We start from the raw sequence: 113,728 nt of genomic DNA on the forward strand, positions 1-113,728 counted from the left end.
TATTCGGCGAAGTATCGACCGGCGCGGCTGACGACCTTGCCAAGGTCACGGACGTCGCCCGCCAATGTGTCACGCGCTTTGGCATGGACCAGACAGTAGGCCAGGCGGTTCTCGAAGAGCAGCGGCTGCAGTGGCTGGGTGACGCGCCAGGCTCTCCGCACCAGAAGGATTACTCAGAGGCAACAGCACGGGAGGTGGATCTCGCCGTCAGGGGCATGATCGAAGCGGCCTACACCTCGGCAAAGGAAATGCTCAATGCAAGGACCGCCGATTTGCGCGCCGGTGCGAAACTGCTGCTCGAGAAAGAAACGCTGACGCCCGACGATTTCGCGCCGCTACGTCGCGCGGCGCAGCTCCTTCCCGCAGCCTGAGCGAAAAGTCGCCGAGACGACCTGTCTCGCGCCCCCACCGGCGACAGACATACTGTCACCCGAGCGCCCGCAGTGGAATCGATCGATTCAAATGCGGGCGCCATGCTTTGACGGGCGCATTCCCTTCAAATATGGCAAATTCGATATGGATCGCGCGCTCGGGATCTTCTGATCGCGTGAGGCACGAGTAAGTCCTCAGTTGGACAACAGCCGATTGATCACTCCGCGACCGATAAGCGAGCGCGTCACGCCGCCAAAAGCCCATTCCCGAAGGCGGCTGTGACCGTAGGCTCCTGCAACCAAGAGGTCGGCCCCAATCTCGCGCGCGATATCCTCTAAGGCCTGAGCAGCATTAGCATGGCCCAATTCCAGGACTTCGGCACGGGCCTTGACACCATGTTTCATCAAGAAACGGACGACGTCGGCAGCGCTTCCTTGGGCGGACTTCAGGTCATTTTCCGCAATGGTGGCTACTACGGCCTCGCGCGCATTCCTCAGGAACGGCATCGCGTCAGCTATGGCGCGGCGCGCCTCGCGCGCATCCTTCCAGGCGACGAGCACGCTCTTTGCATCGAGTGCTGCCAAACCGTCTGCCGCGAACAAGACAGGGCGCCCAGCAGACAGGATCAGCGTTCCAGCGTCGACAGTTCGATGATGATTGCCGGCGATGCCTGGGGCGGGAGAACCAGTGACGATTAGATCCGCAGCGCGCGCATGCATTGCGAGAAGCCGCGTCGGATTGCCGACGTCCCCCCGCCAAGACACTTTTTCGCTGTCGCCGGCGATGCCCAGGAATTCCTCCTTCAAAGCCTTGAGGCGGTCTTCGATTTCTGCGGCGCGCTGCCGCATCATCTCAGCCGCAACGACGCCGCCATCGTCGCTTGGAACGAAAACTTGTGGGTCGGCCGCGGCGAACGCGATCAAGTCCGCTTCGAACCGGCTGGCAAGATCCAGCGCGAACTTCAACCGTGGGGAAGCCGGGGAATCCACATCAAGCTGGACCATGATTGTGTTGAAGATCATCTTCTTCCGCCTCCGCGTTGAGGCGACATCAACATAACGAAGCGGCGCTCGCTTTGATGCGCATCAAAGGATTTGGCAAATCTGCCGATTTGTGTCGACAGCTTTGATTTCTGGGAGAGTGATCCAATCGCGGCGAACCCATTCAAGATTCGTGAGCGAAACCAGCAGAATTCTGCGAGAGTATTATTTTGGGCGAAAGATCGGCGATGTGTTTTTCCGCGACGGCAAGTTTCATCACCATGGGCCTGACCGGCGCCATGGGAATTGCGGCACTCCGACGAAGCAATACCTGGCAAGAGCTTCCCATTGCCTCGGCGCCGATCTTCTTTGCAATTCAGCAGGGACTGGAGGGGCTGCTGTGGCTCAATTTACCGGTAGATCCGCAAGGATCGATCTCGACCTGGTTGACATTTCTGTTCTTGATCGCTGCGGAGGCATTCTGGCCGATCTATGTGCCGGTCGCTACTCTCCTGATCGAGCCGAATGAAGGTCGCCGACGGCTCATCTTGGCCTGTCTTGCGGCCGGTATCGCGGTTGGCGCTTACCTCCTTTGGGACATAGTCAGATCGCCACACGGTGCTGTCATCCAAGCTGGCCATATCGTCTATGTGAACGTAACCAACCACGGTGTCGTGGTGGCACTTGCGTATCTTGCTGCGACTGCACTCCCTTTGATGCTTTCAACGCGGCCCATGGTGGCCGCCCTTGGAGTGATCGTTCTCGTGGGTTCGGCCATTGCTTTCGCATTCTATTGGGAGGCTTTTGTCTCTGTCTGGTGCTTCTTCGCGGCGGCCGCCAGCATCGTTCTTGTATTGTATTTCGAAACCTCGTACCGAAAGCGGATCCTGGTCACCAGCATTGGAAATTAAGCACGAACTGCCGGAAAATACGCGTTCGTTTTGCTCGATGTCGCGAGCGGTGAGCATGCCGCTGACGTACCGCTTCATCAACGAGAATCGTCACGAACACGCGGTCATTTCGATGTGCCGGGTGTTGCGTATCGCCCGGGCGGGTTTCTACAGATGACTGTACAGGCCTGTCAGCGATTATGCGAAGGAAGATGCCAGGCTGCTGGAACTCTTCCGCGATTCCTACAGGGCGAGCCATGGGGTGTACGGCGCACGCAGGGCCCGAGCGATTTCGACGGCGACGGGCACCCCGCCACGTGGAAGGGCATAGACCAACCACCGGCTTGTCCCCCATCGGAGACAGCCTGGCCGCGAGCTGCCGGCTGGCGTCCACGCGATCTGTAAATATGATGCCGGAGGTCTTCATGGCGCAAGCGATCCCAAGTCCATGGACACTTCTTGCACGTTCTCAGCCCGGCACGGCTATCAGGCGCCGCAATTGCTCGCGAAGCTTCAGCGCCGGCAGTTTGGTGAAGTCCTTTGCGACCTGCGCCCGCACGACCGAAGCGAGTCCGGTCGGCATGAGCTCGCGCAGGACCCCCAGCATGCGGGGCGGCGCGCAGATCACCAGTTGGTCGAAGTCTCCCGCGCCCCGGCGAGCCTCCAGGTTCGACAGGAGCGAGAGAGCGAACCTCCGAGTCTCATCGCGCACGGGATCGGCATGGTATTCCATCGCGGAGCGTCGTGCGCCGATCGACGCGAAGCTGCGCCCCGGGGCATCCGCCATGATGTCACGCAGTGGCCGATGTTCGGCGCTGACCTCGAAGATGGTCTCCACCGGCGCCTGCTCCATGTTGCCCGCGTGTTCGGGATGGCGGACCAAGCGGGCGTGCGCTGCGTCAGCCAGAAGCACCCAGATCTCTGTCTTGCGCATCAGCGACCCCCACATGCCGTAGCCAGAATTCGGGAAGTCCTCTGCCCCTGCATTGACCTCGATCAAGATTCGTCAGCCTGATCTGGCCGGGGCAGATGCTGGAACGCGTTTGCCGGCCGGGAAGCACCTTTTCGGCCGCGAGATCGGGCGCGGCGCGTCCGGGTTCCCGGTGTTGTCTGCCCGCGCCGCTGCGTGGTCATTCCTGGAAGACAAAGGTCCCGGGAGCGGTGCCGATCGGCGCGAGACCTTTGTCCGGGGCGCCAGTCGCTGGCGGCGCCGCCGGGCAGCTGCTCTTGCCGTCCAGCCAGGCTTTCCATTCCGGCCACCACGAGCCATTCCGGGACGTTGCGTTGGCCAGCCAGTCGTCCGGCCCGACATAGAACGCTCCCACTGGTCGGTGCGATTGGCGGTAGCGGCTGCGCGGATTGCCGGGCGGGTTGACGATGCCGCTGTTATGGCCGCCGCTGGTCAGCACGAAGGTCAGGTCGCAGTCGGTGAACAACTGCGTTTTGTAGACCGATTTCCACGGCGCGATGTGATCCGTCTCCGTGGCGACGACAAACATCGGAGCAGAGATGTCCTTGAGCGCGATCACGCGTCCCTCGACCGCGAATCGCCCTGCCGTCAGGCGGTTCTCCAGGAATAGGCTCCGCAGATACTGCGAATGCATCCGCGCGGGCATCCGCGTGGTGTCTGCAACCCACACGCCCATGTCGGTCGGCAGATCGTCCTTGCCCAGGAAGTAGCGCCGGACGGCCCGCGACCAGATCAGGTCCTCGGACCGGATGGTCGAGAAAGTCCGCGCCATCTGCGGGCGGTCGAGATAGCCCTGATCCCACATCAGGTCCTCGAGGAAGGCGACCTGGCTCTCGTCGACGAAGAGCAACAGCTCGCCCGCCTCGGCGAAATCGACCTGCGCGGCCATCAGCGTGATGCTGGCGAGGCGGTCGTCGCGCTCGCGTGCCATCGTTGCCGCCGCGATCGCCAGCATGGTGCCGCCGAGGCAGTAACCAACCGCATGGACCTTGCGTTCGGGCACGATGGCATTGACCGCATCGAGCGCCGTCAGGACACCTGTCCTGCGGTAGTCCTCAAGCGACAGATCCGCCTGCGCAGCGGTCGGGTTGCACCACGAGATCATGAACACCGTGAAGCCTTGGCCGACAAGATAGTTGACCATCGAGTTGTCCGGCGAGAGGTCGAGGATGTAGTACTTCATGATCCATGCCGGCACGATCAGGACCGGCTCTGCCTGGACCTGCGCGGTCCGCGGCGCATACTGGATGAGTTCGAACAGGTCGTTCCGAAAGACCACGGTGCCCGGCGTGCAGGCTAGGTCCTGGCCGACGCGAAATCCTTCGGGCGCCGGATCGCGGGTTTGGGTCAGGGTTTTCAGGAGGTCCTGGGCGAAATGGGTCGCGCCATCGGTCAGGTTCCGCCCCCCGGTGGCGACGGTTGCGGCGATGATCTCGGGGTTGAGCGCGGGGAAGTTCGACGGCGAGACCGTGTCGAGCGCCTGGCGCGCCATGAAGCGCACACGGTCCGCATCCTCCGGCCGCAGGCCGCGCAGGTGGTCGGTCGCGTGATCCCACCAATCCTGAACAGCCAGGAATCCCTGCTGCCACATCTGGAACGGCGGCTTCCGCCAGCTCGCATGGTCGAAGCGATGGTCATAGCGCTTCGGCGCAAAGGGAGGCGCGACGTCGGTGCCTAGACGGGCGAGATGGCCCGCAAGCTTCAAGGCGTTCTGTCCGGCGCGTTCGACAAGCTCGAGTTGGCGCCCAGGCGATTCGCACATGTGGAATACCCAATCCGTCCAAGCGTCGATGAAGGCATGGGTGGAGACGCCTGCGCTGAGTCGTGCGAGCGCCGCACGTACGCCGCGATCAAGGGTCAGGTGGGGGTGATCCGGAGGTTGGCTGACAGGAGGTGGCGTCCGTCGCCTTGTTTCGGCGCCCGACGTTGTCTCTGGAGCCGGCCGTTTTTCCGGCAAGGCGGTCACCGGCCCCGGATCGTAGGCAATCCGCTTTTGCTCGCGCCTCAAGATGACCTCCACGCACTAGAGGCCTGTTCATGCCATGACTTGAAGAGTTGCGACTTGATCGAAAACAATCCGGCGGCGACGTGAAAGCCGTCATTCCGATAAGGCTATTACGCGCTGACGCGGTTTTAGCGCGCTTTTGGCAGTTCGGGTGGGAAACCGGGCGAGCTGCAAATCATGGAGGAGGATCGCGCAAATCGATCCGTCACGTCCTGCGGCGACCACTGCAGCCGACGCGGAGGGCCGTCTTCGCGACCCCTCCGGCGCCGACCGAGCATCATGTCTGCTTCCGGTCGAATGTTGAGGGTGCCTCTATGGCTGATTTGCGGCGCTTAGCCGCCCGTCGGGATTGGGACCGGAAGCGGTCAGGCAGCTTTAAGGATCCGATATTCGGAAGTGGCCCTTCTGCCGGCGCCGTCAGTCATAAAGTGACCTTCGTTCTCCGGAGGGGCGGCAGCGTACGAGGTTGCCTAGCCTACGAAGGCGCCAAGACTAGAACGCTCCTCGGCTGATTGCCCTTTGTGCCGTATCCTGCCTTCCTGCTATACCGCAGCGTAGGCGCTAACTTGGCTCGAAAGAGAGACGCGTCCCGTGTTCGACACGATCGAGACCTGGCGAGAGCACCGCTATGCCCTCGGCCTGCGATATCGCACGCAGGCTGGCGGAGGAGCCGCGGCCGAGCATGATGAGGCGAGGTAGCCCGTCCGAACCTCCCGCGCTGAGCCGCACGGGGACGAACTCGGTACGGTCGGCTCGCTTCTCATGGGAGAAACCGGCGACGGCCTCCACCCACTTTGGGGCGGTCTCCACCATCCCGGCGAGCCTGCGCAGGGCCGGAAGCGCGATCACGCGGAACGTGACAAGCGTCGCGTTCGGATTGCCTGGAAGGCCGAGGAAGAGCGCCGCGCCAATCCTTCCCACCTTCACCGGCTTGCCGGGTCGCATGGCCACTTTCAGGACGTCCAGCGTCCCGCCGCCGGATCCGACGGCCCAGGAAACATGGTCCTCTTCTCCCGCCGAAACGCCACCGGTGGTGATGACGGCATCGCAGCGTGACGACGCCTCGGCCAATGCTGCAGAGATCGCCTGGCGGGTGTCGGGGACGATGCCGAAGTCGACCACCTCGGCCCAGCGGCAAGCGTCGAGGCTGGCGCGCAGCATGACGCGGTTCGAGTTGAATATCTGGCCCGCAAGCAGCGGCTGACCCGGCTCCTTCAGTTCGGACCCCGTCGAGATCAGGCCGATCCGGATCTTGCGGCGAACCTCGATGTCCGCCAGACCCTGCCCGGCAAGCAGCGCGAGCTGTTGCGCGGTCAGCACGGCGCCTGCTTCGAACAGCCGCTCGCCCTGGCGCAAATCTTCCCCGGCGGTGCGGATGTTGCGTCCGGCGCGCGGCCGTTCGTCGATGACGACGACATTGCCCTCAAGACGGCACTTCTCCTGCATGACGACGGCATCGAAACCTGGCGGAACCGAAGCCCCGGTCAGGATTCGCACTGCGCCGCCGAGGGTCTCTGCAGGCGTGTCACCGGCCGCGATCCGGCCGGTCACGGGGAGCCGCCAAGGCCCCGATCCGGCCAACTCATCGAGTCGCACCGCATAGCCGTCCATCGCAGAGCTGTTGAACGGTGGCAGGGCGAGCGCTGCAATCCCCCCCGTTGCCAGAACACGGCCGTTCGCAGCCAGGAGGTCGATCGTTTCCGTCCCGGCGACTGGCGTCGCCGCCGCAAGCGCCTTGGCGGCGGCGATGTCGACGGGGATGACGGTGCCAGTCGCGCCGGCTTCGCAATGGTCGAGGAAAACTCGCGCAGGCGCGGTCATGGGCTGCTCCGGAAGGGCCTCGTGACGGGAGGAGTTCGGGAGCGCCGCCGGGAGTTCCGGCCCGGCAGCGCGATGCGAGGCGGTCAGCCCGCGCTGTATTCCATCGACTTGAACGAAAGGTCCGCCGCCGAGGCGGGCGCATCCGAGATCTTCCGGATGTTGGCCCAGGTGTGCTTGTAGTTAGGCAGGATCAGCTCGTTCGTGCCGGCGTTGACGATGTTGCCCTGCGCGCCATTCGGCGCGCCGAACACCATGAAGGTCTCCTTTCGCCGCGCGGTAGGCGTCGGATAGACCAGCGCCTGCGTGGCGCCGACATCGTTGAAGACCTCGACGAGATCGCCGGCCTTGACCCCGAGTTCGGCCATGTCCTCCGGGTTGATCTCGATGAACGGGATCGGGAAGCGATCGGAGACGAAGTCGTTGGCCTTGTCGAGGAACCAGTTCTGCCAGATGATGTTGGCGCGGCCGTTGTTGATGAGGAAGGCGTAGTTGTCCCTCTGGTAGGCCTTGCCCGGCGCCTGCAGCCCGCGCCATTCGCCGCCGCAGAACAGCGCCTTGCCGTCCTCGCGGCCGTGCCGCGTGAACTTGCCGTCGGTGTAGAGGCGCTTGGTGCCGACCAGCTGGCCGTTCTCGAAGCCGGCGACCGGCTCCTGCACGCCGTTGTTGCCCATGGCGCGAAGCCGATCATAGGTGACTTCCGGATTGCCGGAGTTGTAGCCGTCCATGAAGGCATCCTCCTCGGTCTTCCAGTCGTAACCCTTGAACTGGTCGGCATAGGCGTCCCGTCCCTCTTCGCGCAGGATCCGTTCCAAATTCTGGGCGATCGCGGCGGCGATCAGGCAATCCGGCTTGGCATTGCCCGGACCGTCCATATACTTCTCGACCAAACGCAACCTGCGCTCGCCGTTCATGGAGGTCAGGTTCATCTCGCCGGACTCTACCGCCGGCAGGATGACGTGCGCGGCCTGGCCGATCTGGCTGTGGATGATGTCCACGTTGACCGAGAACAAGCCGCCCGCATTCATCGCGCCGACAATGGCCTCGACCAGCTCCTCGCGCGTCGACCCCGCATGGGCGTCCATGGCGTCCTTCACCATGTTCGTGCGGCGGTTGTACTCCCGCTTGAACTCGGTCGCGTTGAGTGTGGTCTTGTAGTGGTCGTTGGCCCAGATGTGGTGCACCTTGCCCCGGCCGCCGATGATGAGCTGGTCGATATAGGGAGCCGGACGACCGACATGTGCGTCGGATGGGCGGAAGTATCCCTCCTGATGACCGCCGAGACGGCACACGCCACCGCCTTCGCGGCCGATATTGCCGGTTGCGAGCCCGATGTTCACCAGAGCGCCGATGACGCGGTAGTTGTCGTTGCCCCAGATGATGCCCTTCTCATAACCTGTGGCGCATTTGCGGCGCGAGCCGTCGTCCTTCGGCTTGGCAATCCACTCCGCCGCCTTGACGATGTCGGCCTCGGACAAGCCGGTGATCGACGCGCCTTCGGCGAGCGACATCTTGCACTTCTCCCTTGCCATCTCGAACGAGCCGAGAGCCGCCGGGTGCGCCTCGTCCAGCGGCACCGCGACGTCGCCCTGGAGCGTCGATGCCGCGATGAAGTCCTTGTCCACCCAGCCCTGGTCGCAGATGTAGGTGAAGAGCGTATTGAACAGCGCCAGGTCGGTACCGGTCTTGATCGCCAGGTGCAGCACGTTCTCGGCGCCGGCCTCCACCTCGCAGGCATTGGCGGTGACCGTGCGGCGCGGATCGACGATGATCACTTTTGCGCCATTCCTCATGCCCGGAACCATGTGGTTCAGGAACAAATTGGTCTGGCATTCCAGCGGATTGGTGCCGACCAGCATGATCGTGTCGGTAAGCGTGTAGTCCTCATAGGCGTAGTTCAGTTCGTCAACGCCCATGTCACGCGTCGAGTGAACCTCGGAATTGTAGGCCGGGCGGTTGTGGATGCGGCAGTTCTTGACCTTCATAGAGCCGAAATAGAGCTTGCCGGTGCCCCAGGTGTTCTCGTAGCCGCCGGCCGAGCCGCCATGATCGAACATCGAGACGAACAAATCGTCCTCGTCGTCCTTGTCGATGACGCGGGCGGTGACGCGGGCGACGAGGTCGAGCGCGTCGGCCCAGCTCGTCGGCTGCCAGGTGCCGTAGCGCCAGACCATCGGCTCGGTCAGCCGCTGCTGCTGCGTGCCGGTCTTGTCGGAGCGGCGGTTCTCGGCCATGCGGGCGCCGCGCACGGAACCCAGGCCCGAATTCACCACGCAGCCGTGGTCCGGCTTGATCACGAGGTGGACGTCCTTCCCGTCCTGCTTTACGATGTTGTACATCGAAGGCGCATACCAGGCTTCTGTCTCGGCGGGCTGCTGTTCGGCGAGGTTCACGCCGAAGGCGTTGGCTGCGGCATCCGTGCCGCCCTGCTTGTTCACCGGCCATGTGTAAGCATGGTAGCCGCAGCCGACGATGCAATAGTGGCAGGTGACGTTGTGCTTCTTGGCGTCCGCCGGGATGATCGGCAGGCGGTCGATGTTTCGCTTGTAAGCCATGGTTCCCTCCCTCACAGTACGTTCGACAGGCGGCCGTAGAGTAGCTCGTCCACGCCTTCGGCGTAGATGTCGCCCTTCTCGTCCACCCTCAGCGCGTATTGCGGCAGGTTCTGCGTCGCCTGACCCCAGATCTGCTGTCCCCCGGCCTCGCAGTCGAAGCGGGAATAGTGGCCGGGGCAATTCAGCGTACGATCCGCGGCGACGTAGTTCAGCGCAAAGCCCTTGTGCGGGCAGATCGTCGAGAAGCCGACGATGTCGCCGTCCGGACCCGCGCCGCCTTCGACGCGTGTGCCGAGCTTGAGCAGCACGCCAGGGGCGTTCTCGTCCGGATAGGCAACGTCCAACGGTTCGTTCGGCTTGAGGTCGGCGACATTGCCGAGGCGGTTCGACGGATAGTCGACCCGTGCAAGCGCTGCGGCCTTGGCAGGCGCGGCGGGAAGCACGACGGCGGTGGCGGTAGCGGCGGCGGCAATTGCTCCTCCCCGCAGAAACTGACGGCGGCCGACATCGACCAGCTTATCGCAACGATCCATTGTTTTTCCTCCCTGGTTCGCGACTGGGTACGCAAAGAGTATTGCAAGGAGGATGCCAGAGGCCGCTCGCCGTCCCGGCGCCGCAGTTGCGGGGACTTTGAGATCGCCGTCGATCGCCATGTCCGGAATTCCGGACATGCTGCACCGCCGTTGGTCCGAGAACCCGGACATGCCGGGCGGCGGACGATTCCGGTCGATTTTCGGTGACCCCGGCGCTAGTCTTGCTACCAGGGAGGACAGCGAAGTTGTCTGCACGGTACCCAGCCGCGGGCAAAGTACTCACGCGCCGTTCGGCCATGGCGCTCTGCGCCGGGGCGGCAGCATCGGTCGCGTTTGCCCCGGGCCACCCCCACGCCGAGGGCAACGGCTTCAAGTTCGGCCTGACACCCGTCTTCCTGTCAAACGACCTTGAACTGCTCGCGGCCCTTCGCGCCTACCTGACCGAAGCGATCGGCGAGCCGGTCGAACTGGTCAGCCGGCGGACCTACCAGGAGATCACGGCGCTGCTGGTCTCGGGCCAGCTCCACGCCGCGTGGATCTGCGGCTACCCCTACGTCCAGTTCAAGGCCGACCTCGACCTCGTCGCAACACCGTCCTGGCACGGCCAGCCGCGCTACCAGTCCTACCTGATCGTCGCGGCAGACAGGCATGCGGATACATGGGAAGACCTCAAAGGCGACATGCATGCCTTCTCCGACCCCGACTCGAATTCAGGCTTCCTCGTCACCCGCGCCCTGCTCGCGGAGAACGGGCTTAGGCCCGAAGGCTTCTTCTCCCGTCATTTCTACACCTACGGCCACCGCAACGTGATCCGGGCGGTGGCATCGGGCCTCGCCCAATCCGGGAGCGTCGACGGCTATGTCTGGGATGTAATGAGCGAACTGGAGCCGGACCTCGTCGGCCAGACGCGCATCCTGCGACGCTCCGAATGGCTCGGCTTCCCTCCGGTGGCATCGCCGAAGGGACTGGCAAGCGATCCCCGCGTCGCACGGCTGAAGGAAGCGCTGACGACGATGGATCGTGACGCGAACGGACGAAAGGTTCTCGCCCTGCTGCGTCTCGACGGCTTCGTTGCCACGGAGCCCGAATTGTTCGACACGATCGCGGCCAAAGTCGATACGGTGAGGCGGTTTGGATGAGGCTCATCGGCCGCCTGCGCGCCATTCCCGTCTCCTACCGGGTGCCCGTCCTGGTGGCGCTCCTGATGGTGGCGATCAGCGCAGTCCTCTCGGAGCGCGTGCTCGACCGCCTGTCTCGGACGCAGGAATCCTTCCTCGACGGGCTTGCCGGCAGCTATCTCGACGGGCTGTCGGCCTCGGTGCTGCCGGCAGTGCTGCGCGGCGACGTGTGGGAAGTCTTCGACGCGCTCGACCGATCGCAGACCTCCTACGAGGCGCTTTCGCCGGTCGAGGCTGTCGTCACCGGCGCCGATCTCAGGGTTCTGGCGGCCACGGACCCGACCCGCATTCCCTCCTTCTCGGACCTCCCGGAAGCCTATGCCGCGCGCTACGGCGCGAGGACCGTCACACTCGATGCGAAGGCGGCCACCGGCTTCGCCCGCCGTGACCTGATGCACCAGGGACAGGTTGTCGGGGCGATCCATGCAACCTTCGACGTCTCGCACCTCTTTGCCGAGCGCCGCGAGATCCTCGTGACCCTGCTCGTTACCAACGCCATCCTCGCCGCCGTCTTCGCGCTCGGCGGCTTCCTGCTGGTGCGCCGGATGATCGAGCCGATGCGCGTGCTCGAGGACCACATGCGCGCCGCGGCAAACGGGGTGGCCGAGCCAATCCCGTCAGCGGACTTCCCGGCCCGCGGTGGCGAGGTGGCGAGCCTTTTCAGCGGCTACAACGCGCTCGTCCACGCCGAGCGCGAACGCTCGAACTTCGCCATGCAGCTTGCCGAGGAGGAAAAGCTGGCGAGCCTCGGACGCCTCGCCTCCGGCATGGCGCACGAGATCAACAATCCGCTGGGCGGCCTGTTCAACGCCATCGACACTCTGAAGACGCATGGCGCAACGCCCGGGGTCCGCGACACCTCGATCGACCTGATCGAGCGCGGGCTGCACGGCATCCGCGAGGTGGTCGAGGCAGCGCTTGCCACCTATCGCCCGGAGCGATCGGCGCGACCCTTGAGCGCCCAGGACCTCGAGGACGCCCGCGTCCTCATGAAGCCGGAACTGCGCAGGCGCAGGCAGCGGCTGGACTGGCAAGTCGACTGGCCCGCCGACACCGCGGCAACGATCCCCGGCGGGCCGGTACGGCAAGCCGTGCTCAACCTTCTGCTCAATGCCAGCGCGGCGACCCCCGAAGGCGGCGAGATCGGCCTCAAGGTCGAGCGGACAGCGGATCGGTTGAAGCTCACCGTCTCCGACCAGGGGCCGGGCATGCCCAACGATTCAATTTGCATGCTGACGGAGGCGGACCCTGGTCCCGCCGTGAGCGCCGGCAGGGGGCTCGGCCTGTGGATGGTGCGTCGCATGGTCGACGCATGTGGAGGCAAAACCACCGTCGATACCGACCGGGCGACGGGTTCGGTCGTCACCCTAATCCTGCCGATCCGGGAGGAGGCGCAACATGAACGCAGCCATGCCGCCTGATCGCGCGCGCGTCGGGCTGGTCGAGGACGATCCCGTCATGGGCGGCTCCATCGTCCAGCGGCTGGAACTCGAAGGCTGGGACGTTACCTGGTGGCAAACTGGCGGGGAAGCAGTCGCCGAGCTTGGCCGCGTCGCCTCGGAGTTCGACCTCGTCGTCTGCGACATCAGGCTTCCGGACATGTCCGGCGAGGCGGTGTTCGAGCAACTCGCACGGCAGCCGAACCGCCCGCCCGTCCTGTTTGTCACGGGGTTCGCCGAGATCGACCAGGCGATCCGCCTCATGCGCTCGGGCGCCGTCGACTTCATGACCAAGCCCTTCGCGATGGACGACTTCCTGAAGCGGATTGCCGCCGGCCGGCGCACGGCGCGCTCCGGCGTTCGGCTGAGAGATTATGTGCTTGGCCAGTCGCCGGCGATCCAGCATGCAGAGGACCTCGTCCACCGCTATGCCGCCCATGATTTGCCCGTTCTCATCACCGGCGAGACGGGATCTGGCAAGGAAGTCGCCGCCCGCCTGCTGCATCAGGTCTCGGCGCGGGCCGAACAGCCCTTCGTCGCCGTAAACTGCGCCGCGATCCCGGCCGAACTCCTCGAAAGCGAGATCTTCGGCCACGAGAAGGGCGCCTTTACGGGCGCCCACCAGCGCCATCTCGGCTATGCCGAGCGGGCAAAAGGCGGCACGCTGTTTCTCGACGAGATCGGCGACATGCCGGCGGCGCTGCAGGCCAAGCTGCTCCGTCTGATCGAGAACGAAGCCTTCACGCGGCTTGGTGGCGAGACACCCGTAGCCTTCCGCGCCCGCATCGTGGCGGCAACGCACCGTGACCTCGCGGCCGGGCAGGCCTTGGGCTTTCGCGAGGACCTCTATTTCCGGCTCGCCGTGCTGCCCGTCGAGATCCCGCCGCTGAGACAGCGGCCCGAGGACATCGTATGGCTGCTCGACCGCTTCCTCGAAAACGCCATCGCGCGCTCCGACGCCCGCATCCGCGGCTTCAGCGCGCTGACGGAGGAAGCGGCGCTCGCTCATCCGTGGCCCGGCAATGTGCGCGAACTGCGCAACCGCGTCGATCGCGCCGTGGCGCTCACGGCTTCGGAATGGATCATGCCGGGCGACCTCTTTCCCGACCGCCCGGGAACGCAGTCTCAGCCCGGCTTCCTGCCGCTGGCCGATGTGCGCGACGCGGCCGAACGCCGGCAAATCGAACGTGCGCTGGAACAGACCGGCGGTCAGGTCATCAAGGCGGCGGAACTGCTGGGCATCGGCCGCTCGACGCTCTGGGAAAAGATGACCAGGCTTGGAATTCGCGACTGACGTTCCGCGTAGACCTGCCTGACGCCTCGTGCTGCTTGCCGTAGCCTTAGATCAATGTAGTGCTTCCCTCCGTTGTCAGATATGCCTCGCTAGCGGCTGCTGGCGGCGACCCAGGCTTCGCGCTTCCCTCGCAACGATGTCCGCTCTCAGCGTAGGGAAATGCCGGGCGCGATGACCGAAATGAGGCGCGAAGCGGTTCGACAGCTTTGGGGCCGTCAACGGACGGTCCGCTTTTGGACTTGAAGGATGAAAAGCGGCCGTTAGCTATCGACCGCAATTGGCTCGTAGAGGCCAGCTCCAAATTCCTCTAACGGCCGGCGGCACTCGCGTCTGTCCATATCCTAGTGGACCAGATCACTCGAGAGGATGTGGCTGACTTGGTGCGGCTCTGCGGTCGCGATCAACGATGCAGCCCCCTAACGCGCGGCAAACTGGCAGCGATCTGCCTAAAAGTCGAAATTGCTAACTGGAGTGTATGAGGCGGCTGGAGCCGCCTCATACCGATCAGCTCTTGATCTCGATGCGCTTGACGTGTGACTGGGCCTTCGCCGTTTTAGGCAAAGTGACGGTCAGCACGCCGTTCTTGAAGGCGGCCGAAACCTTGTCCTCCTCGACATCGTAGCCGAGCGGAACGCGGCGCTCGAAGCGGCCGTAGAAGCGTTCAGAGAACTGGCGATTGTTGTCCTCCGTCTCGGAGCGCTTCTCGCCCTTGAGCGTCAGCACGCCGTCATCGAGTAGGACCTCGATGTCCTTCTCCTCCAGTCCAGGCACCTCTGCCGTGACGCGGATCTCCTTCTCTTCGTCGGAAATTTCCACGCTCGGCCAGTTCCCGCCGAAAGGGGAGAACCTGCCAAGCGACGGCAGTCGGCTGTCGAAGCCGCGAAAAACGTCGTCGAACAGCCGGTTCACCTCACGGTGCAGCGACAGGAATGGATCGCGATCGCCGTCGCGAAAAACGGTTGGAGTCCTGTTGCCTTCTTCTCGGCCCCAGGGGATCAAATCACGTACGCCCATCATCTTTCTCCTTCCGTGTCTTGGGCAAAGCTCCGCTGGCGAGCCGGGCTTGAAGCCCGGCCACCAGTCGAGTTGCTGTCATCGATTGATCAGGCAGCCTGCTTTTCGGCCTCTGCCTTGGTCTTCGTGCTCTCGATCTTCGGCGCGACCTTGCCACCGGCGATCTCGATCCGGCGCGGCTTCATCTCTTCAGGAATCTCGCGCTTGAGATCGATCGTCAGCAGGCCGTTCTTCAGCCCGGCGCCGGTGACCTTCACATGGTCGGCCAACTGGAAGCGGCGCTCGAAGGCGCGCCCGGCGATGCCGCGATGAAGATACTCGCCGGTCTCCTCGCCGGACTTCTGACCCGCCACCATGAGCATGTTCTGCTCCTGGGTCATCGACAGCTCGTTCTCCGCGAAGCCGGCCACCGCCATCGTGATGCGGTAGTCGTCGTCGCCGATCTTCGCGATGTCGTAGGGAGGCCAGTTGTCGACGGTCGTCACCCTGCTCGCATTCTCGAGCAGATCGAAGACGCGGTCGAAGCCAATGCTCGACCGATAGAGCGGTGAAAAGTCGAAAGCGGTTCTCATAGCCATATCCTCCTTGCGTTGAGCAACATGGGTACGAGGAGCGCCAAGAAGGCGGCGCTCCTTGACCATGCCGGCCCACTTTGGCAGCCGGCGCTATCGATCTGGGAATTTGCTCCCACGACGTCAAGAGTAGCAACAAACAAAGTGATAGAGCAGCTTGGAACACACCGTTCTGACCCAGCATTCTCCCGCTGATCGTTCTTCTAGGAAGGAAGCACACAGCTTGAGGTATCGAACCATCACTATGGCGCGAGAGCACGTGATATCGGTGCTCGGGCCGATCGACGAAACCTTGATCGCGGAGGGCTACCGGCGCGTCCCCGGAGGAACCACGCGAGGCGTGGGCGTGGCTCAATGGCGACGAGGCGTTGATCAACCAGGGGCGACCTCTGCCTGGCACGTGTGTGGCTACCTTGATCGATTTGCTGGAAGTTGACGAGGACGAGTGAGTTCCAACGCCTGGAAGATTGTACCAGCCGGAAATCTTGACGCGCGCCAGGCCGCCAACCATCTCGTAAGCGGGTGCCTGTAACCGCCCGATTGCTTGCTCTCAGACTACAATCAGAACAGAGGAGGAAGTGATGAACGATATTCGGTTTCCCGAGCCTGTTGTTCTCAAGTTCCAGGCAACGGGAAAGCGCAGCGTTGCGAGCATTTACGAAGCAATCGAATGCATGGGGCAGCAGTGGCCTCAATGGGCGCGCGGCCGAAGCTGGCGTGCAGCTATCGAATCTGTCGGGACGCCCTCGATGGCTGGCGCAGCGAACGCGAGGCGCGAAAATCCTTTCTGAAGGCCGCCCGCAAGGCCGGTTTGCTCTCGCGGGGATGGCAAGCTTGCTTGAAACCAGGCTTGGCAGGCAATGAGCGCGCAGCACCGCTTTTCCGCAGACCTATCAATGAAGCGCGATGATGCCGTCCACGGCATTCCATTCGGACGGCCTGATCAGCCGATGATGGGCAACGCGGACGGAGTGGAGCGCGCCTTCGAGCTCGCGCTCCCAATAGCCGAGAAAGCCTTGCAGCGAAGGAAAGTGGGGGGCGAGATCGTATTCCTGCCAGACGAAGAGCTCCAGGAGGCTCGGATGGTCAGGCAAGTGATAGTGAATCTCGGCGGTCGTCAGGCCGTAGCCTTCCATCTGCAGCCGGAACTCCCGGCTTACTCGGCTCGCCATGCAAGTCTCCTTTCGCTGAAGCTAGGCATCAAGTCGCTGAGAGTTCTCGTAGTTCCGCGCACCGCTGGCGGTTGTCGGATGCACGTTGTCGAGGCTCACGAGGGCGTCCATGATCTCGTCGAAGGAGATGGGGCTTTCCGCGCCGGGCGGCTGGCGCAACGCCGGCATGGATTCAACCGCGCAGGCGTCCGAGGCCCATGAAGAAAGGATGGCGCGCTTTTCCCGCACATCCAGCGTGCGGTCGGCCAGCACGTCGTCCGGACGCTTGAAGAAGCGCGCCGGCGTCAAAAGCCGGTCGAGGAAAGGGTCCGAGGTTTCGGGCGCAATTGAAGGGATGATCGGGGCTGGCTTCTTGTCCATCGATGGTCCTCCGCTCGCAGATAAACTCCTGTTTGTTGGCGCCGAAATCAGCGCTGTGACGACAGAATTTTGGTGAAATTTTCGCCGAGTTCAAGAGGGCGGATGCCTCGTGCGATCGAAAAAATGCGCTACGATTACAATGCGCTAGCACTCGCCACATGAGAGTGCTAAAATTTTAGCGTGAACCTCTTGAAATGCCAAATTCCGAAAACTAGCTCGAATTGCGCGCGATGCCTGACGAAGGGTCGCAGCGCCCCGCACCGGCCCGACATTGCCGGTCCGGTGTGGAGGAACTTCAAAAATCTGTTTGTCCTGAAGGAGAACGACATGGCGTTCCGTCCATTGCATGACCGCATCCTGGTCCGCCGCATCGAGGCCGATGAGAAAACGGCCGGCGGCATCATCATCCCCGACACCGCCAAGGAAAAACCGCAGCAAGGCGAAGTGATCGCCATCGGCCCCGGCGCGCGCGATGAAAGCGGCAAGCTGGTCGAGCTCGACGTGAAGGTCGGCGACCGCATCCTGTTCGGCAAGTGGTCCGGCACCGAGATCAAGCTCGACAGCGAAGACCTGCTCATCATGAAGGAAAGCGACGTGATGGGCGTCATCGAGGCGCAGGCTGCGCTGAAGAAGGCCGCCTGAGGCTTTGAAAGAAGAGATCAGTCAACGAAAGCTGCCTAAGAAGGAGTGATCCAATGGCTGCCAAGGAAGTCAAATTCCATTCCGACGCGCGCGAGAAGATGCTGCGGGGCGTCGACACACTCGCCAATGCCGTGAAGGTGACGCTGGGGCCCAAGGGCCGCAACGTCGTCATCGACAAGTCGTTCGGCGCGCCCCGCATCACCAAGGACGGCGTGACCGTGGCGAAGGAAATCGAGCTTGAGGACAAGTTCGAGAACATGGGCGCGCAGATGGTGCGTGAAGTCGCCTCCAAGACCAGCGACATTGCCGGCGATGGCACCACCACGGCCACCGTTCTCGCCCAGGCGATCGTCAAGGAAGGCGCCAAGGCCGTGGCGTCGGGCATGAATCCGATGGACCTGAAGCGCGGCATCGACAAAGCCGTGGACGCGGTCGTCGAGGAGCTGAAAAAGAACGCCCGCAAGGTCACAAAGAATGACGAAATCGCCCAGGTCGGCACCATCTCGGCCAATGGCGACGCGGAGATTGGCCGCTTCCTCGCCGAGGCGATGCAGAAGGTCGGCAATGAGGGCGTCATCACCGTCGAGGAGGCCAAGACAGCCAACACCGAGCTCGAGGTGGTCGAAGGCATGCAGTTCGATCGCGGCTATCTATCGCCCTACTTCATCACCAACCAGGACAAGATGCGCGTCGAGCTGGAAGAGCCGTATGTGCTGATCCACGAGAAGAAGCTCTCCAACCTGCAAGCGATGCTTCCGGTCCTCGAGGCCGTTGTGCAGTCGGGCAAGCCACTGCTCATAATCGCTGAGGACGTTGAGGGCGAGGCGCTTGCCACGCTGGTCGTCAACAAGCTGCGCGGCGGGCTCAAGGTCGCAGCCGTCAAGGCGCCGGGCTTCGGCGACCGCCGCAAGGCGATGCTCGAGGACATTGCGATCCTCACCGGCGGCACCGCGATCAGCGAGGATCTCGGCATCAAGCTGGAGAACGTGACGCTGCAGATGCTCGGCCGCGCCAAGAAGGTGGTGATCGAGAAGGAAGATACCACGATCGTCGACGGCGCTGGTCGCAAGGCCGAGATCCAGGGCCGTGTCGCCCAGATCAAGGCGCAGATCGAAGAGACCACGTCCGACTATGACCGTGAGAAGCTACAGGAGCGGCTGGCCAAACTGGCGGGCGGCGTCGCGGTGATCCGCGTTGGCGGCTCGACAGAGGTCGAGGTCAAGGAACGCAAGGACCGGGTCGACGACGCGCTGCATGCAACGCGCGCTGCCGTCGAGGAAGGTATCCTGCCGGGTGGTGGCGTGGCGCTGCTGAGGGCCGCAAAGGCACTGGATAACGTCCAGGTCGACAATGCCGACCAGCGGACGGGTGTCGAGATAGTGCGGCGAGCCATCGAGGCTCCGGCACGCCAGATCGCCGAGAACGCTGGCGCCGAAGGTTCGATCATCGTCGGCAAGCTGCGTGAAAAGTCAGAGTTCGCCCACGGCTGGAACGCCCAGACCAACGAATTCGGCGATCTCTACAAACAGGGCGTGATCGACCCGGCCAAGGTGGTGCGCACCGCCCTGCAGGACGCGGCGTCTGTTGCCGGCCTGCTGGTCACCACCGAGGCGATGGTTGCCGAGAAGCCGAAGAAGGAGGCAGCACCGTCGATGCCGGCAGGCGCGGGCATGGACTTTTAACAAGTTCAAGGCTGGCCCGCTCCGCTGAAGGAGCGGGCCGTCCCCGATCAAGTGAGAGAGCGATCCATGAATGTCGTCGCAAATGTCGGAACCGTTCCCCCGCCGAAGCACCAGGCGGGGGAATTCGTCGCCTATGAGGCCGAGTGCAAGGACGTGTTGAGGCCGGTGCTCGATCTCATGGTCGAGACCGCTGTGAAAGCTGGCTGGCGTCGCAGAACTGTTGCGTCCGCTCTGATGTTTCTTGCGGCCCAGCACGTATCTGCATCGCCAAGCTAACGCGCTTTGGAGATTTTTGCGCCCGCAACGCGGCAACGACCAACCGGCGCCGTTTTCGGCCCAAGAGCCAAGGAGGTATCTATGCTTGCACAGCCATTCGAAAAGCCAGTTCACTTATGGGTCGGACTTGGCTTTCCCCGACAACTCAACACCGTGTTCGACGCCTACCAGTTCGCATCGGAGTGGGGCGGCAACAGTCCTGAGCAACGGGCAGCGACCTGTGCATGCAAAGCCGCGCTTGCCGGTGAGGTAGATCCCGAAACCGCACGGGGTGTTTTCGTCGCGTTTGCGCGAAGTAAGGACATCTTGGTCGAAGATGCGACCATCCCCGTTTGGAGAAAAGAGCAGCCAAGCCACGTCTGAGTGTTCGTGAGCTGGGGCCTCGATGGGGCCTCATCTCAATATCCGGCGGCGACGACCCGATATCGCTCGCCGGAACAAAGGGAAACGAGGAGGATATTCGGGAGTTCGACGATGATCGTTTGCTTGCCAAGGCGGGTGAACCGATTTTTCGCCATTCTGGTTACCGCCATTGTTCTTTTGGTTCCCGGGTGCGGCGTCGCGCCCGTGACGGCACAGACCGCCACCGCGCAGATTGCCGACGCACGGCCTCTCGCCGATGTGCTCGAAGAGGTCACGCCAGCTGTCGTCAACATCGCGGTCACGTCGGGCGCGCCGGCTGAAAACAACCCGCTCTACAACGATCCCTATTTCCGCCGCTTCTTCGACCTGCCTGAGATGCCGCGCCAGTCACCTAGGATGAGCGCAGGCTCCGGTGTCATCGTCGACGCCGTCCAAGGATACGTCATCACCAATCATCACGTCGTCGAAGGCGCCAGCGAAATTGCGGTCACGCTCAAGGATCGCCGTCGTTTCACGGCTGAGCTCGTCGGCAGCGACAAGGCGACCGACATCGCCGTCCTGAAGATCGAAGCAAACAATCTGACCGCGTTGCCGCTCGGCGATCCCGATTCGTTGCGCGTAGGCGATAGCGTGGTCGCCATCGGCAATCCTTTCGGCCTCGGGCAGACGGTGACCTCTGGCATCGTGAGCGCGCTGGGGCGAAGCGGCATCAACATCGAAGGATATGAAGACTTCATCCAGACGGATGCATCGATCAATCCGGGCAATTCCGGTGGCGCGCTGGTAACGACCACCGGCAGTTTGGTCGGCATCAACACCGCGATCATCGCTCCTGCCGGCGGCAATGTCGGCATCGGCTTCGCTGTGCCGGTCGACATGGTCTCGGCGGTGATGAAGCAGATCATCGAGCATGGCGAGGTGCGTCGCGGGCGCATCGGCGTCTCGATTCAGGATTTGACACCTGATCTAGCCGAGGCGCTCGGAATTTCGCAAGCCTACGGCGCGGTGGTCGGAAGCGTGGAAGACAACTCGCCCGCCGCTGCCGCCGGCCTCCAGGCCGGCGACGTGATCGTCAGCGTCGACGGAAGCCAAATTTCAGGTTCGGCCGACTTGCGCAACCGCGTCGGCCTTGCGCCGCTCCGGTCCGAGATCGAAATCGGTTATCTGCGCGACGGCACGCGCCGCACAGTGAAGATGAGTGTTGAAGCCGAGCCCGGTACTTCTGCCGCGGCAATGCCGGACAGGCTTGCAGGCGCTACGTTCCAAGACGGTTCTGAAGGTGTCGTCGTGACGGAGGTTGAGCCGGACAGCCCAGCGGCGCAGGCGGGATTGCGCACGGGCGATGTCATCGCGGCCGTCAACCGCACTCCGGTCTCATCCGCATCCGAACTGGCGCAAGCGGTCCGCAACGCCAAAGGGACGCTCGCGCTCGCACTTTTCCGCGGCGGTGCGCGGTTCTTCCTGGTGATCCGATAGGGAGTGATCGGCACTGCGCGTCTATGCAACAGCAACCAAGACAAGGGAGATGAGAATGAAAAAATCCTTTTCAACGATAGTAGCTGCAGGCCTTGCCACCGTGCTTTTGACACCGCTGCCCGTGACAGCTCAACAGGCAGCCAGTCAGGCTGGGCAGGCTGGCCAACCTGCAGAGCTTTCGGGGTTCTGGCTGACCACGCCCTACCCGGAACTGGCGATCAAACCCGGCGAAACGGAATCGATCTCGCTTTCGCTGCGCAACGAAAAGCTGCCACCGCAACGCGCTGCGATAGAGATCTCTGGGGTGCCGCAGGACTGGGACTGGGCGCTCAAGGGGGGCGGCAAGGAAGTGTCGGCGGCAATCGTAGGACCTGATTCCACGGAACGCCTCACGCTCGAACTCACGCCGCCGGTCGAAGCCGCCGCAGACAAGTCCTATCCAATCGAGGTGCGGGCCCGCACGGGTGCGGAAACCGTGACGCTGCCCATGACAGTGCGGCTCTCGGAGGAAGAGACGACTAACGCCGCCTTGAAACTCGAGCCGGAGCTGCCCGCCCTGCGAGGCACAGCTCGCTCGACCTTCTCCTTCAAGGTGAACGTCACCAACGACAGCGGCGAAGATGGCCTTTTCAACCTGGCAGCCGACGTCCCGGCGGGCTTCCAGACCCGCTTCAAGAAGGGTTACGGGTCCGAAGAAATCACCGGTCTTCCGATCGCCGCCGACGCATCGGAGACCGTGACAATCGAGGTTGTGCCGTCCCGCGCAACGCCGGCCGGCCAATATCCGGTCAACTTCCAGGTTACCGGAGGCAACCAGAGCGCATCGACCGAGCTCAGTCTCGATGTCACCGGCGAGCCGCAGGTGGCGATCGTCGGGCCGCAAGAACGGCTGTCCGGCGAAGCCGAAGCCGGCAAGGAGACGAGTTTTACGTTCACTCTTGTCAACAACGGCAGCTCCCCGGCCACTGACCTGGAATTGTCCGCGACCCCACCGTCGGACTGGTCCGTCGAATTCGATCCCAAGGAGATGGCGACGCTTGCGCCCAACGCCGCCAGCGAGGTCGCCGTCAAGATCAAGCCGTCAGAGCGCGCAATAGCCGGCGATTACATGGTCGATGTGCGGGCCGCTGGCGGTTCGGTGTCGGAGGAGGTTCAGTTCCGGACCACGGTGAGAACCTCGACGACGTGGGGTATCGCCGGTCTCGGCGTCATTGCCGCCGCGGTCCTTGTTCTTGGTGGCGCTGTGATGAGGTATGGCCGGCGATGAGCACGACAGTCATAGAGGCAAAAGGCCTCGCGAAGCACTATGGGCCAACCGTTGCCGTCGCCGGTATCGACCTCGCGGTGCAAGCCGGAGAAGTGATTGGGCTGCTTGGTCCTAACGGCGCCGGTAAGACCACCACCATCCTTATGCTGCTCGGCTTGACTGAGCCCAGCGAGGGCAGCGTCCGCATCCTCGGCAAAGACCCGTTGCGCCAGCCACTCCAGGTGAAGCGTGAGGCTGGCTATCTGCCCGATGCGATCGGCTTTTACGACAGCATGACCGGGAGGGAGAATCTCGCCTACACGGCAAGGCTCGCGGGTCTGTCGCGCGAGCTTGCACGCGAGCGCATTGCCGCTGCGCTCGACAAGGTGCGTCTGGCGAACGTGGCCGATCGGCCCGCCGGCACATATTCGCGCGGCATGCGACAACGGCTCGGGATTGCCGAGCTCCTGATGCGCGACTGCCGGGTGGCGATCCTCGACGAGCCGACGTCAGGTCTGGATCCACAATCCACGCAGGAATTGCTCGACTTGATCCAGCAGTTGAGCAGCGACGGCATGACCATCCTGCTGTCATCGCACATGCTCGACGTTGTGCAGTCGATCTGCCACCGGGTCGCGCTGTTCAACAGGGGCCGCATCGGTTTCCTTGGCACGATCGAGGAACTGGCCGCCAGAATTGGAGGCGGCGCCTTCATCGTCGACGTCGAGGCGGAAGGGATCGACCTCGCCGGAATTGCTGCTGCCGCGGAAGGGGTGAAATCGGTCAGCGCGCCCACAAGGGGATTCTGGCAGATCGAGGCGACCCGCGACGTGCGCCCCGAGCTGGCGCGACTGGTTGTCGAAGCGGGAGGCTCGCTGAAAAATCTCAACCTGCGTCGGGCGCGGCTGGACGAAGCCTACAACAGATATTTCAGGGAGGTTGCCAATGCGGCGTGAGGGTTCCCCGCTCAAAGGCGTCGCCACAGTAGCGCTCAAGGAGGCCGCCGACCACATGACAAGTGCCCGCATGCATTTGATGATGTTGCTCGTTCTTCTGACGGCGATCGGCGCAGTTTACGGCGCCATTGGACGCATACAGGATACCACGGCGGAGGATGCCTACCTGTTCCTCAAGCTGTTTACGGTGGCGCGCGAGCCGTTGCCTTCTTTCGCGACCTTCGTGGGCTTTCTGCTGCCTTTGGTGGCGATCGCACTCGGCTTCGATGCCATCAACGGCGAATATTCGCGCCGCACCATGAGCCGGCTGCTCGCCCAGCCGATCTACCGGGATGCCGTTCTCTTCGGCAAGTTCCTGGGCGGACTGCTGGTCATCGCCATCGCGCTGCTGACGCTCTGGCTGTTGATGACCGGGCTCGGCATCCTTTTCCTCGGCCTTCCGCCCTCAGGTGCGGACATCGTGCGTGGTCTGGCCTATCTGGCCGCGACGCTCGCCTATGGCGGCGTGTGGCTCGCGCTGGCCATCGCCTTCTCGACCGTAATCCGTTCGCCGGCCACCTCGGCGCTTGCGGCCCTGTCGGCCTGGCTGGTGCTGACGGTCTTTTGGGGCATGATCGCACCGTTGATTGCCGGCGCCATCGTGCCGATCGATCCGCTCAACCCGATGACCGTGCTTACCCAGTTCGAATGGCAGCAGTCGATCGCCCGCATCTCCCCGCAGACGCTATACGGCGAGGTGACCGCCATGCTGCTCGATCCGGCGGCGCGATCCGTCGGCCCGCTGTTTTACGATCAACTCGAAGGCGCGGTCATAGGAGCTCCGCTGCCGACGGCGCAAAGCCTGCTTATTGTCTGGCCACAGATCTCCGGTCTGATCGCAGCGATGCTCATCTTGTTCACGGTCGCCTATGTCGTCTACCAGCGGCAGGAGGTGCGGGCATGATTGCCAGCCGGTTGCGCGAGTGTTTGAAGACGCTGAGATGGGATGCTTGGGATCTTGCGGAAGTTCTCTCCCGCGAAAGAAGAGAAGCAGAGGCATGGCTCGATGGGCGAGCGAGGGTTCCGCTCACGGTCGCTGCCTGGCTTGAGGCATTGGTGAGGGCGCATCAGACTTTGCCGCCCCCACCGCTCTCCAGCGAGGTCAAGACGCCGATTGAGGCCGCGGATGCAAGTCTTACCATTGAAAGCGGGGAGGCCTGTCGGCGTGTGCCTGCGGCACACGGATTCTGTCCACGCCGCACTCGCCGCGAACCAGTCAAGCGCCCGGCCGCCAGCGCGATGAAAAGAGCAGCAAGGATCACACCCGCTTTAGGAAACCGGTCGACATCCTTGTGGGATGCGGTTTTCCCAGAAGGTCGAATGCGCGATGGAGGCTTGCATCCTTCTTGAGGACTGGCCGGCGGCGATCGCAATAGAGCACATTCGGTCGCGCTCAACGCTGCAAAGCCGCGATCGCTGGCCTCATCGATTCGGAAACGGCGCGCGCGACTTTCATTGCCTTTGCAGAAAGGGGCGGAACCCTCATCTCAAGCCAGGTACCCACTGTGTCGCTGGAACGTCTTACGACTCATGTTGCCCTTTAAGTCTGGTCCCCGAGTTCTTTCAGTACGCCGAACCAAATGGCGCCACCGTTGTAACGCGATCGTCGGTCAGCTTTTGGAGACCGGGAAGGCTGTCTCAATGACCGATATGAGGCGCAAAGCCGACGTTGGTGTTACCCCGGTGTTACCCAGTCAATACAACCGACGCTCAACGCATGAGAATGTGTGGGTATCAACCCTGCGACTCCCGCCTTTCGCAGGCAGAGGTCAGGGTTTGTCTACAGGATTCCTCTGACTTTCAGCATCATCTCGCGCCCGATCCGCAAGGCTACGGCGTCATCCTCCCCGGCGTGGACGGCGGCCCGGATGAGTTCCTTCTGCCGATACGTCGGCAATTCGCCATAGCTCTTCAATGTGGTCAGCACGCCATCGTGACCCAGATTTTGTGACCACGCCTTCAAGTCCGCCGGCCCCAGTCGCAACTCATAGGCCAGTCGCACGAGCGTCTTACGAAACGAATGGGGATTGAACGATGGAAGCCCAGCCCGCGCGAACGACTCCTTGAACACGTCGCGGATCGGACCTGCACCAGTCCAGCACCTTTTCTCGAAACCTTCCCGAACGAAATTCCCGTCATCCGCGACTGTGATCTTCGCGGGCGGAAACAATGGGTGTTCCGGCCCGAACCCATGCTCGCACCGAAGCTCGGCGATCCAGTCGCGGACGATGGATTCTACGTCCTCCCCGACCGGGAAAAAGAACGTCGGGAAGGTCTTGGCAAATTTCGTGCCGATCTCCCGTCCGTCCTGGAAGAACTCGCGCTCATCGAGGTCGACATGCTTCAACTTGGCCGAGGCAATAGCGTTGTCGCGAGCGCCGGTGAGGATCGTGAAGGCGACCAGCGCCCGGTTGCGCCTGTCGACTGGCGTCTCATCCGGCATCGCCGCTAGTGCTGCGCGAATCTGTTCCAGGTTCGGCACGCGCCGCTCGCGCGTCGCCTTGGCGGCAGTCACGTCCTTTAGAGCCATCTTGAAGTAGTCGGCGGCATCATAGCGCAAGCGGCCCTTGAACCCCGGCTGTCCGGCGAGCCAGAAAAAGAAATCCTTGAGCGCCGTCAGCGTCGAATAGATCGTCGCCTTGCTCAGCCTCTCGCCCGTCCGCACGTTGTTCTGCTCGGCCAGATGCCGCTTGAACGCAATGGCCTGCTCTTCTCGATAATCCCGGAAGTCGCGACGCTTAGTATACGTCTCGAAGCGGTCCATCGCCTTGTCGATCGTGTCGATCGACTGCTCGTCGAGCTGCCGCGCTTCCTTGAGATAAATGCGATAGGTGCGCTTCACCCGCTCGTTTTTCGGATTGATCTTCATCGGTCCGTTCCGTCCTTGTCCAAGTCACAATTCACGCTGGGGACGATAGTCCCCCCTAGGCGTTCATGTGGCTTCGTCACGCTGCTGCCGACTTCGCCCGGAAATCTGCCAGCCGCGTCGCGCCGGCACGCTGATTGAGCAGCCGCCCGCAGTCGGGACAGATGGCCGTCACCTTCCAGACCTTGGTGTTGATCTTAAAGATGTCCACCATGTCGCCCGCCGGCCGTTGGGGCTTCCGGCACGATACACAGTAGAGTTCGCCCGGCCCGCACGGCCGCTTGCAGGCTGCCCGCCGAGAGGCGTGGAAAACATTCAGTACGCTTCCCAAGATCAGCGTAGGCCTGCCGTCGTCGATCGGCGTCAAGCCCTGCCTGAGCCAGTGCCGGACCGTATTGCGATGGCAGCCGTACAACCTCGCGACCTCGGCAACGTCGTAGGTCCGAAGCGACTTCGCCAGCCGAGGACTGGGTTGCCTCCCCCTCATCGCTACACCGCCACGGAAGTCGACCGGCGCGGAGCGCCGAGACGAGATTCAGCCCAGCGGTCGAGGTCGCCTTGGGTGTAGAGCGGGAAGCGGCCGGCCTTGCGATAGATTGGCCCACCGCCGATAACAGCGAGCTTGGCTAGCCACTTTGAAGAGCACGGCATGCCCCAATTCTCGCGGACATACTGCGCGGCGGCAGCGCGGCGGAAATAGCGTATATTGGGTGCGGTCAACTTGCATCTCCTGTCGGTTGGCCGGCGTTTCCGGCGGTTGACGGAGATGCTTTGTCAGTCGTGCCGCCCACGAAAAACCGGGCACGAAATTGCCCACGGTCGTTTATTTCGTGGCTTTGAGGCGGCGGTACTCGTTTCGAATGTTGTTTTCAAGAGTGCCGGTCTTGGGCGGCGCGTGCTTAGGATGCGCGCTTCGGAGCCAAGCGATCAGCACCTCCGCCTGCTCCCGTAGTGATGGGGACAACTCACCGGCGATTGCGAGACGTTTCAATTCGTCCTCGATCAGATGCCTCGAAAGCGCCGGCCGTCCCGGGAGTCCGGTCGCGGTCTCTGGCGTCATCGCGAATGGCCACAGTTTACCGACGTCGGCTTTCTCAACCGACAGACGCCGCCAACGGGTGCCGCTCCGATCGACAAGCGCGTCGTCAAAGCCTTTGCGCCAGTAATCTTCATTCACATACGGATAGCAGCGCAGCACAAGTTCGTCGGAGAGAATCATCTCAAGTGTAGGCTCCGCGTAAGGATAGTCGACCGATAGGCCGACGACGAGGTGAGTTGGAACTGGCTTGGTCTCGTGCCCTTCAACGCCAACAAGCTTGACTGCACCCGATGCAATGGCCGCGAGCAGGTTCGTGTATGCCGGCCGCCACACCTCGACTTCGGCCGGATCGATCTCGACCTTGCCGCCCTCGGTGGCGATCCATTGCGCGGCGCAAAACAGCGGCATGTAGCCGTACCCAATCGGCAGGATAGTAGGCGGCAGGACGTACTTCGGCCTTTCCTGTCGCCGCCAAAAACCGCGCAGCGGCTTGGATGGAATTAGCACTTCCCGGTACCCTTCACTCAGCAAGCCTCGACGAACTTCGTCCGTCTCGTCCGTGGCTTCCACGGGTACCAGTTCATGCCAATCCAACGCCGATATCTCGACACGCCGGCCGGTTTCTGTGTCGATGCCGGTCGCCGTGAAGAACCCTTCGCGCAGCGCCATCCACAAGGCTTCGCGAGCAGCCTTGACCGGCATGGCGAGTTTCTTGTCGTCGGTGACGTCATCATGAATTGAGCTGAGACTGAGCAGCGACAGTGTCGGCTTGTGGCGCTGTTCAAGGTGCCAACCTTCGTGAACCGGTCCGTCGAATCCCACGCGCCAGCGTTGCCAGCGCCAATCGAAACACTCGGATCGATATGGTAGCGACCATTCCCGCACCTCGTCGAGGTCAAGGTAGGCAATCCAAGCCACCGCCATCGGCAGCGTCCAATACGCGAGGAGTTCGGGGCGATGTCGGTCCGGTCCCGGCTTGTCTGACAGACTATCCAAGCCTAGCCGTATCGCATGGACGTCGGCTTCTTCGCCGGTGATCTCGCCATACTTGGCGCGGCGAAACAGCTCGTCCTTGAGTGCTTGGGCATCAGCCCCTGTTCTGGAACGGCCGTTGTTCTCGTCCACGGTTGCCCACATAAGGAACGGTATGTCAGCGTAAGCGGAAGAAATCGAATCACCGGTATTATGGGCAATGAAATGTGGTCGCGCGAATCGCAAGCTAGGGGTCGGTGGGCCTACAGTCGATTGGATCGGCAAGCAGGTCGTGGTGAACCGTCACCGCGATCGGTTCCTTAAGTGTTTCGAGCGGGCCGGTTTAGGTGAACCACCGTCCCCGATGTTTTGCCCGATAGAGCGGCGTGAACGGTCTTGGCAATCCCGTCGGCTGCCTGCCTGACCGGATCGTCGGCAAGGTGGGCATATCTGCTCGTCGTCTTCACGTCGGCATGGCCGAGGATGGCACCGATCACCGGCAGCGCGTCGCCGCGCGCCAGACCGACCGACGCAAAGCTGTGGCGTAGATCGTGAAGTCTAAGCTTGGGAAGACCGCCGTCAGCGCGCACCTTACGCCAGACCCGCTCGACGCCTTGGAACCTGCCCTCCCCACTTGACGCGGGGAACACGAACGGGCTGCTATCGATGAGGGTCACGCCGGAAAGAACTTCGACGGCAGGAGCGCCGATCGGAATGACCTTCGCCCCCGTTTTGGAATCTCCGAGCCTCAGATAGCCGCGCCCGAGGTCGACTTCCGACCAACGCAATCCTGCGATCTCGCTCTTGCGCGCGCCGGTGAATGCCAAAAGACGGATGATGGCAATCGCCGAAGGGTTTGCGCCGGGTGCGCCAACAAAACTTTGATTTTGTTAGAGAAATTTCATGAGTGTCGGTCGGACGGTTTGGAGCCGCCGCTCCGGCCGGCCGATCCCAAACCGGGAAGTACCTCAGGGTGCTCATCGCTGTAACGGCTCGTCTTCATCGGAGTCTCCTGTGACAAATTCCAGCCCAGCGAGGGCACTTCAGGCCAAGGCCAATCAACGTCTTCGGCGTCGAGTCCGAACGTTCACATGTATTTGCAACTCTTAACTCGCGCCGCGGCCGGCGGACACGAAAGATGCCCGCGTTCATGCCGACGCGAGCTCCCCATACCGTCAAAACGGGTTTGAGGGGCCGTCGAGCGGCAGTGACCCAGAGGAGCCCTAAATGAAGATCGACGTTCACGCCCACTTGTATCCCGTCGCCTACCTGGATTTGCTGGACGGCTTCGGCGGCACAGGCGTCGGCACCACAATCGCGCGCGGTCTCCACGCCGACCAGACGCCCGATGATCTCGACCGACGTTTGGCGATGATGAACAAGGCGGGCGTTGACGTTCAGGTCTTGTCCGTCTCGCCCCAGGATCCTTACTTTTCCAGCTTGGATAAAAGCGTGGAAGCGGCGCGCCTGGCCAACGGCATACTCGCAGGCTTGGTGACGCTAGGTCGAGGCCGCTTTGCCGCATTCGCATCCTTGCCGCTGCCGCATATCGACGCCGCAATCGCCGAGACGGAGCGCTGCCTCGACGAATTGGGGATGATCGGCGTTACGGTTTCAACGACCATCTTGGGCAAGCCATTGGCCGACTCCCAGTTCGATGGTTTGTTCTCTGAACTCGACCGCCGTGAGGCCGTCGTGTTCATCCACCCCTCTGGCGTGAGCCTTGCTTCCAGCATCGTCACAAACGCGCATCTCGACGGGCCGATCGGCTCCCCGTTCGAGGATACGGTCTGCGCCCTCCAGCTTATTCAGGCGCGAGTTCCCGAGCGTTTTCCCGGGATAAAGTTCATTTCGTCGCACCTGGGCGGATGCCTCCCATTCCTGATGAAGCGCATAGATGTGCAGGCCCGCGTTTTCATGCCTGGCCCGGCGCTGCCGAGCGCGGAAGCGAAGCGTTTCTGGTACGATACCGTAAACGCACATCCCGCGGCGCTTCGGTGCGCGTGCGAAACATTCGGGGCCGACCGCCTTCTGCTCGGGACCGATACGCCTTATTGGCAGGACAACCTCTACCAACTTGCCGTCGACTACATTCGCCAGTCGGGCCTCTCCGCGCAGGATGCGGAAAGAATCTATCACGAAAACGCCATGGCTCTGTTTGGCGCAAAGCTTTCACGCGCCCTCACATCATCGGCCGCCTAAACTACTGAGAGTGGTGACCCGAGCCCCTGGGCCCCCAGGACAAATGCATGCAATTCGACTTGATGCCGCCAGTTTCGCGGGAATCGATCCATCGATGGCGGCAGGATCAGCGGCGCAATCTGGCGTGACGCGAGCCGGCTACGATTTGGATCGAACAGGCCCCGTGAGGCCGCGAACGGGAAATCCAATCCGTTCACCAAGGAAGCAATCTCATGGACATTCTCTACTCGACCAAGGTCACCGCGGCCGGCGGCCGCCACGGTAGAATCCGCAGCGAGGATGGCATCCTCGATCTCGACTTCGCCGTACCGACCGAATTGGGTGGGCCAGGCGGCGCCACGAATTCAGTGCAGCTCCTGGCAGGCGGTTACGCCGCGTGCTTCGGCGATTCCCTGCTTCGCGTCGCCCTGCAATTGGGACACCGGTTCACCGCCGGCGACCTGACGGTGGTCGCCGAAATCGGACTGAGTTGCACCGAGCCGGAGGTCTTTGTGCTGCACGCCAGCCTCGCCGTCACCATCGCCGGCGTCGACCAGACGACGGCCGAGACGCTGGTCGCCAAGGCTGACGCAATCTGCCCCTACACATATGCCCTTCGGGGAAACATCGATATCGTCAAGACGGTGACTGCGCGGTAATCTAACCCCCCCCCCTCGACCCTGCTGATTCATCGTTCTCCCGGTCGCGACCAAAGGATACCGGACGTGAGGCTGGCCGATCACCGAATGCCAGGATGTCGAGCGAGTAGAAAGGATAACTCACCAAGGCACAGACGCTGCAATTCTTGAACGCCTAGGTGTTTAATGCCATCATTCCTCGCAAATCCGGGATGATGCAAGTCGAGGGCGTCTCAATGGGCGAAGTCCCCCTCACTGGAAGTCAAACCATCAGAAGGCGCGCCTACGGCTCGCAATTGGGCGAACCCTTCGGTTTGCTGAAGCCTCTCAGCCACGTCAACCGCACGTTGAATCGAGGCGCGCTCGCTGTCACGGAGTTGCAGGCCCAAGCGCTGCCGCAGGATCCAACACCGTCTTTCGGCTACGACGATGCCTATCTGGTGATTGTAAACCTCAGGCATATGGAGCTGGAGCTTTGGCTGAACGATAGTTTCCGCTCGACCGGCGCTTTGCTTGAGGGAAAGACCTACATTTCCGATCTGAGACCGGAACCGCGGGTACTCATACGGAATCCTTTCCACACCGTAAATTTCTACATGCCCATCCCGACCCTCAAGGCGTATGCCGAGCAGAACGACATGCCGGTCTTTACGGATTTTCCTCAACCTCCCAATGTTGGCCAGGACGATCCGGTGATGCGCAAACTTGCCGGGGCGGCCTTGGCCGCATTTGCCCATCGCCACCAAGCGAGCGAACTGTTGCTCGACACGATCCTCGATGCCGTCTGCATCAACGTGCTAGGGCGATATGCCGGCGGCAACCGCAATGCCCCCATCAGGTCCCGTGGTCTGACCCCGTGGCAGGAGCGTCGCGCCAAGGAACTCATCGACCAACGTCTGGACGTGTCGTTGTCGGAACTCGCCCACGAATGTGGCCTTTCCGTTGCCCATTTCGGTCGAGCTTTCAAGCGCTCCACCGGGCTTGCACCGCATCAGTGGCAACTTCGCCGTCGCACGAAGCAGGCACAGGCACTGCTGACGAGCACGACGCTCTCAATCGCTGAGGTTGCTCTTGCGTGCGGGTTTTCGAGCCAAAGCCATTTCGCCACCGCCTTCAAGGCGAATACCGGCGTAAGCCCTGGGCGCTGGCGTCGGTCGGGCCTCCGGGAAACGGGGCCGGAGTCTGATTGACGTCCAACGTGGAGCATGGCTCTCTGCGAAGACCCAGAACCGGGTGAAGTCATATTTTCGCAATCGGCGCAGGGTTTTCGGAAGACAGGTCTGTCGCTCCCTCCAACATGCCCGTCAGCGGGAAGCGATGACAGGTCAAGCGATGGCCCGGACGGACGAGGTTTTGTCTGCACCGCCGCACGCCGCCGCTGGTGCGCGTCCGGGGATGATATCGTTCGGAAGCTTTCGGCTGGATCACGCGAGCCGGCTGCTTTTGCGGGATGGCGAGCCGGTGCGAGTCGGTTCGCGCGCCTTGGATCTCCTGATCGCCCTTGTCGATCGTGCCGGGGACGTGGTCGGCAAGCACGAGTTGCTGGAAGTCGTCTGGCAGGGGGTGGTCGTCGACGAGGCTGCGGTGAGGGTTCACCTGGCATCCCTTCGCCGTGCTCTTGGAGACGGTCGGGACGGTGCTCGGTACATCGTCAATATCCCCGGCAGGGGCTACAGCTTCGTCGCTCCGATCGCACATGACGAACCGAAGGCACACCCGCCACAGGCCGGGCATCCGGTCACCCGATCCATTGGCCCGGTGCCGGTGCCGCCTCGCGCACCGATAGGCCGAGAGCATGTTATCGGCAGCCTGAGCGAAATCCTCCTGGCACGAAGGTTTGTCAGCGTCGTCGGGGCGGGAGGCATCGGCAAGACGACCGTGGCGGCAGCCATCGCGCAGAAGCTGCGGCCGGAGTTCGGCGACGACAACGTCGTCTTTGTGGATTTCGGCGCCGTTTCCGAGCCCGAGCTGGTTCTGGGCGCGATGACTTCCGCGGTCGGTTGCGCTATCGGAGGGGCAGATCCCGTTGCCGAGCTGCTTACCTTCCTCGCCGGAAAGCGCATGCTGATCGTCTTCGACAGTTGCGAGCATATCGTGGAACCGACCTCGCTGCTGGCTGGCGAACTGTTTCACCGCGCGCCGGGCGTTCATCTGCTGATCACTTCACGTGAATCCTTGCGTATCGAGGGCGAGACCGTACATCTTCTGAGCCCCCTGGCCTATCCGGCCAACGAAATGCCGACCGCCGCCGAGGCGCTGGCGACGCCGGCCGTGCAACTCTTCATGGACCGGGCAGCCTTCAGTGGACTTCATGGAGAATTGACTGACGGCGATGCGCCGGTCGTGGCCGAGATATGCCGCCGGACCGACGGTATCGCGCTCGCCATCGAGTTGGCTGCCAGCCGTGTCGGCGCATATGGCATTCACGGTGTCGCCAGTTTGCTCGCAAGCAACATGGAACTCAGCCTGACGGGCGGGCGCAACGTCGTCGCACGACATCGAACGCTGGAAGCGATGCTCGACTGGAGCTTCAATCTGCTCGCGGAAAACGAGCAGCGCGTTCTTTGCCGCCTGTCCGCATTTGTCGGCCTCTTCACCATGGAGGCTGCATGCTCTGTCGCGGGCGATGAAAACCTGGATGGCGCGGCCGTTGCGGCGACGATAGCAGGCTTGGTCGACAAGTCCCTTGTGTGGGTCCAGCCCGCCGGGGATTCCGTTTTTTATCGTCTGTCCGACATGACGCGCGCCTATGCGAGGGCCAAGCTGGACGATAGTGATGCCTTGGGATCGATCGCCGATCGTCACGCGCGCTATTTTGCGGCCATGTTCAAGGCAATTGCGCTGGAGCACGGCGCCTACACCGACATCGATCGGTATGTGCCGCATATAGGCAATGTTCGCAAAGCGTTGGAATGGAGTTTCTCCAGTGACGATCGGCACGCGGTCGGCGTTGAACTTGCAGCCGATTCGGCACCTCTCTTTCTCGGTCTCTGGCTGCTCGCGGAGTCCAGTCATTGGGCACGTCGGGCGTTGGGGGTGACCAAAGGCGTCAGCGATCTTCCACGACGGGAAGTGCGTCTGCTGGAGGCGTTGGCGGTCTCGACGATGCACACGATCGGCAACACGCAGGAGGTACGCAACGCCATAGAGCGGGGGTTGAATCTATCGGACACCGAGGGGGGCGGACTGACGCAACTCCGCCTTCTGGCCGGCCTCAACCTCTTTCTCACCAGGCTCGGCGATTTCGACGGTGCCCTGGCCGCCGCGAAAAGAAGCGGGGCTATTGCCGAGAAAAGCGGAACGCCTGGCGACCGGGTCATCGCCGAATGGATACTTGCCGCAGCCTATCACATGGCGGGCGATCAGGCGGCGGCACTCGACCATTGCGAGCGTGGCTTCACGCTGGAGGCAAATGTCGGCCACCTGGAAATAAATCTGTTTGGATACGATCATCACCTGCGCGCCGAACTTGCGCGGGCACGCGCGCTCAGCCTGAGGGGGTCCCCGGTTGCCGCCAGCCAACTGGTCCTCGAGGCAATGGACCGGGCCTCCCGGTCGTCTCTTCCGGGCGACTACAGCATGGCTGCCGCTCACGGCATTCCGGTTCTGCTCTGGAGCGGCAGCGTCGACCAGTCGGAAGAACATATTGAGCGTCTGCTCGCGCATGCCGAGCGGCACTCGCTCAAGAGTCACGCGGCCGCCGCCTTGGTGCTGAAAGGAGAATGGCTCCTACTTCTCGGAGAATCCCCGGCCGGTCTCAAGACGCTGCGGGAAGCGCTCAACATGCTTGTCCGCGAGCGCTTCCACATGATCATTCCGGCTGCGTCGAGGTCTCTTGCCGAGGCGCTGGCCCAATGCGGCAGCCATGGCGAGGCGGCTGCGACCGTTGACGCTGCCATTTCCTCCGCTACGAAGATGTCCCAAAGGTTCTACCTGCCAGATCTCCTTCGTACGCAGGGCGAGATCATCCTGCGCGGCCCCTCTCCCGATGTCGAAGCGGCAGAGGCGGCGTTCCGGAATTCCATCGAACTGGCAAGGGATCAGTCCGCGACGGCCTGGGAGCTGAAGGCCGCCGTTCCGCTGGCTCGCCTCCTGCTTCAACGGGGACGTGAAGCCGAAGCGCAGACACTCCTGGCGCCCATCTATGAAGCCCACTTGGAAAAGGACGGCACGAAGGATCTCGTCGAGGCCGCGAATATATTGAGGAGAGCGCCGCGCGAACCTGACTAATCTGACCCATTCCCAGTTTGCGTCTCTTTACGCCACTTTGCGCCTCTTAGCGCCTCAAGTTCCGTCGTTAGGCCCATAGTCGTGATGCTGCACAACCGTCCAGTGGCTCGACGATCCGATGATCGCGTCGCCGGGGACGGTCGAGTGACACCGCCACGAGACGGAGGCATGAGATGACAGCTATGGTCACGCTATCCCAAGCGCAATCCCAACGGGCCGTTGCCCGCCATGGCGTCACTCTGACGGTCAATGGCGCCGACCATGCTCTTTCCATCGACGCGCGCACGAGCTTGCTCGACGCCTTGCGCGAGCACATCGGCCTGACCGGCGCCAAGAAGGGGTGCGACCATGGCCAGTGCGGCGCCTGCACCGTGCATATCGACGGGCGCCGCGTCGTTTCCTGCCTTAAACTGGGTGTACAAGCTCAAGGCGGTGAAATCACCACCATCGAAGGCATTGGGGCCGCCGACGGAGCACTGCATCCCATGCAGCAGGCGTTCATCGATCACGACGCGCTCCAGTGCGGCTACTGCACGCCAGGGCAAATCATGTCTGCGATCGCCTGCGTGCGGGAGGGTCACGCCAGCTCGCTCGACGACATCCGCGAATACATGAGCGGCAACCTCTGCCGCTGCGGCGCGTATGTGGGAATCGTTGCGGCGATCGAGGACGCCGCCGCCAGGATGAAGGGGTGAGCCATGCGGCAGTTCGACTATGTCCGCGCCGCCGATCTCGGCGACGCCGTGCGGGCCCTCAGCGGCGGCGCGAAGCTGCTCGCGGGCGGAACGACGCTGTACGACCTCATGAAGCTCCGGATCGAACAACCCGAGCATATCGTCGACATCAATCACTTGAGCGAACTCAAGCGCTTTGACACCTCGGGCAGCAGCGAATTGGTGTTCGGGGCGCTCTCGCGCATGAGCGACGTGGCAGCCAATCCCCTCCTCATTCGGGATTATCCGGCGATCTCAGAATCGCTCTGGCGAGCCGCCTCGCAGCAGCTCCGCAACATGGCGAGTCTCGGCGGAAATCTGCTGCAACGGACGCGATGCCCGTATTTCCGCGGCGGCGAACCGTATGCCTGCAACAAGCGCGAGCCCGGCAGCGGTTGCGCGGCGATCGAAGGGCTCGATCGTGGCCAAGCCCTTCTCGGCATGAGCCACGCGTGCAGCGCGGTCTATCCCGGCGACTTCGCCATAGCCCTGATCGCCTTTGACGCCAGAGTCGACCTGATCGGTCCTCGCGGCGAAAGGACGATTTCGGTCGAGCAACTTCATCGAGAGCCTGGCGAAACGCCTCACATCGAGACGACGCTCGGTCCTGACGAGATCATCGTCCGCATTCGCGTCCCGGTCACGCAGCTCGGTCGGGCCTCCACCTACCTGAAAATTCGTGATCGCGAGTCCTACGCTTTCGCCCTGGCGTCGGCTGCTGTCGCGCTCGAAATGGATGGCGACATGGTGCGCGACGCCCGCGTCGCCCTTGGTGGCCTGGCGACGCGGCCCTGGCGCGCGCGCGGCACCGAGCGGAAGCTCATCGGCGGCCCGTTGAACGAGCAGACCGCGCGGGATGCCGGCGAAGCGGCGCTCGAAGGTGCGGCACCGGGCCACTCCAACGCCTTCCGGATCGAACTGGGCATCCGCACTGTCGCCGAGGCATTGATGACCGCTCGAAAAAGGGGCCTGACGTCATGACCAGCGTATCTTTCCCCGACACCGCACGCGTCGACGCCCTACAAAAGGTTCGCGGCGCTCCGATCTTCGCCTCGGACGACGCCCGTCCGGGCATGCTGCACGCCGCGCTTGCGGTTTCAACCATCCCACGTGGCCGTATCCTCGCCATCGACGCGCGGGAGGCTCGCGCTGCGCCGGGCGTCCGCCTGGTGTTGACCCATGAAGACCTGGCCGACCTGCAGCTTCCGGGCTTCCTTGTAGGAGGCTATGGCTTCCAGAATTTCCAGCCCTTGCGCACGCCCGACGTGGCTTACCGTGGTCAGCCCATCGCAATCGTGGTTGCCGACACATTCGAGGCGGCGACCGAGGCGGCGGCGCTCATCCATGCAAGCTACACGGAGGAGCACTTTGATCCCACGATCGACTCGCCCGGCGCGGAAAGCCTGGATCAGGCAGATACTCCGATCGGCAAGTTCCTCACGGAGCCCGTTGCCGGAGACGCCGACGAGGCTTTCGCCGCAGCGCCGGTCAAGATCGACATCGAACTCACATGCCCGACGCAGCACCAGAACCCGATCGAACTCGTCGCCACGGTAGCCGAGTGGGAGGGCGACAAGCTCATCGTTCACGAAGGTACACAGAACTCGGGAGCGCTTCGCCACGGCCTCGCACAGGTGCTCGGAATTCCGGCCGGCCAGGTGGAGGTGATCTCCCCGTTTGTTGGTGGCGGCTTCGGGCAGAAAAACTCGCTGCAGATGCAGACCGCACTCGCCGCGGTCGCGGCGCGCCGAGCCGGTGCCCCGGTGAAACTGGTCGTAACGAGGGCGCAGCTCTTTCATGGCTCGGGCTTCCGTCCCGCCAGCCGGCATCGCGTACGGCTCGGTGCCGATTCTGCCGGAATCCTGCTTGCGGCAATCCATGAAGTGGACTCCCAGACCTCGCGTCACGACTTCTTTCCCGGTGAGTATGCCGCGACCAGCTCCCGACTGTACGGATGGGGTGCATTTCGCGGTGTTCAGCGCCTCGTGCGCACGGACACGCAAACGCCGGGCTTTATGCGCGCCCCTTTCGAACATCCGGCCTGCTTCGCCATGGAAACGGCGATCGACGAACTCGCCTATGCGCTGGGAAAAGATCCCGTCGATCTGCGACTCGCCAATGACACGAGCATCGACCCTATCACCGGCCTGCCTTTCTCCTCGCGGCACGCCGCCACCTGCCTCAGGCGCGGCGCCGAACGTTTCGGCTGGAGCGCGCGAAGCCGGGCGCCGCAATCCATGCGTGGGGCCGACGGCTCGTATATAGGCTGGGGTATGGCGCTCGGAGCCTATCCCGGCATGATGATCGCGAGCATTGTGAAGCTCAGCGCCACCCATAACGGCGGCATCGAGATCGCGCTGGGCGCCCATGAGATGGGACAGGGTATCCGAACGGTGATCGCGGCCGTCACGGGCCGCAGGCTGGGGGTCCCGCCCGGCGAGGTGACAGTGGTCATCGGGGATACGCGTGCCGCGCCGCAGCAACCAACCGCAGGTTCTTGGGGCACTGCCTCCGCCACCCTGGCCGCCGAGACCGCCGCCGATGCCATGCTGGAGGCGCTGGCGAAGCTGACGCCGGGAAGCTCGATCGATGGCCGCTCTCCCTCTGAAATTCTCAGGGATGCCGGCCGGGCATCGCTTGAGGTGGAGGCGATGGTCAAGGCACCCGGCCAGTCGGAGGAGGTTTTCGACCTCATCCGCGCAGGCAAGTTGCTGCGAGCAGGACCGGTCTTCGACAACTGCGTCAGCTTCAGTTTCATCGCCCATTTCGTCGAGGTCCGCGTGGAGCCCCGGCTGCGGCGCATCCGGGTGCCCCGCGCGGTGAGCGTGGCGGACTGTGGCCGTGTGATCAGCCCGCGGACGGCAGCGAGCCAGGTTCGCGGCGGCGTGGTGTGGGGGATCGGCGCTGCCTTGCGAGAAGCAAGCGAGACCGATCCGCGCTACGGCGGCTTCTTGAACACCGACCTGGCCGAATACGTGATCCCGGTCAACGCCGACATTGGTTCGATCGACGTCGACTTCGTCGACGAACCTGACTCGCTCCTCGATTCCGGCATCAAGAGCCTGGGCGAGGTGTCGCTGTGCGGGGTGGCGCCGGCGATCGCCAACGCGATCTTTCACGCAACGGGCCGGCGACTGCGCGAATTGCCGATCCGCATCGAGCACATGATCTAAAACCCCCTGATGTGCCCCCGACTAATCGGTCAGTCTGAAGCTGGATTTTTCCATTTGTGATCCCCGGATCGCGAGAATAGGACCACTAGCCCGCTTGCGGAGCTGGTGTCTTCGCCTTGATCGCGGTCGCGAGCACCAGGCCGGCGATGATGAAGGCCGCGCCGATCAGATCGTAATCATGCAGACTTTCACCGAGGAAGACATAGGCAAGAATTGCCACGAAAAGCGTTTGCAAATAAAGCAGCATGCTGGCGCGGCCGGCGCCAAGCGTCTCGACGCTGCGATTGTAGAGGTAGTACATCAGCGCTCCGCCCGGGCCGGCGACATAGGCCAGCGCCAGTAGACCGTTGAGGTGGAGCGCCGAGCGTTCGCCCGAGATCAGCTCCCAGAGGTAAAAGGGTAAAGCGGCGAGCGCGCCTGCGCCGAGCAGAAGCACGACCATAGGCAGCAACTCGATGCCGAATTTCGAACGGCGCAGGAGCACGGTGTAAAGACCCCAGCAGAACGCGCTGCCGACGATCCACAACTCGCCGGGATTGAATTGCAACCGCATCAGCGCGGCAGGATCGCCGCGCGCGACGATCGCCACCATGCCAATCAGCGAAAGCAGCGCACCGAGCGCCTTCCAAACGCCAAGCGACTCGCCGAGCACGAAGCGGGCAAGCACCATCGTCATCACCGGCGACAGCGCCATGATGATGCCGGCGGTCGTCGCGTCGGTATAGTTGAGGCCGGTGTAGATCATGCCCTGGCAAAGCGTCAGTCCGATGGCCCCGACGATCAGGACTTCGACGGCCCGCGAACGCACGAGAGCAATCATCGCTCCATGGTGCCGGTGCACGATCGGCAGCAGGATCGCGCAGGCGAGCGCCAGGCGCCAGAAGCAGAGCGCCCAGGGCGGCATCTCCGGCGCCACCCACTTGGCGGCGATATAGACGCCGGCCGACAGCAGCCAGCAAAGAACCGCGGTGGCGTAGGCGAGCGGCATCCCCGCATCGGCGGTCGCGTTTGCCTCTCCCACGCGGGCCAGATGGCCAATCGGCAGCGTCTGCATGTCGGTCCCCTCCGACTGGGCTCCGGCCGACCTTAGCGCGATTGCAGCGTCTTGCCGAGCAGAACAAGCATGGGCTGGACTGGCTAGCATGATACCTGGCAGACCGGGAGCGGAGACCCTGCCCCTGAAATGTTCCGGCCTAGCTGCTGCTACCGGCGGGTTCGCAGGAACTTTTGTCCGCAGAACCAGTTTGGGTTGATACGGCCACCTCGTGAGCCGGCAATCAAGGGAGCGTCCAATGCACGGCATCATCTATCTCGTCGGTCTCGTCGTCGTCGTCCTCGCCGTTCTGTCGCTGTTCGGTCTGCGCTAGATCGCTATCCGGCCCAGCGATTGCCGGCTTTGCGCCGGCGCTTTCATTTCAGGGAGAATGGCAATGAGTGACGTCATCGTTTCGGCCCCAGCGGCCGTGAGCTCGGAAGAGCGTTCCTATATCGACTGGCCCGCGATCATCGCCGGCACCGTGGTCGCGTCGGCGATTTCGCTGGTCTTGCTGGCCTTCGGTTCGGCCATCGGCCTGTCGCTGACCTCGGCCTATGAGGGCAGCGGGATGTCAGCCGCCGGATTCGCCATCGCCGCCGCGCTCTGGCTGGTTTGGGTTCAGGTTTCGGGGTTCTTCGCCGGAGGCTATCTCACCGGCCGCATGCGCAGGCGCCATTACGACGCCACGGAGGAAGAGTCCGACATACGCGACGGCTCGCACGGACTTGCCATGTGGGGAGCGGGCGTCCTCATCGGCGCTCTGATCGCCTTCTCGGGGGTCACCGCAGCGGTTTCCACGGCGACGACGGCTGCGAGCAATGTTGCCGCGGGCGCGGCCGCGGCCGCGGTGGGTTCGGCCGACGAAATTGCCGACAGCGGCCAACTGATCGTCGATCGGCTGCTTCGCGGCGGCGCCGCCTCGGCGGAAGGCGCGAGCCCTTCCGATCAGCGCGCCGAGGTGAGCCGCATCCTGCTTTCCGCCGCCGCTGGCGGGACGCTCGATCCGGCCGACAGGCAGTATCTTGTCGACACGGTCGCCGCGCGCGCCGGCATTCCACCGGAAGAGGCACAGCAGCGTGTCGACGAGATCTATGCGCAGGCCCAGCAACTGGAGGCCGAGGCGCGAGCCGCCGCCGACCGGGCGCGCCGCATCGCCGTGGTCGCGGCCTTCATAACCGCTGCGTCCCTGCTGATCGGCGGCGTCGGCGCATATTTCGGGGCCGTGCTCGGCGGCAACCATCGCGACAAGCAGGTCTCCGCAGAAGGATGGGTTCGAGCCTGGCGATAACCGGGGGCCCCCGAACCGCCGCGCCGCGCGTCCTCGATGCGCGGCGCTCCGGCTTCGCATGATCCGCTTGAATGACCGACGTCATAGGCAAAAAGGCGCATCAGCGTGGCTGGCCTGGCGGGTCTTGCCTATGCGGGTAGCGCCTCTAGACGGAATTTGGTGGAGCCAATCGGAATCGAACCGACGACCTCTTGAATGCCATTCAAGCGCTCTCCCAACTGAGCTATGGCCCCACACCCGGCAAACAGCCGGCGCCGTTTCCGGCGAAGAGATCAGGAGGCGGCTTCTAGCGCCGCATCACCGCAAGATCAAGCCTTGCAGCGCGCTTATTTCGGCCCGCGCTCGTGAGGCCGTGCCGCCTGCCGGGCCGCGGCGCCCGGCGCGGCAAACATCAGACCTCGTCCTCGTCCTCGCCAACGCCGATGATATCGGCGACGTCGTCGTCTTCCTCTTCCTCTTCCTCGAGGAAAGTGTCGTCGTCATCGTCGCCGAGATCGACATCTTCCTCGTCGTCGATGTCCGGGACGTCGTCGCCCTTCGCGTCCTCATCCGCTTCCTCGAGCGAGATGACCTCGGGAGCTTCGTCCTCCGCGTCGACTTCCTTCTCCTCCACTTCGGCCTCTTCCTCGACGGCCTTTTCGCTGCCGGACTCGAAATGCGACCGCGGATAGCTCTTGCCCGTGTAGGGAGAAACGATCGGATCCTTGTTCAGATCGTAGAATTTGCGACCCGTCTCCGGGTCTATGCGTTTGGTGCCAAGTTCGGATTTCGCCACTGCCAATCCTCGTCCGTGATTTTGGGGTCCCCATAGCCACAGATCGCGCGCCCTGTCAAAGCCAAAAGGAGGCCTCGAAGGATGCCCCATCCAATCGGGCCGCAACGGCCCTCCGCAGCGGCTCGGTAGGATGCCAAAGGGGATGACCCTTGCCCGAAGCCATGATAGGAGACCGGCGAAAAATCAGCCTGCGGCGCCGCGGGCACGCCTGCCCGAGGAACCATCATGACGCACGACACAGAACCGCGCCCGGCAGTCGCCCGGCGCTCCCCGGCCTTGAAGGGCACGGCGCGCGTGCCCGGCGACAAGTCGATCTCGCACCGCTCCTTCATGTTCGGCGGCCTGGCCTCCGGCGAGACCCGCATCACCGGCCTGCTGGAGGGCGAGGACGTGATGCGCACCGGCGAGGCGATGAAGGCGATGGGCGCGGTCATCGAAAAGAAGGGTGGCGAATGGATCATCAACGGCGTCGGCAATGGCTGCCTGCTGGAGCCCGAGGCGCCGCTCGATTTCGGCAATGCCGGCACCGGTTCGCGCCTGACCATGGGGCTGGTCGGCACCTATGACATGGAAACGACCTTCGTCGGCGATGCATCCCTGTCGGGCCGGCCGATGGGCCGCGTGCTGGAACCGCTGCGCCAGATGGGCGTGCAGGTGCTGAAAGCGGCCCCCGGCGACCGCATGCCGATCACGCTGCGTGGCCCCAAGCACGCGGCGCCCATCAGCTACCGCGTGCCGATGGCCTCGGCGCAGGTGAAGTCCGCCGTACTTCTCGCAGGCTTGAACACGCCGGGCGTCACCACGGTCATCGAGCCGGTCATGACCCGCGATCACACCGAAAAGATGCTGCAGGGTTTTGGCGCCAAGCTGTCGGTCGAGACCGACGAGCAGGGCGTTCGCCACATCTTCATAGAAGGCCAGGGAAAGCTCACCGGCCAGACCATCGCGGTGCCCGGCGATCCTTCATCGGCCGGATTCCCGCTGGTCGCGGCGTTGATCGTGCCGGGCTCCGACATCGTCATCGAGAACGTGCTGATGAACCCGACCCGCACCGGCCTGTTGCTGACGCTGCAGGAGATGGGCGGCCGGATCGAAGTGATCGACCCGCGCAACGCCGGCGGCGAGGACGTCGCCGACCTGCGCGTGCGCTCCTCCGAGCTCAAGGGCGTGACGGTGCCCGCGGAGCGCGCGCCCTCGATGATCGACGAATATCCGGTGCTTGCCGTCGCGGCGGCCTTCGCGGAAGGTGAGACGCTGATGCAGGGGCTGGAGGAGCTGCGCGTCAAGGAGAGCGACCGCCTCGCGGCCGTCGCGCGAGGCCTCGAGGCCAACGGCGTCGAGTGCACCGAAGGCGAGGCGACGCTCGCCGTGCGTGGCCGTCCCGGCGGCAAGGGGCTTGGCGGCGGAACCGTCAAGACGCATCTCGACCACCGCATCGCCATGAGCTTCCTGGTGCTCGGCCTGGCGACCGACAAGCCGGTAACCATCGACGACGCCACCATGATCGCCACCAGCTTCCCCGAATTCATGGGGCTGATGACGGGACTGGGTGCGGATATCGAAACGCGATAGGCGAACTGGTCCAGGCTGGCGACGACAACGGCGAAGTCGCGCCTCGGACTCGCCAGTCCCGCGAGCCTGATGGTGGCCTGGGCGAGAGACCGCCCGGCTACTTCGCCAGCAGCGCGCGCGCCTCCTTCGGTCCGAGCGCGGCAGGCCGCTCGCAGGTCGTCTGCATGGCGACGAACTTGCCCGTTTCGCCGGATTTCAGGATCGACGTCATCACCTCGACCGCGTGCAGCGCAAGCTCCATCGAGCAGCGGTGCGGTCGGCCGGACTGGATTGCAAGCGCCATGTCGGAGAGACCCGCCGTGCGGTAGTTGGCCATCATGCCGACCGAGTGCTTCTGGTTGGGCACGCCGAACGGATGATTCCAGGCCGGCAGCTTCTTCACCGGCTTGGCGCCCTGCGTATAGCGCACGACGCCGCCGAAGAAATTGGGGTCTGGCACATAAACCGTGCCGCCCTCGCCGTAGAGCTCCATCGGCGCATGGCCGTGGCCCCAGACGTCCCAGCTCGTACCCATGGTGACGATCGCGCCGCTTGCGAACTCCAGCAGGGCGTGGATGGTCGTCGGCGTGTCGACCGGCACCTTCTCGCCGTTGCGCGGGCCGTTGGCGATGACGCGCTCCTTGCGCGGGATAGAGGTTAGCGCGGCCACCCCCTTCACCGGCCCGATCAGCTGGATGAGGTTGGTGATGTAGTACGGGCCGAGGTCGAGCACTGGCCCCGCGCCCGGCTGAAAGAAGAAGTCCGGGTTCGGGTGCCAGTGCTCCATGCCGCGGCTCATGACATGGCAGGTGCCGCCCGTGATCGTGCCGAGCTTGCCCTCATCGATCAGGTGGCGCACCAATTGATGCGCGCCGCCGAGGAAGGTGTCCGGCGCCGAGCCGATGCGAAGGTCCTTCTTCGCGGCGCGCTTCTTCAGGTCGAGCCCTTCCTTGACCGAAAGCACGAAGGGCTTTTCCGAATAGACGTGCTTGCCGGCGTCGAGCACCCGCCGCGATATCTCGTAGTGGACCGCCGGGATTGTCAGGTTGACGACGATATCGACGTCCTTCGCCTTCAGCAGGTCGTCGACGCTTTCCGCGCGGACGCCGTATTCCTTGGCCCTGGCCTTGGCCGCCGCGGGGTTGATGTCGGCGCATGTCCGGACCTCGATGCCCTTGAACAGCGGTGCGAATTTGAAATAGGTGGTTGAAATGTTGCCGCATCCGACGATGCCGACACCAAGCTTGCGTGCCATGTCGATCGCTCCTGAAAAAATGCCCGTCAGTATTTCTTGACCGATTCGATCGAGCGCCTCGCGAAGCGCTCGAAGTCGTTCGGATTGTCCTGCTCCATGACGAAGTACTTAGCCGACGTCTTGGCGCGCAATGCCTTCAGCAGGCTCGCCCAATCGATCGTTCCGTAGCCGACATCCGACCAGCCGTCCTCATCCTTGCCCTCGCCCGGCTTGGCGATGTCCTTGACGTGGACCGCGACGATCCGCTTGCCGTGCTTCTCGATCCAGGGCAGCGGGTCGGCGCCGCCACGCACGATCCAGGCGATGTCCGCCTCCCAGCCGATATCGGGCGCGGCGGACAATAGGTGCTCCTGCGGCACGGAGCCGTCGGAGAGCTTCTTGAACTCGAAATCGTGGTTGTGCCAGGCGAAGCCATAGCCTTCCTTTTTCGCGCGCGCGCCGATGGCGGCGAGCCGTTCGCCGAAGCCGCGCCAGCCGGCGGCCGTGCCTTCCGGCCGGGCATCGGGATTGAGATAGGGGCAGATCATCGTGGTGATACCGAGCGCGTCGGCGATCTTCCTCGCGCCGTCAAAATCGGTCTCCAGCATGTCGATCGAGAAGTGGCCGGTCGGCATCGTGAGCCCGTCCCTGTCGAGCTCCTTGCGCAGGCCCGCCGGATCGGCATAGACGCCGCCGAACCCTTCGACCTCCCTGTAGCCGGCCTGGCCGAGCAGCTTCAGCACCTTGTCCCAGGGCTGAAAGTTGCGGGCGCTGTAGAGCTGCATTGACCAGTTCATTCTATTCCCTTTCCGCGATATGGGGCGCTTGGGACACCCGATGATCTTGTTTGAGCATGGTCTTGAATGGGGCTCTAGAGCCGATCCCCCGATGCCGCGTCGAAAAGCGATGCGTTCATCGGATCGAATCCTACGACGACGCTGTCGCCGACATCAGGCATTCGCTCCGACGAGACGCGCATGGTGAGGATTTGGCTTCCGAGCTTCGTCCACACCAGCGTGTCCGAGCCCATCGGATCGACGATCTCGACCGGCACCTGCGCGGAGAACGGCCAGTCGTCGCCGGAATTGACCCCGACATGTTCGGGGCGGATGCCGAAAACGGCCGCCCCGCGATGGTCCTTTTCGAAGCCGTACCGGGCGAGCGGGATATCCAGGCCGTCCGCGATGAAGTGCGGTTCGCCGTCGCGGACCTCGATCGCGCCTTCCAGAAAATTCATGCCCGGCGAACCGATGAAGCCGGCAACGTAGAGGTTGACCGGCCGCTTGTAGATTTCCTGCGGACGGTCGAGCTGCTGGATCAGACCGCCGCGCATGACCGCGATGCGGTCGGCCAGCGTCATCGCCTCGATCTGGTCGTGCGTGACGTAGATCATGGTGTTGGAGAGTTTCTGGTGCAGGCGCTTGATTTCGACGCGCAGTTCCGAGCGCAGCTTGGCGTCGAGGTTGGACAGCGGCTCGTCGAACAGGAACACGTCGACGTCGCGCACCAGAGCGCGGCCGATGGCGACACGCTGGCGCTGGCCGCCCGAAAGCTGCGCGGGCCGTCGGTCGAGCAGCGGCTGTATCTGCAGGATCTCGGCGGTGCGAGCGATGCGTTTTTCGATCTCGTCCCTCGGCACGCCGGCGTTCTTCAGACCGAAGGAGAGGTTTCCCTTCACCGACATCTGTGGATAGAGCGCGTAGGACTGGAACACCATTCCGATGCCGCGGTCCTTGGGCTCTTCCCAGGTGACGTTCTTTCCCTTGATGAAGATCTGCCCCTCGGAAACGTCGAGCAGGCCGGCGATGCAGTTCAGCAGCGTGGACTTGCCGCAGCCGGACGGGCCGAGCAGCACGAGAAACTCGCCTTCCTCGATGTCGAGGTTGAGGTTCTTCAGCACCGGCACGGCGCCGAAGTTCAGCGACAGGTCTTTGATCGCGACGCTTGTCATCCGCCATTACCCCTTCACGGCGCCGGCTGCTATGCCGCGCACGAACAGTTTTCCGGAGATGAAATAGATGACGAGCGGCACCAGGCCGGTGATGAGGGTCGCAGCCATGTTGACGTTGTATTCCTTCACGCCCTGGACGGAATTGACGATGTTGTTGAGCTGCACGGTCATCGGATAGGTGTCGGGCTTGGTGTAGACCACGCCGAACAGGAAGTCGTTCCAGATGCCGGTGACCTGCAGGATGATGGCGACGACGAAGATCGGCAGCGCCATCGGCAGCATGATCCGGAAATAGATGCCCCAGAAGCCGGCGCCGTCGACGCGCGCCGCCTTGAACAGCTCCTCCGGCAGCGACGCGAAATAGTTGCGGAAGAGCAGCGTCAGGATCGGCATGCCGAAGATCGAATGCACGATGACGAGGCCCTTCAGCGTGCCATATATGCCCATCTCGCGCAGGATGATGACGATCGGATAGATCATCACCTGATAGGGGATAAAGGCGCCGACGATCAGGATGGTGAAGAAGATGTCGGCGCCCTTGAAGCGCCAGTTGGCGAGCGCGTAGCCGTTGACCGAGGCGATTGCGATGGAGACGATGACCGACGGCACGGTGATGCGCACGGAGTTCCAGAAGCCCCGGCTCAGGCCGTCGCAGTTCAGCCCGGTGCAGGCCGTCGCCCAGGCCTTCACCCAGGGCTCGAAGGTGATCTCCAGCGGCGGCGCGAAGATGTTGCCCATGCGGATCTCGGGCATGCCCTTCAAAGATGTAACGACCATCACGTAGAGCGGGATGAGGTAGTAGATCGCCGCGAAGATCAGCGTGCCGTAAATGAAGATGTTGCGGCGCGAAAAGGTGACGCGGGGCTTCGGCCCGCGCGGGCCGTCGTGGGCGGCGGGGAGCGCATCGGCGCCGGCGACCGTCACGGCGAGCGTTGCCGGGTTCGACATGCTAGCGCCTCCGCCCGAATTCGAGGTAGGCCCACGGCACGATGACGATCGCGACGGTAAGCAGCATCATGGTCGAGGCAGCGAAGCCCTGGCCGAGATTCTGCGCGGCGAACATATAGTCGTAGACGTATTTGGCCGGCACTTCCGATGCGAGCGCGGGACCGCCGCTGGTTTGCGCGACCACCAGATCGTAGACGCGCACAATGCCCGAGGCGATGATGACCAGCGTGGTCACGAAAACGGGCCGCATCATCGGGATGACGATGAAGATGTAGGTCTTCCACATCGGGATGCCGTCGACGCGCGCCGCCTTCCAGATATCCTCGTCGATGCCGCGCAGACCGGCGAGCATCAGGCACATGACGAGGCCCGTGCCCTGCCACAGCCCGGCGATCAGAATGCCGTAGATGACGGTCTCCTTGGTGTAAAGCGGGTTGAAGATGAAGGTCTCCCAGCCCAGGTCGCGGACCACCTGCTGCACGCCGAAGTCAGGATTGAGCAGCCACTGCCAAACGAGGCCCGTCACGATGAATGAGAGCGCGAAGGGGTAGAGGAAGATGGTGCGGAAGGTGTCCTCGAAGCGGATCTTCTGGTCGAGCAGCGCGGCGAGCAGAAAGCCGATGACCAGCGAGAAGACCAGCGACAGGCTGCCGTAGATCAAGAGGTTCTCGATCGAGATCAGCCAGCGCGGCGTCGTCCACAGGCGTTCATACTGTGCAAGGCCGATGAAGTTGAGCCGGGGCAGCAGCCGCGAATTGGTGAAGGAATGGACAACCGTCCAGCCCGTGCCGCCAACGAACACGACCAGCGCGGTCAGGATCATCGGGATCGACGCGACTTTCGCATTGAGATTGCGGAACAGTCGGTTGGGACGAGCCGTCGGGCCGTCGGTGATGCGCATCGTTCACCCTGACAATGTCGGCGAAGACATATGCCGGCCCCGCGGGGCGCGAGACCGGCCTTGAAAGCGCGGACTTATCAGTCGGCGGCCGCGATGATGTCGGCGAAGCGCTTCTGCGCATCCTCCGGCGTCAGCGACGGGGTCTTGAAGAACTCGACGAACAGGTCATTGAGCTGGTTGTTCGTGTCCTCGGTGTTAAGCTGGTTGGTATCGGGAATGATGTTGCCCGAAGCCAGGATTTCGAGACCCTTCTTCATGCAGTCGTTGGCGGCGGTCACATCGACGTCGCCGCGCACCGGCACCGAACCCTTCTTCAGGTTGAACGCGACCTGGGTCGTCGGATTCATCATGGTCGATGCGAGGACGAGCTGAGCCTTTGTCTTTTCCGGGTCGTCGAGCTTGGGGAAATAGAAGGCGTCGCCGCCCGTTGAGATGAGCGCGTTGACGCCGAGGCCGGGCAGGCAAGTATAGTCCTTTCCGGCGACCTGACCGGCGACCTGGAACTCGCCCTGCGCCCAGTCGCCCATGATCTGCCCGCCGGCCTGGCCGGTGATAACGAGGTTGGTCGCCTGGTTCCAGTCCTGCACGTTGGACTTGGCCGACATCTTGCGCGCGTCGTCGGCGGCCTTGAACACCTTGGCGATCTCGGGTCCGGCGGCGGCCTCCGCATCGTGGTCCTTGTAAACCTTCAGGAAGACGTCCTTGCCGGCGATCGCCGGGATTAGCACGTTGAAGGCGCCGGTCGTCTGCCAGGGCTGGCCGCCGATAGCGAGCGGGATCTTGCCGGCCTTTTCCAGCGCCGGCCCGGCGGCGACGAACTCGTCCCAATTCGTGGGCACCGGCACGCCTGCGTCCGCGAATGCCTTGTTGGAGAGCCACAGCCACTGCCATGAATGGATGTTGATCGGCGTGCAGTAGATCTTGCCGTCGAGGGTGCAGCTATCGAGCAGGCTCTTGGGACGGACGAGTTCGGCCCACTTTTCCTGCGTGGCGAGCTCGGTGAGGTCGAGCAGCAGGCCTTCGGCGACCAGTTCTTCCGCCTGGCGGCCATGGTTGAACTGGAAGGCGCCCATCGGATCGCCGCCGGTGATGCGGGCGACCATGATGGGACGCGCGGTGTTGCCGGCGCCGGCGATGGCCGCGTCGACCCATTTGTTGCCTGTGGCGTCGAACGCCTTGGCGAATTCAGCGACTGCCGCCGCCTCGCCGCCCGAGGTCCACCAATGGGCGACTTCGAGATCGGTGGCGCCGGCCGGAACTGCCAATGGAAGTGCTACCGATGCGGCAAAGGCAACGGTCAAGAGCTTATAACGCATGGGTTTCCTCCCGAAATCTGAAACGTTACAGATGATACGTTACGGGAGACGGATCGATCACGCAATGCCTCGAAAGGAGGATACGGTCGATTTTTTCGAGGATCGAATTTATTCGATCCACCGCGCCCGGGCGATCGACACCGAAAGTGCAGCGCAACAATTCGGGCGAATATAGTTCGCAACGGCCTGATTTTGCTAGTTTTGCATTGCGGAATCTTCTGCCTCGAGGGCTCTCCCGTGCCCAGCGTCCGATGGTCCGCCAACGCGGACGTTTACGCCATCATGCGGCAACATCTGTAACGTTACAGCTTGCGGCATTCGGGTTTCGGGTCCACATTGCTTCAGGGGGGTTGCCGTTGCGTCCGGCACGGGCAGCCTGTAGGGCCAGGATCATGGACAAGCCGCATATGTCAGGCACGGACACCACCGCCCAGGCGGCGGGGCGCCCGACCTTGAAGACCATCGCCTTCATGACCGGGCTGGGCGTCACCACGGTGTCCCGTGCGCTGAAGGACGCGCCAGAGATCGGCGAGGAGACGCGCCGCCGCGTCCAGCTCGTCGCACGCCAGGTCGGCTATAGGCCGAACCGAGCCGGCGTCAGGCTCAGGACTGGCAAGACCAATGTCATCAGCCTCGTCCTCAACACCGAGGAGCAGATCGGCGGCTTCGTGTCGGACATGATCTACGGCATTTCCGAGCATCTGGCACAGACGCCCTACCACCTGATCGTCACGCCCTATTCGCGCAATAACGATCCCCTAGAGCCGGTGCGCTATGTCGTGGAGACAGGATCCGCCGACGGCATCATCATCTCGCGCACCGAGCCCGACGACAAGCGCGTGCGTTACATGCTGGAGCGCGGTTTTCCCTTTGCCACGCATGGCCGCACGGAAATCGGCACCGAACATGCGTTCCACGATTTCGACAATTATGCCTTCGCCCGCGATGCGGTGAAGAAGCTTGCCGACCTCGGGCGCAAACGCCTGGCGCTGCTGGCACCGCCTTCGACGCTTTCCTACCACCACCACATGCGCAACGGTTTCGTCGATACGATGGCCGAGATCGGCTTTGCCGAAGTGCCTTTCAACGCGGTCACCGTCGACCATTCGATCGAGCAGATCCGCGCCCGCACGCTGCAGCTCATGCAGCGGCCGAACCGTCCGGACGGCATCGTCAGCGGCGCCGGCGGCGCGACCTTCGCGCTGGTGGCGGGCATCGAGGATGCAGGGCTGAAAGTCGGCAAGGACATCGACATCGTGTCCAAGCAGTCGGCCAAACTGCTGCATCTGTTCCGTCCGGAGCTTTTCGTCGTCAACGAGGATGTGAGGCTGGCCGGGCGCGAACTCGCCCGCTCGGTGATCGCATGCATCGACGGCGAACCGGCCGGGTCCCTCCAAAGCCTGAGCCAGCCAGGCCCGGTGCTCGCGAGAGGCGAATAGGGGCGGCAAAGAAAGGCCGGCGCGCCGGCCTTCCGTTCAGCGACGACGGAACGCTCAAGCCGGGCCGACAATGCCCCAGGTCACGCCGAAGGGATCCTTCACCTGGCCGTATTTGTCGCCCCAGAAGGCGACCTCCAGCGGCACTGCGATTTCCGCCCCGGCTTCGGTGGCGCGTTTCCACCGTTGGTCGGCGTCGTCGACGACGACATGCAACGTGACGTTCTTGGCCGGCGCGTCGGGAGCGCCGTGCTCCGGGAAAGGATCGTTGAAGAACATCGCCCCGCCGTTGATCTCGACATGGACATGCATGGAACGCCCGTCGGGCAGTTCGCGGCGATCCTTCAGCGTCGCGCCGAAGGCTTTTTCGTAGAAGGCGGTGGCGGCTTTCGTGTCGCTCACCGTGAAGTAGGCGATCACGCCTGGAATGCTGGGGTTCTTTTCTTCGACCATGTCTCAATCCTTACCGTCAGATCGTCTTCAGGAGTTGGGCGAGCTGGTCGGCGCACTGTCCCCAGCCCTCGTGGAAACCCATCTTCTCGTGCGCCTCACGGTCCTCCACGGTCCAATGCCGGGCACGCGCCCTATAGCGCGTCTTGCCATCTCCCAGATCCTCGAAGGTGACGATCGCCGTCATGAACGGCTTTTCCGACGGCTCCCAGGCCGAAGTGAAGGCATCGGTCATGACGAGCTTCTCGTTCTCGATCACCTCCAGGAAGACACCCGGGTTGGGGTAGTCCTTGCCATCCGGATCGCGCATCACCATGAGGCTGGAGCCACCCGGCCTGACATCCATCGCAACCCCCGAGATCGTCCAGGGCAGCGGCGCGAACCATTGCTTGAGGAGCTTCGGCTCGGTCCAGGCGCGGTACACTTTCTCACGCGGCGCGTCGAAGATGCGCTCCAGCACCAGCTCGCGCTCGAGCGGGAAGGCTGCCGCGGTGATGTTTGCTCGTACGTTCATCATTCCCTCCTGAAGACCGGTTCCATGCATCTATGACGAACAGCCCTCGCGGGTTTCGACATGGGAGCCGAAGTTTTTTTCAGGAGGTCTGTCAGGAGGCTGTTGTCGAGGCCCTGCCGGATGCACTGCCCTGGGCCGGCCTCTCAGCCGACAACCGGTCGAGATGCATGCGGATATGGGCGGCTTCCGCGGCAGTATTGGCAAGCGAGATGGCGTTGCAGAAGGCCTCGCGCGCCTCGGCGTCGCGGCCAAGCTGCATCAGCAGGCCGCCCTTGACCCCGAAGAAGTGGAAATAGCCCGAAAGCTTCGGCGCCAGCGGCTCGATCATGTCGAGCGCCGCCTGGGGGCCGCGCGACTTTGAGACCGCGACCGCATGGTTGAGCGTGACCACCGGCGACGGCTGGATGGCCTCCAGCGCACCGTAGAGCAGATCGATCTGCTGCCAGTCCGTGTCCTCCGGCTTCTTGGCGCGCGCATGCAGCGCTGCGATGGCCGCCTGGATCTGATAGGGGCCGGGGTTGCGGTGCCGCATCGCCTTGTCGATCAGCGCAAGACCCTCGGCGATCATCTCGACGTTCCACATGCCGCGGTCCTGGTCCTCGAGCAGCACGACCGCGCCGTCTTGGTCGAAGCGCGCCGCGGCCCGCGCATGCTGGAGCAACATGAGCGCGGTCAGCCCCATGATCTCGGGCTCGGCCTGGAACAGGCGCAACAGCAGCCGCGCCAGCCGGATCGCCTCGTCGCAAAGCGGCGCGCGCATGGACGCGTCGCCGCCGCTTGCCGAGTAGCCCTCGTTGAAGACGAGATAGATCATGGCGGCCACCGCGGCGAGGCGCTCGGAACGCTCGACCGGGCCGGGCGCTTCGAATGGAACCTCGGCCTGCGCGATCCTTGCCTTGGCACGGGTGATACGCTGCTCCATCGCGCTTTCGCCGACAACGAACGCACGCGCTATCTGCTTCACCGAGAGGCCCGACACGATGCGCAACGCCAGGGCGATCTGCTGCGTCGCGGGCAGCTCCGGATGGCAGCAGATGAACAGCAGCCGCAAGATGTCGTCACGGTAGTCGGCGCCATCCAACCTTTCGACGATAGTGGTCTCGGCGTCCTCGAGGTCGGAAAGTACACGCTCGTCCGGCAGCGGCTCGTTCTTGGAGCGGCGGCGCACGGCGTCGATCGCCGTGTTGCGGCCGACGAAGATTAGCCAGGCTGTCGGGTCGCGCGGCGGACCGTTCTGGGGCCAGGTCTTCAACGCCCTGAGGCAGGCTTCCTGGAACGCTTCCTCGGCAGTGTCCATGTCGCGGAAATAGCGCAGCAGCGCCGCCACCGCCTGCGGCCGTGCGGTGGTGAGCAGAGGGTGTATCCAGGCAATGTCGGTCATATGGTTGGGGCGACCGGATTGAGGACTCCGACCGGCCTTATCTCGTAGCAGCCGCCGCTCGGATTGGCGTCGGACAGCTCGCGCGCGAAGGCGACAGCCTGTTCGAGGTCGTCGCACTCGACCGTATAGAAGCCGAGCAGCTGCTCCTTGGTCTCGGCGAAAGGACCGTCGAGCACCAGCGTCTCGCCCTTCGCCTTGCGCAGCGTGGTGGCCGCCGTGGTCGGCAGCAGCCGGGCCACGGGGCCGAGCTTGCCGGCTTTGGCGTATTTCTGCTGGATGGCCAGCAGGTCCGTCATCACCCGATCGTCCTGTTCCCTTGTCCAGGACGAGATGGCGTCCTCGGAGGCATAGCAGAGCACGGCGTAAAGCATCCTGACATTCTCCCTTGTTCGAGGACGAAAGAGTAGGGCGAACGCCGACATCGCGTCGACAGTAAATGCACCTTGTCTTCGGTCCCGGCGGAGGGTAAAGGCGAGGGCAAACGAGCGTCGCGAGGACCGACCATACCTGAACCGCGACGTTGCGCGCATGGCGCTGCTGCTGGCGCTGGAGAGAGCGTGGGCAAAGGCTTGCGCCGGCCCATGCGCCCAACAGCCGGTTGGGGAGCTAGGGAAGTGGCTACTTCGACTTGCGCTTGCCGGGCGCCTTCGCGGCATCATTGAACAGGTCGCTGCCTGCGGGCGCCTCGTCCTTGGCCGCGGCAGGCTCACCGTCGCGTTTTTCAGCCGGAGCCTTCGTCGCGGCTGGCGCCGCCTTGGGCTGATCCTTGGCAGTGAACTTTATGGCCATCTTCAGTCCTCGTATGATCGCGGCGATCGCGGGCTCGGGTTGCGCAGCCGGCCGATCAGCGCTGAGACGGCGGTGACGTTCATCTCTTCGCGGGACCAGTTCTGCGTCTCCTCGATATGCCTGGGCGCTAGCTCGCGGTGCGTGCTGCCGCTATAGGCCGCGTCGGCGAAGACGGATTTCTCGTGCGATTTCTTGTCCTCGACGATGTATTCGATCAGATAATTGGGGCATTCAGCCCGGCTGCGCACGCCGATCCGCACCTGGGCGTCACCCTTGGCGCGCCGGCAGCGCTCAAGCTTCTCCAGAACGCGCCGCACATACTCGATCGGGTTGTCGAGCTGGACCACCACGTCGGCGATGATGGAATCGTCAGGGATCGTCGTTTTGACCGCGCGTTTGGCCATCAGCGTTTGGCTTTTCGCTTGGGTGCGGGGGCGTTCGCCGCAGCGAGAAGGTCGGCAGCCTGCTTTTCCAGGCGCAATTCCCGCAGGCGCGCAGTTTTCTCTTCGCGGGCCTGGCTGACAGCGTCCTGTTCCGACAGGATGCGGCCGAGCGACAGCGACTGGGTTTGCGTCTTGCTGAATGCGGATTCAGCCTGATCGCGGGATTTCCTGGAGTTCGCGCTCAAAGTTCTCACCCTTGCTGTTGTGCATGGCCTGAACGAAAAAGGCCAGGCATTCGCCTGACCTTTCGTGGCATTGGACTAGCTCGACGCCGCAACTGCGGTCACGACGAGCGAATGCCGGTCAGACCGCCTTCAGCTGATCGGCGGACATCTTGCCGGACTTGTTGTCGCGGACCATTTCGTAGCCGAGCTTCTGACCTTCGGCGAGATCACGCATTCCGGCGCGCTCGACGGCCGAGATGTGAACGAAAACGTCAGCGCCGCCGTCGTCGGACTGAATAAAACCAAAGCCTTTTGTGGCGTTGAACCATTTCACTGTGCCTGTGCTCATAACGAACCCTTTCTTGGCAATATTGATACGCCGGCTTGCGAGTGCAAAACTGACGGGTTTCTCGATTTTTGAAGGGGAAGTTCGTCAAAGGCACGCAGTTCGCGCGCAGAAACAAAAGTCGATCTAGCAAAACATCGATCAAATATCTTTAGGCTTATTCTTTCTGAAAGTCAAATCTTGGTTCCAATTTCCGGACCAATCCAATGAACCTTTTCCGCCCAGGCGCCGACTGAACGACCAGGCGCCGCAATGGTGCGGCCCCGAATGGAAAAGGAAAGGCCCATGACCAGACAAACAATGTCGGGGTCAGCGGGATCATCCGGCATCCGGCGCAAAGGCGAAGAGCCCGGCGCGGCGGGTGCTGTCCTGATTCGATTGACCCAAGGTAATGCCCGGCATATGCTCGCCCCGAGGGATTCCGAAAGGAACGCCAGGGGGGAGAGTGCCGGGTCACCGCGTTTCGCTCCTTGTCGCGCGTTGCTCCAGGCAGTTTCTCCCGCCCGTACCGGGAGGAGAAGCGTCATGCCACGCAGTCGCGGCGTTCTGCGTTTGCTTGCCTGCAACCTGACGACCGGCGGAGATCTGCGTGGCAGACTTGCCGCCGGCAGCGCGCTTCTCGCGCTGGCGCTCGGCGCAAGCATGTATTCCAGCGTGCCCGCGCGGGCACAGGAAGCCCAGATCATCAATCCCGGCGCGATGGCCGTCACCGGCTTCTCCGGCACGATCATCCCCGGCATCGAGGAAGGCTTGCCGCCAGGCGTCGATGCCATCGAGGAGACCTTTATCGATACGGAACGCGCGACCTTGCGCGTTTTCGACGTTTCGGCGCTCGGCGGTCCGCCGTCCGGCCAACTCGTCTACACGCCGCAGCCCTTCGAGGTTCTCGCCGGCCAGATCGGCCAGGTCTTCGCGCTCACCTATGACGACGGCGTGCGCGACGGCACGCCTTCCGGCGTCCCGAATCTCTATGCGGGGGCGACGTCCCTGCATGGCGTCCGCATCGTCACGCCGGATGCCGACGGCGACGGGCGGCCGGAGCGTGAGCGCCGCGGCAAGGCCGGCGCCACCTTCATGGAGGGGCAGTTCGGCGAGGAGAACGGCGGCGGTCCGGGTTCGATCTGGAAGATCGACGGCCTGACCGGCGCCGTGTCGCTGTTCACCACCATCGAGGGCAACAGCGGTCCCGGCATCGGCGATGTCAGCTTCGACAAGGCGCATCGCCAGTTCTTCGCCTCCGATCTCGACAGCGGCCTCATCCACCGCATCGCGGAAGACGGCGCCGTGATCGATACGTTCGACCATGGCGTCGCCGGGCGTCCGGCGCGGAGCCTGCCGCCGGTTGCCGACGACGGCGCGGTGATGGACATCCAGGGCGCCGTCTTCGACAGTGAGGACCCCGACACATGGGGCTTCACGCAGGACGAACGCCGCATCTGGGGCGTCGCCGTGCATGGCGGCCGCGTCTACTACGCGGTCAGGGAGGAGGCGGAGATCTGGTCCGTCGGCCTTACCCAGGACGGCGCCTTTGAGGGCGATCCGCGCTGGGAGCTGACGGTCGATGCCGAGGAAGACCTCGCCGTCACCGACATCGCCTTCGACAACAAGGGCTTCATGTATCTCGCCCAGCGCGGCGAAACGGAAAACCGCTTCGACTACTCGCAGTTCGCCGATTCGGGCGACGGCGAGGTACTGCGCTACTGGCGCGAGAGCCCGGACGATCCGGCGACGGAATCGATCTGGGTGCCGGCGCCGCAGGAATACGCCATCGGCTTCCCGGAAGGGCATCGCCAGTCGGCCGGCGGCATCGACCTGCAATACGGCTATGACAGCCAAGGCAACTTCAACCCCAACGCCTGCTCCGACACGCTGGTCGCCACCGGCGACAAGCTGCGCGACAATCCAGCGCTTGCCGAGCAGTTGGCCGCCGGAGGTCCGCTCGCGGTCCACGGCGTGCAGATCACCGCGACGGTGCTGGTCAGGCCCCAGAACGAGCCGCCCTTCGGCTCGTGGTTCGTCGACTTCGATGGCTTCTTCGAAGACCCCGAAGTCGAGGGCCATGTCGGCGACGTGGAAGTCTGGCGTCCTTGCGAGGGCCGCGCCGGCTACTACGAGCAGATACCCTATCCGGGCGGCTATCCGGATCCGTTCTGGCCGCCGGAATTCCCGCCTCCGGGCAACTATCCACCCTGCATCGACGTCGAGGCAGTCGAGTACTTCTGCACCCCGGCCGGGCTCGAGGCCGATATCTATGTCCGTGACGTTGCAGGCATCGGCGGCGATTCAGTCAAGGCCGATTCCAGGACGCCCGGCGTATTCGTCACCCCGCTTCAGCAGACCCAGCCTCCGGGCGCTCCTTTCACCATCGGAATGAGCGGTTTCTTCCCGGGCGACAGGGTTGATGTCGGGCTCTGCTTCTACAGGCAGTCCGACGCCGATGCGGGCGGCTACTATCCTTGCTGCAAGGTGGTGGTCCCGCTCGATACGCCCCCAGTCAGCTGCGAACCGTGAGGGAGGATGAGATGAACGCGCTTCACCATTCCCCGCTCGCGACGAGCAACCCAACAACCGTCATGGAGACGATCATGAAACCCCTGTCGTTCGCCAGGCGCGCCGCGCGCTGGCTGATGGCGGCCGGGCTCGCGCTCGCCGCCATGCAAACCGTGCCGGCTCTTTCGCAGCCGGCGGCTGAGTTGCCGGAAGGTCTCGACCTCGATCCCGGTCCAACCCATCCAGGCGAGGCTGAACCCTTCTTCGAGAAGGTCGGCCAACAGATCAACTGCGACTACGTCCGCTACCGGCTTCGCTTCGGCGCCCGGGGCGACCCGGCGAAGTTCCTCGACCCGGCCTTCATCGCCGAAATGCAGAATGTGCGGATGGATTTCCGCGACACGCTGCCAGCCGGCCTGGAGATAGTCGACGTCCAGGTCTCCGGCGACGGAACCGACGCTGGTGGCGGTCCGCTTCCCGCGCCCACCATCTCGACGACCACCAACCCCAACGACACGGTCAAGGTGGACGACTTCCGTCTGTCGACCAGCGACCTCGACGGTTCGGGTGAAATCGATCGCCGCTACGTCGACTTCCTGATCACCGCGAAGATCGATCATGCGGCATTTCCCGCGCCGACGCTTGTCGCCAACCAGGGCTTCGTCGGCATCATCCTGGTCGGCGGGCCTGCAATCATGGTGCCGTCGCACGATCCGGCGCTGCCGGACGACGGCGATTTCAAGACCGGTGAGCCGACCGAGATACTCATCGACGTCACCCGCTGCGAACCACCGCCTCCGCCGCCCCCTCCGGGGGAGGAGTGCTTCAAGGTCGAGCGCGGCGAGGTCGATTGCGTGCCCGGCGGCGGCGCCTTCATCTACCACATGCCCGTCGGGCCTGAGTTCGGCGGCAAGTGGGTGCAGTTGCGAACCACCGCGCCCGGCATCATCGTTGCGCCCCTGTCGCAGCTCGTTCCGATGGGCGGCGGCGTGCTCGACTGGACAATCACCGGTGCTCTGCCCGGTGACGTCGTGCACCTCATCGTCACCGGCATCGAGACATATGCCGGACCCGAGGAAGGCGTCGGCCTCTGCTGTTCGCAGGTGATCGACATCGTTATCCCGGAGGACATCGAATGTCCGCCCGACGAGGGCGAGCCCGATCTGAAGGTCGAAAAGCGAGCCGATGATTCAAGCTGCACGCCGGAAGGCCCTTGCGACTTCACCATCCGCGTCACCAATGTCGGCGACGCGCCTTACAACGGCCCGATCGTGCTCGAAGAAGTGACCGGCCCGGGCGCGGCGCCAGTGGTCTCGGGACCCAATGTTCCATGGCTCTGCCCGCCTATGGTCAGCCCCATGGTCTGCACACATCCTGGACCCACGCTCAATCCCGGCGAATGGGTCGAGCTGAAGCTCGGCTTTGCACCCGGACCCGGCTGGGACTGGGACGCGATCCGCAACTGCGCCGAGTACGACTACACGGCGAGCGGATGGGAGCACACGTTCGGCTCGACCGACGACGACCGGGCCTGCGCCTCGATCCCGATCTGCCGTCGCGGCGATCCGGAATGCGATCCGCCGGAGAAGAAGGCCGACCTGCGCATCATCAAGGATCCGCGTGGTTCGCCGATCTGTACCCTCGACGGCGTCTGCTGGTTCTCCATCCGGATATTCAACAACGGCACCGACAACTATGCCGGTCCGCTGACTGTCATCGACGAGTATCCGACGGGCGTACCTGCGTCCTCGACCTTCGTGCCTAGCCCGCCCTGGGCTTGCGGCCCGATCGGCGGTGGCCAGTTCCAGTGCGACCATCCCGGCGTCGTCCTGGTGCCCGGCGCGTCCATCGCGCTTGGCGTGCGTGCTGTCGTCGGCGACGACTATGGCGATCTCATCCGCAACTGCGCGGAAGTGAAGGCCATACCGGACGAGACCGACCTCACCAACAATCGGGATTGCGCCGAAATGCGCATTCCCGGCCGCGACCCCGGCAGGCCGGAGTTGCGTATCGAGAAGACCTGTGAACAAGGCACGGCTGCCGGTGCAGCGGTGTCCTGCCGCATCACCGTCACCAGTACCGGTTCCGCGGCGCCCATGGGACCGGTCCGCGTCCACGACGTGGCCACGGTCCTCGGCACCGACACGGCAATCCAGATACTCACCGTCTCACCGGACGGTGCGGAATGGGATTGCGGTCCGGTGCCGGCCGACTCGCTGTCGTGCCAGATCCCTGGCGCAGTCATGACGCCCGGAACCAGCCGCCATTTCGACGTGACGGTCCAGTCTCCGACGTTCGGCCGCTTCGAGAACTGCGCACGCGGCAACTGGGGTCCTGCCCCCGGCAACGACATCGTCTATCCGTTCGGCGAGGCATGCGCCCAAGGTGGTGCTCCGCCGATCGCGGTCGAGAAGACGGGCGACAAGGAGTGCCGCGTCGGCGCGCCTTGCACGTTCGAGATCACGATCACCAACCGCGGCACGACCGGCTTCAGCGGTCCGGTCCGCATCGGTGACGCGATCGGCGTGGAAGGCATCGGCCGCCTGGAAGGAGTAGCGATCAGTGAGATCGTTCCGCCTTTCGGCTGCTCGCCAGAGCCAACCACGCTGCCGATGTCGTGCGTCGCGACCCTGACGCTCGGCCCCGGCGAGTCCAGAGTCCATCAGGTGACCGTGGTCATCCCGGAGGGCGGACCGCTCGCCAACATCAGGGAGCCTCTCTCCGGGCGCAACTGCGTCGGCGTGGTGCCTCCGGATACGCCGGTGGCGGCGGCCGAACGGAATATGACCGTCGCGCCGGAGACCACAGGACGGCCCGGAACGCAGCCTTACGCGTGCCATCCCTTCACCATCGCCGATGAGGTTGAGGAGTGCTCGCAAGGTTTCGTCATGAACGACGCCGGCCGCTGCGTGTGCCCGCAAGGCACGACCTTCCGCAACGGGCAGTGTCGCACGGTGGGTGGCGAGCCGCCGCCGCCTCCGCCGGCGGAAGAGTGCAAGCTGCTGCCCGGACAGATCCGCACCTCGGACGGACGTTGCGTCTGCCCGCGTGGAACGGAGCTGGACAACGGCCGCTGCGTTCCCCACGAGGGCCCGGTCATGTGCAGGTTGCTGCCCGGCCAGATCCGGACTCAGGACGGTCGCTGCATCTGCCCGCGCGGGACGAGCCTCGTCAGGGGCGAGTGCCGCAAGGACCAGCCGCCGCAATGCAGGCTGCTGCCTGGCCAGATCCGGACCCAGGACGGTCGCTGCATCTGCCCGCGCGGGACGAGCCTCGTCAGGGGCGAGTGCCGCAAGGACCAGCCGCCGCAGTGCAGGCTGCTGCCCGGCCAGATCCGGACCAAGGACGGACGCTGCGTTTGCCCGCGTGGCACCAGCCTCGTCAGGGGCGAGTGCCGCAAGGACCAGCCGCCGCAGTGCAGGCTGCTGCCCGGCCAGATCCGGACCAAGGACGGACGCTGCGTCTGCCCGCGTGGCACCAGCCTCGTCAGGGGCGAGTGCCGCAAGGACCAGCCGCCGCAGTGCAGGCTGCTGCCCGGCCAGATCCGGACCAAGGACGGACGCTGCGTCTGCCCGCGTGGCACCAGCCTCATCAGGGGCGAGTGCCGCAAGACGCAGGCCGAGCCCGAGCGCTGCCCGCGCGGCACCATCGGCACGCCGCCGAACTGCCGCAGGCTGCAGATCAGCCCGGACCTTCAGCAACTGCTGATACCGCGTCAGCCGAGCAACAACAACATCCAGAAGCAATAGGCCTGTCTGGACAATGAGAAGACCCCGCCGGTCCGCCGGCGGGGTCTTTCATTTGGGTATCGTGGGGGTTGCCTGTCGCTGACGGGCCGGTTCTGTTCCGCAGCTTGTCAGGCGGCGAAGACCTGCTTGCCGTCGATCCAGGCGCCCCGCATGTCGAGCTTGTCCGACAGCGCCACGATGTTGGCGGCGTTCCCCTTGGCAAACCGGCCAAGCCGGTTTGCCTGCCCGATAGCTTCGGCCGGATAGAGCGATGCCATGCGCAGCGCTTCATCGAGATCGAGGCCGATCGTCCGGCGCATGAAGCGCACGGCGGAGATCATGTCGAGGTCGGCGCCGGCAAGGGTGCCGTCGGCAAGGGTCAGCTTTCCGTCTTTGCGATAGATCATGCGGCCGTTCAGCGTGAAGCTGGTCATCTCGGTGCCGATCGTCGCCATGGCGTCGGTGACGAGGCAGATGTTTGCCGGCGAGATTTTCGCGCGTACTGCAATTCCTATGGTGGCCGGGTCGACATGGATGCCGTCTGCGATCAGTCCCGCCGATATCCGGCCATCATCCAGCGCCGCACCAACGAGCCCCGGCTCGCGGTTCCCGATCTGGCTCATTGCGTTGAACAGATGCGTCACCATCGACGCTCCGGCATCGGCATAGATGCGCGCTGTGGCATAGCTGGCTTCAGTATGGCCGAGGCTGACGATGATGCCCGCTTGCGTCAGCGCGGCAACTTGCTCAAGTGTGACGGACTCCGGAGCAACCGTGGTCAGCAGCGTCGGCAGTTGCTTCTTCGCGGCAACGAGCGCAGCGAGGTCCGCAGCCGTCATCGGCCGGATCAGCTTCGGATCGTGCGCTCCCTTGCGCGCGATGGAAAGATGCGGGCCCTCGAGATGGAGGCCGGCAAAACCGGGCACCTTCCTGCGCGTGGCCTCGATGCCGGCGGCGATCGCCGCCGCGGTGACTTCGGGTGTATCGGTGATCAGCGTCGGCAGAAGCGCGGTGGTGCCTAACGGCGCATGCGCGCGGCAGATCGTCTCGATGCCCTCGACATCGGGATGATCGTTCAGCATCACCCCGCCGCCGCCATTAACCTGCAGGTCGACGAAGCCAGGCGCCAGCATCTCGCCGGCCTCGATGCCGTCCGCGCCAGCCGGAACCTTGCTGCGCGCGACGATCGTCTCGACGGCAGCGCCGCGAACGATCAGCGCGGCATTGTCATGCCAGGCGTCGCCGTCGAAGATGCGTCTGGCACAAAGGGCGACGTACTTGCTCATACCGTCTCCGTCACCTTGCGCAGGTTCGGCGGCTGGTCGGGGTTCAGCCCCCGATGGCGCGCGAAGGCCTCGACGAATGCGTAGAAGGAGACGATCAGCGTCAGCGGATCGGTGATCGGATGACCCGTCGCCGCATGGGGCAACAACTGGGCCCTCGAAGCCAGCGCCGAAGTCACGAAAACGGACGCGCCCTTGCCGGCAAGCAGGTCCGCCGCCGAGGCCATCGACTGTTCGGAGGCATCGCGCGCAGCGAGCGCCACCACCGGGAAGCCCGGCCCGACCAGCGCCAGCGGGCCGTGCATGACCTCCGCCGCGCTGTAGGCCTCGGCATGCATGGCGCAGGTCTCCTTGAATTTCAGCGCGGCCTCGTTGGCGATCGCCGCCGACGGCCCGCGCCCGAGGATGAAGAGCGAATTCTCGCCGGTCAGCGCTCCGGCGATACCCATCCAGTCGCACTCGATCGCCACGCGCAGATGCTTGGGCAGGCGGCGCAGCGCCGCCAGCAGCTCGCGGTCATCCGTCCAGTGGGCCAGGAGCAGCAACCCGGCGACGGCCGAGTTGACGAAGCTCTTGGTCGCCGCGACGCTCTTCTCCACGCCGGCCAGAATGTCGATTTCGTGATCGGACGCCTCGGCCAGCGGCGAGCCCGCCGTGTTGGTGATGGCGATGGTGAGCGCGCCGCCGGCCCGCGCCGTCCGCGCCATGGCGACGATGTCCGGGCTCTTGCCCGACTGCGAGACGGTCAGGCAGGCCGAGCCGTCGAGCTTGAGCCTTGCGCCATAGATCGAGGCGATCGACGGCCCGAGCGAGGCGACCGGCACGCCCGCCGTCAGTTCCACAGCATATTTGAGGAACGCCGCCGCATGGTCCGACGAGCCGCGCGCGATCGTCGTCAGATAGCGCGGCGAAAGCGCCCTGAGCTGCCGCCCGGCTGCCGTCAGCGCGCCGTCCGACGCGTCGAGCAGGCGTGCCGCGGCTTCCGGTATCTCCAGGATCTCTCGCCGCATAAACGTTTCGGTCACGTCCTGTCAGGCCCTTCTTCGGTCCTGTCGCCGAGCCTCAGCTCGACGACGAAATCATAGGCGTCGCCCCGGTAAACGGAGCGGGTGAATTCGATGACCTTGCCGCTGGCGAGGTAGGAGATGCGTTCGATGTTGAGGCTCGCCGAGCCCGGCGCAGCGCCCAGGAGTGCCGCTTCCGCCTCGTTGAGATTCTTCGCCGACAGTCGCTGAATGGCGCGCACCGGGCGATGGCCGGTTTTTTCGAGCGCGCTGTAGAGCGACTCGCCGACCGCGCCCGGGTCGGGCAGGATCGCCGCAGCAAGCGATGCGCGCTCGATGGCAAGCGGCGTGTCGTCGGCGATGCGCAGGCGCGCCACCCGCGCCACCTGCTCGCTGGGCGACAGGCCGAGCGTCATCATCTCCTCGGGCGAAGGAGGATAGAGGCCGCGGTCGAGCCATTGCGAGCGCACCTTCATGCCGCGCCGCGCCATGTCCTCCGTGAAGGAGGTCAGCCGGGACAGCGGCTGCTCGACCCTGGAGACGCGCGGCGCCACGAAGGTGCCTGAGCCATGCCGCTGCACCAGCATGCCGCCCCTCACCAGATCATGCACGGCCTTGCGCACGGTGACGCGCGACACGTCGGCCTTGATCGCGATATCCCGCTCCGAAGGCAGCGCGTCGCCGGGGCCGATGACGCCGGAATTGACCGCGTCCTCGATGCTTTTCCTGAGCTGCAAATAGAGCGGCGCCCCCTTCTGCGGCGCGTCGCGCACGGCCTGGAAAATCCGTTCGGCGGCGTCAGCCATCCACGGCCTCCGCTTTGCCGAACAGACGCGCCGCCATCGCCACCGCGCCACCCAGCGCATCGCGAAGCGGGTCTTTCAGAATCGTCCGGAAGCGCTTCGGAAGACGCGGCGCATAGAGCGGCGCCAGCCCGCCGAGCAGGCAGAGCGGCGATTTCCCGTCGAGGTCGAGCGCCGCGAGCGATGCCTCAATTGCCGCGACCGCGCGCGCAAGGATGGCTTTTGCGACTGGGTCGCCCTTCGCCTCGAAGTCGAACACTTTTGGCGCGAAGCCGCCGAAGTCACCGGGCTTGGCGTTTACGGTGAATTCGACAACGTCCTCAGGATTGTTGCGGAAGACGGCGAGGATTTCCCTGGTAAGCGGCGAGGCGGGCCTGATCCCGTCATGCGCGAGCAGCGCCTCCTCGAGCAGGTCGCGGCCGATGCGGCTGCCGCCGCCCTGGTCGCCGACCTGAAAACCCCAGCCCCCGATCGCCCGCGTCCGGCCGTTCTTGCGCACCATATAGGCCGTGCCCGTGCCGAGGATCGCGATCGCGCCGTCGCCCTCGCCGACCGCGCCTTCGAGCGCGATCAAAGCGTCGGTCTCGACCTTGCTTCCGGCGAAAGGCAGGATCGTTTCGAGTTGCCGGGCATAGGTGCCGACATTGCTCCCGGCAAGGCCGAGCACGGCGTGGATCCGAGGGATGAGGCCAGGATCCTGGCCTGCATCGAGGCAGGCCAGCCGCGCGGCAGCGACGATGTTCTCGCGCGCGCCTGTCAGATCCGTGCGGATGTTGGCCGGGCCGCTTTTGCCATGCCCAACCACCTTGCCCGAGACGGTCGCGAGGGCCGCCTTGCAACTCGTCCCGCCGCCATCGATGCCAAGCACGAAAACCAAGAGAATTCCTCCGGGAGTTGATAATACCAATAAAATACCAATAGCCAAGTCTTAATTTTCATTGCGAAAAGGTTAAGCTGTATCGTATTGAATTTACAGTGCTTTACGGTTCAGGTTGCGCACGAGTGCGGATCAATTCGTTAACGGCGCTGGACAAGTGGTATTTTGTTGGTATTGTCCGTTGTCAGGAGGTCGCCGGATGGCTGAAAAGCGTACGGAAGCGTTGCATGAGCATGCCGGAGGGCTCGATCAACAGCCGCCGGTGATCGTGCTCGGCTTCCTCGCCGACGCGCAGGTCGCGGCCGCAAAAACCGTTCGCGATTCCGTCGGCGCCATCGCGGACGCAGCGGCCATCATGGCCGAAACCCTCGCCTCGGGCGGTAGGCTCGCCTACGCGGCGGCCGGCAGTTCCGGCCTGATGGCGCTCGCCGACGCGCTCGAACTTCCCGGCACCTACGGCATCCCGCGCGACCGCATCGTCGTGCTTTTCGCCGGCGGCGCTGCCGCACTGCAGGACATGGCCGGCGCGCCCGAGGATGACGCCGCGCAGGCCGCGCGGGAAGTCACCGACGCCGGGCTCTGCAAAGGCGACTGCCTGATCTCGGTTTCCGCAAGCGGCTCGACGCCCTATGCCGTCGGCGCACTGGAAGAGGCCGCCCGCCTCGGCGCGAAAACCATCGCCATCGCCAACAATGCCGGCTCGCCGCTGCTGGAACTCGCCGACGTGCCGATCCTGCTCGCCACGCCGCCGGAGGTCATCGCCGGCTCGACCCGCATGGGCGCCGGCACCGCGCAGAAGATCGCGCTCAACATGCTCTCCACGCTGGCCGCTATCCATCTCGGCCACGTGCATGACGGCTACATGGTCAATCTCCACGCCGACAACGCCAAGCTGCGCGGGCGCGCCGCGCGCATCGTGTCGGCCATTTCGGGCTGCGACGAGAAGGCCGCGCTCGCCGCACTCGAAAAGACGGGCGGCTCGGTCAAGCCCGCCGTCCTGATCGCCGCCGGCGCCGACGATGCGAGGAGCGCGCAGGAATTGCTCGACGGGACCGGACGAAGGCTTCGCCCGGCCCTTTCGAGGCTCAAAACTCTAGAGGGGAGCAGGCGTCAGCCAGTTCCGTAAAAGAAACCTTAAACAGGTCAACAGGGAGACTATGAAATGACACGCACGACGCTTACCGCTCTGCTCCTCGGCACGAGCATTCTGGGCACGGCCAGCATGGCCTTCGCCCAGGACAAGACCATCACCATCGAGAGCTGGCGAAACGACGATCTGCCGATCTGGAACGAGAAGCTGATCCCGGCTTTCGAGAAGGCCCATCCCGGCATCAAGGTCGTGTTCGCCCCCTCGGCGCCGACCGAATATAACGCCGCGCTCAACGCCAAGCTCGACGCCGGCTCCGCGGGCGACCTCATCACTTGCCGTCCGTTCGACGCCTCGCTGGAACTCTTCAGCAAAGGCCATCTCGCATCGCTGAACGATCTGGCCGGCATGGAGAACTTCTCCGATGTCGCCAAGTCGGCATGGCAGACCGACGACGGCTCGACCACCTTCTGCGTGCCGATGGCCTCGGTCATCCACGGCTTCATCTACAACAAGGACGCCTTCGACCAGCTCGGCATCGCGGCGCCGGCGACGGAAGCCGAATTCTTCGCCGCCCTTGACAAGATCAAGGCCGACGGCACCTTCATCCCGATGGCGATGGGCACCAAGGATCTCTGGGAAGCCGCGACCATGGGCTACCAGAACATCGGCCCGAACTACTGGAAGGGCGAGGAAGGCCGTCTGGCCCTGATCAAGGGCGACCAGAAACTGACCGACCCGGCCTGGGTCGAACCCTATGCGACGCTTGCCAAGTGGAAGGACTATCTCGGCGACGGCTTCGAGGCGCAGTCCTATCCGGACAGCCAGAACCTCTTCACGCTCGGCCGCGCCGCCATCTATCCGGCCGGCTCGTGGGAGATCTCCGGCTTCAACACGCAGGCTCAGTTCAAGATGGGCGCCTTCCCGCCGCCGGTGAAGGCCGCCGGCGACACCTGCTACATCTCCGACCACACCGACATCGCGATCGGCCTCAACGCCAAGAGCCCGAATGCCGATGCGGCCAAGACCTTCCTCACCTGGGTCGCCTCGCCAGAATTCGCCACCATCTACGCCAATGCGCTGCCGGGCTTCTTCAGCCTGTCCTCGACGCCGGTCGCGATGGAGGACCCGCTGGCGCAGGAATTCGTCTCCTGGCGCGAGAAGTGCAAGCCGACCATCCGCTCGACCTACCAGATCCTGTCGCGCGGCACGCCGAATCTCGAAAACGAGACCTGGGTGGAATCCGCCAACGTGATCAACGGTACCGACACGCCTCAGGTCGCCGCCGAGAAGCTGCAGAAGGGTCTCGACAGCTGGTACAAGCCGGCTAAGTAATCAGGCAGCATCCGGGCCGCGCGGCGATGCGCGGCCCGGATTTCCTTCGTAACCGGACGGGACAGAATGGTCGGGCAGGCAGCGCAGCAAAAAAGACCGACCCGCTGGCACATACTCGTGTTCCTCGCGCCGGCGCTGCTCGTCTACACGGCGGTGATGATCATTCCGCTGTTCGGCACGCTGCAGCTCTCGCTGTTCAACGCCGCCGAGCGGGTGCGCTATTTCGCCGGGCTCGAGAATTTCAGGACGCTGTTCTTTGATCCGCGCTGGTCGGCCTCCTTCTGGAACGCGCTCTGGAACAACACCTGGTTCTTCATCATCCACATGGCTGTGCAGAACCCCATCGGTATCGGGCTCGCCGCACTTCTGTCGAGCCCCCGGCTGCGCTTCTCGGCCTTCTACCGCACGGCGATCTTCATCCCGACCATCCTTTCCTTCGTCATCGTCGGCTTCGCCTGGAAGCTCATCCTTTCGCCGCTCTGGGGCGTCGCCCCCAACCTTCTCGACTTGGTCGGTCTGAGGAGCCTGTTCACGCCCTGGCTCGGCAAGGAGGAATATGCGCTGACCACGCTCGGCCTGATCTCGGTGTGGCAGTTCGTCGGCATCCCGATGATGCTGATCTACGCCGCGCTGCTCTCCATCCCCGACGAGGTGATCGAGGCCGCCGAATGCGACGGCATCACCGGAATGGCGCAGTTCTGGAAGATCAAGCTGCCGCTGATCCTGCCCTCGATCGGCATCATCTCCGTGCTGACCTTCGTCGGCAACTTCAACGCCTTCGACCTGATCTATTCCGCGCAGGGGGCGCTCGCCGGGCCGAACTATTCGACCGACATTCTCGGCACCTTCCTCTACCGCACCTTCTTCGGCTTCCAGCTGCAGACCGGCGACCCCTATATGGGCTCTACCATTGCCTCGATGATGTTCCTGATCATCCTGACCGGTGTGTGCGTCTACCTCTTTGCCATCCAGACGCGCCTGCGTCGGTACCAGTTCTGAGGCCGGGATGAGCAAGGCGACGTCATCGCTGCCCCGCACGATCGGCGCGCATGCCGTGCTGCTTCTCTACACGGCGATCGCGCTTTTCCCGGTCGTCGTCATCGTCATCAACTCGTTCAAGTCGCGCAACGCGATCTTCCGTTCGCCGCTTTCGCCCCCGACGCCGGAGACATTCGACCTGATCGGCTACATGACCGTGCTCACCCAGGGCGATTTCCTGCTCTATTTCCAGAACAGCTTCGTCGTCACCGTGGCGTCGCTGTTCTTTGTACTGCTGTTCGGTGCCATGGCCGCATTTGCGCTGTCGGAATACCGCTTCCGCGGCAACACGCTGATGGGCCTCTATCTGGCGCTCGGCATCATGATCCCGATCCGGCTCGGCACGGTGGCGATCCTTCAGATGATGGTGGCCAGCGGGCTGGTCAACACGCTGACCGCGCTGATCCTCGTCTACACGGCGCAAGGCCTGCCGCTGGCGGTCTTCATCCTGGCCGAATTCATGAAACAGGTGTCCGACGATTTGAAGAATGCCGGCCGCATCGACGGTCTCTCGGAATACCGCATCTTCTTCCGCCTCGTGCTGCCGCTCGTCAGGCCGTCCATGGCGACCGTCGCCGTCTTTACCATGATCCCGATCTGGAACGACCTCTGGTTCCCGCTGATCCTCGCGCCCTCCGAGGCCACCAAGACCGTCACGCTCGGCGCGCAGCTCTTCATCGGCCAATACGTCACCAACTGGAACGCTGTGCTGGCGGCGCTGTCGCTGGCCATCCTGCCGGTGCTTATTCTCTATCTCATATTCTCGCGGCAGCTGATCCGCGGCATCACGTCGGGAGCCGTCAAGTGAATTCCGAAAGACCCCTTCGCGTCGTCGTCGCCGGTCTCGGCAATATGGGCCGCAGCCATGCGCTCGCCTATCACGAGAACCTCGGCTTCGAGATCGCGGCGCTGGTCAACCGTTCAGACGTGACGCTGCCCGCAGCGCTCACCGGCTACGGCATCCGCAAGGCTTCGTTCGAGGACGTCATCCGTGCCGAGAAACCCGACATCGCCTCCATCAACACCTATTCCGACAGCCATGCCGACTATGCCGTGATGGCGCTGGAAGCCGGCTGCCACGTCTTCATCGAGAAGCCGCTGGCGACCACCGTCGCCGACGCGGAGCGAGTGGTGGCGGCCGCAAGGGCCAATGGCAGGAAGCTCGTGGTCGGCTACATATTGCGCCACCATCCGTCGTGGATCCGGCTGATTTCGGAAGCGCGCGCGCTCGGCGGTCCCTACGTGTTCCGCATGAACCTCAACCAGCAGTCCTCGGGACAGACCTGGGAGACACACAAGCAACTGATGCGCACGACCTCGCCCATCGTCGACTGCGGCGTCCACTACATCGACGTGATGTGCCAGATCACCGACGCCAGGCCGGTCGAGGTGCGCGGCATGGGCTTGCGCCTGACCGGCGAGATCGACCCGGCCATGTACAATTATGGGCACCTGCAGGTGCTGTTCGACGACGGTTCGGTCGGCTGGTACGAAGCAGGCTGGGGACCGATGATCTCGGAGACCGCCTTCTTCGTGAAGGACGTGATTTCGCCCAACGGCAGCGTGTCGATCGCCATGAACGAGGCGGCGACCAGGTCGGACGATGTCGATGCCCACACCAGGACAAACATGATCCGCGTCCACAGCGCAGCAGTCGGCGAGGACGGCAGGTTCGCCGCGCCCGACCGGGAGATCTCGATGCAGGACGAGCCCGGCCATCAGGAACTGTGCGACCGTGAGCAGGCATTCCTGCTGAAGGCGATCCGCGAGGACATCGACCTTTCGCGCCACATGGACGACGCGGTGCGCTCGCTCGCCGTCTGCCTCGCCGCCGACGAGAGCGTGAGGACAGGCAGGACGGTGAAACTCTAGCAACGGGGATCTGGCCTTTGGGCTCTCTGACCATCGACAATGTGAGGAAAAGCTTCGGCAGGGTCGACGTGCTCAAGGGCATCGACCTCGGCGTCGAGGACGGCGAGTTCGTCGTTTTCGTCGGCCCGTCGGGCTGCGGCAAGTCCACGCTGCTGAGGATCGTCGCCGGACTCGAGGACGCGACCTCGGGCCGCGTGCTGATCGACGGTGCCGACGTCACGATGACGCCGCCGGCAAACCGCGGCATCGCCATGGTGTTCCAGACTTACGCGCTCTATCCCCACCTGACGGTGAAGAACAATATGAGTCTCGGCCTGAAGCAGGCAAATACGCCAGCCGCCGAGATAGAGCGGCGCGTGGCGACCGCTTCGGCAATGCTGTCGCTGGAACCCTATCTTGAGCGCCGTCCGGCCGAGCTGTCCGGCGGCCAGCGCCAGCGCGTCGCCATCGGCCGCGCCGTGGTGCGCGAGCCGAAGCTGTTCCTCTTCGACGAGCCGCTGTCGAACCTCGACGCCGCGCTTCGCGTCAACACGCGGTTGGAGATCGCCCAGCTTCACCGGCGGCTGAAGGCCACCATGATCTACGTCACCCACGACCAGGTCGAGGCGATGACGCTCGCCGACAAGATCGTCGTGCTCAATGCAGGCCGCATCGAGCAGGTCGGCGCGCCGATGGAGCTCTACAATTCGCCGGCGAACGAATTCGTCGCCGGCTTCATCGGTTCGCCGAAGATGAATTTCATCGATGCGGCTAAGCTCGGCGAAGGCCAGGCGAAGACAATCGGCGTGCGGCCCGAGCACCTGACTGTCGACACGAATTCCGGCTCATGGAAGGGCACGGTGGTGCATGCCGAACATCTCGGCGCCGACACCAATCTCTATGTCGACACCGAGCAGGCGGGGCTCGTCACCGTCAGGATATTCGGGGTGTACAATGCCGAGCCGGGCGCAACCCTCTACGTCACGCCCGACCCTGAGAAGACCTACCGTTTCGGAGCCGACGGCACGACGCTGGCTTGAAGCCTCCGTCCCCCGTCGCGGCCTGTACCCACAGGCTGCGAGGAGGGCGAGAAGCTGACCGCCTACTTGTCCTGCACAAATGTCTGCTTCTGCGTGCCGAGACCTTCGATGCCGAGTTCGACCACGTCGCCGTTCTTGAGGAATTTCGGCGGCTTCATGCCGAGCCCGACGCCGGGCGGCGTTCCGGTGGAGATGATGTCGCCGGGCAGCAGCGACATGAACTGGCTGAGATAGGAGACGAGGAAGGCCGCTCCATAGACCATGGTCCTGCTCGAGCCGTTCTGCATGGTCTTGCCGTTGACCGTCAGCCACATCTTCAGGTTCTGCGGGTCCGGCACCTCGTCCTTGGTCACCAGCCAAGGTCCGGTCGGGCCGAACGTGTCGCAGCTCTTGCCCTTGGTCCACTGGCCCTGGCGCTCGGTCTGGAAGGCGCGTTCGGAAACGTCATGCGCGACGCAATAGCCGGCGACGTAGTTCAGCGCATCGGCTTCCGACACGTATTTGGCCTTCTTGCCGATGACGACGCCGAGCTCGACTTCCCAGTCGGTCTTCTTGGAGCCGCGCGGGATCAGCACGTCGTCGTTCGGGCCGACGATCGCCGACGTCGCCTTCATGAAGATGATCGGCTCCGAAGGGACGGTGGCGCCGGTCTCGGCGGCGTGGTCGGAATAGTTGAGACCTATGCAGATGAATTTTCCGGTGCCGGCAACGCAGGGGCCGAGGCGCGGATTGCCCTTCACGAGGGGCAGCGTCTTCGGATCGATCTTGGCGAGCCTGCGCAACGCGGCCGGCGCGAGCACGTCGCCGGCGATGTCGCCGACATGTTCCGACAGGTCGCGGATTTTGCCGTCCGCATCGAGCACGCCCGGACGCTCGCGGCCCGGCCTTCCATAACGCAGCAGTTTCAAGAAAAATCCCTCCTGAGGCGCGCCACCGAAGCTTCGGGACGCATGAACACCATCCAGACGGAGGAGCTTGTCGGGAGCATCCGACGAGCTGTCACCGGCCGCCGCCGCCCTGCCGTACCGACGGGTACGGTCGGGCGCGCGCATCTTTTTGCAGGTGCAGGCGTCGCCGACAAGGGGAAATTGCCGACGGCCTTGCCGACGGCAGGAAAATCAGCCTACGAAAGCGCGTTCGACCACGAAATCGGCCGGATGGCTGAGCGAGCCTTCCCTGAAGCCGCGCGCTTCGACCAGGTCCTTGACGTCCTTGAGCATGTGGATCGAGCCGCAGATCATCACGCGGTCGGTCGTGGGCGACAACGGGGCGATGCCGAGATCTTCGTAGAGGCGGCCATTCTCGATTAGCCGCGTGATGCGGCCCATGCGTGGGGTGATCTCGCGGGTCGTCGTCGAATAGAGCGTGACGCGGCCTTCGGTCAATTCGCCGATCAGCGGGTCGGCGGCGAGATTGTCGATGAGCTCGACGCCGTAAGAAAGCTCGGCATGGTCGCGGCAGGTGTGGGTGAGGATGATCTCTTCGAATTTGTCGTAGGTGTCAGGGTCGCGGATCAGGCTAGCGAACGGCGCGATCCCCGTGCCAGTCGAGATCATGAACAGCCGCTTGGCCGGCGTCAGCGCATCGATCACCAGCGTACCGGTCGATTTCTGGCGCAGGAGAACGGTATCGCCGGGAACGATCTTCTGCAGCTCCGAGGTCAGCGGGCCGTCCGGCACCTTGATCGAGAAGAACTCGAGTTCCTCGTCCCATGCGGGGCTGGCGATCGAATAGGCGCGGAATACCGGCTTCTCGGCATTCGGCAGGCCGATCATCACGAACTCGCCCGACCGGAAGCGAAAGGACTGCGGCCGCGTGACGCGGAACGAGAACAGTCGATCGGTGTAGTGGCGAACCGAAACGACGGTCTCGGCATGGACATTCGCCGGAATGGGATAGACGACGCGTTCCGCGTCCTCCTTCCTGACGGCCGAGACATGCTGCATGCGCGCAAATCCTTCGACGGCGCTCGCCCTACCCGCGCTGGACGCCGGCATCCGGCGCGTCGGGCAAGCGGCTGACAATGGTGGTGCCTTGTTTGGGAAATTTATTAGTATACAAATGAATATCGGGTCAAGATAACGGCGCGGAACAGGCTTCCAACTTGCTGTCCATCCTTAAATCCGGCGTTTCGGATTTCGTGCATGGTTGAGAAAAATCAAGCAAATCGCTCCGAAACCGGGCGTGGCGACGTGGTCGCCGGCATCGACGTGGGCGGCACCTTCACCGACCTGATCCTGATCGACGAAGCGCGCGGCGTGCGCATCGCCAAGACCCCGACGACGCCCGACAACCAGGCCTTCGGCGTGGTCGCCGCCCTGGCGCAATCCGGCGTCGGCCCCGCCGGGATCGATCTCATCGTGCACGGCACCACGACCACCACCAACGCCGTCCTGGAGCGCCGGCTCGCTCGGACCGGCATGATCACCACGCGCGGCTTTCGCGACATCATAGAGCTCGGCCGGCGTACCCGGCCGCAAGCCTATGGAATGACGGGAACCTTCGTGCCGGTCATTCCGCGCAACCTCAGGCTGGAAGTCACGGAGCGCGTCGAGGCGTCGGGCGCGGTGCGCGACGCCCTCGACGAAGGTGAGGTGAGGGCGGCGGTGGAACAGCTTCTCGCCGACGGTTGCGAATCGCTCGTCATCCATTTCCTGCACGCCTACGCCAACCCTAGGCATGAGCGCCGCGCTGCCGAGATCGCGGCGGAAACCTGGCCGAACGGCTACATCACCACCGGCCACTCGCTTTTGTCCGAGGCGCGCGAGTTCGAGCGCGGCGTCACCGCCTGCGTCAACGCCTCGGTGCAGCCTATCCTGGAGCGCTACGTCCACCGCCTGCGCGAGGAACTCGAGCGCCTGGGCTATATCAGGGACTTCCTGATCATGAACGGCAATGGCGGCATGATCTCGGCGCGTTTCGTCGCCCGCGACGCGGCCAAGACCGTGATGTCGGGCCCGGCCTCCGGCGTCATCGCCGCCGCCTATACCGGCAGACGCGCCGGCCACAAGAATCTCGTCACATACGACATGGGCGGCACGTCGACCGACGTGGCGCTCATCCTCGACGCCGAGCCAGCCGTCTCCAACGAGACCGAGATCGAGTATGCGATGCCTATCCATGTGCCTATGGTTGCGGTGCACACGGTTGGCGCCGGTGGCGGCTCGATCGCCCGCGTCGACGCGTCCGGCCTGATCCAGGTCGGACCGGAGAGCGCCGGCGCCAGTCCCGGCCCGATCTGCTACGGCCGCGGCGGCGCCGAGCCGACTATCACCGACGCCAACCTGCTGCTCGGCCGTCTCGATCCGAAACGGCTGCTCGCGGTCGACTCGCCGGTCACGGTGGAGCACGTGCGGACCGTTTTCGCCGAGAAGATCGGGCGCGCCGCCGGTCTCGATGCCATTGCCGCGGCCGGCGCCGTGCTGAGGCTCGGCAACCTCAAGATGGCAGGCGCGATCCGCATGGTCTCGGTCAGCCGAGGTCACGACCCCAGGGACTTCGCCCTCTTCGCCTTCGGCGGCGCGGGCCCGCTGCACGCCTCGGCGCTGGCGCGCGAGCTCGGCCTGCCGACGGTGCTGGTGCCGGCGCGACCGGGCATAACCAATGCGCTTGGCTGCGTCGTCGCCGACCTCAGGCACGATTTCGTCAACACAATCAACCAGCCGGTGCCGCTGCTCGACGAAGCGCGGGTCAAGGCGGTGCTCGAAGGTCACCGCGCCGAGGGCGAGGCGCTGATCGCGAAGGAAGCGGTCGAGGCGGAGACGATCCGCACCGTGCACTCAGCGGACATGCAGTTTCTGGGACAAACGCACATCCTCAACGTGCCGCTGCCCTCGGCCGAGGTTTCGCGCGCGACGCTGCAGGAGTTGTTCGAGAAGGCCTATTTCGGGCGCTTCAAGGTGGAGCTGCCTGAGATCCGCGCCAACCTCGTCAACCTGAACACGTCCGTCATCGGCGTTCGGCCCGCGGTCGACCTCAGCCGGCTGATCGATCCGGACGGCCGGGCTGATACACTCGAACAAGCGCGGCGCGAAATCCGGCCCGTCTGGTACGATGGCGCGTGGCTCGACACGCCGGTCTATGTCAGAGAAAAACTGCCGCTCGACGCGGTGATTTCCGGCCCGGCCATCATTGAGCAGATGGACGCGACCACGGTGCTTGAACCGGGCGACGTGGCACGCGGCGATGCGGACGGGAATATTCTGATCGAGGTGGGAAAGGCATGACCCTCGACGCCATCACGCTTTCCGTCATCCAGGCCGCGCTCCAGCAGACCTGCGACGAGATGGACCTGACCTTCTCGCGCGCGGCCTTTTCGCCGGTCATCGCCGAGGCAAACGACCGCTCGGACGGCATCTATTCGGCGATCGACGGCTCGCTGATCGCGCAAGGCTCCCAGGGCCTGCCCGTCTTCGTCGGCGTCATGCAGTATTCGACCAGGACCATCATCGAGATGATCGCCGAGGGCCGCTGCCTGCCGCCGCAAGATGGCGACATCTACATCGTCAACGACCCCTATCTCGGCGGCACGCACCTGATGGACGTGCGTTTCGCCATGCCGGTGTGGCGCGCCGGCAAGATATTCTGCTGGCTTTCCAACACCGGGCACTGGCCCGACATCGGCGGCGCCGTGCCGGGCGGCTTCTCCGCCTCGGCGACGGCGGTCGAGCAGGAGGGGCTGCGCCTGCCGCCGGTGAAGCTCTTCAAGCGGGGCAAGCTCGATCCCGAGATCTACGCGATCATCACGTCGAACATCCGCGTCGCCGACCAGCGCATCGGCGACATCCGCGCCCAGGCCGCAGCCCTGCGCGTCGGGCAGGAGCGGCTCTTTGCCATCCTCGACCGCTACGGCGACGAGACGGTGGTCGAGGCGATCGCAGAGCTGCGCAGCCGCGCCGCCGAGCAGATGCGCGCCAACATCGCAACCATTCCCGACGGCGTCTACCGCTCGAAGGCCTATGTCGATTCCGACGGCGTGGTGGACGAGCCGCTCACCATCGCGCTGTCAGTCGAGAAGACGGGCGACAGCCTCACCTTCGACTTCTCCGGCTCCTCGAAACCCTGCGCCGGGCCGATGAACAGCGTGCTCGCCACCACGCTGTCGTCGGTCTATCTCGCCATGCGCCACATCTTTCCGGATGTCCCGATCAGCGCCGGCGCCTTCGAGCCACTGACGGTAATAAGACCCGAGGGCACGTTCCTCGACGCGAAATATCCGCGCCCCGTTTCCGGCTGCGCCGCGGAAGTCTCACAGCGCATCGCCGAGGCGGTCTTCGCCGCGATGGTGCAGGCGCTGCCTGACAGGGTGACCGCGGCACCAGCCGGTTCCAGCGGCAATTTCGCGCTCGGCGGACACGACCCGGCGCGTGGACGCGACTTCGTCATGTACCAGATCTCCGGTGGCGGTTATGGCGGCAATACGCGCGAGGACGGCCTTTCGAACGGCTGCTCGACCATCGGCATCTCGAAGTCGCCGCCGGTCGAGATCATGGAACAGGCTTTTCCGGTTCTGTACCGCCACTATGCGCTGCGCGAGGGTTCCGGCGGCGCGGGAAAACATCGTGGCGGTTTCGGCCTCGCCTATGAGGTGGAGCTGCTGCGCGGCGAGGCCCGCGCGTCCTTCGTCATGGATCACGGCCGCTTCGGACCACAGGGCGTGCTTGGCGGAGCGGACGGCGCGGTCAACACCGTCACCATCTTCCGCGACGGCGAGGCGCATGTACCCAAACATCTGTCGAAGGAGCAGGACATTCCGCTCAAGGCCGGCGACCGCGTGCGGGTCGGCACGCCGGGCGGCGGCGGCTACGGGGACCCGCGCGAGCGCGACCCGGAACTCGTAAGTCGTGATATCGCGATGGGATACTACACGGCCGAGGACGCAGAGCGGCTGTTCGGCGCAAAACCGTAACGATTAGCCGGCTTTCTTCGCTTCCGTCTCTATCTCCCACAGCTCCGGGTAGACCCGCACGAAACCGCTCGCATCCATCTCCAGCAACGCCTGGTAGCCCGAGTTCGGCGACTCGTACCAGTAATGCGTCTCGTCGCGGCGCTCGTAGATTTGCGGCAGGTCGACCAGCGCCTCCTTGCCGAGGTCGAACCAGGCGACCGAGAACCCCGCCCGCTCGCCGACAGCAAGTCCCGCGCGCTTCAGCTGCTGGAAATTGGTGGCCGGTGTGAAGCCGAAATCGAGGTCGACAAGCTGCGACAGGCCCTGCCATTTCCCGTCCAGCATCCAGCCGTCCGGCGTGCGCTCCATCGAATGGTAGAAGCGCCGGCCGCCGGCGATGCCCCGCACGCTGCCCCGCCTTGCCAGCCAGGCGTCGTCGATCTCGACCGTATAATTGACGGCGACAGGTCCATCGCCGCCGAGGAAGGCGGCCATGCCGGTGAGATGCCAGCCGGTAAGGGCATGCACGAGCAACGCCACATCGTGGCCGGGCGTGTGGAGGCAGCGCCAGAAGGCGGTCTGGGGTGCGCTATCGATCATGCCGATCCTCTTTTCTCTTGCGCAGCCGCCCCGATCACCGGTCGTAGCAGCGCGACAGGGAGTTTTTTGAGGCGAAAATCGGGCTATGGGGTGCGGTTCAGGCGATCCGCGACAGCAGCTTCAGCAGCGTCGCGGCCTCTTTGGGCGACAGCGGCGCCAGCGTCTCGGCCGTGATCGTTTCCGCCAGCGGGATCAGCCGCCCGACCGTGGCGCGGCCCTCCGCCGTCAGGCTCACCATCAGCCGGCGCCTGTCGATATCGTGCCTGGTAAGTTCCACCAGGCCGCGCGCCTTGAGCCGGTCGATAACGCCCTTGACCGTCGCGGCGTCCATGGCGATCAGGGTTCCAAGCTGGTTCTGCGAGGTTTCGCCCACATCGGCAAGTTTTGCGAGCGCTGCAAATTGCGGCGGCGTCAAGTCCGCGATGCGCGCGGCGAAGATCGCCAGATGCCGCTGATGCGCCTTGCGCAGCACGAAGCCGATCTGCTCCTGCAGCCGGTAGCGCTCGTCCGGGAGCTCGGCCTGGACCAGCTTCAGAACCTTGCGCGCGCCGGTCATCTGAGGCCGTCCCAGGCCTTGATCTCGTCGGCGGCCAGCCCGCCCATGCGGTTGTGGATGCGCGGCCCGATCGACATGGCCAGAACGAACAGTATCTCGTCCGGCCGCGGTCCGTCGCTCAATCCAACCTCCATCGCATCGAAATGGCTGCGCACATAAGCCGCATTGGTGTGTCCGAGCGGCACGTCCAGCCTCGAGCCGAAGGCGCCGACCTTCGTTGCCGAGGGCACGATCGCCTTGGCGCCGCCGAGCCGGTCGCGCATCGCGTAGCCGCCGGGCACATGCCACAGCGCGCAATGTTCGAGCTCTCCCGCCGTGCCCACGATCGCGCCCTTGCCGTAGCCGTCGATCCGCTGCGGATCGCCGCCGAGCGCATCGATGAGCTTGTCGGAGAGCAGCAGTCCGAGCGGCTTCAGATCCTCCATCGCCGACTGCAGCCGCTCGACATAGCGTCCGGCGAAGGGGTTCTTCACCACCGCCATGGCCGCCGCGCGCAGCCGCGGCTCTTCGGGCGCCGGCCCGCCTTCGTGAAAGATTTCCTCGGTGATCAAAGCGATCTTGCGCACCGGAAATTCAGCCATGGACGAGTCCCCCCTCAAAAACCTTCAGGCGCGGGGTCTTCGCCAAGACATCGCCGCAAACCCTGACCTCACCATTCAAGAACAGCGCGGCGCCCTCGATCAAGCCCCTCCGCTGCAGCTTGTCGGCTTCGGCCAGACCGCTGTCCAGCGCTTCACCCACCTCGCGCGCCGTCAGGGCACCAACCCCAGTCGTCACCAGCCTGTCGCCGAGGTCGCTGTCGGGCGCCAGCGCCCGCGCCGGTTCGCGCCTGATGGCCGGATGCCCCGGCAGGTCGACGGCGTTGGCGATGATGGTGGCCGCCGCATCCGCCTCCGTGCCGCTCCGCGCCAGCACCGTCACCGCATCGGCGATTCCCAGCGAAAAGCTGCGGCCACGCCAACCGCTGGTTGCAACGCCGCGAACGCCGTCCTCCGCGTGGATCAGGATGCGGTCGCCGAACCCCTTGCCTGCGCCGGCGACCGCCAGGCGCATCGACTGGCCGGCCCCGAGATGGAGCGCGCTGTCGCCGCCATTGTTGACATAGGCCTTTTCGAGCCGCCGCCCGGCGAGCATCGCGGCGAGTATTTCGTCGGCTACCGCTCCGGCGACCGCCGCCATCGGCGTGATGAAGTTTTCGCCGGCGAGCGGACAGACCGCAGCCTCCATGCGCCGCGCCGTCGAGCCTTGCAGGACACGCGGTCGCGAGGACGCCGCGCTGCGCAGGTCAGGCAGTTCCGCGACCAGCTCCGCCAGGATCGTCTGGAAGCGCGCCGTCGCCTGTTCGTAGCCCCCCCGCACTTCGGGCTCCTTGCCGAACGCTTCGATGATCAGGTCGATCGGCCCGTGATTGAGGTGCAGCCGCCGTCCGTCGGACAGCAGTCCGGCCTGCGGCCCGTTCATGCCGCTCCGCCCTCCCGGCGGTGCAACTGCGCTAACGGCGGCCAAGGGTTGGCGCCAGAGGCCTCCACCGCGCGGCGCGGGTTCAGATACTCGCCGCCCTTCGCCATCACATCCTCGACGCTGCGGATCTCCGCCGCATGCCCGCCGAGAGCAACATAGTCGTCGCGGCGCAGCGTGAACTCGATCGGCGCGACCAGAGCCGGCGTCGGCACGTAGCCGAAGGCGTTGTCGGGCACACGCATCACGTCGACCATCAGCGTGATGCCGCCGCCCGGCCAGACATAGACAGGCGCGCCGCCGACCGTGACATAAGTCTGCAGGCCCTGCACGGAGCGCGTCAGCCGCACCGGATTTTCCACCACGCCGGCGCGCAGCGAGCCGCCCGCGCCGCCGACGAACAGCACCGTGCAGAGCGCCGGCTCGCAATTTTCCTCGATCAGCTCGACCGATTTCCTCAGCCGCTCCGGGAACGGTTTTTCGGCCGGCTTCAGCGCCTCGTCGAGCTCGTAGTAGGCGAACTGCTCGCCGGTAGTGGAAACCATCAGCAGCGACATGCCCGGGCGCGCGCCCTTCTTCGGGTTCCACTCACCGAGGATCGACAGCGGGTCCGAAATCGTCGTGCCGCCCCAGCCGAGACCGGGCTCCGAGACCTTGAAATAGCGGCCGGGCGTCGAGCGCCTGCCGATGATCTTTATCCCCGTGTCCTCCCAGCCGAGCACCTTGCCCGCCTGGTGCTCGGAAACGACGCCGGTGATGTGGTCGTCCACAACCACAACCTCGTCGACCAGCCCGCGCCATTGCGCCGCGAACATGCCGATCGTCGCCGAGCCGCAGCCGACGCGCATGCGGCTCTCGAACTTGCCGTCGATGACCGGCGGCTGGCCGGCCTGCACCACCACCGTCGCGCCGCCGTCGACGGTCAGCTCGACCGCCTTCTTGTTGCAGAGATCGAGCAGCGCGTCGCAGGTGGCCCGGCCCTCGGCCTTGGACCCGCCGGTCAAATGATGCACGCCGCCGAGCGACAGCATCTGCGAGCCGTATTCGCCTGTCGTCACATGGCCGACCGTCTCGCCGGAAGCGCGCACGGTCGCGGCCTCCGGGCCGATGTGCCGGTCGGTGTCGATCTTCACCTTGACGCCGCAATAGGAGAAGATGCCTTCGGTGACGACCGTAACCAGATCGACGCCCTCGACCTCCTGGCTGACGATGAAGGGCGCCGGCTTGTAGTCGGGATAGGTGGTGCCCGCGCCGATCGCCGTAATGAAGCGACTGCCCGTATTGACCAGTTGCCCGCCGCCGGCCTCGCCGGCATCGAAGGCGACCGCCTCGCCGCCGATCTCGGCGCGCCTCTCGAGGATGGTCAGCGGATCGAGCCGCACGATCCTGCCGCCGACATTGCCGTAGCGGTCGCAGGCGCCGGAGCGACCGTCGGCGATGTAGCACATCACCGGACAGGCATCGCAGCGGATCTTCTCCGCCACCTGCTTCTCGCCTGGGTCGTGCGTGTCGAAACGTTCGGAAAGCTCGCTCATGACTTCGCCCCCGCCTTGCGGATGGCCTCGAGCACCCTTGTCGGCGTCGCCGGCACCTTGGTCACCAGCACGCCGGTGGCGTGGCGGATGGCGTTGAGGATCGCCGGCACGGTCGGGATCAGCACATGCTCGCCGAGCCCCTTGGCGCCGAACGGACCCTCCGGATCCGGCACCTCGACGAGGATCGACTCGATCGGCGGCACGTCGCCGATCGTCGGGATCAGGTAGTCGTGCAGGTTTTCCGTGCGGCCCGGGATATATTCTTCCATCAGCGCCATGCCGATGCCCTGCGCGATGCCGCCTTCGATCTGGCCCTCGACCAGCAGCGGGTTGATGGCGCGGCCGACATCGTGCGCGGCGGTGATCTTCACCAGCTTCACCGTACCGAGCTTCATGTCCACGTCCAGCTCGGCGAGCTGCGCCCCCCAGCCATAGACCGCATAGGGCGCGCCTTGCCCCTTTCCGTCCAGCGCCGTGGTCGGCGGGTCGTAGGTCTCGCGCGCCGAGAAGACATAGCCCTCGCCGTCGGACGGCAGCGTGGAAAGGTCGATCCGCCTGACAGCCTCGCCCTCCAGTACGACGACCATGCCTGGCTCGAAGGCGAGCGTCGCCTTCGACGAGACATTGGCGAAGCGCAGGATTTTTTCGCGCAGCGCCTTCGCCGTCTTCTCGGCGGCCTTGCCCGAGATGAAGGTCTGCCGCGAGGCCGACGTCTTGCCGGCATCGGGCGTGAGCGCCGTGTCCGCGCCGACCAGCCTGACATCGCCGAGCGGCACGCCGAGCGCATCCGCGAAGATCTGTGCGATGACGGTGTTGGAGCCCTGGCCGATGTCGACCGCGCCCTGGTGCAGCACGATGTTTCCGTCGACCGTGATGCCGGCCTTGATGGTGGAGGGGTTGGCGATGGAGGTGTTGCCGCAGCCGTACCAGCAAGACGCCACGCCGACGCCGCGCTTGCTGTCCGTGCTCTCCACGTTGATCGCCTCGGCATCGGCCAGCGCACGCAGCCAGTGCGGCTCGAGCGCCTCCAGGCAAGCGGTGATGCCGACGCCCGTTACGAGCTTCTGCCCGGTCACGGTCGTGTCGCCATCGCGGATTGCATTCTTCAGCCGAAAGGCGAGCCGGTCCATGCCGAGCTTTTCTGCAAGTTCGTCGTAGAGCGTTTCCTGCATGATGGTCGCCTGCGGCACGCCGAAGCCTCGGAAGGCGCCGGACACCGGCCCGTTTGTGTGGATCGCGCGCCCTTCCGCGCGGTAGTTCGGCGTGAAATAGGGACCCGACGCGTGCACCGGCACGCGGTTCGCCACGGTCGGCCCAAAACTCGCATAGGCGCCGGTGTTGAAGTCCCCTTCGAAGACCATGCCCAGAATCTTGCCATGCGCATCCGCGCCGACCGTCGCCCGCATGGAGGCCGGATGACGCTTGGTGGTCGAGGTCATCGATTCCTGCCGTGTGTAGGCCAGCGCCGCCGGCCGCCCCGTCTTCAGCGCGACCAGCCCGATCAGCGGCTGCAGCGACATGTCGATCTTGGAGCCGAAGCCGCCGCCGGTCGCGGTCGGCACGATGCGCACTTTTTCGGGAGGCAGGCCGAGTACCAGCGCGGTGTCGTCACGGTCCATATGCGGAGCCTGCGTACAGGCGGAGATTACCAGCGTATCGCCGTCCATGTGCGCAAAGCCAGCCTCCGGCTCGATATACGCGTGCTCGACATAGGAGGTCTCTATCGCGCCGGACGCGACGTGTGCCGCCCGCGCCAGCGCCGCTTGCGGATCGCCGCGTTCGACGAAGCCGGCGGTCAGCAGATTGCCGGGCCGGCTTTCGTGCAGCAGCGACGCGCCGGCCTTCAGCGCGTCGCATGGGTCGAGCGTGTGCGGCTCCTCGCTCCATGTGACGGGGAAGTCGCGAAGGTCGAGTCCGGAGATCGCCGCGCGTTCGCCAGCAACCAGCGCGACCGCCTCGCCGCGAAACCGCACGAAGCCTTCCGCCAGCGCCGGCTGGTCGGCGAAGGGTGGGATCGCGCCAAAACGGTTTTTCCCCGGAATGTCCGCCGATGTGAACACTGCAATGATCCCCGGATGGTCGCGCACGAAGGCTGCCATATCGCCGAAAGCGAAGCGCGCGCGATAGTGCGGCGAACGCACCACCAACACCGATAGCGCATTTGCCGGAAAACCATCACCGCCAAATTTCTCTTCGCCGGTCACCTTGGGGATGCCGTCGAGCCTGACCGGCGACGCGCCGACAGCCTTGCCCGTAGCGGGCAGCCCCTTGTCGAGCAGGCCATCGTGCCGCCAGGCCTCCATCACCGCGGCGATGATCTTGCGGTAGCCGGTGCAGCGGCACAGCACCCCGCCCAGCGCATCCTTCACTTCGGCCTCGGAGGGCTGCGGGACCTTTTCAAGCAACGCGGTGGCAGCAACCAGCAGTCCGGGCGTGCAGATGCCGCATTGCGCCGCGCCATGTTCCAGGAAGGAAGCCTGCAGCGCCGACAGCCTGCCCTTCGCGAGCCCTTCGACGGTGCGCACCGAGCGACCGTCGATCGATGCCACCGGCATCAGGCAGGCGCAGGCCGGCTCGCCGTCGAGCAGCACCGTGCAGGCGCCGCAGTCACCGGCGTCGCAGCCGACCTTGGTGCCGGTCAGCCCGAGTTCGTCGCGCAGCACGGCCGAGAGCCGCGCGACCGGATGCGCGGATACCGAAACGGGCGAGCCGTTGACCTCGAAGGTGAAGGGCGCGTTCATGCTGCCACTCCGGCGACAGTTCGTTCGAGCGCGCCGGCGACAGCGCGCTGCACGATCTCGCGTGCTGCAGCACGCCGGTAGTCCGCGCTCCCGCGCACGTCGTCGATGGGCGAGAGTTCCTCGAACCCAGCCGCCTCGACTGTTTTTGCGATCTCCCGCCCTGGCCTCAGTCCGGCAAGCGCCGCCTCCAGTCCCGGCAACCGCTGCGCCACCGCCGAGCATGAGCCGACGGCGATTGCCGCGCGCTCTACCGCCCCGTCCGGCCCGAGTGCCATCCGAGCCGCCGCCATGGCGATGGAGATGACGAGATAGCGCCGCGCGCCGAGTTTCTGGAACGACGACGAACCGGCGATCGACCTCTTCGGTATCCGCACCGCCGTGGCGATCTCGCCAAGCCGGATGGCCGTGCGCCGGTTGCCGAGGAGGAATTGCGACAGCGGCAGCACACGCACGCCGCCGAGCGATCTCAGTTCCACTTCCGCATCGAGCACCATGAGCGCCGGCGCGCCGTCGGCGGCGGGCGAGGCATTGCACAGATTGCCGGCGAGAGAGGCGACATTCTGTATCTGCACCGACCCGACTTCCCTCGCGGCCTGCTTCAGCGCGTCGAAGGCCGGCGGCAGCGGATGCCGGATCAGATCGGTCCAGGTGGTGCGCGCGCCGACAACGATATGCGAGGTCGTCTCGGAAATGCCGCGCAGTTCCGCGAGACCGTTGATGTCGAGCACGTTTTCCGAGGGCGGCCTGTTGCCGAGCGCGGGATAGAAGTCGGTGCCGCCGGCCAGTATCCGCCACGGCGCCTCGCCGAGCAGGGTCAGCGCCTCGTCGAGTGTCCTGGGTTTCGCGTAACGGATCACGCAATGCCTCGCGGCGTCAGGGGCGGCTGCCACCCACGGCAAAATCATTCGTATGCAAATGATATCAAGCTGCCTCGCGTTGTCAAAGCGCAGGTTTGGGACGACCGTTCGCCAGCGCCCTTTATCTCGCTCGGCCACGCGAGAAATGCGTTGACGCCGGCGTACTTACAGCGGAGTTTCGCCTCCGGCACATAGGGCTTTGGTTAGGAGACGTTGATGGGTTCCGAGGCATTGATCGTCGTCGATCTGCAGAACGATTTCTGTCCGGGCGGCGCGCTCGCCGTGGCGGGCGGCGACGAGATCGTGGCCATCATAAACAGGCTCGTGCATGATTTCGAGCACGTCATCCTCACACAGGACTGGCACCCCGCGCATCATTCGAGTTTTGCGTCGAGCCATCCTGGCCGGAACCCCTTCGAGACCATCGATATGCCCTACGGCCCGCAGACGCTATGGCCCGACCACTGCATTCAAGGTACGCACGGCGCCGCCTTCCATCCGAATTTCGTGCACGACAAGGCCGAGCTCATCATCCGCAAGGGATTCCGCAAGGACATAGACAGCTACTCGGCCTTTTTCGAGAACGACCACACGACGCCGACCGGCCTCGCCGGTTATCTGCGCGAACGTGGCATCCGTTCCGTCACCATCGCCGGCCTGGCGACCGACTATTGCGTCGCCTATTCCGCACTCGATTCCGTCGGCCGCGGCTTCACCACCAACATCCGCCTCGATGCGTGCCGGGGTATCGACCTCGGCGGCTCGATGGCCGCCATGACATCCGAGATGAAGGCCGCAGGCGTCAAGCTTCTGGACGGCTGACGGTACGCCTGATTTTCAGAACCTGAATCAAGTTTAGTAGCGTAAAGCCTAAAACTAGAGTGAAGAGAAAGTATTCAACGTTATTGTGAATGAATATGGTGGCAAATTAAATGGCGAACATTAGAAAGTACCAACGACGCCTTAACCTATAGATGTGCCACTTGGCTTTAGGAAATTTGGCAAAAACATAGTAAAAATATAATAACTGTGGAAGAATAATAATAGCTGCGGCAATCAAGACCATAGTCGCTCCTTGCTGCACGGCTAGCTCACGCCGACATAGCGCTTCACCAGCTCCTGATCGTCGCGCAGGCGGTCGACCTCCACCGTTTCGCGCACCCGCCCGTTCTCGATGAAGGAGACGCGGTCTGCGACCGGCAGAACGGCGTCGACGCGCTGCTCGACCAGGATCGTCGAGACGCCGCGCGCGCGCAGCTTCGCCACCGTCTCGCGGATCTTGGCGATCATCGACGGCATCAGCCCTTCGGTCGGCTCGTCGAGCAGCAGCACCCGCGGCTCAAGGCACAAAGCGCGCGCCATGGCCAGCATCTGCTGCTCGCCGCCCGACAGAGTGCCCGACTGCTGTCTCAGCCGCTCGCGCAGAATGGGGAAGAGGTCGAGCACCGCCTCGCGCGCGTCGCGGCTTCGCTTGCGTGCGTAGAGCCCGATCTCGATGTTTTCCGCCACCGTCATCTCGGCAAACAGGCGTCGCCCCTGCGGCACATAGGCGACCCCGGCCCTGGGCACTTCGTGCGGCGGCAGGCCGGTCAGTTCAACATCGCCGAGCCGGATCGAACCGGTGCGCGAAGGCACCAGGCCCATGATGGCCTTCAGCAATGTCGTCTTGCCGGCGCCGTTGCGCCCGAGCAGGCAATGTACCTCGCCCTCTCTCAACGAGAGATCGAGCCCGTAAAGTATCTGCGTCTCTCCATAGAAGCAGTCGAGCTTGGCGATGGTCAGCGCGTCAGCCATCGGCTTCTGCCTCCTCGGGCGTACCCAGATAGGCATGCTGGACATGAGAGTTGGCGCGGATTTGTTCGGGCGTTCCTTCGGCCAGGATTTTCCCTAAATTCATCACCGTAATGCGGTCGGCGAGTTGCATCACGACCGGCATGTTGTGCTCGATCAGCAGCACCGTCGCGTCGCGCGCGATCTCGCGCACCAGCGCGATGAAATTGTCGATCTCTCCGTCGGAAAGCCCCTGCGTCGGTTCGTCGAGGATGAGGAGCCTCGGCTTCAAAGCGAGCCCCATCGCCACTTCGAGCAGCCGCTGGTGGCCGTAGGAAAGCGTTCCGGCGATGGCGTTCTCGCGGCCGGCGAGCCCGACGCGTTCCAGCGCCGACATCACGCCCGCATGCACGCCGCCGTGTCCCCTGCCATCGGTCAGCGTCCGCTGCACGGGCAGAGCAACGTTGTCGTAGGCGGTCAGATTGGCGAAGACGCTGGTGATCTGGAAGGTGTAGGCGATACCCAGCCTGGCGCGCCGGTGCGGCGGCATGTCGGTGATGTCGCTGCCGTCGAAGACGATTCTGCCGGAGGAGGGTTCGACGCGGCCGCAGACGAGGCTGGCGAAAGTGGTCTTGCCGGCCCCGTTGGGGCCGATGATGGCGCGGATCTCGCCGGGCATGACGGCGAAGTCGACGCCGTCCACCGCCTTCAACCCGCCGTAGAAGCGGCTGAGCCCGCGCGTGGTGAGAAGAGGCGTCACGGCAGCCACCTCGCCCAGCGCTCGCGGATCGTGCCTAGGATACCATTCGGAAAAAAGAGGACGAGCAGGATAAGTGCGACGCCGACGATGAGCATATAGGCCGAGGTGTAGCCGCTGGTGATATCGACGACATAGTACATGAACAGCGTACCGACCAGCGGCCCCAGCGTCGTCGCCGCCCCGCCGAGCAGCACCCAGAGCAGTGGCAGGATGGAATACTGCACCGAGGCGAGCGTCGAGCCTACATAGCCGAACAGAATGACATAGGCTGCACCGGCCGCCGCGCAGATAGCGCCCGAGGCCACCATGGCTGCGAGCTTGTTGGCGAAGGTGTCGTAGCCGAGCATCTTGGTACGCTCCTCGTTCTCGCGGATGGCGACCAGCACGCGGCCGAAGGACGAGCGGACAATGGCGAGCGCGACGATGAGCACGATGGCGAAGAGCCCGAGCGCCGCCATGTAGCGCACCGTCGGATCGGTGAGGTCGAGCCGCGTGCCGCCAAGCGTGATGGCGCGCGCCTGCTGCTGGACGACGAGGCCCTCGTCGCCGCGCGTCCAGGCGCTGAAATAATAGACCAGCAGATAGGCGACCTGGGCGAACATCATGGTGACGATCATGAAGGCGACGCCCTTGGTGCGCAGCGCCAGCGCGCCGATGGCGAGCGCCAGCACCGCGCCGGCGACAAGCCCCGCCAGGAAGGCGGCCGGCACGCCCCAACCGAGGTGAAACATGGTCAGCCCCGCCCCGTAGAGGCCGGCGGCGAAGAACATGGCGTGGCCGAGGCTGAGCAGCCCGGCGTAGCCGAACAGCAGATTGTAGCCCATCGCAAAGACGGTGAGCACCAGCACGCGGGCCAGCACGCCGTGATGGTAGTCGGGCAACACGAAATTCAGCCCGAACAGCAACGCGATGACGGCGGCATGCAGGGCGATAACCTTTCCGGAATCGCTGCCCTCCGTCATCGCGATATTGTCCCGAACAGGCCTTGCGGGCGGAACACCAGCACCATCGCCACCGCCAGCGTCGCGATGATCTTCGCCAGCGTCGGCGAGAAGAATACCGAGATGACGCCGTCCGACACGCCGATCAGGAGTGCCGCTACCACCGTGCCGCGCAGGCTGCCCAGCCCGCCGATGATGACGACGATGAAGGAGAGCAGCAGCGGGTCGCGGCCCATCAGATAATGCGCCTGGCTGATCGGCACGATCAGCACCGCGGCAACAGCGGCAAGCATCGCGCCGGCGGCGAAGACGCCGGCATAGACGCGTCCCACGGGAATACCGAAGGCCTGCGCCGTCTCGCTGTCATATTGCGTCGCGCGCATCACCATGCCGACCTTGGTGCGGGTGAGCACCAGCCATGTGGCAAGCAGAAGCAGGACCGAGGCTGCGATCACGAAAAGCTTGTAGCCGGAATAGCCGAACCAGGGCAGCAGGATGCGGTAGGAGAACGGCGCCTCGACCGGCCGCGCCTCCGGCCCGTAGAGGCTGAGCGCCGCCTGCTGGATGATGTAGAGCAGGCCGATCGTGGCGACGATCGTCGCTTCCGGATTGTAGTTCAGCCGCTCGAGCACCAGCCGCTCGGCGATCAGCGCAATGGCGCCGACGATCAGCGGCGAGACGATCAGCGCGGCGAAGAAGCCGACCGCCGGATGGCCGCCGAAAGCCGAGGCGATCGCCCAGGCGAGCACCGCGCCCAGCATGAAGAACTCACCATGCGCGACATTGACCACGCGCATCACGCCGAAAACGAGCGACAGCCCGAGCGCCATCAGCGCCAGCACGGCCGAGGTGACCAGGCCTTCCAGGGTGGCCAGAAGGAGGTGAGGTCCGAAGGCCATTCAGAGACGCCTCTAGCCTGCTTGCGAGGAGGTTGGGTAGGGATGAATGGAAATGAGGCAAGCGCCTACGCTCGGCGAAATTACCCCCTCACCGCCTCGCTCCGCTCGCCACCTCTCCCCCACTTTGTGGGGGCGAGGAACCCAAGCTCTGAAGAGTCGCGACGCTGGGGATTGGCGTTTCCTCTCCCCCGGGCAGGGGGAGAGGTGGATCGGTTCGAAGGACCGAGACGGTGAGGGGGCGCTGCTCATATGCAATCATCCAGCCACAAGGACTGGGGCACAAGAACCCGTAGCCTTCACGCAGGCCTCCTCCGGCCCTGGCGTTCCAACTCGGTAAACAGCGCATCCATCTCGGCCTCGACCTCTTCGTGACGGTGCACGCGGCCGGCAGCGATATCCGCCCGCGCCTGATCCACCTTGCGCTGAAGAAACGCGAGGTACTCGGGGTCGTGGGTTACGGCCTTGTTCACAGGCTGACGGCTCACAGCGGCTGGGTCGTGTAATCGCCTTCCGGCTCGTAGATGCCGTCCTCGATCTTGGTCTTGTGCACCACGTTCAGCTTGCCGCCCTCCACCTTGGAGATGTTCTGGATGCCAAAACACTGGTGGATCTTGCCGTTGAAGGTCTTCGGTCCCTGCGGATGCTCCGGCCCTTCGGCGAACTCGGTCAGAGCCTCGGTCGCCTCGACGAGCTTGGCGCGATCCTCCGGACCCTTGTAGCCGGCATCCTCCATCGCCTTCTTGATGACGTAAAGCGTCTCCCAGCATCCGAACATGTGCGCCGCAGTCGAGATATCCTTGGGATCGTCCACCGATGCGCCGTTGTCGTCGATACCCACGGCCGCGCGATAGGACTTCTGCGCATCGCTGTCGTCAGGCTGCGCATAGCGCGGCGAGCCCTCCCAAAAATGGCTGCCTTCGAGGAATTCGAGGCCCGGGCTGTTGATGTCGACCGCCTCGAGGCTGTCGATGAAGCCGAAGAGCTGCGGCCGGTTCGAGCCGTAGAATTCGCCGAGCTCCTTGACGAAGGTCAGCACCGCCGGCCCCACCATCACGTGATAGATCACTTCGGTGTCGGCGGGGATCTGCGGAAAGTATTTGGTGAACGAGCTTTCCGTCGGCGGGATGGCGATCTGCGCGATCACGTCGGCTCCTTGCGCTTTCAGCGCCGGCGGCAGGTAGTCGCGATGGTCGTAGCCGAAGGCGAAATCCGGGAATATCTGGCAGACCTTCTTGCCGGCATTGGCCGCGATCCAGGGCGCCATCGCCTGGATCTGGCTCTTCACGTCGGTGATGCCCGGCTGGAAGACATAGCGGTTGAGCTTGGTCGAGGCGACATGGTGGCCTTCCGAGACGACGAAGTAGGGCAGCTTCATCTCGCCTGCCACGGGGGCGGAGCCGATGACGACATGGCTGAACAGAGTTCCATAGGCGACGTCGACCTTGTGCTGGGTGGCGAACTTGCCGACGATCTCGGCGCCGCGGCCCGGATCGGTGCCGTCGTCCTCGACGATGATTTCGACCGGCCGGCCGGTGATGCCTCCGGCGTCGTTGATCGCCTTGATCGCGGCGTTCGTCGTCTTCTCGTACCAGCGGCCGTAGGCGGCGCCGATGCCGGTGCGGTGCGCCTGGAAGCCGATCTTGATCGGCGCCGAACTCTGCGCCTGCGCATAGCGCACGTAACCTGGCGCGAGACCGATCGCAGCGCCCGCGCCGAGCCCTTTCAGCGCGCCGCGGCGGGAAATCGTCTTGCGGAAAATTGAGCTGGAATCGCTGGTGTCGGTCATGCGGGTTCCCCTGGTTTTTTGTTGTCCGTCGGCTATGGAAAACCGCCGTGCGCCTAGCCCTCGGCGGCGGCGAAAAATCGCTTGTGCAAAAACTAAATCACCAAACCCGAAAGCTGGCAACAGCAATGCTGCGTCGCATCCTAAGCGGCGGTAGGCGTCGACAGCAACCAGAGGCCGAACACGGTGTAGGCGATCATCAACAGCGTCAGTGGAAGCTGGCTGAGCGACGCCGCGCGCACCGTGCCGTGCAACCGGGACGCCAGGCTGTGTGCGGCAAGCACCGCGATCGCATGTCCGGCGACGATCGCCGCCGCCTGCGCGTTCCAGATGACCCGGGCCGCGCTCGATCCCGCCGCTATCCCAGCGCTGACCGGCATATGCGCCGTACCGAACAGGTTCCAGCCGAGCGAGAACGGATCGGATAGGGCCACCAGCGCGTATTGGCCGTTGACCAGCAGCGCGATGAGATAGTGCGAGAAATGATAGGCCAGCGCGATCGGCACGATCGACCAGACCAAGGTGCCGGCGGCCGTGAAAAAGCTTTGCCGGCTTCCAGCCAGGCGCTCGCCGGCAAGAACGCAGGAAAGAAATACAACGGCCATCAGCAAGCAGGCTGCCGCGAGGCCGAGGCTGTTCACGCCGACCAGCGCGGTCCGGCCCGGATATTCGAGCGGGTTCAGCCCGTTGAGCCCGAACCAGAAAAAGGTTTTCGACAGCCCGTCGAACGAAACCGAGGCGAGCGCGATGAGCAGGAACAGCGTCCCGCCGAAGGGAAGCGCCGGCGTGGCCGCGAGTTTGGCGCCCGGCAGGCACAAGGAGAAAGTGCTGCGACCGCTTTCGGCTGGCTTCCTTTCCACCATGCCGAACCGTGCGACCATCCCGAAAAAGACGGACAGGAACTCGCCGCGCTCGCTCCATGCGTCATGACCGAAGGCGAGCATCATGGCGAAGCCGAAGAGCCAGTATATGCCTGCCGCCCAGGCAAGCCGCTCGGGATCGTCGGGCGCCGGATAGATCAGCTCGAACCATGCGAAAGCAACCAGCAGCGCGACCGCCGGCCACATGCCCAGCCATTGCGGCAATCGCAGCGGCGGCGGATCGGATCTCGGTCTCCCCAGAAGCGCCGATACGATCCGACATGGGCCGTACCAGGGGTCGATCCAATGCCAGAGGTTCCCGGCCACGCCCTGCACCAGCGTCAATCCGACCCAGACGAGCGTCCAGACAGTCAAAGGCAGCGGATTGGACAGGGGATCGCGGCTGCCGAAGAACCCGGCTGCGACCAGCGTTGCCAAGACCGCGAATGAGGCGAGGCTCGCCGACAGCCGCAGCCCCTCGCCCAGTGTGCCGATCCCCAGCCGCAGGGCGGACACCCGATCCAGCGCGTCCTGCCTGACGAAGAGCAACACCACGAAACTCGCCGTAACCGCCAGCGCCCCGCCGACGAGGTAGTGCCCGGTCGGCAGGAGCAGCACATGACCGCGGTCGGAAGCATGGGCGAGGGCTGAACCAGGAATGAACGCTGCGCCGCCGACGAACCAGGCGAGCGCCGAATAGCGGGGCGTTAAAGCGCTCGGACGGCCCGTCATCGCCCGAACGTTCCCTCACACCTTCACGAGTTGCTCGACCCGGTCGACCTCCCCGAACACCCGCAGATAGCGGGCGATCTCGCGCCGGTCGCCGGTCGCCTTGGCGGGGTTGTCGGAGAGCTTGACCGCGGGCCGTCCATTCGCCTCGGTCACCTTGCAGACCAGCGAGATGGCGTTCAGCCCCGTCGTCTCTTCCGGCGCGCAGTCCTCGAAATCGTTGGTGAGGTTGGTGCCCCAGCCGAACGACATGCGCACCTTGCCCTTGAAGTGGTTGTAGGTTTCCACGATCGTGTCGACCTCCAGCCCGTCGGAGAAGATCAGCAGCTTCTTCTTCGGGTCGACCCCCTTCTCGCGCCACCAGGCGAGAATTTTTTCGCCGCCCTCGATCGGCGGCGCGCTGTCGGGACGAAAGCCGGTCCAGCCGGCGACCCAGTCTGGCGCGTCGCGCAGGAACGCCGCCGTGCCAAAGGAGTCCGGCAGCACGATCAGGAGGTTGCCGCCGTAGTAGCGCTGCCAGTCCTGCAGCACCCTGTAGGGCGCGGCTTTCAGCTCTGCCTCGGTCTTGGCGAGCGCTGCCAGCACCATCGGCAATTCATGCGCGTTTGTGCCCAGCGCCTCGAGGTCGGTGTCCATGGCGAGCAGCACGTTGGACGTGCCGGTAAACGCCTCGCCGATGCCTTCCTTCAGCGCCTCGACGCACCAGCGCTGCCACAGGAACGAATGCCGCCGACGCGTACCGAAGTCCGAAATCCTGATGCCCGGCAGGGCGCGCAGCCGCTCGGTCTTGGCCCACATCTTGGCCTTGGCGCGCGCATAGAGAACGTCGAGCCCGAACGGGCCGAAACTCTTCATCGCCGAGCGCGAGCGCAGTTCGTTGATGATGGCGAGCGCGGGGATTTCCCACAGCGTCGTGTACATCCACGGCCCCGGGAACGTGAGTTCGTACTGCCCGTCGCGCTTGCTCAGTTCGTATTCGGGCAGCCGGAAATTCTCCAGCCAGGCCAGGAACTCCGGCTCGAAGATCTGCTTGCGGCCGTAGAAGGTGTTGCCGCCCAGCCAGATCATCTCCTTCTTGGTGAAGCGCAGCGTGCGCGCATGGTCGAGCTGCTCGCGCAGTTCCTGTTCGTCGATCTCGTCGGCGAGCCTGACCGAGGTTGTGCGGTTGATCAGCGAGAAGGTGGCCTCGACCTTGGGATACATGCCCCAGATCATCTGCAGCATCAAAAGCTTGTAGAAGTCCGTATCGAGCAGGCTGCGCACGATCGGATCGAGCTTCCAGGTGTGGTTGTACACCCTCTGCGCGATATCGGTTCTCGTCATCGGCGGCTTCCCTCTTGCCGGACGCTGCCTGCGGCAGCCGATCGCCTATAGCATCGATTTTTCAGTCGCGCGCGCCCGTTGCCGCGCTGGTCCGACGGAAACAACGGCTTGCACCGCACGATAGCCGCGCCCGCAGGAACGAGGAGGAGCGTCGGCGCTCAATCCCCCTGGCTGCTCTGCGGATAAGAGATGATCGACAGGTACCTTATCGGCAGTTTCGTCAGTTCCTCGGGCCCGTGCGGGGCGTCGGCGTCGAAGAACAGGCTGTCTCCGGGCAGCATGCGGAAAAGATGCGAGCCGTGCCGGTAGACCACCTCGCCTTCCAGCATGTAGATGAATTCCATGCCTTCGTGCTGGAAGGTGGGGAACACGTCTGAATCCGCCGAGAGCGTGATGAGATAGGGCTCGACCACCACCCCGGACGTGTTGGCGCCGACATGGCCGAGCAGATTGTACTGGTGGCCGGCGCGGGTGCCGCGCCGTTCGATCTCCATCCCCTCGCCGGCCTTGACGAAGACCACGGCCCGCTCCTCCTCGAAGCGGCGGAAGAAGGCGGTCACCGGCACGCCGAGCGCGTGGGAAAGCGCCTGCAGCGTGGTCAGCGAAGGCGAGGTGATGCCGTTCTCGATCTTCGACAGCATGCCTAGCGACAGGCTGGTCGCCTGGGCGAGATCGGCCACCGTGATGCCTAACTTCTTCCTGAAGGCGCGCACCTCGCGGCCGATTGCCACCTCCAGCACCTTCTCCTTGGTGTCGCGCACCGCATGCGGGTTCTGAGTCAGTGGCGGGCGGATGGCGTGGATCTCGGCGACCGCCTGCTTGAACGGTTTCACCGCGTCCGTGGCGGCCGTCTTCGCCCGTACGCCCCGGGGCTTTTCCTTGCCGTGCGCCTTTGCCAAATCCGCCGCCTTTCGAGGTCGCCTCAGTTGGGGGAAATTTCACCGGAGTGAAGATTGCCTAAGCCAGATACACTCCCGGGAAACGTTGCTCAAGCCATCCGCGACGCGCCGGCGGGCCTTCGGGTTGCATTGCCGCGGTTTCGCGCGTTGGCCTGCATTGACAGGTCTACAGGAGAAATTATTGTCCTCACAGTGAAATTTGTTTCCAATAAATAACCATCCAAGGGGAGCGTCCGGAATGTCGGGAATGAAAAAACGTGTCGCCGTCATCGGAGCCGGCCCGTCGGGCCTCGCCCAGCTCAGGGCGTTCGCGTCGGCCGAAGCCAAGGGCGCCGACATCCCCGAGATCGTCTGCTTCGAAAAACAGGCCGACTGGGGCGGGTTGTGGAACTATACCTGGCGCACCGGCCTCGACGAGCATGGTGACCCCGTGCACGGCTCGATGTACCGCTATCTCTGGTCGAACGGCCCCAAGGAATGCCTGGAGTTCGCCGACTACACCTTCGAGGAGCATTTCGGCCGCCCGATCGGCTCCTACCCGCCGCGCGCCGTCCTGTGGGATTACATCAAGGGCCGCGTCGAAAAGTCCGGCGTCCGCAAATGGGTTCGCTTCAACTCACCGGTGCGCATGGTCACCTGGTCGGACGAGACGAAAAAATTCACCGTCACCGCGCATGACCGCACCAACGACCACACCTACTCGGAAGAGTTCGATTTCGTCGTGGTCGCATCCGGCCATTTTTCGGTGCCGAACGTTCCCTATTTCGAAGGTTTCGAGACATTCCAGGGCCGCGTGCTGCACAGCCACGATTTTCGCGACGCCACCGAGTTCAAGGGCAAGAACGTGCTGGTCGTCGGCCGCTCCTACTCGGCGGAGGACATCGGCTCGCAGTGCTACAAATACGGCGCCAAGTCGATCACGGTCAGCTACCGCTCCGCGCCGATGGCCTTCAACTTCCCTGACGGCTGGGAACAAAAGCCATTGCTCCAGAAGGTCGTCGGCAAGACGGCGCACTTCAAGGACGGCACCACCAAGGAGATCGACGCGATCATCCTGTGCACCGGCTACCTGCACTCCTTCCCGTTCCTGACAGACGACCTGAAGCTCAAGACCAACAACCGGATGTGGCCGCTGGGCATCTACAAGGGCGTGGTCTGGGAGAAGAACCCTGCGCTGTTCTACATCGGCATGCAGGACCAGTTCTACACCTTCAACATGTTCGACGCGCAGGCCTGGTACGCGCGCGACGTCATCCTCGGCCGGATCAAGCTGCCTTCGGCGGCCGAAATGGCGGCCGACAGCGCGAAATGGCGCGCCCGCGAGGAGACGCTTGCGGACGCCGAACAGATGATCTGGTTCCAGGGCGACTACACCAAGGAGCTGATCGCGGCGACCGACTATCCGTCCTTCAACATCGAGGAGACCAACAAGACCTTCATGGAGTGGGAGCACCACAAGATGGAGAACATCATGGGCTTCCGCGACAACGCCTACCGCTCGCTGATGACCGGCACCATGGCACCGAAGCACCACACCAAATGGATGGAGGCGATGGACGATTCGCTGGAGAGCTATCTGCAGACGAAGTGAGGCTCGCTCACTTCCCAAACCTTGGCGAGCCATGGTGCTGGGCGATGCGCCAGTTGCCGTCCTTCTTCACCAGCACCCAGGTCATGCGGTAGGGGCTGGGCTTGTCGCCGTCGGCGAAGTCGACATGGCCGCCGGTGACCACCACGTCCGGCGCGACCTCGCGCACTTCAGGCATCTTGTATGATTTGACGCGCATGGTCGGCGGGCGTCCGCCGAAATAGCCTCGGATCGTCTCGCGGCCCTTCTGCAACTCGTCGACCGAGCCGAACAGGATCGCGTCCTCGGTGTAGAGCTTCATGTGGCGGTCGAGATCGTGGGCGTTGAAGGCCGCGATCCACTCGGCGAGCAAAGCGTCAACGGTCGGCGTTGCGGTCATGTCAATTCCTCCCTGCAATCTCCGGGAGTTGGTTACCACGCTCCGGCGCGGCGCTCCACTTCGAAGGGTCAGCCCAGCCTGGCCCTTGCCTTCGCGCTCCACGCATTGAACAGCCGATCGGCGATAATGCCTATGAAGGCGATGGCAAGACCGGCGACGATGCCGCGACCGGAATCGGCCTTGGACAGCGCGATGAACACTTCCTGCCCAAGGTCGCGCGTGCCGATCATCGCGCAAATGATGATCATGGCGAGCGCCATCAGGATCGTCTGGTTGATGCCGAGCATGATCTCCGGCAGCGCCAGCGGCAGTTGCACCTTCCAGAACATCTGCCGTTTGGTGCAGCCCGACACCACCGCCGCCTCGATCAGCGCCGGCGGCACCTGCCTGATGCCGTGATTGGTGTAGCGGATCGCCGGGACCACGGCGAAGGCAACAGTCGCGATCATGGCGGTGACGTCGCCGACGCGGAACAGCATCACCACCGGGATGATGAAACAGAAGGACGGCAGCACCTGCAGCGTGTCGATAACAGGCGTGATGATCTTCTCGAAGCGGTCGCTGCGCGAGGCCGCGAGCCCGAGCGGTATGCCGATCAGGCAGGCGACGAAAGCCGAGATGCCGCAGAGGTAGACCGTCGCCATGGTCTTTTCCCACAGCCCGGTCACCGCGCAGAATGCCGTCAGCGCGGCGATGAGGGCCGCAAGCCTGGCACCGCCGAGCTGCCAGCCGGCGAGGCCGAGCAGGAAGACCGCGCCAAGCCAGGGGAAGCCCTCGCAGAAGGCCCGCACCGGGTTGAGCACATAGAGGATAAGGAACACCCGGAAGGCCTCGATGACGTCGAAGAAATTGACCGTGATCCAGCTGACGGCTGCCTTCCAGGCCGGGGCGGTGGTAAAGGTGATCGCCTTCGGCACGTCGGCGAATATGGGAATGGCCAGACCAAGCAAGGTCGTGCCGGCAAGCAGGACGAACGCGAGCGTGAAGTTCGGATAGCGCACCCAGAAGGCGACGCCCTCCGTCAGTTCGCCATGGTACTGCGACTGCCGCCGTGCGGCCGCCTGGCTCAGCCGGTCGAGCGCGATCGCCAGCGCCACGATGGCGAGACCCGCTTCCATCGCCTCGCCGACCTTCAGCGCCCGCAGCGCCAGGAGCACGTCGTAGCCGAGGCCGCCTGCGCCAATCATCGAGGCGATGATGACCATGTTGAGCGCCAGCATGATGACCTGGTTGACGCCGACCATCAGCGTCGGCCGCGCCGAGGGCAGCAGCACCCGCCACAGTTTCTGGCGCGCCGTGCAGCCGGCCATCTCGCTGAATTCGCCGATCTCGGTCGGCACGCGCGACAGGCCGAGCATGGTGGCCCGCACCATCGGCGGCGTGGCGAAGATCGCGGTGGCGATCATCGCCGAGACCGGACTGTTTCCGAACAGGAGCAGCATCGGGATGAGATAGGCGAAGGTCGGGATCGTCTGCATCAGGTCCAGCGCCGGCAAAACGACGAGCTTCTCGGCCCAGGGCCGCTTCCACGCCCATATGCCGACCAGGAGGCCGGTAACGATGCAAAAGGGAACGGCAATGGCGATCAGCCCGAGCGTCAGCATGGCGCTGGTCCATTTGCCGAACAGCGCGATGTAGAGGAAGAGCCCGCCCGACAGCAGGCCGAGGCGCGTGCCGCCGAAGGCTCGGCCCGCAAGGAAGGCCGCGGCGCAGATGCCGACCCAGGAAAGGCGCGGCAGGGTGAACGCCTCGGCGCCGCTGCCGATCTTGAAATTCTTGGCGAAGAGATCGAGCGCGAAATCGAGCGGCACGCCGAGGATCGCGGTGATCGAGCGCGTCAGCCAGCTCAGGTTGAGCTTGAGCCATCTCATGATCGCGCTCACCCAGTCGGCGACCGGCACCACGGCGTCGGCCGGATAGTTCACCGCCCAGGGCACGGAACCGCGGGCGAGGAATACGACGAAGACAATCGCCAGCGCGGCTGCCCAAATAGCCAGCCAGGCCTGGATCGGACGCGGCCTGACAGAACCGCTGGCGGCGGCGATCGTCACGTAGGCGCGCCGCCGCGGTCGATGCCGGCGAGCAGGGCGATCACCGCGTCCGGCGTCACCTCGCCGATCGGCTTGCCGGTCCCGTTGACGACGGCGAATGGCTTCCTGGCCGCGATGATCTGCGCCGAGAAACTCGACACCCGCGCGTCGGGCGCCACCGTGCCGCCGTGCTGCCCCTTGCCCGCTGGCCGCATCAGGCTCTTTGCCGAGATGACCTTGGCGCGCTGCACGTCGCGGGTGAATTCGGCGACATAGTCGGTCGCCGGGCTGACCACCAGCTCCTCCGGCGTGCCGACCTGGATGACCTCGCCATCCTTCATGATGGCGATGCGGTCGGCAAGTCGGATCGCCTCGTCGAAATCATGGGTGATGAAGACGATCGTCTTGTGCAGCACTGCCTGCAGCCGCATCAATTCATCCTGCATCTCGCGGCGGATCAGCGGGTCGAGCGCCGAGAACGGCTCGTCGAGGAACCATATTTCCGGCTTGGTGGCCAGGCTGCGCGCGATGCCGACGCGCTGCTGCTGGCCACCCGACAGCTCGCGCGGATAAAAGTGCTCGCGTCCGCGCAGACCGACGAGTTCGATCACCTCGCGGGCGCGGATTTCCCGGGCCTGCCGGCTCACTCCCTGGATGGACAGCGGGAAGGCGATGTTTTCCAGAACGTTGAGATGCGGCAGCAGGGCGAAATTCTGGAACACCATGCCCATGCGGTGGCGGCGCAGCTCGATGAGTTCGGCGGCGGAGATCGACAGCAGGTCCTTGCCCTCGAACTCGACCTTTCCGAAGGTCGGCTCGATCAGCCTCGACATGCAGCGCACCAGCGTCGACTTGCCGGAACCCGACAGGCCCATGATGATGAATATCTCGCCCTGACGGATTTCAAGATCGACGGCGCGCACCGCGCCGACCAGCCCGGCCTCGACAAGCTCTGCCGATGTCGCCCTGCCATGATGTTCACGGATGAATTTTTCGGCGCCGGCGCCGAACAGCTTCCAGACGTTGCGGCAGGCAAGCTTGATGGGGCGTGAATCCACGGTCTTGCCGGCGACGGCAGGGTTGTCCTGCGAAGCTATCTTCATGCTCTGCCTTCTAAAGCCCTAGAAAATCCAGCGGCCCCGATCGTTGCCCGAGCGGGGCCGCTTGTCCATTCCGGAACGACTATTGCGCCCAGGCTTTCCAGGTCGCTTCGTTCTCCGCGATCCAGGCAGCGGCAACGTCTTCCGGCGTCTTGCCGTCCAGGTCGACCTGGCCGCTCAGCCCGTTCAGCACGTCGGTCGAGATCGTATAGTTCTTAGCCACCTTGTAGGCGACCGGCCATTTGTCCTTCATGCCGCCCCAGACATATTTGAAGATTTCGCCGGTCGGCTTGCCGCAGTCATACTGCGCAGATGTGTTGGAGCCCCATGCCGGGTCTTCGTAGCATTCCTTGGTATAGGCCGGGAACTCGACCCACTCGCCCTTGTATTTGGCGGGCGCCCAGTGCGGCGAATAGATCCAGAGCATGATCGGCGCCTGACGCTGGTAGGCGGAGTCCAGCTCCGCGAACATCGCGGCGTCGGTGCCTGCATGGATGACCGTGAAGGGCAGTCCGAGCGAGACGGCGCGCTCGTCGTCGAAACCTTCCCAAGTCACAGGCCCGCCGAGATAGCGGCCGTTCGGCGCGGTCTCGGGCGTCGAGAATGCCTCGGCGCATTTCGGGTCCTTCAGCGCTTCCCAGTTGGGAAGGCCGGGGCATTTCTCCTTCATGTATTCGGGATACCACCATTCTTCCTTGGCCTGCGGGCCGAGCGGGCCGAGATTCTCGGTCTGTCCGGTTGCGTCGGACGCAGCCATCGCCTCGCCTGCGGTGGTCGCCCAGAATTCCATGCCGACCGTCAGATCGCCATTGGTGAGGCCGGTGGTCAGGCTCGAAAGATAGTCGGCGGTCGGGTATTCGACCGTATAGCCGAGCTTCTCGAGAATGCCGCCCATGATCTTGGCGTTGAGATTAACGCTGGTCCAGTCGAACAGCGCGATCTTGATCGGGTCGCTCGATTCAGGCGCCTGCGCGTAGGCGGCCGGCGCCCACATGCTGGCGGCTGCCACGGCGGCAGCGCCTATTCCTAGAAACTTGACGTTCATGCTGTGCTCCCATTGTACGAACTCGTGCCCAAATTCCCCTCGCGCGCCTTGACGGCGCGTCGCTCGCGGCGGACCCGCGTTTTTCATGTTATGAAAATTTATATACCAACGTTCAGGCTGCGCAATGGCAGAACTGTGCAATGCAGCAAGTTTGGCTGGACCGCGTGCGAAGCCTACTTGGCAAGACTAGTGCAGACGGTTCGTGCCGGAAGCACCCGCGACCCGCAGCTTGCCATTCTCCACCTTGAGCGGAGCCGGCCGTCCGAAGAGAAATCCCTGGAATACGTCGCAGCCGGCGGCACGCAGCAGGGTCGCCTGGCTTTCCGTCTCGACGCCTTCCGCGATGGCGTGGACGCCGAGCGCCCGCGACAGGCCGACGATCGTGGAGACCACGGCGCCGGAATTCTGATCCGTATCGAGGCGGCTCACGAAGGACCGATCGATCTTCAGCTTGTGGAAGGAGAAGTCGACCAGGTAGCTCAGGTTGGAGTAGCCGGTGCCGAAATCGTCGACGGCGACCGAGATACCCATCGCCGTCAGCTCCTTCAGGATCGCCGCGGCGCGATCGCGGTCCTGCATCATCGCCGTTTCGGTCAATTCCAGCTCCAGCCGCCGCGGACTGATGCCGGTTTCGCGGATCACGTCGCCGACCATGCCCACGAAATCCTTGGTCATGAACTGGACGGCCGATATGTTCACCGCCACCAGGCAGTTGTCGGGCAAATGCCGGGCGTCGCTGCAGGCCTTGCGCAGCACCCACTCGCCGATCGGCCCGATCATGCCGGTCTCCTCGGCGACCGGGATGAACTCCAGCGGCGGGATCATGCCGCGTTCGGGATGTTTCCAGCGGATCAGAGCCTCATAGCCGACGGTCCTGCCCTTCAGCAGATCGATCTGCGGCTGGTAGTGGAGATCGAAGTCGCCGCGCTCGAAGGCGGTGTGAAGCTCGGCCTCGATCCACTGCCGGTAGTCGGCGACCTTGCCGATTTCGGGATGAAACACCGACCAGTTGCCGATGCCGCCGGCACGTGCGTTCTGCAGGGCAAGGTTCGACCGCCGGAGCAGCAGGATGGGATCGACGCCGTCCTTTGGCATGGCGACGATGCCGATCGACGCATTGACCGATTGCTGGTGGGTCATCAGGTCATAGGGCTCCATCAGTTCGGCGATGAGCCTTTCGGCGATGATGTCCATCGACATGTTGAAGTAGGCGTCGGGATACAGCACCGCGAACTCCCCCGCGCCTATGCGGCCGATCACGGCATTGTCGGGAAGGCTCGCCCTGAGCCGCTGGGCGAAAGCGCGGACCAGTTCGTCGCCCTTGTTGTAGCCGATCGATTCATTGATCTGCTTGAAGCGGCCTATGTCGATATCGATGAGGAACACCGGTTCGCCGGTCTTGATCGTGGATTGCGCCGCCTCGGCGATCTTGCCGATCATGGCGGGCCGTGACAGGAGGCCGGTCAGCTTGTCGAAATGGGTCTCGTTGACGACGTAGCTGACCGACTCGTCGACGCCGGCGAAGAATGACATGGCGGCGGCTCCGGCCGCCAGCGCGCAAAGCCCTGCGAGAATGCCTCCGACCACCTCCGCGGGCATCCCGGCAACGCCGTCGCCGAAGCCGAACTGCAGGCCCCACAGCCCCAATATGAAGCTGCCAAGCCCGGAGCTGGCGATCGTGATCAGCCGGAACACCGGGCTGCGGTTGGGATTGCTGACTGCCGGCATGCATAGATTCCCGATTCTGCAGGAATTTCTAATACAAGTGCCCTTAAAATCGGTTTCCGCCAAAGGCTTGCATTTTAGCGACCCCGGAAAGTGTTGAAATTCCGGGAATGAGGGGTGATTTGACGTAGGCGGCGCTTTGCCCATGGCTGTTGCAGAAAGGGAATGGCAACGGCCCGCGCCATAGGCTAATCCGATGCATCCAACGATGTCGTCATCAGGCAACACCATGCACGACGCAAATGTCATGACCGCCCGGGACTTGGGCGCGGGGCATCGCCTGCTCCGCGGCGCGCTGGCCATGTTGGCCGTACTGGCGCTCGTTGCCGGCTGCGCCACGACCGCCGAGACGATCCAGCCGGTAACGCCGCCCGGCCCGCCAACGAAATATTCAGCGCTGGTGATCGACGCGGCGAATGGAGAGACGCTCTACCAGTCCAACGCCACGGCCGCGCGCTATCCGGCTTCCCTGACCAAGATGATGACGCTCTATCTGCTCTTCGAAGCCCTCGACCAGGGGCGCGTATCGAAGACGACGGAGCTACCCGTGTCGGCCTTCGCGGCGCGACAGCCGCCGTCGAAGATCGGCCTCAAACCTGGCCAGTCGATCGACGTCGAGCACGCCATCCTGGCGCTGGCCGTGAAATCCGGCAATGACTGCGCGGTGGCGGTTGCCGAATATCTCGGTGGCTCGGAAGAACAGTTCGCCCAGCAGATGACGGCGCGCGCGCGCCAGCTCGGCATGACGGGTACCGTGTTCCGCAACGCGTCCGGCCTGCCCGATCCCGAGCAGAGAACCACCGCGCGCGACATGGCCGTCCTCGGCATGGCGCTCAGATCGCGGTTCCCGCAGCATTTCCACTATTTTTCCGAACGCGAGTTCACCTTCCGCGGCAGGCTGGTGCGCGGTCACAACGACATGATCGGCCGCGTCGAAGGTGTGGACGGCATCAAGACCGGCTACATCAAGGCGTCGGGCTACAATGTCGTCACCTCAGTCAGCCGGGGCTCGCGGCGGCTGATCGTCGTCGTGATGGGAGCCGATAGTGCTCGCGCGAGAAACGCCCATGTCGAGGTGCTGATCGAGAAATATATGCGCAAGCCGGAGCCGGATGGGCTGTTGAGTTCGCTCTCCCTGTTCGACTGAGCCAATCACCGCCAGGGCATCAACGGCCAGACGGAGAGCTTTCAAACAGAGGGAGCAATCGATGTCCGAGAAACTGTCCGCCTACCAGCCGCAAGCCCTGGCGCTCCTGCGCATCGTCTCCGGTCTGCTTTTCGTCCATTCCGGCCTGGTGCTCGTATTCGATATACCGGCATCAATATATCCGCCGCCTCCGCCGGAAACGGCGACAACGCTCCTCATTGCCGGCGTCCTCGAACTCATCGGCGGAGCGCTGCTGCTTGCCGGTTTCCTGACGCGGCCGACAGCCTTCGTCATGTGCGGGATGATGGCGGTCGCCTATTGGGGGTACCATGTGCCGACGAGCTTCTTTCCGGCCAACAACATGGGCACCGCGGCAATCCTTTTCTGCTTCATCTTCTTTTATCTGATGTTTTCAGGCCCCGGCGCCTGGGCGGTCGACAACAGGAAGGGCGTACAGGACGAGCCAGCCGGTCCGTAGGCCTCCGCGCTGCGCGCCTGCGATCAGCGCGTTGACCACCCTGCAGGCAGCTGGAACGCATCGCGCGCATCAACACCGGAACCGGCATCGAAACGGCGCGTTTACTTCTCCACTGAAACGACTTCAGGGGAGACCCAGGTGATGGAATCGACGGCCAGCCTTGAGAAGGAAGACCGATTGCCGTTCGGCGGCACGGTCTGCGTACAGATCAACGACAGCACGAAACGCGACGTCAAATCGGTGCGGGGCGCCAGCGAGGTGTTGATCGATTGGCCTCACGCCCGCCGCGGCCCGGTCTATCAAACCACCATGGAAATGCTGCAGTCGGCGCTCGCCGGAAAGGCGACGCCGGAGCAGGCGCATGAGGCGTTCGTCGCCTTTGCCAAACACGCGGGCGTCCTGGTGACGTGAGCGTGGAAGGACTTAACATGACCGACACAAGACCCAATCGCGCCTCGGGAAGACCTGGACCGGCGCCCGAGCCATTTCCCGGACCGTCGCCAGAGCCGATGCCGCCCGAGCCGGCCCCACCACCGGGACCAATTCCCGTCCCTCCGGTTCGATAGCGGATCGCGGGCAGGAGAGCCGACGCCCAAGCCCGAGCAAGCCCGACAGCGTGCGGCATCCCGGGCCGCTCTCGGCTATGGGAAGAAAATAAGGAAGACGTAGGCGCTGAATATGACCAGGTGGACAAGCCCGGTGAGAAAGGTGGTGCGTCCCGTGCCGAAGCTGATGACGCTGATGCCAAGCCCGAGGAGGAGCAGCACTGTGTCGCCGGAGCCAAGACCGAGCGTCAGCTGCTTTCCGGTGATGAGGCTTGCGGCGGAGACCGCCGGAATGGTGAGCCCGATCGTGGCGCAGGCCGAGCCGAGCGCGATGTTCAGGCTGCGCTGCAACTCGTTGTTGAGCGAAGCGCGCACCGCGGCCAACGATTCCGGCAGCAGCACCAGCGTGGCTATGAACGCGCCGACAATCGCGTCGGCCTGTTCGACCTGAAGCGCGACCAGCGCATCCTCAACCCCCGCGGCGATGTCCTCGGCCAGCAGAACGATGCCCGCCAGGCCGACGAACAGGAAAACGACATTGGCGGATATGCCGCCGTGCACGGCGAGATCCAGCCTGCGTTGGGGGCCGATGAGTTCCTCGACGAAGTCCTCCCGGTGGACGCCCATCTGGGCGTAGGCGAAGCTTGCGTAGAGCAGCACGGAAAGCAGACTGACGAAGACCAGCTGCGCAGGCGAGAAATTGCCGTGTCCGGCGCTCAGCGTGTAGTTCGGCAGCACCAGGGTCAGCACGGCCAGCGCCGCCAGCATGGCGAGGTAGGCATTCGTCCCCTGGCGCTTGAGTTCCTGGTGCTTGTGCCGCAGGCCGCCGAAGGTCAGGCAGACGCCAACGACGCCGCCGCAGATGATCATGACGGTCGAAAACACAGATTCTCGAGCCAGCGTCGGGTTGTTCTCGCCATGAAGCATCATCGAGACGATGACGGAGACCTCGATGGTGGTGACGGCGAGCGTCAGCACCAGCGTGCCATAGGGCTCGCCGATGCGATGTGCGATTGCCTCGGCATGGTGGAGCGTGGCGAAAACGGTCGCGAAGACCAGTCCGATCGCCAGCAGTGACAGTACGATCTTGACGGGACCGGGGGCATGCTCGGCCGAGAGCGCACCGAACTGCAGGACGGCAGCCAGCGCCAAAGTGGCCGTGGGGAGCGCGTGGGCGACCGTCCGCCGATTGAAAATCATGCTTCCCCTATCATCGCTGCTGCCGGCGTCACGCTACACCGAGACCCGCACGACCGCGACGGAAAAGCAGGCGCTAGCCGCGATCGCCAACTGTTGCCGCGCGCCGGCTGAAATGACGCGAGGCGTACCAGCCGGCGAGCCCCACCACGATCCCGATAGCCAGACCGACCAGCAGACGCTGATGCCTGTGCAGCGTGTCGCCGATGATCTGCTCGGCGCCGAGGCCGAATATGTAGCCGATGCCGCCGAACAGCATCGTCCAGACAAAGGCGGAGATCGCATTGAGGACGATGAACTTCGGCGCGGCGATGCCCGACATGCCGGCCGCCACGCCGCCGACCAGCCGGAAGCCATAGACGTAGCGGTTGCCGATCACGTAGAGGGCTGGATGGCGCTGCATCAAGTCGAAGGCGCGATCGAAGCCGGGCCGCGAGCGCAGGCGCTGCACGAACGGCCGGTCGGCAAAGCGGCGGCCGCACAGGAAGAAGGCGGCGTCGCCGCCGAAGGCGCCTAGGAAGACCGCGACGAAGGCCTGCCAGGGCACGAACACGCCTTGATGCGCGAAGAAGCCGGCGAGGATCGCCGCTGTCTCGCCTTCAGCCACGCAGGCCACAAAGACGGCGATCAGGCCATACTGCTCGATGAAAGTGTGGATGGTGTCCGTCATTTGCCGACTATCGCGCGATTGGGTGGCGGATGAAACCGGCCCTGCGCCTGGATTTCCGGGCGCGGGCCGCAGCATTGTGGCTCATTTCACGGCATGGTAGGAAGTGCGTTACCCGTTTGGGCTGCCCGCTTGGGAGGACCAATGAAGAAGATCTACGTCAAGCCCGCCTTCGCAAATCGAGGCAGTATCACTGCCCTCACGGCCGTCGCTAACAATGGCGCCGGCCCTTTCTCGCCCGGGGCCAATCCGACATAACGATACGCCGACGAGCACCAAGGCGTCTGCGCTGACGGTCTCAATAGGTCTTGGCGCCGTTGACCATCAGCCGCACCATGTAGAGCGACGTCGTGCCCGCGATGTAGAGGCAGTTGCGCTTGGCGCCGCCGAAGCAGACATTGGCGACCACTTCGGGCACCTTGACCTTGCCGATCAGCGTCCCGTCCGGCGCGTAGCAATGCACGCCGTCGGCGGCGCTGGTCCATATGTTGCCCTGGTCGTCCAGCCGGAAGCCGTCGAACAGGCCCGCGGTACATTCGGCGAAGGGCTTGCCACCGGTGACCTTCTTGCCGCCGGCAGCGACCTTGAAGACGAGCATATGGGCAGGATGGTCGCTCTTGTGCGTGCGGCCCGTGTCGGCGACATAGAGCTTCGATTCGTCGAGTGAGAACGCCAGCCCATTCGGCCGCACCATGTCGGTGATGACCGCATCGACCTTGCCGGTTCCCGGATCGACGCGATAGACATGGCAGGCGCCGATCTCGCTCTCGGCCTTGTCGCCCTCGTAGTCCGTATCGATGCCGTAAGACGGGTCGGTGAACCAGATCGAGCCGTCCGACTTCACAACCGCGTCGTTGGGCGAGTTGAAGCGCTTGCCCTGCCACTTGTCGGCGATGGTGGTGATCGATCCGTCGAACTCGGTGCGGCTGACGCGCCGGCCCGAATGCTCGCAGGAGACCAGCCTGCCCTGCCGGTCGACGGTATGGCCGTTGGTGTTGCCGCAAGGCTGGCGAAAGACGCTGATATTGCCGCTCGTCTCGTCGAAGCGAAGGATGCGGTTGTTCGGAATGTCCGACCAGACGAGATAGCGCCCCGCCGCGAACCAGGCCGGACCCTCCGCCCAGCGGCAGCCCGTGTAAAGCCTGTCCACATGCGCGTTGCCGTTGAACAATCTTGCAAAACGCGGATCCAGAACCTCGTAGTCGCTTGGCGGCATATGCTCCCTCCCGATTCACTGGCCCGCCTCTCCGGGCCGGAACGATGATTACGCCACCGCCCGGCGTCCTGCAAATGCGGCGCGAGAGTATGTTCATAAGATTTGACAAGACGGGCGGCGGCCCTAAACCACACTCTGCCGAATGATCGCCAGTTCGAGGAACCCGCCCATGTATGACATTGCCGGCAAGCTCGCCGTCATCACCGGAGGCACGCGGGGTATCGGCCTCGGCATAGCGCGGCATCTCCTCGCCGCCGGCGGCAAGGTCGTGATCAACGGCCGCAACGCGACGGAAGAGGCGGGTGCACTGCAGGCGACTTACGGCGAGGACCGCGTTGCCATCGATCTCTGCGACGTCTCGGTCCAGACGGAAGCGGCCGGCCTGATCGAGCGCTCGGCCAAGCACTTCGGCAGGCTCGACATCCTCGTCCACGCAGCCGGCGGGCCGGCTCCCGGCAAGATCACCGAGCTGACGCCGGAGGCCTGGGCGAACGCTTTCGCCGTCCATGTGCATCCGGTTTTCCATCTTTTCCGCGCGGCGCATCCCTATCTGGCGAAAGAGGGCGGGGCGGTCGTGCTGGTCTCCTCCGTCGCCGGCCTGAGGGGCTGTCCCGGCACGGTCGCCTACCAGACGGTGAAGGGCGCGCTGATCCCGCTCGCCAAGGCGCTCGCCTTCGACCACGCCGTCGAAGGCATCAGGGTCAACGTGCTGGCGCCCGGCATCATCCGCACGCGTTTCCACCAGGCAATGACCGAGGCCGCCAGGGCGCACAACCTCGCCAACCGCATTCCGCTCAGGCGAGAGGGTACGGTCGACGACGTGGCGAGCGCAGCGCTGGAACTGATCCGCAACGATTTCATGACAGGCGAGATCGTCACCGTCGACGGCGGGATGTCGATGCGGATTACCGGCTAGTCCAGCGTTGTGCGGGGCACTGAGCCTCACCGCACCGGGATCATCGATCCGGACGCCACTCGGGCAGCGGGATTTTTGTGCCCTCTGCCGGCAGATATGCGCTGGCGCCGATCGCAGCGTCCGGTCGGGGCACAATTTCTCCGGCCGACTCGATGACCGACGCGATCGATGTGCCGGTATCGCCACCCTTGACGCCGCCCTTGAAGGTCGCCGCCATCTCCGACTCCGGCGCGGGAGCGGCGAGCACCATGCGGCACTCCTTGGGCAGGTTTGACAGCTTCATCAGATCGCGGGCCTTCGGCGCATCGGGATTCTTGTTGGGGCGCCACGGCTCCTCGGTAAACCACCAGGCGAGCGACTTGTCGCAGCCGTCGCCGGGCATGGTCTCGGCCTGCGCCTTGCAGCCTGTAGAGCCCGGCTGGCAGCCGATGCGGATGTGGAAATGATAGTCGTGCCCCCAGAACGGCCGCACCTTGCGCAGCCATGAACGGTCGCCCGTCGCCGTCTCGCAGAGCTTCTTTTTGATGCCCGGATGGACGAGGATGCGTTCGACCTCGGGATAGCTCGCGGCGCGCCTCAGGAGCCGCATATGCGCCGGCGTCCAGACCTTCTCGTCGACGGTGAGGCCCTTCTTCTTGATCATCGAGACGGCGCTGATGTTCTCGCGCTCGGCAGCCGTCAGCGTGCGGCTCGGCATCGGGTTCAGCCAGATGTCGGCGTCGAGCCCTATCTGGTGCGAGGCATGGCCGGTCAGCATCGGCCCACCGCGCGGCTGCGAGATGTCACCGATCATGAGACCAGGCCAGCCGTCTTTCGCCGCCGCATCGCGCGACAGTTTTTCGATCAGCGCAATCATCGTCGGATGGCCCCAGCGGCGGTTGCGCGACAGGCGCATGGCCTGCCAGGTTGGCCCATCAACGGGGATCGCGACGCCGCCGGAAAAACAGCCTTTGGAATAGAAGCCGTAGGATTTTGCCGGCATTGCTGCCGGCAGCGCCGTGTGCCCAAACAGGTTCTTGGCCAGTTCCTCAGCCCCGGCCCCGGGCGCATCGACGCCCGATACGGCGAAAACCCCGATCACGACGGCCGCCAGCTTCAGTGCGGATCCGAGGAAAATCTTCATCGGCTGTCCCAGCTCTTTCTCCGGCTCGACCTTGGAGCCCCACGGTTACCCGACCGTAAACGCCGACGCCACGTCCAAACTATACCACTTTCCCGCGTAGGGTTCGATCACAAGCGATTCATCGGCGCTTCATCGGGCTCCTGGCATCGTTTTCGCCCTCGCCCGCCCAGTCACCCTCCGCCCACATGGCGTCGAAGGCCGACCGGTAGTCCGGGAAGCGGAAGCGATAGCCGGTTCCCTTGATCGCCGCGTTCGAAACGCGCTTGTTCTCGCCATAGAAAGACCGCGCCATGGGCGAAAGTTGGGCAGAGGCGAAAGGAATTTCGGGCGGCGGTTCGACGCCCATCCGATCCGCGGCATAGGTCACCACGTCCTGTGGCGGCGCGGGCAGGTCGTCCGTGATGTTGAAAATACCATCCTTGTTGCGTTCCGCGAGATGCCAGAGCGCCCCGGCGATGTCGGCGACATGGATGCGGTTGAACACCTGGCCGGGCTTGATCAGGCGCTTTGCCGTGCCGTTCCGAAGGTTGACGAAAGCGTTGCGGCCGGGTCCGTAGATTCCAGACAGCCGGAGCACCGCGACGGGCAAACCGGTTTCCTGTCCCAACGACAGCCATTCTCTTTCGGCGGAGACGCGCAGGACGGAGCGTCGCGAGACCGGGCGGCATTCGCTCGTCTCGTCGACCCAGCCGCCGTCGTGGTCACCATAGACGCCGACGGTCGAAAGATAGCCTATCCAGCGCAGCCCGGGGACGAGATGCGCAATCGCGTCCCGTGTGGCCGCCAGGACCGGGTCGCCGCTCTCGTCCGGCGCGATCGAGACGATCAGATGCGTCGCCTGTTTCAGCCGCGCCAGAAGTTCCGGCGAAAGGACATTGCCGTCGAAGAGGAACGGCTCGATGCCTGCGCGCCGCAAAGCACCGAATTTCTCGCGTGAGCGCGTCGTGCCGTATATCCCGACCGCCGGATCGCTGCGCTCGGCAGCGAAAGCTTTGGCCGAATAGCCCGCGCCGAAGATGAAGAAGCTTGAAGTCATGCGTGAACGTTCGCCATCTCGGAATGCGCTGGTCCGGCGGCGCACCACTCGGCCTGCACGGAAGCATCCGGTTCCTGCTGCGCATTGGCTTCTAGTTTCGCGAAATCCGGACGCGGTAGCAGCCGCGACAGCGCCCAGACGGCCGCGCCGCGCACCAGCGGCGAGGCGTCGTCGAGTAATCTCCGGCACTGGGCAACCAGGGAGGGATCACCGGAGTTGCCGGCGGCGATCAGCACGTTGCGCAAGAAGCGGTCGCGGCCAATGCGCTTTATCGGCGAGCCCGAGAAGAGCGCGCGGAACGCGGCATCGTCCAGTCTGAGCAGATCGGCAAGCCGCGGCTCGCGCAGATCGTCGCGGGCGGCGAGCTTCGCCTCAGACGCGGTCCGGGCAAACTTGTTCCACGGGCAGGCGGCGAGGCAATCATCGCAGCCATAGATGCGGTTGCCGATGGCCGCGCGGAACTCCTGCGGTATCGGCCCCTTGTTCTCGATCGTGAGGTAGGAGATGCAACGCCGCGCATCGAGCCTATAGGGTGCCGGAAAGGCATCCGTCGGACAGGCGTCCAGGCAGGCGCGGCACGAGCCGCAACGGTCCTCCTCCGGCGGGTCCGGCTCGATTGCGGCGGTGGTGAAGATGGTGCCAAGGAAGAGCCACGATCCGAATTCGCGGCTGACGAGGTTGGAGTGCTTTCCCTGCCAACCGATGCCGGCGGCTTCGGCAAGCGGTTTTTCCATGACTGGCGCCGTGTCGACGAAAACCTTCACGTCGCCACCGGTCCTGGCGACGATCCGCCCTGCGATCTCCTTCAGCCGCCCTTTCATCACGTCGTGATAATCGCGGTTCTGCGCGTAGACTGAGATCGCCCCGCGGTCGCGTTTGCCGAGCACGCCGCGAGGATCGCGGTCCGGGCCGTAGTTCATGGCAAACACGACGATCGAGCGCACCTCGGGCCACAATGCGCGCGGATCGCCGCGCCGCTCCAGCGTCTCGGCGATCCAGCCCATCGAACCGTGAAGGCCTTCGGCGACGAATTGTTTCAGCCGCGCTGGCGCGAGCGGGATCGAATCGGGCGCGGTGACGGCGACGGCGGCGAAGCCGGCCAGCTGTGCCTCGCGGCCGATCATCTGCCGCAGCGATTCGCCTTTCCTGGGCGCGCTAGAAGTCGAGGTCCGCATAGTGAGCCGCCGGGGAGAGGCCCCGGACCCGGTCGGAAAGCAGCGGCCTGAAGGACGGCC

Annotated in this window: 103 protein-coding genes, 1 tRNA gene and 2 pseudogenes (2 of these 106 running past the window's edge); 40 read left to right on the forward strand and 66 right to left on the reverse strand. The window is 64.3% G+C overall.

Going from position 1 to position 113,728, the window contains the following annotated elements:
• Positions 1-371 carry the end of an ATP-dependent zinc metalloprotease FtsH gene (gene ftsH, locus ABLE71_RS05925; protein ID WP_348782427.1) on the forward strand. It extends 1,450 nt beyond the left edge of the window, so only the last 371 of its 1,821 coding nucleotides appear in the window; the start codon falls outside the window, past its left edge; the stop codon is at positions 369-371.
• A 195-nt stretch (positions 372-566) separates the two neighbouring features.
• Here the strand turns inward: ftsH and ABLE71_RS05930 are convergent, their stop codons facing one another.
• Positions 567-1,394, reverse strand: coding sequence for a universal stress protein (locus ABLE71_RS05930; protein ID WP_348782428.1), 828 nt, complete (start codon positions 1,392-1,394; stop codon positions 567-569).
• Between the two features lie 188 nt (positions 1,395-1,582).
• Between ABLE71_RS05930 and ABLE71_RS05935 the strand changes: the two genes are divergently transcribed.
• Both ABLE71_RS05935 and ABLE71_RS05940 read left to right on the forward strand, forming a co-directional pair.
• Positions 1,583-2,263 (forward strand): DUF6629 family protein, encoded by a 681-nt coding sequence (locus ABLE71_RS05935; RefSeq protein WP_348782429.1) that lies wholly within the window; start codon positions 1,583-1,585, stop codon positions 2,261-2,263.
• A gap of 61 nt (positions 2,264-2,324) precedes the next feature.
• A pseudogene (locus ABLE71_RS05940) lies at positions 2,325-2,522 on the forward strand (IS3 family transposase); the annotation flags it as partial.
• A 189-nt stretch (positions 2,523-2,711) separates the two neighbouring features.
• Here the strand turns inward: ABLE71_RS05940 and ABLE71_RS05945 are convergent.
• The 5 genes from ABLE71_RS05945 to ABLE71_RS05965 all read right to left on the reverse strand — a co-directional run bounded on the left by ABLE71_RS05945 (position 2,712) and on the right by ABLE71_RS05965 (position 10,123).
• Positions 2,712-3,242 carry a host attachment protein gene (locus tag ABLE71_RS05945; RefSeq protein WP_348782430.1) on the reverse strand — a complete coding sequence of 177 codons (531 nt, stop codon included), beginning with the start codon at positions 3,240-3,242 and terminating at the stop codon, positions 2,712-2,714.
• A 130-nt stretch (positions 3,243-3,372) separates the two neighbouring features.
• Positions 3,373-5,232, reverse strand: a complete 1,860-nt coding sequence (locus ABLE71_RS05950) for an alpha/beta fold hydrolase (RefSeq protein ID WP_348782431.1) — start codon at positions 5,230-5,232, stop codon at positions 3,373-3,375.
• 546 nt (positions 5,233-5,778) lie between these two features.
• Positions 5,779-7,038, reverse strand: a complete 1,260-nt coding sequence (gene glp / locus ABLE71_RS05955) for a gephyrin-like molybdotransferase Glp (RefSeq protein ID WP_348782432.1) — start codon at positions 7,036-7,038, stop codon at positions 5,779-5,781.
• 83 nt (positions 7,039-7,121) lie between these two features.
• Positions 7,122-9,590, reverse strand: coding sequence for an arsenate reductase (azurin) large subunit (locus ABLE71_RS05960; protein WP_348782433.1), 2,469 nt, complete (start codon positions 9,588-9,590; stop codon positions 7,122-7,124).
• Positions 9,591-9,601: 11 nt separating this feature from the next.
• Positions 9,602-10,123 (reverse strand): arsenate reductase (azurin) small subunit, encoded by a 522-nt coding sequence (locus ABLE71_RS05965; RefSeq protein WP_348782434.1) that lies wholly within the window; start codon positions 10,121-10,123, stop codon positions 9,602-9,604.
• A 245-nt stretch (positions 10,124-10,368) separates the two neighbouring features.
• On the opposite strand from ABLE71_RS05965, the gene ABLE71_RS05970 reads away from it, so the two are divergent.
• Genes ABLE71_RS05970 through ABLE71_RS05980 form a run of 3 tightly spaced genes read left to right on the forward strand, consistent with a single transcriptional unit; the run spans position 10,369 to position 14,034 of the window.
• Positions 10,369-11,262: a PhnD/SsuA/transferrin family substrate-binding protein gene (locus tag ABLE71_RS05970; protein WP_348782435.1), complete on the forward strand. Its 894-nt coding sequence runs from the start codon at positions 10,369-10,371 to the stop codon at positions 11,260-11,262.
• The gene (locus ABLE71_RS05975; protein WP_348782436.1) at positions 11,259-12,722 is read left to right on the forward strand and encodes a HAMP domain-containing sensor histidine kinase; all 1,464 of its coding nucleotides are present in this window, start codon (positions 11,259-11,261) and stop codon (positions 12,720-12,722) included. Before ABLE71_RS05970 ends, ABLE71_RS05975 begins: the two co-directional genes overlap by 4 nt.
• On the forward strand, positions 12,700-14,034 hold the full coding sequence (locus ABLE71_RS05980) for a sigma-54 dependent transcriptional regulator (protein WP_348782437.1): 1,335 nt from the start codon (positions 12,700-12,702) through the stop codon (positions 14,032-14,034). The genes ABLE71_RS05975 and ABLE71_RS05980 overlap by 23 nt, the downstream gene beginning before the upstream one ends.
• Positions 14,035-14,538: 504 nt before the next feature.
• Here ABLE71_RS05980 and ABLE71_RS05985 read toward each other — a convergent pair.
• Both ABLE71_RS05985 and ABLE71_RS05990 read right to left on the reverse strand, forming a co-directional pair.
• The gene (locus ABLE71_RS05985; protein WP_348782438.1) at positions 14,539-15,048 is read right to left on the reverse strand and encodes an Hsp20/alpha crystallin family protein; all 510 of its coding nucleotides are present in this window, start codon (positions 15,046-15,048) and stop codon (positions 14,539-14,541) included.
• Between the two features lie 89 nt (positions 15,049-15,137).
• Positions 15,138-15,620, reverse strand: coding sequence for an Hsp20 family protein (locus tag ABLE71_RS05990; protein WP_348782439.1), 483 nt, complete (start codon positions 15,618-15,620; stop codon positions 15,138-15,140).
• A 581-nt stretch (positions 15,621-16,201) separates the two neighbouring features.
• On the opposite strand from ABLE71_RS05990, the pseudogene ABLE71_RS05995 reads away from it, so the two are divergent.
• Positions 16,202-16,530: pseudogene (locus ABLE71_RS05995) on the forward strand (DUF982 domain-containing protein).
• On the opposite strand, the gene ABLE71_RS06000 reads toward ABLE71_RS05995, so the two are convergent.
• Positions 16,514-16,792 (reverse strand): usg protein, encoded by a 279-nt coding sequence (locus ABLE71_RS06000; RefSeq protein ID WP_348782440.1) that lies wholly within the window; start codon positions 16,790-16,792, stop codon positions 16,514-16,516. The pseudogene ABLE71_RS05995 and the gene ABLE71_RS06000 overlap by 17 nt on opposite strands.
• A gap of 21 nt (positions 16,793-16,813) precedes the next feature.
• A complete protein-coding gene (locus tag ABLE71_RS06005; protein ID WP_348782441.1) occupies positions 16,814-17,152 on the reverse strand; it encodes a hypothetical protein in 339 nt (112 codons plus the stop codon).
• Between the two features lie 327 nt (positions 17,153-17,479).
• On the opposite strand from ABLE71_RS06005, the gene ABLE71_RS06010 reads away from it, so the two are divergent.
• The 7 genes from ABLE71_RS06010 to ABLE71_RS06040 all read left to right on the forward strand — a co-directional run bounded on the left by ABLE71_RS06010 (position 17,480) and on the right by ABLE71_RS06040 (position 24,736).
• Positions 17,480-17,794: a co-chaperone GroES gene (locus ABLE71_RS06010; protein WP_348782442.1), complete on the forward strand. Its 315-nt coding sequence runs from the start codon at positions 17,480-17,482 to the stop codon at positions 17,792-17,794.
• A gap of 53 nt (positions 17,795-17,847) precedes the next feature.
• Positions 17,848-19,476, forward strand: coding sequence for a chaperonin GroEL (gene groL / locus ABLE71_RS06015; protein WP_348782443.1), 1,629 nt, complete (start codon positions 17,848-17,850; stop codon positions 19,474-19,476).
• Between the two features lie 357 nt (positions 19,477-19,833).
• A complete protein-coding gene (locus ABLE71_RS06020) occupies positions 19,834-20,115 on the forward strand; it encodes a DUF982 domain-containing protein (RefSeq protein ID WP_348782444.1) in 282 nt (93 codons plus the stop codon).
• A gap of 204 nt (positions 20,116-20,319) precedes the next feature.
• A complete protein-coding gene (locus tag ABLE71_RS06025; protein WP_348782445.1) occupies positions 20,320-21,591 on the forward strand; it encodes a DegQ family serine endoprotease in 1,272 nt (423 codons plus the stop codon).
• Between the two features lie 55 nt (positions 21,592-21,646).
• Positions 21,647-22,858, forward strand: coding sequence for an NEW3 domain-containing protein (locus tag ABLE71_RS06030; protein ID WP_348782446.1), 1,212 nt, complete (start codon positions 21,647-21,649; stop codon positions 22,856-22,858).
• Positions 22,855-23,793: an ABC transporter ATP-binding protein gene (locus ABLE71_RS06035; RefSeq protein ID WP_348782447.1), complete on the forward strand. Its 939-nt coding sequence runs from the start codon at positions 22,855-22,857 to the stop codon at positions 23,791-23,793. The genes ABLE71_RS06030 and ABLE71_RS06035 overlap by 4 nt, the downstream gene beginning before the upstream one ends.
• Complete coding sequence (locus ABLE71_RS06040; protein WP_348782448.1) at positions 23,783-24,736, forward strand: ABC transporter permease; 954 nt, start codon at positions 23,783-23,785, stop codon at positions 24,734-24,736. Before ABLE71_RS06035 ends, ABLE71_RS06040 begins: the two co-directional genes overlap by 11 nt.
• Positions 24,737-25,612: 876 nt before the next feature.
• On the opposite strand, the gene ABLE71_RS06045 is transcribed toward ABLE71_RS06040, so the two are convergent.
• From ABLE71_RS06045 to ABLE71_RS06065, 5 genes are all read right to left on the reverse strand, one after another.
• Entirely contained in the window at positions 25,613-26,701 is a 1,089-nt protein-coding gene (locus tag ABLE71_RS06045) for a site-specific integrase (RefSeq protein WP_348782449.1), read from the reverse strand.
• Positions 26,702-26,777: 76 nt separating this feature from the next.
• Positions 26,778-26,912: a hypothetical protein gene (locus tag ABLE71_RS06050; RefSeq protein ID WP_348782450.1), complete on the reverse strand. Its 135-nt coding sequence runs from the start codon at positions 26,910-26,912 to the stop codon at positions 26,778-26,780.
• A 275-nt stretch (positions 26,913-27,187) separates the two neighbouring features.
• Positions 27,188-27,418 (reverse strand): hypothetical protein, encoded by a 231-nt coding sequence (locus ABLE71_RS06055; RefSeq protein WP_348782451.1) that lies wholly within the window; start codon positions 27,416-27,418, stop codon positions 27,188-27,190.
• A gap of 103 nt (positions 27,419-27,521) precedes the next feature.
• The gene (locus ABLE71_RS06060; protein WP_348782452.1) at positions 27,522-28,862 is read right to left on the reverse strand and encodes a hypothetical protein; all 1,341 of its coding nucleotides are present in this window, start codon (positions 28,860-28,862) and stop codon (positions 27,522-27,524) included.
• Positions 28,863-29,029: 167 nt separating this feature from the next.
• Positions 29,030-29,554, reverse strand: a complete 525-nt coding sequence (locus tag ABLE71_RS06065) for a site-specific integrase (protein WP_348783671.1) — start codon at positions 29,552-29,554, stop codon at positions 29,030-29,032.
• 382 nt (positions 29,555-29,936) lie between these two features.
• On the opposite strand from ABLE71_RS06065, the gene ABLE71_RS06070 reads away from it, so the two are divergent.
• The 7 genes from ABLE71_RS06070 (at position 29,937) to ABLE71_RS06100 (ending at position 39,644) form a co-directional block, all read left to right on the forward strand.
• Positions 29,937-30,911 (forward strand): amidohydrolase family protein, encoded by a 975-nt coding sequence (locus ABLE71_RS06070; RefSeq protein WP_348782453.1) that lies wholly within the window; start codon positions 29,937-29,939, stop codon positions 30,909-30,911.
• 212 nt (positions 30,912-31,123) lie between these two features.
• Positions 31,124-31,549, forward strand: coding sequence for an Ohr family peroxiredoxin (locus ABLE71_RS06075; RefSeq protein ID WP_348782454.1), 426 nt, complete (start codon positions 31,124-31,126; stop codon positions 31,547-31,549).
• Between the two features lie 158 nt (positions 31,550-31,707).
• Positions 31,708-32,718, forward strand: coding sequence for an AraC family transcriptional regulator (locus ABLE71_RS06080; RefSeq protein WP_348782455.1), 1,011 nt, complete (start codon positions 31,708-31,710; stop codon positions 32,716-32,718).
• Positions 32,719-32,860: 142 nt separating this feature from the next.
• Positions 32,861-35,758, forward strand: coding sequence for a winged helix-turn-helix domain-containing protein (locus ABLE71_RS06085; protein ID WP_348782456.1), 2,898 nt, complete (start codon positions 32,861-32,863; stop codon positions 35,756-35,758).
• Between the two features lie 173 nt (positions 35,759-35,931).
• On the forward strand, positions 35,932-36,453 hold the full coding sequence (locus ABLE71_RS06090) for a (2Fe-2S)-binding protein (RefSeq protein ID WP_348782457.1): 522 nt from the start codon (positions 35,932-35,934) through the stop codon (positions 36,451-36,453).
• Positions 36,454-36,456: 3 nt separating this feature from the next.
• Entirely contained in the window at positions 36,457-37,452 is a 996-nt protein-coding gene (locus tag ABLE71_RS06095) for a xanthine dehydrogenase family protein subunit M (protein ID WP_348782458.1), read from the forward strand.
• Positions 37,449-39,644: a xanthine dehydrogenase family protein molybdopterin-binding subunit gene (locus tag ABLE71_RS06100; protein ID WP_348782459.1), complete on the forward strand. Its 2,196-nt coding sequence runs from the start codon at positions 37,449-37,451 to the stop codon at positions 39,642-39,644. The genes ABLE71_RS06095 and ABLE71_RS06100 overlap by 4 nt, the downstream gene beginning before the upstream one ends.
• Positions 39,645-39,729: 85 nt before the next feature.
• Here the strand turns inward: ABLE71_RS06100 and ABLE71_RS06105 are convergent, their stop codons facing one another.
• Complete coding sequence (locus tag ABLE71_RS06105) at positions 39,730-40,632, reverse strand: DMT family transporter (RefSeq protein WP_348783672.1); 903 nt, start codon at positions 40,630-40,632, stop codon at positions 39,730-39,732.
• A gap of 442 nt (positions 40,633-41,074) precedes the next feature.
• Between ABLE71_RS06105 and ABLE71_RS06110 the strand changes: the two genes are divergently transcribed.
• Entirely contained in the window at positions 41,075-41,968 is an 894-nt protein-coding gene (locus ABLE71_RS06110) for a hypothetical protein (RefSeq protein WP_348782460.1), read from the forward strand.
• A gap of 157 nt (positions 41,969-42,125) precedes the next feature.
• Here ABLE71_RS06110 and ABLE71_RS06115 read toward each other — a convergent pair.
• Both ABLE71_RS06115 and ABLE71_RS06120 read right to left on the reverse strand, forming a co-directional pair.
• Positions 42,126-42,201 (reverse strand) — tRNA-Ala (locus ABLE71_RS06115).
• 158 nt (positions 42,202-42,359) lie between these two features.
• Positions 42,360-42,743: a TIGR02300 family protein gene (locus tag ABLE71_RS06120; RefSeq protein ID WP_348782461.1), complete on the reverse strand. Its 384-nt coding sequence runs from the start codon at positions 42,741-42,743 to the stop codon at positions 42,360-42,362.
• Positions 42,744-42,968: 225 nt separating this feature from the next.
• Here ABLE71_RS06120 and aroA point away from each other — a divergent pair, with 225 nt between their 5' ends.
• Positions 42,969-44,315 (forward strand): 3-phosphoshikimate 1-carboxyvinyltransferase, encoded by a 1,347-nt coding sequence (gene aroA, locus ABLE71_RS06125; protein WP_348782462.1) that lies wholly within the window; start codon positions 42,969-42,971, stop codon positions 44,313-44,315.
• 97 nt (positions 44,316-44,412) lie between these two features.
• Here the strand turns inward: aroA and ABLE71_RS06130 are convergent, their stop codons facing one another.
• From ABLE71_RS06130 to ABLE71_RS06155, 6 genes are all read right to left on the reverse strand, one after another.
• Positions 44,413-45,549, reverse strand: a complete 1,137-nt coding sequence (locus tag ABLE71_RS06130; protein ID WP_348782463.1) for a Gfo/Idh/MocA family oxidoreductase — start codon at positions 45,547-45,549, stop codon at positions 44,413-44,415.
• A gap of 26 nt (positions 45,550-45,575) precedes the next feature.
• The gene (locus tag ABLE71_RS06135; RefSeq protein ID WP_348782464.1) at positions 45,576-46,325 is read right to left on the reverse strand and encodes a sugar phosphate isomerase/epimerase; all 750 of its coding nucleotides are present in this window, start codon (positions 46,323-46,325) and stop codon (positions 45,576-45,578) included.
• Between the two features lie 74 nt (positions 46,326-46,399).
• Entirely contained in the window at positions 46,400-47,479 is a 1,080-nt protein-coding gene (locus tag ABLE71_RS06140; RefSeq protein WP_348782465.1) for an ABC transporter ATP-binding protein, read from the reverse strand.
• A gap of 6 nt (positions 47,480-47,485) precedes the next feature.
• A complete protein-coding gene (locus ABLE71_RS06145) occupies positions 47,486-48,427 on the reverse strand; it encodes a carbohydrate ABC transporter permease (protein ID WP_348782466.1) in 942 nt (313 codons plus the stop codon).
• 1 nt (position 48,428) lies between these two features.
• On the reverse strand, positions 48,429-49,328 hold the full coding sequence (locus tag ABLE71_RS06150) for a sugar ABC transporter permease (RefSeq protein ID WP_348782467.1): 900 nt from the start codon (positions 49,326-49,328) through the stop codon (positions 48,429-48,431).
• Between the two features lie 77 nt (positions 49,329-49,405).
• On the reverse strand, positions 49,406-50,644 hold the full coding sequence (locus ABLE71_RS06155) for an ABC transporter substrate-binding protein (protein WP_348782468.1): 1,239 nt from the start codon (positions 50,642-50,644) through the stop codon (positions 49,406-49,408).
• 392 nt (positions 50,645-51,036) lie between these two features.
• Here ABLE71_RS06155 and ABLE71_RS06160 point away from each other — a divergent pair, with 392 nt between their 5' ends.
• Positions 51,037-52,083 carry a LacI family transcriptional regulator gene (locus ABLE71_RS06160; RefSeq protein WP_348782469.1) on the forward strand — a complete coding sequence of 349 codons (1,047 nt, stop codon included), beginning with the start codon at positions 51,037-51,039 and terminating at the stop codon, positions 52,081-52,083.
• Between the two features lie 54 nt (positions 52,084-52,137).
• Here the strand turns inward: ABLE71_RS06160 and ABLE71_RS06165 are convergent, their stop codons facing one another.
• The 8 genes from ABLE71_RS06165 to ABLE71_RS06200 all read right to left on the reverse strand — a co-directional run bounded on the left by ABLE71_RS06165 (position 52,138) and on the right by ABLE71_RS06200 (position 56,170).
• On the reverse strand, positions 52,138-52,533 hold the full coding sequence (locus ABLE71_RS06165) for a VOC family protein (protein WP_348782470.1): 396 nt from the start codon (positions 52,531-52,533) through the stop codon (positions 52,138-52,140).
• 16 nt (positions 52,534-52,549) lie between these two features.
• The gene (locus ABLE71_RS06170) at positions 52,550-53,044 is read right to left on the reverse strand and encodes an SRPBCC family protein (RefSeq protein WP_348782471.1); all 495 of its coding nucleotides are present in this window, start codon (positions 53,042-53,044) and stop codon (positions 52,550-52,552) included.
• Positions 53,045-53,135: 91 nt separating this feature from the next.
• Positions 53,136-54,425, reverse strand: coding sequence for an RNA polymerase sigma factor (locus tag ABLE71_RS06175; RefSeq protein WP_348782472.1), 1,290 nt, complete (start codon positions 54,423-54,425; stop codon positions 53,136-53,138).
• Positions 54,422-54,796, reverse strand: coding sequence for a YciI family protein (locus tag ABLE71_RS06180; protein WP_348782473.1), 375 nt, complete (start codon positions 54,794-54,796; stop codon positions 54,422-54,424). The genes ABLE71_RS06175 and ABLE71_RS06180 overlap by 4 nt, the downstream gene beginning before the upstream one ends.
• Positions 54,797-55,043: 247 nt before the next feature.
• Positions 55,044-55,214, reverse strand: a complete 171-nt coding sequence (locus ABLE71_RS06185; RefSeq protein ID WP_348782474.1) for a hypothetical protein — start codon at positions 55,212-55,214, stop codon at positions 55,044-55,046.
• A gap of 2 nt (positions 55,215-55,216) precedes the next feature.
• Positions 55,217-55,618, reverse strand: a complete 402-nt coding sequence (locus ABLE71_RS06190; RefSeq protein WP_348782475.1) for a hypothetical protein — start codon at positions 55,616-55,618, stop codon at positions 55,217-55,219.
• Positions 55,618-55,842 (reverse strand): hypothetical protein, encoded by a 225-nt coding sequence (locus ABLE71_RS06195; protein ID WP_348782476.1) that lies wholly within the window; start codon positions 55,840-55,842, stop codon positions 55,618-55,620. The genes ABLE71_RS06190 and ABLE71_RS06195 overlap by 1 nt, the downstream gene beginning before the upstream one ends.
• Positions 55,843-55,960: 118 nt before the next feature.
• Complete coding sequence (locus ABLE71_RS06200; protein ID WP_348782477.1) at positions 55,961-56,170, reverse strand: cold-shock protein; 210 nt, start codon at positions 56,168-56,170, stop codon at positions 55,961-55,963.
• Positions 56,171-56,809: 639 nt separating this feature from the next.
• Here ABLE71_RS06200 and ABLE71_RS06205 point away from each other — a divergent pair.
• Positions 56,810-58,678 carry a hypothetical protein gene (locus tag ABLE71_RS06205; RefSeq protein ID WP_348783673.1) on the forward strand — a complete coding sequence of 623 codons (1,869 nt, stop codon included), beginning with the start codon at positions 56,810-56,812 and terminating at the stop codon, positions 58,676-58,678.
• Positions 58,679-58,689: 11 nt separating this feature from the next.
• Positions 58,690-62,406 (forward strand): hypothetical protein, encoded by a 3,717-nt coding sequence (locus ABLE71_RS06210; protein ID WP_348782478.1) that lies wholly within the window; start codon positions 58,690-58,692, stop codon positions 62,404-62,406.
• Between the two features lie 107 nt (positions 62,407-62,513).
• Here the strand turns inward: ABLE71_RS06210 and nagA are convergent, their stop codons facing one another.
• Genes nagA through ABLE71_RS06230 form a run of 4 tightly spaced genes read right to left on the reverse strand, consistent with a single transcriptional unit; the run spans position 62,514 to position 66,352 of the window.
• Entirely contained in the window at positions 62,514-63,671 is a 1,158-nt protein-coding gene (nagA, locus tag ABLE71_RS06215; protein ID WP_348782479.1) for an N-acetylglucosamine-6-phosphate deacetylase, read from the reverse strand.
• Positions 63,668-64,678 carry an SIS domain-containing protein gene (locus ABLE71_RS06220; RefSeq protein WP_348782480.1) on the reverse strand — a complete coding sequence of 337 codons (1,011 nt, stop codon included), beginning with the start codon at positions 64,676-64,678 and terminating at the stop codon, positions 63,668-63,670. Before ABLE71_RS06220 ends, nagA begins: the two co-directional genes overlap by 4 nt.
• An 11-nt stretch (positions 64,679-64,689) precedes the next feature.
• Positions 64,690-65,478 carry a GntR family transcriptional regulator gene (locus ABLE71_RS06225; protein WP_348782481.1) on the reverse strand — a complete coding sequence of 263 codons (789 nt, stop codon included), beginning with the start codon at positions 65,476-65,478 and terminating at the stop codon, positions 64,690-64,692.
• On the reverse strand, positions 65,471-66,352 hold the full coding sequence (locus tag ABLE71_RS06230; protein WP_348782482.1) for an N-acetylglucosamine kinase: 882 nt from the start codon (positions 66,350-66,352) through the stop codon (positions 65,471-65,473). Before ABLE71_RS06230 ends, ABLE71_RS06225 begins: the two co-directional genes overlap by 8 nt.
• Positions 66,353-66,551: 199 nt before the next feature.
• On the opposite strand from ABLE71_RS06230, the gene ABLE71_RS06235 reads away from it, so the two are divergent.
• From ABLE71_RS06235 to ABLE71_RS06260, 6 genes are all read left to right on the forward strand, one after another.
• Complete coding sequence (locus ABLE71_RS06235; protein ID WP_348782483.1) at positions 66,552-67,478, forward strand: N-acetylmuramic acid 6-phosphate etherase; 927 nt, start codon at positions 66,552-66,554, stop codon at positions 67,476-67,478.
• Positions 67,479-67,514: 36 nt separating this feature from the next.
• Positions 67,515-68,774 carry an ABC transporter substrate-binding protein gene (locus ABLE71_RS06240; RefSeq protein ID WP_348782484.1) on the forward strand — a complete coding sequence of 420 codons (1,260 nt, stop codon included), beginning with the start codon at positions 67,515-67,517 and terminating at the stop codon, positions 68,772-68,774.
• A 66-nt stretch (positions 68,775-68,840) separates the two neighbouring features.
• Positions 68,841-69,773 carry a sugar ABC transporter permease gene (locus ABLE71_RS06245; RefSeq protein ID WP_348782485.1) on the forward strand — a complete coding sequence of 311 codons (933 nt, stop codon included), beginning with the start codon at positions 68,841-68,843 and terminating at the stop codon, positions 69,771-69,773.
• 7 nt (positions 69,774-69,780) lie between these two features.
• Positions 69,781-70,620, forward strand: coding sequence for a carbohydrate ABC transporter permease (locus ABLE71_RS06250; protein WP_348782486.1), 840 nt, complete (start codon positions 69,781-69,783; stop codon positions 70,618-70,620).
• A complete protein-coding gene (locus ABLE71_RS06255) occupies positions 70,617-71,684 on the forward strand; it encodes a Gfo/Idh/MocA family oxidoreductase (protein WP_348782487.1) in 1,068 nt (355 codons plus the stop codon). The genes ABLE71_RS06250 and ABLE71_RS06255 overlap by 4 nt, the downstream gene beginning before the upstream one ends.
• A gap of 17 nt (positions 71,685-71,701) precedes the next feature.
• Positions 71,702-72,703 (forward strand): ABC transporter ATP-binding protein, encoded by a 1,002-nt coding sequence (locus ABLE71_RS06260; protein ID WP_348782488.1) that lies wholly within the window; start codon positions 71,702-71,704, stop codon positions 72,701-72,703.
• Between the two features lie 62 nt (positions 72,704-72,765).
• Here ABLE71_RS06260 and ABLE71_RS06265 read toward each other — a convergent pair whose 3' ends face one another.
• The gene (locus ABLE71_RS06265; RefSeq protein WP_348782489.1) at positions 72,766-73,611 is read right to left on the reverse strand and encodes a fumarylacetoacetate hydrolase family protein; all 846 of its coding nucleotides are present in this window, start codon (positions 73,609-73,611) and stop codon (positions 72,766-72,768) included.
• Between the two features lie 210 nt (positions 73,612-73,821).
• Entirely contained in the window at positions 73,822-74,649 is an 828-nt protein-coding gene (locus ABLE71_RS06270; protein ID WP_348782490.1) for a ferredoxin--NADP reductase, read from the reverse strand.
• A gap of 198 nt (positions 74,650-74,847) precedes the next feature.
• Between ABLE71_RS06270 and ABLE71_RS06275 the strand changes: the two genes are divergently transcribed.
• A complete protein-coding gene (locus ABLE71_RS06275; RefSeq protein ID WP_348782491.1) occupies positions 74,848-76,929 on the forward strand; it encodes a hydantoinase/oxoprolinase family protein in 2,082 nt (693 codons plus the stop codon).
• On the forward strand, positions 76,926-78,611 hold the full coding sequence (locus ABLE71_RS06280; RefSeq protein WP_348782492.1) for a hydantoinase B/oxoprolinase family protein: 1,686 nt from the start codon (positions 76,926-76,928) through the stop codon (positions 78,609-78,611). Before ABLE71_RS06275 ends, ABLE71_RS06280 begins: the two co-directional genes overlap by 4 nt.
• A gap of 3 nt (positions 78,612-78,614) precedes the next feature.
• Here the strand turns inward: ABLE71_RS06280 and ABLE71_RS06285 are convergent, their stop codons facing one another.
• The 7 genes from ABLE71_RS06285 to ABLE71_RS06315 form a co-directional block, all read right to left on the reverse strand.
• On the reverse strand, positions 78,615-79,190 hold the full coding sequence (locus tag ABLE71_RS06285) for a putative glycolipid-binding domain-containing protein (RefSeq protein WP_348782493.1): 576 nt from the start codon (positions 79,188-79,190) through the stop codon (positions 78,615-78,617).
• A 97-nt stretch (positions 79,191-79,287) separates the two neighbouring features.
• A complete protein-coding gene (locus ABLE71_RS06290; RefSeq protein ID WP_348782494.1) occupies positions 79,288-79,746 on the reverse strand; it encodes a MarR family transcriptional regulator in 459 nt (152 codons plus the stop codon).
• On the reverse strand, positions 79,743-80,327 hold the full coding sequence (locus ABLE71_RS06295; RefSeq protein WP_348782495.1) for an amino acid synthesis family protein: 585 nt from the start codon (positions 80,325-80,327) through the stop codon (positions 79,743-79,745). Before ABLE71_RS06295 ends, ABLE71_RS06290 begins: the two co-directional genes overlap by 4 nt.
• Positions 80,320-81,207, reverse strand: a complete 888-nt coding sequence (locus tag ABLE71_RS06300; RefSeq protein WP_348782496.1) for a UPF0280 family protein — start codon at positions 81,205-81,207, stop codon at positions 80,320-80,322. The genes ABLE71_RS06295 and ABLE71_RS06300 overlap by 8 nt, the downstream gene beginning before the upstream one ends.
• Positions 81,204-82,739, reverse strand: a complete 1,536-nt coding sequence (locus tag ABLE71_RS06305) for a 6-hydroxynicotinate reductase (RefSeq protein WP_348782497.1) — start codon at positions 82,737-82,739, stop codon at positions 81,204-81,206. The genes ABLE71_RS06300 and ABLE71_RS06305 overlap by 4 nt, the downstream gene beginning before the upstream one ends.
• The gene (locus ABLE71_RS06310) at positions 82,736-85,480 is read right to left on the reverse strand and encodes a molybdopterin-dependent oxidoreductase (protein ID WP_348782498.1); all 2,745 of its coding nucleotides are present in this window, start codon (positions 85,478-85,480) and stop codon (positions 82,736-82,738) included. Before ABLE71_RS06310 ends, ABLE71_RS06305 begins: the two co-directional genes overlap by 4 nt.
• A complete protein-coding gene (locus tag ABLE71_RS06315; protein ID WP_348782499.1) occupies positions 85,477-86,337 on the reverse strand; it encodes a xanthine dehydrogenase family protein subunit M in 861 nt (286 codons plus the stop codon). Before ABLE71_RS06315 ends, ABLE71_RS06310 begins: the two co-directional genes overlap by 4 nt.
• A 216-nt stretch (positions 86,338-86,553) precedes the next feature.
• Here ABLE71_RS06315 and pncA point away from each other — a divergent pair, with 216 nt between their 5' ends.
• A complete protein-coding gene (gene pncA, locus ABLE71_RS06320) occupies positions 86,554-87,159 on the forward strand; it encodes a bifunctional nicotinamidase/pyrazinamidase (RefSeq protein WP_348782500.1) in 606 nt (201 codons plus the stop codon).
• Between the two features lie 264 nt (positions 87,160-87,423).
• On the opposite strand, the gene ABLE71_RS06325 is transcribed toward pncA, so the two are convergent.
• From ABLE71_RS06325 to ABLE71_RS06365, 9 genes are all read right to left on the reverse strand, one after another.
• Positions 87,424-88,131, reverse strand: coding sequence for an ABC transporter ATP-binding protein (locus ABLE71_RS06325; RefSeq protein WP_348782501.1), 708 nt, complete (start codon positions 88,129-88,131; stop codon positions 87,424-87,426).
• Positions 88,124-88,867, reverse strand: coding sequence for an ABC transporter ATP-binding protein (locus ABLE71_RS06330; protein WP_348782502.1), 744 nt, complete (start codon positions 88,865-88,867; stop codon positions 88,124-88,126). Before ABLE71_RS06330 ends, ABLE71_RS06325 begins: the two co-directional genes overlap by 8 nt.
• Entirely contained in the window at positions 88,864-89,829 is a 966-nt protein-coding gene (locus tag ABLE71_RS06335; RefSeq protein WP_348782503.1) for a branched-chain amino acid ABC transporter permease, read from the reverse strand. Before ABLE71_RS06335 ends, ABLE71_RS06330 begins: the two co-directional genes overlap by 4 nt.
• Positions 89,826-90,707 (reverse strand): branched-chain amino acid ABC transporter permease, encoded by an 882-nt coding sequence (locus ABLE71_RS06340; protein ID WP_348782504.1) that lies wholly within the window; start codon positions 90,705-90,707, stop codon positions 89,826-89,828. The genes ABLE71_RS06335 and ABLE71_RS06340 overlap by 4 nt, the downstream gene beginning before the upstream one ends.
• Positions 90,708-91,003: 296 nt before the next feature.
• The gene (locus tag ABLE71_RS06345) at positions 91,004-91,177 is read right to left on the reverse strand and encodes a hypothetical protein (RefSeq protein WP_348782505.1); all 174 of its coding nucleotides are present in this window, start codon (positions 91,175-91,177) and stop codon (positions 91,004-91,006) included.
• Positions 91,178-91,188: 11 nt separating this feature from the next.
• Positions 91,189-92,493: an ABC transporter substrate-binding protein gene (locus tag ABLE71_RS06350; RefSeq protein WP_348782506.1), complete on the reverse strand. Its 1,305-nt coding sequence runs from the start codon at positions 92,491-92,493 to the stop codon at positions 91,189-91,191.
• A gap of 140 nt (positions 92,494-92,633) precedes the next feature.
• Complete coding sequence (locus ABLE71_RS06355; RefSeq protein ID WP_348782507.1) at positions 92,634-94,082, reverse strand: hypothetical protein; 1,449 nt, start codon at positions 94,080-94,082, stop codon at positions 92,634-92,636.
• A gap of 15 nt (positions 94,083-94,097) precedes the next feature.
• Entirely contained in the window at positions 94,098-95,402 is a 1,305-nt protein-coding gene (gene pncB, locus ABLE71_RS06360; RefSeq protein ID WP_348782508.1) for a nicotinate phosphoribosyltransferase, read from the reverse strand.
• 158 nt (positions 95,403-95,560) lie between these two features.
• Entirely contained in the window at positions 95,561-96,235 is a 675-nt protein-coding gene (locus ABLE71_RS06365) for an XRE family transcriptional regulator (RefSeq protein ID WP_348783674.1), read from the reverse strand.
• 313 nt (positions 96,236-96,548) lie between these two features.
• Between ABLE71_RS06365 and ABLE71_RS06370 the strand changes: the two genes are divergently transcribed.
• Positions 96,549-97,892, forward strand: a complete 1,344-nt coding sequence (locus tag ABLE71_RS06370; RefSeq protein ID WP_348782509.1) for an NAD(P)/FAD-dependent oxidoreductase — start codon at positions 96,549-96,551, stop codon at positions 97,890-97,892.
• Positions 97,893-97,899: 7 nt separating this feature from the next.
• Here ABLE71_RS06370 and ABLE71_RS06375 read toward each other — a convergent pair whose 3' ends face one another.
• The 5 genes from ABLE71_RS06375 to ABLE71_RS06395 all read right to left on the reverse strand — a co-directional run bounded on the left by ABLE71_RS06375 (position 97,900) and on the right by ABLE71_RS06395 (position 104,171).
• A complete protein-coding gene (locus tag ABLE71_RS06375) occupies positions 97,900-98,268 on the reverse strand; it encodes an SgcJ/EcaC family oxidoreductase (RefSeq protein ID WP_348782510.1) in 369 nt (122 codons plus the stop codon).
• 68 nt (positions 98,269-98,336) lie between these two features.
• Positions 98,337-100,319 carry an ABC transporter permease subunit gene (locus ABLE71_RS06380; RefSeq protein WP_348782511.1) on the reverse strand — a complete coding sequence of 661 codons (1,983 nt, stop codon included), beginning with the start codon at positions 100,317-100,319 and terminating at the stop codon, positions 98,337-98,339.
• The gene (locus ABLE71_RS06385) at positions 100,316-101,401 is read right to left on the reverse strand and encodes a glycine betaine/L-proline ABC transporter ATP-binding protein (RefSeq protein ID WP_348782512.1); all 1,086 of its coding nucleotides are present in this window, start codon (positions 101,399-101,401) and stop codon (positions 100,316-100,318) included. Before ABLE71_RS06385 ends, ABLE71_RS06380 begins: the two co-directional genes overlap by 4 nt.
• Before the next feature lie 79 nt (positions 101,402-101,480).
• A complete protein-coding gene (locus tag ABLE71_RS06390) occupies positions 101,481-102,443 on the reverse strand; it encodes an ABC transporter substrate-binding protein (RefSeq protein WP_348782513.1) in 963 nt (320 codons plus the stop codon).
• A gap of 186 nt (positions 102,444-102,629) precedes the next feature.
• Positions 102,630-104,171 carry a bifunctional diguanylate cyclase/phosphodiesterase gene (locus tag ABLE71_RS06395; protein WP_348782514.1) on the reverse strand — a complete coding sequence of 514 codons (1,542 nt, stop codon included), beginning with the start codon at positions 104,169-104,171 and terminating at the stop codon, positions 102,630-102,632.
• A 226-nt stretch (positions 104,172-104,397) separates the two neighbouring features.
• Between ABLE71_RS06395 and ABLE71_RS06400 the strand changes: the two genes are divergently transcribed.
• The 3 genes from ABLE71_RS06400 to ABLE71_RS06410 all read left to right on the forward strand — a co-directional run bounded on the left by ABLE71_RS06400 (position 104,398) and on the right by ABLE71_RS06410 (position 106,204).
• Positions 104,398-105,315 carry a D-alanyl-D-alanine carboxypeptidase family protein gene (locus ABLE71_RS06400; RefSeq protein ID WP_348782515.1) on the forward strand — a complete coding sequence of 306 codons (918 nt, stop codon included), beginning with the start codon at positions 104,398-104,400 and terminating at the stop codon, positions 105,313-105,315.
• Between the two features lie 61 nt (positions 105,316-105,376).
• Positions 105,377-105,793, forward strand: coding sequence for a DoxX family protein (locus ABLE71_RS06405; protein ID WP_348782516.1), 417 nt, complete (start codon positions 105,377-105,379; stop codon positions 105,791-105,793).
• Between the two features lie 141 nt (positions 105,794-105,934).
• Positions 105,935-106,204, forward strand: a complete 270-nt coding sequence (locus ABLE71_RS06410; protein ID WP_348782517.1) for a DUF982 domain-containing protein — start codon at positions 105,935-105,937, stop codon at positions 106,202-106,204.
• Between the two features lie 230 nt (positions 106,205-106,434).
• On the opposite strand, the gene ABLE71_RS06415 is transcribed toward ABLE71_RS06410, so the two are convergent.
• From ABLE71_RS06415 to ABLE71_RS06425, 3 genes are all read right to left on the reverse strand, one after another.
• Positions 106,435-107,538, reverse strand: a complete 1,104-nt coding sequence (locus tag ABLE71_RS06415) for an ionic transporter (RefSeq protein WP_348782518.1) — start codon at positions 107,536-107,538, stop codon at positions 106,435-106,437.
• A gap of 73 nt (positions 107,539-107,611) precedes the next feature.
• The gene (locus ABLE71_RS06420; RefSeq protein ID WP_348782519.1) at positions 107,612-108,205 is read right to left on the reverse strand and encodes a DedA family protein; all 594 of its coding nucleotides are present in this window, start codon (positions 108,203-108,205) and stop codon (positions 107,612-107,614) included.
• Between the two features lie 295 nt (positions 108,206-108,500).
• Positions 108,501-109,418: an SMP-30/gluconolactonase/LRE family protein gene (locus tag ABLE71_RS06425; protein WP_348782520.1), complete on the reverse strand. Its 918-nt coding sequence runs from the start codon at positions 109,416-109,418 to the stop codon at positions 108,501-108,503.
• Between the two features lie 169 nt (positions 109,419-109,587).
• On the opposite strand from ABLE71_RS06425, the gene ABLE71_RS06430 reads away from it, so the two are divergent.
• Complete coding sequence (locus ABLE71_RS06430) at positions 109,588-110,334, forward strand: SDR family oxidoreductase (RefSeq protein WP_348782521.1); 747 nt, start codon at positions 109,588-109,590, stop codon at positions 110,332-110,334.
• A 40-nt stretch (positions 110,335-110,374) separates the two neighbouring features.
• Here the strand turns inward: ABLE71_RS06430 and mepA are convergent, their stop codons facing one another.
• The 4 genes from mepA to ABLE71_RS06450 form a co-directional block, all read right to left on the reverse strand.
• A complete protein-coding gene (gene mepA / locus ABLE71_RS06435; RefSeq protein WP_348782522.1) occupies positions 110,375-111,457 on the reverse strand; it encodes a penicillin-insensitive murein endopeptidase in 1,083 nt (360 codons plus the stop codon).
• Between the two features lie 118 nt (positions 111,458-111,575).
• Entirely contained in the window at positions 111,576-112,493 is a 918-nt protein-coding gene (locus ABLE71_RS06440; protein WP_348782523.1) for an SDR family oxidoreductase, read from the reverse strand.
• Positions 112,490-113,668: a tRNA epoxyqueuosine(34) reductase QueG gene (gene queG / locus ABLE71_RS06445; RefSeq protein WP_348782524.1), complete on the reverse strand. Its 1,179-nt coding sequence runs from the start codon at positions 113,666-113,668 to the stop codon at positions 112,490-112,492. The genes ABLE71_RS06440 and queG overlap by 4 nt, the downstream gene beginning before the upstream one ends.
• On the reverse strand, positions 113,649-113,728 hold the 3' end of the coding sequence (locus tag ABLE71_RS06450; protein ID WP_348782525.1) for a glutathione S-transferase family protein. It continues 613 nt past the right edge of the window; the window shows 80 of its 693 coding nt (coding positions 614-693); its start codon lies off the right edge, out of view — the gene reads right to left on this strand; its stop codon occupies positions 113,649-113,651. The genes queG and ABLE71_RS06450 overlap by 20 nt, the downstream gene beginning before the upstream one ends.

The sequence above is a fragment of the Mesorhizobium sp. KR9-304 genome (genome assembly GCF_040049215.1).
Classification (GTDB): Bacteria; Pseudomonadota; Alphaproteobacteria; order Rhizobiales; family Rhizobiaceae; genus Mesorhizobium_K.

Bases quoted from the DNA above. Each gene is read 5' to 3' on its own strand.
- ABLE71_RS05930 (WP_348782428.1), bottom strand. From the start codon at position 1,394: ATGATCTTCAACACAATCATGGTCCAGCTTGATGTGGATTCCCCGGCT.
- glp (WP_348782432.1), bottom strand. From the start codon at position 7,038: ATGACCGCGCCTGCGCGAGTTTTCCTCGACCATTGCGAAGCCGGCGCG.
- ABLE71_RS05960 (WP_348782433.1), bottom strand. From the start codon at position 9,590: ATGGCTTACAAGCGAAACATCGACCGCCTGCCGATCATCCCGGCGGAC.
- ABLE71_RS05965 (WP_348782434.1), bottom strand. From the start codon at position 10,123: ATGGATCGTTGCGATAAGCTGGTCGATGTCGGCCGCCGTCAGTTTCTG.
- ABLE71_RS05975 (WP_348782436.1), top strand. From the start codon at position 11,259: ATGAGGCTCATCGGCCGCCTGCGCGCCATTCCCGTCTCCTACCGGGTG.
- ABLE71_RS05980 (WP_348782437.1), top strand. From the start codon at position 12,700: ATGAACGCAGCCATGCCGCCTGATCGCGCGCGCGTCGGGCTGGTCGAG.
- ABLE71_RS05985 (WP_348782438.1), bottom strand. From the start codon at position 15,048: ATGGGCGTACGTGATTTGATCCCCTGGGGCCGAGAAGAAGGCAACAGG.
- ABLE71_RS05990 (WP_348782439.1), bottom strand. From the start codon at position 15,620: ATGAGAACCGCTTTCGACTTTTCACCGCTCTATCGGTCGAGCATTGGC.
- ABLE71_RS06000 (WP_348782440.1), bottom strand. From the start codon at position 16,792: ATGGCGAGCCGAGTAAGCCGGGAGTTCCGGCTGCAGATGGAAGGCTAC.
- ABLE71_RS06005 (WP_348782441.1), bottom strand. From the start codon at position 17,152: ATGGACAAGAAGCCAGCCCCGATCATCCCTTCAATTGCGCCCGAAACC.
- ABLE71_RS06010 (WP_348782442.1), top strand. From the start codon at position 17,480: ATGGCGTTCCGTCCATTGCATGACCGCATCCTGGTCCGCCGCATCGAG.
- groL (WP_348782443.1), top strand. From the start codon at position 17,848: ATGGCTGCCAAGGAAGTCAAATTCCATTCCGACGCGCGCGAGAAGATG.
- ABLE71_RS06020 (WP_348782444.1), top strand. From the start codon at position 19,834: ATGCTTGCACAGCCATTCGAAAAGCCAGTTCACTTATGGGTCGGACTT.
- ABLE71_RS06030 (WP_348782446.1), top strand. From the start codon at position 21,647: ATGAAAAAATCCTTTTCAACGATAGTAGCTGCAGGCCTTGCCACCGTG.
- ABLE71_RS06035 (WP_348782447.1), top strand. From the start codon at position 22,855: ATGAGCACGACAGTCATAGAGGCAAAAGGCCTCGCGAAGCACTATGGG.
- ABLE71_RS06040 (WP_348782448.1), top strand. From the start codon at position 23,783: ATGCGGCGTGAGGGTTCCCCGCTCAAAGGCGTCGCCACAGTAGCGCTC.
- ABLE71_RS06045 (WP_348782449.1), bottom strand. From the start codon at position 26,701: ATGAAGATCAATCCGAAAAACGAGCGGGTGAAGCGCACCTATCGCATT.
- ABLE71_RS06050 (WP_348782450.1), bottom strand. From the start codon at position 26,912: ATGGTGGACATCTTTAAGATCAACACCAAGGTCTGGAAGGTGACGGCC.
- ABLE71_RS06070 (WP_348782453.1), top strand. From the start codon at position 29,937: ATGAAGATCGACGTTCACGCCCACTTGTATCCCGTCGCCTACCTGGAT.
- ABLE71_RS06075 (WP_348782454.1), top strand. From the start codon at position 31,124: ATGGACATTCTCTACTCGACCAAGGTCACCGCGGCCGGCGGCCGCCAC.
- ABLE71_RS06085 (WP_348782456.1), top strand. From the start codon at position 32,861: ATGGCCCGGACGGACGAGGTTTTGTCTGCACCGCCGCACGCCGCCGCT.
- ABLE71_RS06090 (WP_348782457.1), top strand. From the start codon at position 35,932: ATGACAGCTATGGTCACGCTATCCCAAGCGCAATCCCAACGGGCCGTT.
- ABLE71_RS06095 (WP_348782458.1), top strand. From the start codon at position 36,457: ATGCGGCAGTTCGACTATGTCCGCGCCGCCGATCTCGGCGACGCCGTG.
- ABLE71_RS06100 (WP_348782459.1), top strand. From the start codon at position 37,449: ATGACCAGCGTATCTTTCCCCGACACCGCACGCGTCGACGCCCTACAA.
- ABLE71_RS06105 (WP_348783672.1), bottom strand. From the start codon at position 40,632: ATGCCGCTCGCCTACGCCACCGCGGTTCTTTGCTGGCTGCTGTCGGCC.
- ABLE71_RS06110 (WP_348782460.1), top strand. From the start codon at position 41,075: ATGAGTGACGTCATCGTTTCGGCCCCAGCGGCCGTGAGCTCGGAAGAG.
- aroA (WP_348782462.1), top strand. From the start codon at position 42,969: ATGACGCACGACACAGAACCGCGCCCGGCAGTCGCCCGGCGCTCCCCG.
- ABLE71_RS06130 (WP_348782463.1), bottom strand. From the start codon at position 45,549: ATGGCACGCAAGCTTGGTGTCGGCATCGTCGGATGCGGCAACATTTCA.
- ABLE71_RS06135 (WP_348782464.1), bottom strand. From the start codon at position 46,325: ATGAACTGGTCAATGCAGCTCTACAGCGCCCGCAACTTTCAGCCCTGG.
- ABLE71_RS06140 (WP_348782465.1), bottom strand. From the start codon at position 47,479: ATGACAAGCGTCGCGATCAAAGACCTGTCGCTGAACTTCGGCGCCGTG.
- ABLE71_RS06145 (WP_348782466.1), bottom strand. From the start codon at position 48,427: ATGTCGAACCCGGCAACGCTCGCCGTGACGGTCGCCGGCGCCGATGCG.
- ABLE71_RS06150 (WP_348782467.1), bottom strand. From the start codon at position 49,328: ATGCGCATCACCGACGGCCCGACGGCTCGTCCCAACCGACTGTTCCGC.
- ABLE71_RS06155 (WP_348782468.1), bottom strand. From the start codon at position 50,644: ATGCGTTATAAGCTCTTGACCGTTGCCTTTGCCGCATCGGTAGCACTT.
- ABLE71_RS06160 (WP_348782469.1), top strand. From the start codon at position 51,037: ATGGACAAGCCGCATATGTCAGGCACGGACACCACCGCCCAGGCGGCG.
- ABLE71_RS06165 (WP_348782470.1), bottom strand. From the start codon at position 52,533: ATGGTCGAAGAAAAGAACCCCAGCATTCCAGGCGTGATCGCCTACTTC.
- ABLE71_RS06170 (WP_348782471.1), bottom strand. From the start codon at position 53,044: ATGAACGTACGAGCAAACATCACCGCGGCAGCCTTCCCGCTCGAGCGC.
- ABLE71_RS06175 (WP_348782472.1), bottom strand. From the start codon at position 54,425: ATGACCGACATTGCCTGGATACACCCTCTGCTCACCACCGCACGGCCG.
- ABLE71_RS06180 (WP_348782473.1), bottom strand. From the start codon at position 54,796: ATGCTTTACGCCGTGCTCTGCTATGCCTCCGAGGACGCCATCTCGTCC.
- ABLE71_RS06185 (WP_348782474.1), bottom strand. From the start codon at position 55,214: ATGGCCATAAAGTTCACTGCCAAGGATCAGCCCAAGGCGGCGCCAGCC.
- ABLE71_RS06190 (WP_348782475.1), bottom strand. From the start codon at position 55,618: ATGGCCAAACGCGCGGTCAAAACGACGATCCCTGACGATTCCATCATC.
- ABLE71_RS06200 (WP_348782477.1), bottom strand. From the start codon at position 56,170: ATGAGCACAGGCACAGTGAAATGGTTCAACGCCACAAAAGGCTTTGGT.
- ABLE71_RS06205 (WP_348783673.1), top strand. From the start codon at position 56,810: ATGTATTCCAGCGTGCCCGCGCGGGCACAGGAAGCCCAGATCATCAAT.
- ABLE71_RS06210 (WP_348782478.1), top strand. From the start codon at position 58,690: ATGAACGCGCTTCACCATTCCCCGCTCGCGACGAGCAACCCAACAACC.
- nagA (WP_348782479.1), bottom strand. From the start codon at position 63,671: ATGAGCAAGTACGTCGCCCTTTGTGCCAGACGCATCTTCGACGGCGAC.
- ABLE71_RS06220 (WP_348782480.1), bottom strand. From the start codon at position 64,678: ATGCGGCGAGAGATCCTGGAGATACCGGAAGCCGCGGCACGCCTGCTC.
- ABLE71_RS06225 (WP_348782481.1), bottom strand. From the start codon at position 65,478: ATGGCTGACGCCGCCGAACGGATTTTCCAGGCCGTGCGCGACGCGCCG.
- ABLE71_RS06235 (WP_348782483.1), top strand. From the start codon at position 66,552: ATGGCTGAAAAGCGTACGGAAGCGTTGCATGAGCATGCCGGAGGGCTC.
- ABLE71_RS06240 (WP_348782484.1), top strand. From the start codon at position 67,515: ATGACACGCACGACGCTTACCGCTCTGCTCCTCGGCACGAGCATTCTG.
- ABLE71_RS06245 (WP_348782485.1), top strand. From the start codon at position 68,841: ATGGTCGGGCAGGCAGCGCAGCAAAAAAGACCGACCCGCTGGCACATA.
- ABLE71_RS06250 (WP_348782486.1), top strand. From the start codon at position 69,781: ATGAGCAAGGCGACGTCATCGCTGCCCCGCACGATCGGCGCGCATGCC.
- ABLE71_RS06270 (WP_348782490.1), bottom strand. From the start codon at position 74,649: ATGCAGCATGTCTCGGCCGTCAGGAAGGAGGACGCGGAACGCGTCGTC.
- ABLE71_RS06275 (WP_348782491.1), top strand. From the start codon at position 74,848: ATGGTTGAGAAAAATCAAGCAAATCGCTCCGAAACCGGGCGTGGCGAC.
- ABLE71_RS06280 (WP_348782492.1), top strand. From the start codon at position 76,926: ATGACCCTCGACGCCATCACGCTTTCCGTCATCCAGGCCGCGCTCCAG.
- ABLE71_RS06285 (WP_348782493.1), bottom strand. From the start codon at position 79,190: ATGATCGATAGCGCACCCCAGACCGCCTTCTGGCGCTGCCTCCACACG.
- ABLE71_RS06290 (WP_348782494.1), bottom strand. From the start codon at position 79,746: ATGACCGGCGCGCGCAAGGTTCTGAAGCTGGTCCAGGCCGAGCTCCCG.
- ABLE71_RS06295 (WP_348782495.1), bottom strand. From the start codon at position 80,327: ATGGCTGAATTTCCGGTGCGCAAGATCGCTTTGATCACCGAGGAAATC.
- ABLE71_RS06300 (WP_348782496.1), bottom strand. From the start codon at position 81,207: ATGAACGGGCCGCAGGCCGGACTGCTGTCCGACGGACGGCGGCTGCAC.
- ABLE71_RS06305 (WP_348782497.1), bottom strand. From the start codon at position 82,739: ATGAGCGAGCTTTCCGAACGTTTCGACACGCACGACCCAGGCGAGAAG.
- ABLE71_RS06310 (WP_348782498.1), bottom strand. From the start codon at position 85,480: ATGAACGCGCCCTTCACCTTCGAGGTCAACGGCTCGCCCGTTTCGGTA.
- pncA (WP_348782500.1), top strand. From the start codon at position 86,554: ATGGGTTCCGAGGCATTGATCGTCGTCGATCTGCAGAACGATTTCTGT.
- ABLE71_RS06325 (WP_348782501.1), bottom strand. From the start codon at position 88,131: ATGGCTGACGCGCTGACCATCGCCAAGCTCGACTGCTTCTATGGAGAG.
- ABLE71_RS06335 (WP_348782503.1), bottom strand. From the start codon at position 89,829: ATGACGGAGGGCAGCGATTCCGGAAAGGTTATCGCCCTGCATGCCGCC.
- ABLE71_RS06340 (WP_348782504.1), bottom strand. From the start codon at position 90,707: ATGGCCTTCGGACCTCACCTCCTTCTGGCCACCCTGGAAGGCCTGGTC.
- ABLE71_RS06350 (WP_348782506.1), bottom strand. From the start codon at position 92,493: ATGACCGACACCAGCGATTCCAGCTCAATTTTCCGCAAGACGATTTCC.
- ABLE71_RS06355 (WP_348782507.1), bottom strand. From the start codon at position 94,082: ATGACGGGCCGTCCGAGCGCTTTAACGCCCCGCTATTCGGCGCTCGCC.
- pncB (WP_348782508.1), bottom strand. From the start codon at position 95,402: ATGACGAGAACCGATATCGCGCAGAGGGTGTACAACCACACCTGGAAG.
- ABLE71_RS06370 (WP_348782509.1), top strand. From the start codon at position 96,549: ATGAAAAAACGTGTCGCCGTCATCGGAGCCGGCCCGTCGGGCCTCGCC.
- ABLE71_RS06375 (WP_348782510.1), bottom strand. From the start codon at position 98,268: ATGACCGCAACGCCGACCGTTGACGCTTTGCTCGCCGAGTGGATCGCG.
- ABLE71_RS06385 (WP_348782512.1), bottom strand. From the start codon at position 101,401: ATGAAGATAGCTTCGCAGGACAACCCTGCCGTCGCCGGCAAGACCGTG.
- ABLE71_RS06390 (WP_348782513.1), bottom strand. From the start codon at position 102,443: ATGAACGTCAAGTTTCTAGGAATAGGCGCTGCCGCCGTGGCAGCCGCC.
- ABLE71_RS06395 (WP_348782514.1), bottom strand. From the start codon at position 104,171: ATGCCGGCAGTCAGCAATCCCAACCGCAGCCCGGTGTTCCGGCTGATC.
- ABLE71_RS06400 (WP_348782515.1), top strand. From the start codon at position 104,398: ATGCACGACGCAAATGTCATGACCGCCCGGGACTTGGGCGCGGGGCAT.
- ABLE71_RS06405 (WP_348782516.1), top strand. From the start codon at position 105,377: ATGTCCGAGAAACTGTCCGCCTACCAGCCGCAAGCCCTGGCGCTCCTG.
- ABLE71_RS06410 (WP_348782517.1), top strand. From the start codon at position 105,935: ATGGAATCGACGGCCAGCCTTGAGAAGGAAGACCGATTGCCGTTCGGC.
- ABLE71_RS06415 (WP_348782518.1), bottom strand. From the start codon at position 107,538: ATGATTTTCAATCGGCGGACGGTCGCCCACGCGCTCCCCACGGCCACT.
- ABLE71_RS06420 (WP_348782519.1), bottom strand. From the start codon at position 108,205: ATGACGGACACCATCCACACTTTCATCGAGCAGTATGGCCTGATCGCC.
- ABLE71_RS06425 (WP_348782520.1), bottom strand. From the start codon at position 109,418: ATGCCGCCAAGCGACTACGAGGTTCTGGATCCGCGTTTTGCAAGATTG.
- ABLE71_RS06430 (WP_348782521.1), top strand. From the start codon at position 109,588: ATGTATGACATTGCCGGCAAGCTCGCCGTCATCACCGGAGGCACGCGG.
- mepA (WP_348782522.1), bottom strand. From the start codon at position 111,457: ATGAAGATTTTCCTCGGATCCGCACTGAAGCTGGCGGCCGTCGTGATC.
- ABLE71_RS06440 (WP_348782523.1), bottom strand. From the start codon at position 112,493: ATGACTTCAAGCTTCTTCATCTTCGGCGCGGGCTATTCGGCCAAAGCT.
- queG (WP_348782524.1), bottom strand. From the start codon at position 113,668: ATGCGGACCTCGACTTCTAGCGCGCCCAGGAAAGGCGAATCGCTGCGG.